The organism is Bradyrhizobium sp. SZCCHNRI2009, from assembly GCF_032485115.1.
In the GTDB taxonomy this organism is placed as follows: Bacteria; Pseudomonadota; Alphaproteobacteria; order Rhizobiales; family Xanthobacteraceae; genus Bradyrhizobium.
On record NZ_JAUEUH010000001.1, the window covers coordinates 860,662 to 976,004 of the forward strand.

At 63.8% G+C, this 115,343-nt stretch carries 89 protein-coding genes, 1 tRNA gene, 1 pseudogene and 2 CRISPR repeat arrays (1 of these 93 running past the window's edge); of the genes and pseudogenes, 46 read left to right on the forward strand and 45 right to left on the reverse strand.

Annotated elements, in window-relative coordinates:
- Positions 1-141: 141 nt before the first annotated feature.
- Positions 142-579: a DeoR/GlpR family DNA-binding transcription regulator gene (locus QX041_RS03895; RefSeq protein WP_315714970.1), complete on the reverse strand. Its 438-nt coding sequence runs from the start codon at positions 577-579 to the stop codon at positions 142-144.
- Between the two features lie 130 nt (positions 580-709).
- Positions 710-1,606, reverse strand: a complete 897-nt coding sequence (locus tag QX041_RS03900) for a GNAT family N-acetyltransferase (protein WP_315714623.1) — start codon at positions 1,604-1,606, stop codon at positions 710-712.
- A gap of 215 nt (positions 1,607-1,821) precedes the next feature.
- On the opposite strand from QX041_RS03900, the gene QX041_RS03905 reads away from it, so the two are divergent.
- Complete coding sequence (locus QX041_RS03905) at positions 1,822-2,745, forward strand: glyoxylate/hydroxypyruvate reductase A (protein ID WP_315714622.1); 924 nt, start codon at positions 1,822-1,824, stop codon at positions 2,743-2,745.
- A 21-nt stretch (positions 2,746-2,766) separates the two neighbouring features.
- On the opposite strand, the gene QX041_RS03910 is transcribed toward QX041_RS03905, so the two are convergent.
- Together QX041_RS03910 and QX041_RS03915 are read right to left on the reverse strand one after the other, a co-directional pair.
- Positions 2,767-4,041 carry an FAD-binding oxidoreductase gene (locus QX041_RS03910; RefSeq protein WP_316164511.1) on the reverse strand — a complete coding sequence of 425 codons (1,275 nt, stop codon included), beginning with the start codon at positions 4,039-4,041 and terminating at the stop codon, positions 2,767-2,769.
- A 14-nt stretch (positions 4,042-4,055) separates the two neighbouring features.
- Entirely contained in the window at positions 4,056-4,724 is a 669-nt protein-coding gene (locus QX041_RS03915) for a haloacid dehalogenase type II (protein ID WP_315749518.1), read from the reverse strand.
- Positions 4,725-4,893: 169 nt separating this feature from the next.
- Between QX041_RS03915 and QX041_RS03920 the strand changes: the two genes are divergently transcribed.
- From QX041_RS03920 to QX041_RS03950, 7 genes are all read left to right on the forward strand, one after another.
- Positions 4,894-5,736 (forward strand): GNAT family N-acetyltransferase, encoded by an 843-nt coding sequence (locus QX041_RS03920; RefSeq protein ID WP_316164512.1) that lies wholly within the window; start codon positions 4,894-4,896, stop codon positions 5,734-5,736.
- A 13-nt stretch (positions 5,737-5,749) separates the two neighbouring features.
- A complete protein-coding gene (locus QX041_RS03925) occupies positions 5,750-7,126 on the forward strand; it encodes an aspartate aminotransferase family protein (RefSeq protein WP_316164513.1) in 1,377 nt (458 codons plus the stop codon).
- A gap of 156 nt (positions 7,127-7,282) precedes the next feature.
- On the forward strand, positions 7,283-8,002 hold the full coding sequence (locus QX041_RS03930) for an HAD-IA family hydrolase (RefSeq protein WP_316164514.1): 720 nt from the start codon (positions 7,283-7,285) through the stop codon (positions 8,000-8,002).
- Positions 8,003-8,052: 50 nt separating this feature from the next.
- On the forward strand, positions 8,053-9,660 hold the full coding sequence (locus tag QX041_RS03935) for an ABC transporter substrate-binding protein (RefSeq protein ID WP_316164515.1): 1,608 nt from the start codon (positions 8,053-8,055) through the stop codon (positions 9,658-9,660).
- Positions 9,661-9,742: 82 nt separating this feature from the next.
- On the forward strand, positions 9,743-10,693 hold the full coding sequence (locus QX041_RS03940) for an ABC transporter permease (protein WP_315714615.1): 951 nt from the start codon (positions 9,743-9,745) through the stop codon (positions 10,691-10,693).
- On the forward strand, positions 10,690-11,544 hold the full coding sequence (locus tag QX041_RS03945) for an ABC transporter permease (protein WP_316164516.1): 855 nt from the start codon (positions 10,690-10,692) through the stop codon (positions 11,542-11,544). The genes QX041_RS03940 and QX041_RS03945 overlap by 4 nt, the downstream gene beginning before the upstream one ends.
- On the forward strand, positions 11,545-13,197 hold the full coding sequence (locus QX041_RS03950; RefSeq protein WP_316164517.1) for an ABC transporter ATP-binding protein: 1,653 nt from the start codon (positions 11,545-11,547) through the stop codon (positions 13,195-13,197).
- An 8-nt stretch (positions 13,198-13,205) separates the two neighbouring features.
- On the opposite strand, the gene QX041_RS03955 is transcribed toward QX041_RS03950, so the two are convergent.
- The gene (locus QX041_RS03955; RefSeq protein WP_008962239.1) at positions 13,206-13,682 is read right to left on the reverse strand and encodes an Lrp/AsnC family transcriptional regulator; all 477 of its coding nucleotides are present in this window, start codon (positions 13,680-13,682) and stop codon (positions 13,206-13,208) included.
- A 241-nt stretch (positions 13,683-13,923) separates the two neighbouring features.
- Here QX041_RS03955 and QX041_RS03960 point away from each other — a divergent pair, with 241 nt between their 5' ends.
- The gene (locus QX041_RS03960) at positions 13,924-15,249 is read left to right on the forward strand and encodes an FAD-binding oxidoreductase (protein ID WP_316164518.1); all 1,326 of its coding nucleotides are present in this window, start codon (positions 13,924-13,926) and stop codon (positions 15,247-15,249) included.
- A 265-nt stretch (positions 15,250-15,514) separates the two neighbouring features.
- A pseudogene (locus tag QX041_RS03965) lies at positions 15,515-16,187 on the forward strand (transposase).
- 231 nt (positions 16,188-16,418) lie between these two features.
- Here the strand turns inward: QX041_RS03965 and QX041_RS03970 are convergent.
- The 3 genes from QX041_RS03970 to QX041_RS03980 form a co-directional block, all read right to left on the reverse strand.
- Positions 16,419-17,072 (reverse strand): hypothetical protein, encoded by a 654-nt coding sequence (locus QX041_RS03970; protein WP_316164519.1) that lies wholly within the window; start codon positions 17,070-17,072, stop codon positions 16,419-16,421.
- 126 nt (positions 17,073-17,198) lie between these two features.
- Positions 17,199-17,522 (reverse strand): hypothetical protein, encoded by a 324-nt coding sequence (locus QX041_RS03975; RefSeq protein ID WP_316164520.1) that lies wholly within the window; start codon positions 17,520-17,522, stop codon positions 17,199-17,201.
- Positions 17,523-17,605: 83 nt separating this feature from the next.
- The gene (locus tag QX041_RS03980; protein WP_315714608.1) at positions 17,606-18,562 is read right to left on the reverse strand and encodes a LysR family transcriptional regulator; all 957 of its coding nucleotides are present in this window, start codon (positions 18,560-18,562) and stop codon (positions 17,606-17,608) included.
- Positions 18,563-18,669: 107 nt separating this feature from the next.
- Here QX041_RS03980 and QX041_RS03985 point away from each other — a divergent pair, with 107 nt between their 5' ends.
- The 8 genes from QX041_RS03985 (at position 18,670) to QX041_RS04020 (ending at position 27,819) form a co-directional block, all read left to right on the forward strand.
- Positions 18,670-19,551 carry an NAD(P)-dependent oxidoreductase gene (locus tag QX041_RS03985; RefSeq protein WP_315827465.1) on the forward strand — a complete coding sequence of 294 codons (882 nt, stop codon included), beginning with the start codon at positions 18,670-18,672 and terminating at the stop codon, positions 19,549-19,551.
- Between the two features lie 10 nt (positions 19,552-19,561).
- On the forward strand, positions 19,562-21,091 hold the full coding sequence (locus QX041_RS03990) for an aldehyde dehydrogenase family protein (RefSeq protein ID WP_316164521.1): 1,530 nt from the start codon (positions 19,562-19,564) through the stop codon (positions 21,089-21,091).
- A gap of 75 nt (positions 21,092-21,166) precedes the next feature.
- A complete protein-coding gene (locus tag QX041_RS03995) occupies positions 21,167-22,126 on the forward strand; it encodes an N-carbamoyl-D-amino-acid hydrolase (protein ID WP_316164522.1) in 960 nt (319 codons plus the stop codon).
- Between the two features lie 228 nt (positions 22,127-22,354).
- Positions 22,355-23,956: an ABC transporter substrate-binding protein gene (locus tag QX041_RS04000; protein ID WP_315827317.1), complete on the forward strand. Its 1,602-nt coding sequence runs from the start codon at positions 22,355-22,357 to the stop codon at positions 23,954-23,956.
- A 15-nt stretch (positions 23,957-23,971) separates the two neighbouring features.
- Positions 23,972-24,913, forward strand: coding sequence for an ABC transporter permease (locus QX041_RS04005; RefSeq protein ID WP_315714604.1), 942 nt, complete (start codon positions 23,972-23,974; stop codon positions 24,911-24,913).
- Between the two features lie 59 nt (positions 24,914-24,972).
- Positions 24,973-25,824 (forward strand): ABC transporter permease, encoded by an 852-nt coding sequence (locus tag QX041_RS04010; protein ID WP_410051823.1) that lies wholly within the window; start codon positions 24,973-24,975, stop codon positions 25,822-25,824.
- Between the two features lie 34 nt (positions 25,825-25,858).
- Positions 25,859-26,848 carry an ABC transporter ATP-binding protein gene (locus QX041_RS04015; RefSeq protein ID WP_316164840.1) on the forward strand — a complete coding sequence of 330 codons (990 nt, stop codon included), beginning with the start codon at positions 25,859-25,861 and terminating at the stop codon, positions 26,846-26,848.
- Positions 26,845-27,819 (forward strand): oligopeptide/dipeptide ABC transporter ATP-binding protein, encoded by a 975-nt coding sequence (locus tag QX041_RS04020; protein ID WP_316164524.1) that lies wholly within the window; start codon positions 26,845-26,847, stop codon positions 27,817-27,819. The genes QX041_RS04015 and QX041_RS04020 overlap by 4 nt, the downstream gene beginning before the upstream one ends.
- Positions 27,820-28,450: 631 nt before the next feature.
- Here QX041_RS04020 and QX041_RS04025 read toward each other — a convergent pair.
- Positions 28,451-28,825 (reverse strand): hypothetical protein, encoded by a 375-nt coding sequence (locus QX041_RS04025; protein WP_316164525.1) that lies wholly within the window; start codon positions 28,823-28,825, stop codon positions 28,451-28,453.
- 680 nt (positions 28,826-29,505) lie between these two features.
- Between QX041_RS04025 and QX041_RS04030 the strand changes: the two genes are divergently transcribed.
- The 4 genes from QX041_RS04030 (at position 29,506) to QX041_RS04045 (ending at position 34,773) form a co-directional block, all read left to right on the forward strand.
- Entirely contained in the window at positions 29,506-30,480 is a 975-nt protein-coding gene (locus QX041_RS04030) for an AraC family transcriptional regulator (protein ID WP_316164526.1), read from the forward strand.
- 441 nt (positions 30,481-30,921) lie between these two features.
- Positions 30,922-31,914, forward strand: a complete 993-nt coding sequence (locus tag QX041_RS04035; protein WP_316164527.1) for an AraC family transcriptional regulator — start codon at positions 30,922-30,924, stop codon at positions 31,912-31,914.
- Positions 31,915-32,419: 505 nt separating this feature from the next.
- Positions 32,420-32,791 (forward strand): tRNA-binding protein, encoded by a 372-nt coding sequence (locus QX041_RS04040; RefSeq protein ID WP_316164528.1) that lies wholly within the window; start codon positions 32,420-32,422, stop codon positions 32,789-32,791.
- Between the two features lie 20 nt (positions 32,792-32,811).
- Positions 32,812-34,773 carry an alpha amylase C-terminal domain-containing protein gene (locus tag QX041_RS04045; RefSeq protein WP_316164529.1) on the forward strand — a complete coding sequence of 654 codons (1,962 nt, stop codon included), beginning with the start codon at positions 32,812-32,814 and terminating at the stop codon, positions 34,771-34,773.
- Between the two features lie 323 nt (positions 34,774-35,096).
- Here QX041_RS04045 and QX041_RS04050 read toward each other — a convergent pair whose 3' ends face one another.
- Positions 35,097-36,029: a sugar kinase gene (locus tag QX041_RS04050; protein ID WP_316164530.1), complete on the reverse strand. Its 933-nt coding sequence runs from the start codon at positions 36,027-36,029 to the stop codon at positions 35,097-35,099.
- On the reverse strand, positions 36,016-37,053 hold the full coding sequence (locus QX041_RS04055) for an SPFH domain-containing protein (protein ID WP_316164531.1): 1,038 nt from the start codon (positions 37,051-37,053) through the stop codon (positions 36,016-36,018). Before QX041_RS04055 ends, QX041_RS04050 begins: the two co-directional genes overlap by 14 nt.
- A gap of 107 nt (positions 37,054-37,160) precedes the next feature.
- Between QX041_RS04055 and QX041_RS04060 the strand changes: the two genes are divergently transcribed.
- The gene (locus QX041_RS04060; RefSeq protein ID WP_316164532.1) at positions 37,161-37,901 is read left to right on the forward strand and encodes an NUDIX hydrolase; all 741 of its coding nucleotides are present in this window, start codon (positions 37,161-37,163) and stop codon (positions 37,899-37,901) included.
- 108 nt (positions 37,902-38,009) lie between these two features.
- Here QX041_RS04060 and QX041_RS04065 read toward each other — a convergent pair whose 3' ends face one another.
- Positions 38,010-38,576: a hypothetical protein gene (locus QX041_RS04065; RefSeq protein WP_316164533.1), complete on the reverse strand. Its 567-nt coding sequence runs from the start codon at positions 38,574-38,576 to the stop codon at positions 38,010-38,012.
- A gap of 346 nt (positions 38,577-38,922) precedes the next feature.
- Between QX041_RS04065 and QX041_RS04070 the strand changes: the two genes are divergently transcribed.
- On the forward strand, positions 38,923-40,149 hold the full coding sequence (locus QX041_RS04070; protein ID WP_316164534.1) for a CaiB/BaiF CoA-transferase family protein: 1,227 nt from the start codon (positions 38,923-38,925) through the stop codon (positions 40,147-40,149).
- Between the two features lie 268 nt (positions 40,150-40,417).
- Here QX041_RS04070 and QX041_RS04075 read toward each other — a convergent pair whose 3' ends face one another.
- Positions 40,418-40,651: a hypothetical protein gene (locus QX041_RS04075; RefSeq protein ID WP_316164535.1), complete on the reverse strand. Its 234-nt coding sequence runs from the start codon at positions 40,649-40,651 to the stop codon at positions 40,418-40,420.
- A 51-nt stretch (positions 40,652-40,702) separates the two neighbouring features.
- Positions 40,703-41,365, reverse strand: a complete 663-nt coding sequence (locus tag QX041_RS04080; RefSeq protein WP_316164536.1) for a TetR/AcrR family transcriptional regulator — start codon at positions 41,363-41,365, stop codon at positions 40,703-40,705.
- A 231-nt stretch (positions 41,366-41,596) separates the two neighbouring features.
- On the opposite strand from QX041_RS04080, the gene QX041_RS04085 reads away from it, so the two are divergent.
- The gene (locus tag QX041_RS04085; protein WP_315749560.1) at positions 41,597-42,832 is read left to right on the forward strand and encodes an acyl-CoA dehydrogenase family protein; all 1,236 of its coding nucleotides are present in this window, start codon (positions 41,597-41,599) and stop codon (positions 42,830-42,832) included.
- 280 nt (positions 42,833-43,112) lie between these two features.
- Positions 43,113-44,171, forward strand: a complete 1,059-nt coding sequence (locus QX041_RS04090) for a phosphotransferase family protein (RefSeq protein ID WP_315714587.1) — start codon at positions 43,113-43,115, stop codon at positions 44,169-44,171.
- Between the two features lie 116 nt (positions 44,172-44,287).
- Here the strand turns inward: QX041_RS04090 and QX041_RS04095 are convergent, their stop codons facing one another.
- Positions 44,288-44,569, reverse strand: coding sequence for a hypothetical protein (locus QX041_RS04095; protein ID WP_315714586.1), 282 nt, complete (start codon positions 44,567-44,569; stop codon positions 44,288-44,290).
- A gap of 302 nt (positions 44,570-44,871) precedes the next feature.
- Here QX041_RS04095 and QX041_RS04100 point away from each other — a divergent pair, with 302 nt between their 5' ends.
- Complete coding sequence (locus tag QX041_RS04100) at positions 44,872-45,828, forward strand: aminoglycoside phosphotransferase family protein (protein ID WP_315714585.1); 957 nt, start codon at positions 44,872-44,874, stop codon at positions 45,826-45,828.
- Positions 45,829-46,786: 958 nt separating this feature from the next.
- Here QX041_RS04100 and QX041_RS04105 read toward each other — a convergent pair.
- Entirely contained in the window at positions 46,787-47,572 is a 786-nt protein-coding gene (locus QX041_RS04105) for an SDR family oxidoreductase (RefSeq protein ID WP_315714584.1), read from the reverse strand.
- A 147-nt stretch (positions 47,573-47,719) separates the two neighbouring features.
- On the opposite strand from QX041_RS04105, the gene QX041_RS04110 reads away from it, so the two are divergent.
- Together QX041_RS04110 and QX041_RS04115 are read left to right on the forward strand one after the other, a co-directional pair.
- The gene (locus QX041_RS04110) at positions 47,720-48,427 is read left to right on the forward strand and encodes a histidine phosphatase family protein (RefSeq protein WP_315714583.1); all 708 of its coding nucleotides are present in this window, start codon (positions 47,720-47,722) and stop codon (positions 48,425-48,427) included.
- Positions 48,428-48,601: 174 nt separating this feature from the next.
- Positions 48,602-49,369 carry an SDR family oxidoreductase gene (locus tag QX041_RS04115; RefSeq protein ID WP_315714582.1) on the forward strand — a complete coding sequence of 256 codons (768 nt, stop codon included), beginning with the start codon at positions 48,602-48,604 and terminating at the stop codon, positions 49,367-49,369.
- A gap of 87 nt (positions 49,370-49,456) precedes the next feature.
- Here the strand turns inward: QX041_RS04115 and QX041_RS04120 are convergent, their stop codons facing one another.
- A complete protein-coding gene (locus tag QX041_RS04120; RefSeq protein WP_315714581.1) occupies positions 49,457-50,692 on the reverse strand; it encodes a serine hydrolase domain-containing protein in 1,236 nt (411 codons plus the stop codon).
- 150 nt (positions 50,693-50,842) lie between these two features.
- On the opposite strand from QX041_RS04120, the gene QX041_RS04125 reads away from it, so the two are divergent.
- Positions 50,843-50,918: transfer RNA gene (locus tag QX041_RS04125), tRNA-Trp, on the forward strand.
- 75 nt (positions 50,919-50,993) lie between these two features.
- The gene (locus QX041_RS04130; protein WP_316164537.1) at positions 50,994-52,715 is read left to right on the forward strand and encodes a phage integrase N-terminal SAM-like domain-containing protein; all 1,722 of its coding nucleotides are present in this window, start codon (positions 50,994-50,996) and stop codon (positions 52,713-52,715) included.
- On the opposite strand, the gene QX041_RS04135 is transcribed toward QX041_RS04130, so the two are convergent.
- Positions 52,657-54,111: a site-specific integrase gene (locus tag QX041_RS04135; protein ID WP_316164538.1), complete on the reverse strand. Its 1,455-nt coding sequence runs from the start codon at positions 54,109-54,111 to the stop codon at positions 52,657-52,659. The two genes, QX041_RS04130 and QX041_RS04135, sit on opposite strands and share 59 nt — an antisense overlap.
- 165 nt (positions 54,112-54,276) lie before the next feature.
- Complete coding sequence (locus QX041_RS04140; RefSeq protein WP_316164539.1) at positions 54,277-57,684, reverse strand: phage tail tape measure protein; 3,408 nt, start codon at positions 57,682-57,684, stop codon at positions 54,277-54,279.
- A gap of 747 nt (positions 57,685-58,431) precedes the next feature.
- Here QX041_RS04140 and QX041_RS04145 point away from each other — a divergent pair.
- Positions 58,432-59,145 carry a recombinase family protein gene (locus QX041_RS04145; protein ID WP_316164540.1) on the forward strand — a complete coding sequence of 238 codons (714 nt, stop codon included), beginning with the start codon at positions 58,432-58,434 and terminating at the stop codon, positions 59,143-59,145.
- A gap of 392 nt (positions 59,146-59,537) precedes the next feature.
- On the opposite strand, the gene QX041_RS04150 is transcribed toward QX041_RS04145, so the two are convergent.
- The 14 genes from QX041_RS04150 to cas1 all read right to left on the reverse strand — a co-directional run bounded on the left by QX041_RS04150 (position 59,538) and on the right by cas1 (position 79,119).
- Positions 59,538-59,798: a hypothetical protein gene (locus tag QX041_RS04150; protein WP_316164541.1), complete on the reverse strand. Its 261-nt coding sequence runs from the start codon at positions 59,796-59,798 to the stop codon at positions 59,538-59,540.
- Between the two features lies 1 nt (position 59,799).
- Complete coding sequence (locus QX041_RS04155; RefSeq protein WP_316164542.1) at positions 59,800-60,198, reverse strand: hypothetical protein; 399 nt, start codon at positions 60,196-60,198, stop codon at positions 59,800-59,802.
- Between the two features lie 5 nt (positions 60,199-60,203).
- On the reverse strand, positions 60,204-60,392 hold the full coding sequence (locus QX041_RS04160; RefSeq protein ID WP_316164543.1) for a hypothetical protein: 189 nt from the start codon (positions 60,390-60,392) through the stop codon (positions 60,204-60,206).
- A 651-nt stretch (positions 60,393-61,043) separates the two neighbouring features.
- On the reverse strand, positions 61,044-62,051 hold the full coding sequence (locus QX041_RS04165; protein WP_316164544.1) for a helix-turn-helix domain-containing protein: 1,008 nt from the start codon (positions 62,049-62,051) through the stop codon (positions 61,044-61,046).
- An 86-nt stretch (positions 62,052-62,137) separates the two neighbouring features.
- Positions 62,138-62,320, reverse strand: a complete 183-nt coding sequence (locus tag QX041_RS34355; RefSeq protein WP_410051848.1) for a ribbon-helix-helix protein, CopG family — start codon at positions 62,318-62,320, stop codon at positions 62,138-62,140.
- A gap of 355 nt (positions 62,321-62,675) precedes the next feature.
- Complete coding sequence (locus tag QX041_RS04170) at positions 62,676-64,892, reverse strand: UvrD-helicase domain-containing protein (RefSeq protein ID WP_316164545.1); 2,217 nt, start codon at positions 64,890-64,892, stop codon at positions 62,676-62,678.
- Positions 64,889-66,673: a DUF262 domain-containing protein gene (locus QX041_RS04175; protein WP_316164546.1), complete on the reverse strand. Its 1,785-nt coding sequence runs from the start codon at positions 66,671-66,673 to the stop codon at positions 64,889-64,891. The genes QX041_RS04170 and QX041_RS04175 overlap by 4 nt, the downstream gene beginning before the upstream one ends.
- Before the next feature lie 47 nt (positions 66,674-66,720).
- The gene (locus QX041_RS04180) at positions 66,721-67,269 is read right to left on the reverse strand and encodes a hypothetical protein (RefSeq protein WP_316164547.1); all 549 of its coding nucleotides are present in this window, start codon (positions 67,267-67,269) and stop codon (positions 66,721-66,723) included.
- Positions 67,270-67,284: 15 nt separating this feature from the next.
- Complete coding sequence (locus tag QX041_RS04185) at positions 67,285-70,044, reverse strand: site-specific DNA-methyltransferase (RefSeq protein ID WP_316164548.1); 2,760 nt, start codon at positions 70,042-70,044, stop codon at positions 67,285-67,287.
- A 32-nt stretch (positions 70,045-70,076) separates the two neighbouring features.
- The gene (locus QX041_RS04190; protein ID WP_316164549.1) at positions 70,077-73,142 is read right to left on the reverse strand and encodes a BPTD_3080 family restriction endonuclease; all 3,066 of its coding nucleotides are present in this window, start codon (positions 73,140-73,142) and stop codon (positions 70,077-70,079) included.
- A 220-nt stretch (positions 73,143-73,362) separates the two neighbouring features.
- A complete protein-coding gene (gene csx2, locus QX041_RS04195) occupies positions 73,363-74,943 on the reverse strand; it encodes a TIGR02221 family CRISPR-associated protein (protein ID WP_316164550.1) in 1,581 nt (526 codons plus the stop codon).
- A 261-nt stretch (positions 74,944-75,204) separates the two neighbouring features.
- Positions 75,205-75,590: direct repeats of the CRISPR family, unit length 35 nt; unit sequence CCTCAGCCTGCTGCGCAGTGAGAGCGCTTAGAAAC.
- 102 nt (positions 75,591-75,692) lie between these two features.
- Positions 75,693-76,598, reverse strand: coding sequence for a CRISPR system precrRNA processing endoribonuclease RAMP protein Cas6 (gene cas6 / locus QX041_RS04200; RefSeq protein ID WP_316164551.1), 906 nt, complete (start codon positions 76,596-76,598; stop codon positions 75,693-75,695).
- Positions 76,579-76,863, reverse strand: a complete 285-nt coding sequence (gene cas2 / locus QX041_RS04205; protein WP_316164552.1) for a CRISPR-associated endonuclease Cas2 — start codon at positions 76,861-76,863, stop codon at positions 76,579-76,581. Before cas2 ends, cas6 begins: the two co-directional genes overlap by 20 nt.
- Positions 76,864-76,875: 12 nt before the next feature.
- Positions 76,876-79,119 (reverse strand): CRISPR-associated endonuclease Cas1, encoded by a 2,244-nt coding sequence (gene cas1 / locus QX041_RS04210; protein ID WP_410051849.1) that lies wholly within the window; start codon positions 79,117-79,119, stop codon positions 76,876-76,878.
- A gap of 473 nt (positions 79,120-79,592) precedes the next feature.
- Between cas1 and QX041_RS04215 the strand changes: the two genes are divergently transcribed.
- Complete coding sequence (locus QX041_RS04215; protein WP_410051850.1) at positions 79,593-80,789, forward strand: hypothetical protein; 1,197 nt, start codon at positions 79,593-79,595, stop codon at positions 80,787-80,789.
- Between the two features lie 14 nt (positions 80,790-80,803).
- Here the strand turns inward: QX041_RS04215 and cmr6 are convergent, their stop codons facing one another.
- The 9 genes from cmr6 to QX041_RS04260 all read right to left on the reverse strand — a co-directional run bounded on the left by cmr6 (position 80,804) and on the right by QX041_RS04260 (position 93,354).
- The gene (gene cmr6, locus QX041_RS04220; protein WP_316164554.1) at positions 80,804-81,661 is read right to left on the reverse strand and encodes a type III-B CRISPR module RAMP protein Cmr6; all 858 of its coding nucleotides are present in this window, start codon (positions 81,659-81,661) and stop codon (positions 80,804-80,806) included.
- Positions 81,658-82,083: a hypothetical protein gene (locus QX041_RS04225; protein WP_316164555.1), complete on the reverse strand. Its 426-nt coding sequence runs from the start codon at positions 82,081-82,083 to the stop codon at positions 81,658-81,660. The genes cmr6 and QX041_RS04225 overlap by 4 nt, the downstream gene beginning before the upstream one ends.
- Positions 82,080-83,000 carry a type III-B CRISPR module RAMP protein Cmr4 gene (cmr4, locus tag QX041_RS04230; protein ID WP_316164556.1) on the reverse strand — a complete coding sequence of 307 codons (921 nt, stop codon included), beginning with the start codon at positions 82,998-83,000 and terminating at the stop codon, positions 82,080-82,082. The genes QX041_RS04225 and cmr4 overlap by 4 nt, the downstream gene beginning before the upstream one ends.
- 16 nt (positions 83,001-83,016) lie before the next feature.
- Entirely contained in the window at positions 83,017-84,342 is a 1,326-nt protein-coding gene (locus tag QX041_RS04235) for a type III-B CRISPR module-associated Cmr3 family protein (protein WP_316164557.1), read from the reverse strand.
- Positions 84,339-86,648, reverse strand: coding sequence for a Cas10/Cmr2 second palm domain-containing protein (locus tag QX041_RS04240; RefSeq protein ID WP_316164558.1), 2,310 nt, complete (start codon positions 86,646-86,648; stop codon positions 84,339-84,341). The genes QX041_RS04235 and QX041_RS04240 overlap by 4 nt, the downstream gene beginning before the upstream one ends.
- On the reverse strand, positions 86,641-87,705 hold the full coding sequence (locus QX041_RS04245; protein ID WP_316164559.1) for an RAMP superfamily CRISPR-associated protein: 1,065 nt from the start codon (positions 87,703-87,705) through the stop codon (positions 86,641-86,643). Before QX041_RS04245 ends, QX041_RS04240 begins: the two co-directional genes overlap by 8 nt.
- A gap of 147 nt (positions 87,706-87,852) precedes the next feature.
- On the reverse strand, positions 87,853-88,674 hold the full coding sequence (locus tag QX041_RS04250; protein ID WP_316164560.1) for a hypothetical protein: 822 nt from the start codon (positions 88,672-88,674) through the stop codon (positions 87,853-87,855).
- Between the two features lie 196 nt (positions 88,675-88,870).
- The gene (locus QX041_RS04255; RefSeq protein WP_316164561.1) at positions 88,871-90,676 is read right to left on the reverse strand and encodes a caspase domain-containing protein; all 1,806 of its coding nucleotides are present in this window, start codon (positions 90,674-90,676) and stop codon (positions 88,871-88,873) included.
- Between the two features lie 195 nt (positions 90,677-90,871).
- A CRISPR array of direct repeats spans positions 90,872-91,438; the repeat unit is 36 nt; unit sequence GTTTCTAAGCGCTGTTAGTGCGCAGCGGCCGCAGGC.
- A gap of 680 nt (positions 91,439-92,118) precedes the next feature.
- Positions 92,119-93,354 carry an ABC transporter substrate-binding protein gene (locus tag QX041_RS04260; protein ID WP_316164562.1) on the reverse strand — a complete coding sequence of 412 codons (1,236 nt, stop codon included), beginning with the start codon at positions 93,352-93,354 and terminating at the stop codon, positions 92,119-92,121.
- A 425-nt stretch (positions 93,355-93,779) separates the two neighbouring features.
- Here QX041_RS04260 and secE point away from each other — a divergent pair, with 425 nt between their 5' ends.
- The 4 genes from secE to rplA all read left to right on the forward strand — a co-directional run bounded on the left by secE (position 93,780) and on the right by rplA (position 95,891).
- Positions 93,780-93,971, forward strand: a complete 192-nt coding sequence (secE, locus tag QX041_RS04265) for a preprotein translocase subunit SecE (protein ID WP_006611822.1) — start codon at positions 93,780-93,782, stop codon at positions 93,969-93,971.
- Positions 93,971-94,528, forward strand: a complete 558-nt coding sequence (nusG, locus tag QX041_RS04270) for a transcription termination/antitermination protein NusG (RefSeq protein WP_316164563.1) — start codon at positions 93,971-93,973, stop codon at positions 94,526-94,528. Before secE ends, nusG begins: the two co-directional genes overlap by 1 nt.
- A 235-nt stretch (positions 94,529-94,763) precedes the next feature.
- Complete coding sequence (gene rplK, locus QX041_RS04275; protein ID WP_012045056.1) at positions 94,764-95,192, forward strand: 50S ribosomal protein L11; 429 nt, start codon at positions 94,764-94,766, stop codon at positions 95,190-95,192.
- A 6-nt stretch (positions 95,193-95,198) separates the two neighbouring features.
- Complete coding sequence (rplA, locus tag QX041_RS04280; protein ID WP_315714579.1) at positions 95,199-95,891, forward strand: 50S ribosomal protein L1; 693 nt, start codon at positions 95,199-95,201, stop codon at positions 95,889-95,891.
- 131 nt (positions 95,892-96,022) lie between these two features.
- Here rplA and QX041_RS04285 read toward each other — a convergent pair whose 3' ends face one another.
- From QX041_RS04285 to nirB, 3 genes are read right to left on the reverse strand one after another with little or no spacing between them, the layout of a single operon-like run.
- Positions 96,023-98,707 carry a molybdopterin-dependent oxidoreductase gene (locus QX041_RS04285; protein WP_315714578.1) on the reverse strand — a complete coding sequence of 895 codons (2,685 nt, stop codon included), beginning with the start codon at positions 98,705-98,707 and terminating at the stop codon, positions 96,023-96,025.
- Between the two features lie 10 nt (positions 98,708-98,717).
- Positions 98,718-99,044, reverse strand: a complete 327-nt coding sequence (gene nirD / locus QX041_RS04290) for a nitrite reductase small subunit NirD (protein WP_316164564.1) — start codon at positions 99,042-99,044, stop codon at positions 98,718-98,720.
- A complete protein-coding gene (gene nirB / locus QX041_RS04295) occupies positions 99,041-101,485 on the reverse strand; it encodes a nitrite reductase large subunit NirB (RefSeq protein ID WP_316164842.1) in 2,445 nt (814 codons plus the stop codon). Before nirB ends, nirD begins: the two co-directional genes overlap by 4 nt.
- Before the next feature lie 485 nt (positions 101,486-101,970).
- Here nirB and QX041_RS04300 point away from each other — a divergent pair, with 485 nt between their 5' ends.
- The 9 genes from QX041_RS04300 to rpoB all read left to right on the forward strand — a co-directional run.
- Positions 101,971-103,362, forward strand: coding sequence for a nitrate/nitrite transporter (locus tag QX041_RS04300; protein ID WP_316164565.1), 1,392 nt, complete (start codon positions 101,971-101,973; stop codon positions 103,360-103,362).
- A gap of 38 nt (positions 103,363-103,400) precedes the next feature.
- Positions 103,401-105,113, forward strand: a complete 1,713-nt coding sequence (locus tag QX041_RS04305) for a bifunctional protein-serine/threonine kinase/phosphatase (RefSeq protein WP_316164566.1) — start codon at positions 103,401-103,403, stop codon at positions 105,111-105,113.
- Positions 105,114-105,148: 35 nt separating this feature from the next.
- Positions 105,149-106,099, forward strand: a complete 951-nt coding sequence (locus tag QX041_RS04310; protein ID WP_316164567.1) for a 2-hydroxyacid dehydrogenase — start codon at positions 105,149-105,151, stop codon at positions 106,097-106,099.
- Positions 106,100-106,263: 164 nt separating this feature from the next.
- Entirely contained in the window at positions 106,264-106,728 is a 465-nt protein-coding gene (locus tag QX041_RS04315; protein ID WP_315714572.1) for a (2Fe-2S)-binding protein, read from the forward strand.
- 2 nt (positions 106,729-106,730) lie between these two features.
- The gene (locus QX041_RS04320) at positions 106,731-108,911 is read left to right on the forward strand and encodes a xanthine dehydrogenase family protein molybdopterin-binding subunit (RefSeq protein WP_315749611.1); all 2,181 of its coding nucleotides are present in this window, start codon (positions 106,731-106,733) and stop codon (positions 108,909-108,911) included.
- Complete coding sequence (locus tag QX041_RS04325) at positions 108,908-109,555, forward strand: Isoquinoline 1-oxidoreductase subunit (protein ID WP_315714570.1); 648 nt, start codon at positions 108,908-108,910, stop codon at positions 109,553-109,555. The genes QX041_RS04320 and QX041_RS04325 overlap by 4 nt, the downstream gene beginning before the upstream one ends.
- A 714-nt stretch (positions 109,556-110,269) precedes the next feature.
- Positions 110,270-110,788 (forward strand): 50S ribosomal protein L10, encoded by a 519-nt coding sequence (gene rplJ / locus QX041_RS04330; RefSeq protein ID WP_008963452.1) that lies wholly within the window; start codon positions 110,270-110,272, stop codon positions 110,786-110,788.
- Between the two features lie 60 nt (positions 110,789-110,848).
- Positions 110,849-111,226 carry a 50S ribosomal protein L7/L12 gene (rplL, locus tag QX041_RS04335; protein ID WP_172108050.1) on the forward strand — a complete coding sequence of 126 codons (378 nt, stop codon included), beginning with the start codon at positions 110,849-110,851 and terminating at the stop codon, positions 111,224-111,226.
- Positions 111,227-111,774: 548 nt separating this feature from the next.
- Positions 111,775-115,343, forward strand: the 5' portion of a protein-coding gene (gene rpoB, locus QX041_RS04340; protein WP_315714569.1) for a DNA-directed RNA polymerase subunit beta. The gene runs 550 nt beyond the window's last position; only the first 3,569 of its 4,119 coding nucleotides appear in the window; the start codon lies at positions 111,775-111,777; its stop codon lies off the right edge, out of view.

Here is a 115,343-nt window from a genome sequence, read left to right on the forward strand (position 1 = left end):
CGACGGGGCCGTCATTGACCATGTATCTCAGTTGCGCATGGCGATGGCGTGCCGCTACACCGCGAACCCCGCCCCGCCCCACGCGTCTCGGTCGCGGCGACCTCAGAAGCGCGCCAATTTGCAGGGCGCGAAGCGGCTTCCTCAGTCGGTCCTGGTTACATACTCGACCGGGAGATGCTTGAACGGCTTGCGGTGCTCACGCGATACGGCCCCGCCAATGATGATCCTGGAAAACGCATGGAGGTCGGCGAAGAAGGCCGGCTTCAGGCTGTCGAGCTTGCTCGCATCGGCGACCAGAATGCTTTCGATCGCCGTTGCGATGGCCGCCTGCTTGACCGCCGTCTCATGAAAGTTCGAGCAGCTCGCGCCCCTATTCGCATGTACGCCGCCCGCCGAGATGAAGGCCTTGTTGATGCCGAGCTTGCGCAAATAGGACAGGCCTTCCTCCGATGAGAAGGATTGCGACGAGGGATGATAGAGCCCGCCCATCAGCATCAGCTGCGTGGCAGGACGTCGCGTCGCCAGCGCCGCCACGTTCATCGAATAGCAGATCACTGAGAGGGACATCGTCGAACGCAGTGTAGCGAATCATAGCGAGGAAACGGATCAGTGTAGCAAGGGTGCCGCCGGCGACAGATCGGGAGGGCTCCGCAGTTTTGATAGTTGGAGACTGAGGGCTTGGTCCGCGCTCTGTTCCGGGACGCAGGGGCTAGCCGAAGGCCTGACTGACGACGCCGTAGATCTTCGGTTGGTCGTTGCCGCGCAGGAAGGCACCCTTCACGTCGTTCCGCAGCGACATCGTGGTGACGGCATCGAAGAGAGCGAGCCCCGACCGCGCGAGAAAGTCGCGGAACTCTCCTGTCGCTCGATGAGTGTCGAGCCTGAGGAACTGGCCTTCGTGAGCTGCCACGTGCGGCGCCAACACGGCGATCGCGTCGCTGTCGCAGGATGCGACCACCGGCCCCGCGACATGTCCGCGTCCGAACCGCCGGCACATCGCGAACGTCTCCAGCCGCCCCGCGCGAAACAGCCCAAAGCTGCGCGACTGGTGAAACAGTCCGGTCATCAGCCCGGCTCGCCGGACGCCATAAGCAGCCGCGTCGAGTTCGATCAGCGCCGGCAGGTCTGCCTCCATCAGCACGCGAATATTTCCCGCTTCGGCCGGCGCCGCGTCCGAGGCAATCGCCTCACCTTGACACTGAAACAGAGTCTGCTCACGCTTGAAATCGAGAGATCGGTAGAGGCGATAGGCGGCGCGCGTGGCGTTGAGGCGCAGCGTCCGACCGCCGCATTCGGCCATCACCCGATGCATCAGCCATTGCCCGGTGCCAAGGGCCTGCAGCCGCGGCGAGGTGATGACCATCCCAACCGCAGCAAAGCCGTCGCTGTAGGGAAACCACATGGCGGATCCGAGGGCCCGACCGATCTCATCGAGCGCGACGACGCCGCGGCCGATGCTGCGCATGAATTGCCAATCCTCCGCCCGATGGGGCCATTGGACGGCGATCGACAAGGCGAGCAACTGCGCGAGGTCGACCCTGTCGATGTCGGCGAGGCGCATCTCGAACACGTCGGCGATTCGCGATTCCACGTCCGGATTGTCCATGCACGCTGTCCCTGTCTTCGTTCCGCCCGCCACGCGTCACCCAGCCTCGATGAGGTCGAGAGCGAGCATGCTGTCGTCACCTCCGCATATTGAGGCGTCTGCGGGCGAACTTCGCAACATTCTTCTCAATCCTGCCCTGTATTCGGCACGTAACGCAGGCCGCGACCGCCATGATCGGAGGCGCGACGAGCCAGATCGGCCGCTGGGATGACCGCATGACCTTGTTGTTCAACTCCGATGCCACGCGCGGCGCGATCTTTCGCGAGGTGCTTGCGCGTGAGATTCCGGATCTTCCGTTCGAAATCAATCCGGCGCAGGTCGATGCCGATGAAGTCCGCTACATGATTACCTGGCTGGTGCCGCCGGACCTCGGCGCCTATCGCAATATCGAGATCCTGTTCTCGATCGGCGCCGGCATCGATCAGTTCAACGCCGCGTCGGTGCCGGCGAGCGTCAAGATCGTCCGCATGGTCGAGGACGGCATCGTCAGGATGATGCAGGAATACGTGACGCTGGCCGTGCTGGCGCTGCACCGGAATTGGACCGTCTATCTCGATCATCAGCGGCAGCAGCTCTGGCGCGCTATCCCGCAGCCGCAGGCACATGTGCGGCGCATCGGCGTGCTCGGCCTCGGGCTGCTCGGCCGGGCGGTGCTGGAGCGGCTCAAGCCGTTCGGCTTTCCGCTCTCGGGCTGGAGCCGCAGCCGGCACGCGATCGACGGCGTGACTACGTACCATGGCGCCGACGGCCTCGATGCGATGCTCGCGGTGACAGACATCTTGGTCTGCCTGCTGCCGCTGACGGAGGAGACGCGCGGCCTGCTCAATGCCGAACTGCTCGCCAAGCTCCCGCGAGGTGCTTCGCTGGTGCAGACCGGCCGCGGCGCGCAGCTCGACCAGGCGGCGTTGCTCGGAGCACTTGACTCCGGGCATCTCGCGGGCGCCGTGCTTGATGTGACCGATCCCGAGCCGCTGCCGACGGATCACCCGTTGTGGCGGCATCCGCGCGTCCTGATCACGCCGCATGTCGCCAGCGTCACGCAGCCGGAAACAGCGGCGCTCGCGGTCGCCGCGAACATCAAGCGACACCGCGCCGGGCTCGATCTGGTTGGCCTCGTCGACCGCAGCCGCGGCTACTGATCGCGGTCGCGCCGTCACGGCTCAGCGGATCCAGTCCAGGGTCTTGTAATACGCGCCGACGAACGGCAGGAACCAGGGCTTGCCGTAATGGCCTGGCACGACCGGCCAGCCGGCGTCCTTCATCGGATTGCGGTCGGGCCGGCCGAGCATCGCATCGGCCATGATCATGCCGAGATGGGTCGAGAGCTGCGCGCCGTGACCCGAATAGCCCATCGCGTACCACAGCCCGCCCTGGCGACCGGCGCGCGGATAACGGTCGGCGGTCATGTCGACGAGGCCGCCCCAGCAATAGTCGATGTCGATGCCGGCAAGCTGCGGGAACATCCGCTCCATCGCCGCGCGCAGGATCGCGCCGCTCCTCGCATCGGACTGCTGATCCGATGTCGCCGAGAAGCGCGCGCGGCCGCCGAAGATCAGGCGATTGTCCGGCGACAGGCGGAAGTAGTTGCCGATGTTCATGGAGGTGACGTAGGTGCGGTGGCCCGGCAGCACCGAGGCCGCCTCGGCCTCCGTCAGCGGCCGCGTCGCGATGATGAAGCTGCCGACGGCAATGATGCGGCGGCGGAAATAGCTGAAGCTCGCCGGCGTGGTGGCGCCGGTGGCGAGCAGCACCTGCTCGGCGCTCACCGTCCCCTTGGCCGTGGTGAGGCGAAAGTGCTTGGTGTCCTGCACCCGTTCAGTGACGGCGGCTTGCTCGACAATGACGGCGCCGCGGCGGCTCGCGGCAGAGGCGAGGCCCGCGGCGAAGCAGCCCATGTGCATCATCGCGCTCTTCTTGAACAGCATGCCGCCGTGAAAGGGCGAGCCGATCTCGGATTTCAGCTCGGCCGGCGAGAGCAGCGCCGTGTCGGGATCGACCTCGCGGTGGATCGCTTCGAAGTTCGTTGCGATCCCCGCGAAATGGCCAGGCTTGGACGCCAGCTTGAGCTTGCCGGAGCGGCGGAAACCGCAAGCGATGTCTTCTTCCGCGATCAGGCGCTCGAGCGTGTCGATCGACTCGTCGAACGCTTTGTAGAGCGCGATCGCGCGCTGGGTGCCGAGCTCGGCCTTCGCGGCCGGATAGCTGTGCGCCAGCCCGTTGTTGAGATGCCCGCCATTGCGTCCCGACGCGCCCGAGCCGACCTGATCGGCTTCGAGCACGATCACCTTGGCGCCGGCCTTGGCGAGCTGCAGTGCCGCGCCGAGCCCGGTGAAGCCGCCGCCGATCACCGCGACGTCGTAATGCCCCTCCACGGGCCCGCTATGGCCGCCGGAAAATGCGGTCGCCGTGTCGCGCCAGTAGGAGACATATTTCATCGCGGGCACTCTGCTTACAGGCCGAACACGCCGGGCAGCTCGGAAATGGTCTTGATCTCGGTGTAGCCGTAATAGGGATTGGCCGGCTCGTGGCCGCGGTTGACCCAGACCTTGTTGGTGATGCCGAGATCGTGCGCGGTCATCAGGTCGTAGCGGAATGAGGAGGAGCAGTGCGTGATGTCCTCGGGGCCGCAGCCGAGCATGTCGAACATGTATTCGAAGGCGCGCATCCGCGGTTTGTAGGCCTGCGCCTGTTCCGCCGTGAACACGGCATGGAACGGCGCGCCGAGCCTGACGACGTTCGAGGGGATCTGCACGTTCATGGCGTTGGAGAGGATGACCAGCGGGATCTCCTTGGCCACCTTGGCGAGACCCGCCGGTACGTCCGGATGTGGACCCCAGGTCGGCACGCGCTGATACACCATCTCGGCATCCTCGGGCTTGAAGGGGATGCCGATCTTGCGGCAGCTGCGCGCCAGGGCGTTGCTGACGACCTCGGCATAGGGCTTCCACGCGCCGAGGACTTCATCGAGGCGGTAGGCCGAGAAGACCTTCACGAACTCCGTCATCGCCGACTCGGAGAGCTGTGCGCTGTAGAGATCGCGTGCGGCCTCGGCCATCTCGAAATTGATCAGCGTGCCGTGGCAGTCGAAGGTCACGTATTTCGGGCGAAAGCGGCTCATGGATCCTCATGCCGGTCGTGGTCTCGACGTCCGATGATAGGCCGCCCCGCCAGCATAAGATGCGGCTTTGCCCCGGTTCGGCGGCGGAAGATGTTGTCGGCATCATCGCCTTCAGACGATCTGCCGGGGGCCGCTCGCCCAGACTCCGGTGCAGATGGGAGTGCATGACATGACGTCCGACGCCGCGAGCTTCAGAGCTTTCAGCGGGGAGCACCTGGATGCAGCGACGCGGCTGTCGCAGCAGGTCCGCTGGCCGCATCGTCGCGAGGACTGGCAGATGGCGCTTGCGCTGAGCAAGGGCTGCGTGGCGGTCGCGGCGGACGGTCGCGTGATCGGCACCGTGCTGATGACGCCGTATGGCCAGGATGCCGGGACCATCAACATGGTCATTGTCGACGAGGCGGAGCGGGGGAAGGGACTCGGACGGTGCCTGATGCAGCAGGCGATGGCGCTGGCCGGTGAGCGGCGGTTGCAGCTCGTCGCGACAGAAGATGGACTGCTGCTCTATGAGAAGCTCGGCTTCCACCGCAGCGGTGAGATCGTGCAGCATCAGGGACATCTCGCGGAAGCTGTCGCACAGCCCGACGCCGTGCGTGCGGCCACGCCCGACGACATCGCCGTCATCACGGCACTCGACATCGCGGCCTTTGGCGCGGATCGCCGCGACCTGATAGCCCATATCGCATCCATCGGAGAGTTCGCGGTGTTGGAGCGTCAGGGCCGCGCGGCAGGGTTCGCCGCGCTGCGTCACTTCGGCCGCGGTCTCGTGATTGGCCCCGTGGTCGCTTTCAGTAGCGAGGACGCCAAGTCGCTCGTCGCGCATTTCCTCGCTGGGCGACAGGGCAAGTTCATCCGCGTCGACACCGGCAGCGAGACGGGACTCGCACCATGGCTGGGCGGCTTGGGCCTCGATCATGTCGGCGGCGGCATCGTCATGCTTAGGCCGGCCGCTGGTCACACGAGGCGGCGCGCCCCGACATCGTTTGCCTTGGCCAGCCAGGCGTTCGGCTGAACCGGAGATCATCATGCTCAGCAACTCGCTCATCGAGCTCGATCGCGCCCATCTGGTGCATCCGGTCGCGTCCTATCGCGGACACGAGGCCGCCGGCGCGCGGGTCCTGAAATCCGCCAAGGGTGCGATCGTGACCGATGCCTCGGGCCATCAACTGGTCGACGGCTTCGCCGGGCTGTGGTGCGTCAATGCCGGCTATGGCTATGAGAGCATCGTCGAGGCGGCGGCGAGGCAGATGCGCGAGCTGCCTTATGCCACCGGCTATTTCAGCCTCGCCTCGGAGCCGGCCATCCGGCTCGCGGCCGCGCTCGCCGAGCGCGCGCCGGGTGATCTCAACCACGTCTATTTCACGCTTGGCGGCTCGGACGCCGTCGACAGCACGGTCCGCTTCATCCATTACTATTGGCACGCGAGGGGGCAGCCGCAGCGCGATCAGTTCATCACGCTGCAGCAGGGCTATCACGGCTCGTCGACGGTCGGTGCAGGACTCACGGCGCTGCCGGCCTTCCACGCCAATTTCGGCGTGCCACTGAACTGGCAGCACAAGATCCCGTCGCACTATTCGTACCGCAACCCCGTTGGCAGCGATCCCGATGCCGTCATCGCGGCCTCGCTCGCGGCCCTCGAAGCCAAGATTGCCGAGGTCGGCGGTCCCGAACGGGTGGCCGCGTTCTATGCCGAGCCGATCCAGGGCTCGGGCGGCGTGCTGGTGCCGCCGGACGGCTGGATGAAGGCGATGCGCGAGCGCTGCCGGCAGCACGGCATCCTGTTCGTCGCCGACGAGGTGATCACCGGCTTCGGTCGTACCGGACCGCTTTTCGCCTGCACAGATGACGACATCGTCCCGGACTTCATGACCGTCGCGAAGGGTCTGACCTCCGGCTACGTCCCAATGGGCGCGGTGCTGATGTCCGATCATGTCTATGGCGTTATTGCCGATGGCGCAGGTTCTTCGGCCGTGGGGCACGGCTATACCTATTCGGCGCATCCGGTGAGCGCGGCGGTCGGCCTTGCCGTGCTTGATCTCTATGAGAATGGCTTGCTGGAGAATGGCCGGCGGGCGGGTGCGCGGCTGATCGCGGGCCTGCGCGCGCTGCAGGACCATCCGTTGGTGGGCGAGGTACGCGGCCGTGGCCTGCTGGCGGCCATCGAGCTCGTGACCGACAAGGAGAAGAAGACGCCGCTGCCGGCGAGCGCCGAGCCGTCGCGCCGCATCTTCGATCGCGCCTGGGCCAACGGCCTCGTCATCCGTGCCTTCCCGACAGGGGTGCTCGGCTACGCGCCGCCGCTGTGCTGCAGCGACGCGGACATCGATGCCATCCTCGAACGCACCGCACGGACGCTGGATCAGACCCTGGCCGATCCGGACGTCCGCGAGGCCATGGCGTGAAGGTGGGCACGGGCATATCGGTGCGTGTGCAGCAGGGCCGATATGTCGGCGGCTCCTCCTATTCGCAATTTTCTGCCGTCGGGTCCTCGCAATTCGGAAGTTTTCGCCGGAACCCGGCTTCACACTAGGACCGATGACGCGGAAGGGCCTCACAGAATGACCAAGCTCGATCTTGCTCAATTCAGGTACCTGACCTTCGACGTGGTCGGCACGCTGATCGACTTCGAAAGCGGGATCGTCTCGAGCCTCGGCGAGATCGCGGCGGAAGCAAACAAGGCAATCGACGGTGAGCAGGCGCTGAGCCTGTACCGCGCGGCACGCTACGCGGCGGACGCCGACCGCTTTCCGGATGATCTCGTCCGGGTCTATGACATCATCGCACCACAACTCGATCTGCCCAGGCAGACCACGCTCGGCGAGCGCTTCCGCGACTCCGCCGCACGCTGGAAGGCCTTCCCGGACAGCGCCGCCGCCATGGCGCGTCTCGCCCGGCGCTACAAGCTGATCGCGATGACCAATGCGCGGCGCTGGGCACTGGATCATTTCGAGCGCGAGCTGGGCTCGCCGTTCTACGCGAGCTTCACGGTCGACGACACCGGGACGGAGAAGCCGGATCCCGCCTTCTTCACTCAGGTGTTCGATTTCATCGAACGTGACGGCGGCTCGGCGTCACAGATCCTGCATGTGGCGCAGAGCCAGTATCACGACATCGGCATCTCCCGGCAGCTCGGCGTCATCAATTGCTGGATCGAGCGGCGCCACGACAAGCAGGGCTATGGCGGCACCATCGCGCCGGCGTCCTTCACCAAGCCGGATTTCCACTTCCATTCGATGGCCGAGCTGGTCGACGCGGTGGACCAGGTGCCTGCCAAATGATGTGCGACTGACGATTTTCATTCTGCCGGATCGAACAGGGGACGGATGACATGAGCAAAGGGATCGCCAACTGGACTCCGAGTGACGATGTGCTGGTCGAGGCGGCAATCCGGCGCGGCGCCTCGCGCCGGGATCTCCTGAAGATGATGCTCGCCAATGGCGTCGCGCTCGCTTCCGGCAGCACCATCCTCGGTCGCGTCGAGCGCGCATTCGCGGCCACGCCGAAGAAGGGCGGCGCGATCAAGGCCGCGGGCTGGTCCACCTCGACGGCCGACACGCTCGATCCGGCCAAGGCGTCCTTCTCGACCGACTATGTGCGCTGCTGCTCGTTCTACAATCGGCTCACCACGCTCGATAAGAGCGGCGCGGCGCAGATGGAGCTCGCCGAATCCGTCGAGTCCCAGGATGCGCAGACCTGGACCGTGAAGCTCAAGAAGGGCGTCACCTTCCACGACGGCAAGCCGCTGACGGCCGACGACGTCGTGTTCTCGCTGAAGCGGCATCTCGACAAGGCGACAGGCTCCAAGGTCGCCAAGATCGCGGCGCAGATGACCGGCTTCAAGGCGGTCGACAAGACCACCGTCGAGATCACGCTGGCGAGCCCCAACGCCGACCTGCCGATGATCCTGGCGCTGCATCACTTCATGATCGTCGCCGACGGCACCACCGATTTCTCCAAGGGCAACGGCACCGGCGCGTTTGTCCGCGAGGCCTTCGAGCCGGGCGTCCGCTCCATCGGCGTGCGCAACAAGAACTATTTCAAGGACGGCCCCTATCTCGATCAGATCGAGTTCATCGCGATCACCGAGGAGAATGCGCGTGTCAACGCGCTGCTGTCGGGCGACATCCAGCTCGCCGCCAGCATCAACCCGCGCTCGCTCCGGCTGATCGAGGGCAAGGAGGGGATTGCTCTGTCGAAATCGACGACCGGCAACTACACTGACCTCAACATTCGCCTCGACATGGCGCCGGGCAACAAGAAGGACTTCATCGATGGCATGAAGCACCTCGTCAACCGCGAGCAGATCGTCAAGTCGGTGCTGCGTGGCTTCGGCGTCGTCGGCAACGACCAGCCGGTTTCTCCGGCGAATTTCTTCCACAACCCCGACCTCAAGCCCAAGCCGTTCGATCCGGACAAGGCGAAATCGCTGTTCCAGAAGGCCGGCGTGCTCGGCACGTCGATCCCGGTCGTGACCTCGGAAGCGGCGAACTCGGCGATCGAGATGGCCATGGTGATCCAGGCCTCGGCGGCGGCGATCGGCCTGACGCTGGACGTGCAGCGCGTTCCCTCGGACGGCTATTGGGACAATTACTGGCTGAAGGCGCCGGTCCATTTTGGCAACATCAATCCGCGCCCGACGCCGGACATCCTGTTCTCGCTGCTCTATGCCTCCGAGGCGCCGTGGAACGAGAGCCGCTTCAAGTCCGAGAAGTTCGACAAGATGATGCTCGAGGCGCGCGGCCTGCTCGACCAGGCCAAGCGCAAGCAGATGTATGCCGAGATGCAGGCGATGATCGCGGAGGAGGCGGGCACCATCATTCCGGCCTACATCTCCAATATCGATGCCACCTCGTCGAGACTGAAGGGCTTGGAGCCGAGCCCGCTCGGCGGCATGATGGGATATGCCTTCGCCGAATATGTCTGGCTCGATTCGTGAATGTTGTCTGAGTCGCGTGGCGCCGGTCACTCGGGTCGGCGCCGCGATGACCATGATCTGATCAGGCCCGCGGACCCAAAGTTTGAAACATCGGATCGCATCCCTCATCCTGGCCCGGCTGGCGATCGCGCTGGTCACCGCGATCATTGTCTCATTCGCCGTCTTCTTCGCCACCGCGATGCTGCCGGGCGACACCGCGACCATCCTGCTCGGCCAGGCCGCGACCCCCGAGGCGGTCGAGGGGCTGCGCAAGGCGATGCATCTCGATGATCCCGCCATTTTCCGTTTCCTGCGCTGGCTGGCCGGCGTCGTGCAGGGCGATCTCGGCGTGTCATATGCCAACAACATGCCAGTCGCGAAGCTGATCGGCGGGCGCCTCGTCAACACCCTCAAGCTCGCCGGCCTCACCGCGACCGTCGCGGTACCGCTGGCGCTGACGCTCGGCATCACCGCGGCGATGCTGCGCAACACGCTGTATGATCGCTGTCTGACCATCGCCGTCATCGGCATCGTGTCGGTGCCGGAGTTCATGATCGCGACCCTCGCTGTGCTTTTGTTCGCTGTCTATCTTAATTGGCTGCCGGCGGTGTCCTTCATCAGCGAGATCCGCACCGCCTCTGATTTCGCCCGCGCCTATGCGATGCCGGTCGTGACGCTAACCATAGTGATCTCGGCGCAGATGATCCGGATGAGCCGGGCGGCCGTGATCGAGACCTTGAACACGCCCTATGTCGAGATGGCGCTCTTGAAGGGCGCCTCGCGCGGCCGTCTGGTGCTCCGCCATGCGCTGCCCAATGCGCTGGGCCCGATCGTGAATGCGGTGGCCTTGTCATTGTCCTATCTCCTGGGTGGCGTCATCATCATCGAGACCGTCTTCAACTATCCCGGCATCGCCAAGCTGATGGTCGACGCGGTGTCGACCCGCGACCTGCCGCTGATCCAGAGCTGCGCCATCATCTTCTGCTTCGGCTTCCTGCTGCTGACCACCACGGCCGACATCATCGCCATCCTGTCCAATCCGAGGCTGCGATGACGAGCGCCGCGAAATCCGCCTCGCGAACCCCGCGCTTCGGTTACCGCATCAACGCTGTCGGGGTTGCCGGGGCGCTGATCGTGGCGTTCTGGATCGTCGTGGCGTTCGTCGCGCCCTCCATCATTCCGCATCCGATCGGCGACATCGTCGACACCGATTATTTCGGCCCCATGAGCCGCGAGCTGTGGCTGGGCTCCGACTATCTCGGACGCGACATGACCTCGCGCATCCTGATGGGCGCGCGCTATACGCTCGGCATTTCGGTGGCCTCCGTGATCATCGCCGGCGTGTCGGGCGTCACGCTCGGCATGATTGCGGCGATCACCGGCGGGGTCGTCGACATGGTGCTGAGCCGGCTGCTCGACGCGTTGAGCTCGATTCCGAGCAAGCTGTTCAGCCTCGTCGTCGTCGCCGCGGTCGGCTCGTCGATCCCGGTGCTGATCGTGACCATGGCGGTGATCTACATTCCCGGCGCCTACCGCTTCGCCCGCGCGCTCGCGGTCAACATCAACACCATGGATTTCGTCACGGTGGCTCGGATCCGCGGCGAGAGCCTGTTCTATTTGATCCGCGCCGAGATCCTGCCCAACATCATCGGCCCGGTGCTGGTCGATCTTGGCCTGCGCTTCGTGTTCATCGTGCTGCTGCTGTCCGGAATGTCCTTTCTCGGCCTGGGCGTGCGGCCGCCTTATGCGGATTGGGGCGCGCTGGTGCGCGAGAACATCGGCGGGCTGCCCTATGCCGCGCCGGCCGTGATCTCCCCGTCGCTGGCGATCGCAAGCCTCACCATCGCCGTCAATCTCCTGATCGACAATCTGCCGACCAAGATCCGCGACCGGGAGGCGTCGTAGATGACGAGCCTGGTGCAGATCCGCGATCTTCGCGTCGAGGCGACCACCGATTCCGGCCGCACCATCGAGATCATCAGGGGCGTCGATCTCGACATCGCCGAAGGCGAGATCGTCGCGCTGATCGGCGAGAGCGGCTCCGGCAAGACCACCATCGCGATGAGCCTGATGGGCTATGCCCGGGCCGGCTGCCAGATCGTCGGCGGCTCGGTCACGGTCGATGGCGTCGACATGGTGACACTCTCGGAGAAGGACAAGGCGGCCGTGCGCGGCGCCAAGATCGCCTATGTGCCGCAGAGCGCCGCCGCGGCGTTCAATCCGGCAATCCGCATCATGGATCAGGTGATCGAGGTCGTGCGCATCCACGGCGTGATGCCGGTGGAGGAGGCACGCAGCAAGGCCGCGGCGCTGTTCCGTGCGCTGTCGCTGCCCAACCCCGACACGATCGGCGAGCGCTATCCGCACCAGGTGTCCGGCGGCCAGCTGCAGCGGCTCGCCGCGGCGATGGCGCTGATCGCGAGCCCGAAGGTGCTGATCTTCGACGAGCCGACCACGGCGCTCGACGTCACCACCCAGGTCGAGGTGCTGCGCGCGTTCAAGTCGGTGATCTCGGCGCATCGCATCGCCGGCATCTACGTGTCGCATGATCTCGCCGTCGTCGCCCAGATCGCCGACCGCATCGTCGTGCTGCGCAATGGCGAGGTGCAGGAGAGCGGGACGACCGCCGACATTCTCGAGCGCGCGCAGCACCCCTATACGCGCCAGCTGCTCGCCGCCATCGCGCCGCATCATGAACCGCGAGCGGAGGCGTCCGTGGCGGCCGAGGCATTGCTCGAAGTGCACGAGGTGTCGGTCGGCTACGGTCCGCTGCGCTCGGACGGCCTGCCCGCGATCGTGGCCGTCGAGAACGTCAGCCTGCGTGTCGCGCGCGGACGCAATCTCGGCATCATCGGCGAATCCGGCTGCGGCAAGTCGACGCTCGCCCGCGCCATCGCTGGCATCCTTCCGCCGTTTGCGGGCGGCGTCGTGTTCGACGGCCGCGAGCTCGGGCGCAGCGCGCGCAGCCGCGATGCGGACCAGCTCCGCCAGGTGCAGATCGTGTTCCAGCATGCCGACACGGCGCTGAACCCGGCGCATACGGTCGAGGACATTCTGGGGCGGCCGCTGAAATTCTATCACGGCATGCCGCGCCAGCACCGCAGCGCCCGCATCGATCAGCTGCTCGACATGGTGAAGCTGCCCCAGAGCTTGCGGCTGCGCCGTCCGGGCGAGCTCTCGGGTGGACAGAAGCAGCGCGTCAACTTCGCCCGCGCGCTGGCCGCCGATCCCAAGCTCATCATCTGCGACGAGATCACCTCCGCGCTCGACACCGTCGTCGCCGCGGCGGTCATCGATCTGCTCAAGGAGCTACAGCGCGAGCTCGATCTCGCTTATGTCTTCATCAGCCACGATCTGTCGGTGGTCGAGGCGATCTGCGACGACATCGTCGTGATGTATCGGGGACGCAAGATCGAGCAGATTACGCCCGAGGCCATGGCGCGGCCCGAGCATCCCTATACGCAGCTGCTGCTGTCGTCGGTGCCGAAGCTCGATCCCGCCTGGCTCGACAATCTCCGCCAGGATCCCGAGCAGGTCCGCGAATACTGCCAGCGCTGACCGCGCGGCTACATCTGGAACAGGCTGGTCAGCGGCAGATAGGGTTTGACGATCGGCGACTTCAGCACGACGAAGCTGAAATATTTCTCGATGCCGATGTCCATGTCGGTCAGCCGCTCCATGATGGTCTGGTACTCGCCGATCCCCGCGGTGACGAACTTCATCATGTAGTCGTAACCGCCGGAGACGAGGTGGCACTCGATCAACTGGTCGATCTTCTCCACCGCGGCAAGAAAGCGGGCGAAGTCGATCTGCCGGTGGTTCTTCAGGGTGACCTCGGTGAACACGGTCAGCGTCTGGCCGAGCTTGGAGACGCAGATCTGCGCCGAGTAGCCCTCGATATAGCCTTCCGCCTGCAGCTTCTTCACCCGCATCAGGCAGGGGCTCGGCGACAGGTTGACCAGCTCGGCCAGCTCCACATTGGTGACGCGGCCGTTCTTCTGCAGTTCGTGCAGGATCTTGATGTCGATGCGATCGAGCTTCATGAAGCCGTGGTCCCGTGTGACGCCGCGTCCGGTCCCCATTACAGCAGAAAATTCTGCCGCTGAGCCATCGAAACTTCCGTAAAGCAAGAATGGGGCCGTATCCGCCGGGATTATGCGATGCAAAACAATACGCCGGCGATGTGCAGACGGGCAGAATGATATGCCGTTCGGACCACGAATCCGGCGCCCGAACGGCCGGCTGCCACTCTAGGCTGAGCCAGCCCACAGCCGGAGAGACCGCATGCCCGCACCGCTGGTGCTCGTCGAGACATCGCCAACGCTGCCCGCGCGTGCAGATGCCGTGGTCATCGGCGGCGGCATCGTCGGCGTGTTCACGGCCTATTACCTCGCGCGGCGCGGGCTCGCGGTGGCGCTGATCGAGAAGGGCCGCATCGGCGCCGAGCAGTCCAGCCGCAATTGGGGCTGGTGCCGGCAGCAGAACCGTGATGCGCGCGAGCTGCCGATGGCGACGCTGAGCCTCGATCTGTGGGAGCGCTTTGCGGCCGAGAGCGGCGAGGCGACCGGCTTCTCGCGCTGCGGGCTGTTCTATCTCAGCAATGACGAGGCGGAGCTCGCCGGCTGGGCGCGCTGGGGCGAGTTCGCCAGGACCGCCGGCGTCACCACGCATATGCTCGACAGCCGCCAGGCCACCGCGCGCGGCGCGGCCACCGGGCGCAGCTGGAAGGGCGGCGTGTTCTCGCCGACCGACGGCACCGCCAGTCCCGCCGATGCCGCGCCCGCGGTGGCGCGCGCGATCCTCAAGCAGGGCGGCTCGGTGCACCAGATGTGCGCCGTGCGCGGCGTCGAGACCAGCGGCGGCCGGCTGTCGGCCGTGATCACCGAGCGCGGCACCATCCGCACGCCGGTCGCGGTGCTCGCCGCCGGCGCCTGGGCTTCGTCGTTCTGCCATCAGCTCGGTGTCGCACTGCCGATGGCCTCGATCCGCGCCTCGGCGCTCGCTCTGTCGCCGTCGGCGGAGCCGCTGCCCCCGGCGCTGCACACCGCCGCCGTCTCGATCACTCGGCGCGGCGACGGCGGCCATACGCTCGCGATCAGCGGCCGCGGCCGCGTCGATCCTACACTTCAGCAGCTGCGCTTCGCGTCGCACTTCCTGCCGATGTTCGCCAGGCGCTGGCGCAGCCTGCTGCCCGGCGGGCTCGAAGGCCTACGCGCCGGCCACGAGACGGTCGGCCGCTGGCGGCTCGACGCGCCGACGCCGATGGAGCTGACCCGCATCCTCGATCCCCGGCCGGACCAGGCCACCATCCGCCTGACCCAGGCGCGCGCGGTCGAGCTGCTGCCGGCCTTGAAGCAGAGCCGCGTCACGGCGGCGTGGGCGAGCTACATCGATTCCACGCCCGACGGCGTGCCTGCGATCGGCGAGCTCGCCGCGCTGCCCGGCCTGATCGTCGCCGCCGGCTTCAGTGGCCACGGCTTCGGCATCGGGCCAGGTGCGGGCCATCTCATCGCCGATCTCGTGACCTCCGCCAAACCGATCGTCGATCCCAGGCCCTACGCGCCCGCGCGTTTCGCCCGGCATGAGTCCAAGGCGGTCGCAGACTTCTGAAGGTTACGTCTCCGGGACGTCAAGCCCCCGACTGCGCCAGACCGTTCGGTTCGCCGAATTCACCGGTTCGCCGCTCGGCGGCCCTTCGGTCTGCGGCTGACTTCGTCCAGTCCGTTTGGGGCCTGCTCTTGGAAGGCGTTGCAGAACAATGATGCCTTTTCCCCCAAACGAGTTCTCAACTCTCTGATTTTGTTGGTATTCGCTGACCATGCCCCTGGGGCTTAATCCAGTTTGAAGTTCGTTCTGGCCCAACGAGGACCAGAGCATGAAGCGCGGCCGCTTTACGGAAGAACAGATCATTGGGATTTTGAAGGAGCACGAGGCTGGCGTTCCGGTCGCCGATCTCTGCCGCAAGCATGGCGTGAGCGACGCGAGCATCTACAAGTGGAAGGCCAAGTTCGGCGGAATGGACGTCTCGGAGGCCAAGCGGCTGAAGACGCTGGAGGACGAGAATGGCGCTGGTGGCCGACACTTCACTCTCGGGCGCCCCGGTCGCCCGGGAGCTGGACCGGCTGGGCGCCGAGCGCGGCAAGCCCAAGATGGTGGTGAGCGACAACGGCAGCGAGCTCACGAGCAATGCCATCCTGACATGGACCGATCAGAGCCGTGTCGCCTGGCACTACATCGCGCCGGGCAAACCCATGCAGAACGCCTTCATCGAGAGCTTCAACGGTCGCCTGCGGGATGAACTGCTGAACGAGACGCTGTTCACCTCGCTTGCTCAGGCCCGCGTCGCGCTCCGATGCTGGCGGACCGACTATAACGACGCTCGGCCGCACTCCCAGCTCGGATGGAAGACGCCATCCGAGTTCGCCGCCACCTGCAATCCGCGTCGGGATCTGGCGCTGCGCTATGCCGAGAGCTCCGCGCCAGCTCCCGCCGCTACGACCGCCCAGATGGGCACATCAAACCGCCCGAACGAACTCAGATCTGGATAAAACTTGGGGGCAAGGTCACTGCGGACGAGTCTGATGTTTTGGTAGCAAACGAAACCCGGCTCGCCTCAAAAGTTCATCGCGCCGGATTTTCGGTCAAGGTTTGGTCGTAAAGTGAATTCGTCGGGTGGTTGACTGTTTGGCGGCCCGAACTGTGACCTCCTGCTTGCCAGCCGTCATCACCGCAGCATCAACGCCAGCCAGCATGACGCCGCATTCGATTTGGCCTGGTCGCTACTGACTCCACGTCAGCCCTTTAGCTGGTAGCCACTCTTCCCAATCCGGAGGCAGCTGGGAATAGCTCGCTTGTTTTCTGTAGCTCCCAACGACGGGTTTCAGGTTGTCGCAGGAGCAGAACCTGTCGACGACAGCCTCCTTGATGGCATGAGCGGCTCTATTTCCCAGTCTGGCTTCTTCGCTGCGGAACTTTCTCCAAAGCAAGACTTCGATGAACTCATGGACGAGAACGCTGTTGAAATCCAATCCCTTCATTTCCGGATAGCTTACGACTAATCGCGGCGCCATCGATGCGCCATTGTGCGACCCGCCCGGACCAAACTTGGTGACATGGACGCGCACGACCTTTGGCAACTGACGCGTAAGCTGCGCAACGAAATCGGAAGCAAATCGATCCTCCACCCGCCGCCATGACTGCACGACGCGCTCCAGACTGGCGCCCGGCAAGTCGTGACGCACGATCGCGTCGCGCAGTCTCTCATCTGAAAACCGAGCTATACCCTGCGCGATCTCCGCTTTGAGCGCATCTGGCCAGGTCACATCATATTTTTCGGCGCGAAAGAATTCGAGATTTCCAAGTTGGAAGCGGACGTGGGAGACCTCGTCTTCGATCGTTGAAGAAAAGCGAAACTCCATGATGGCCACCTTCATGAAACGCCAGTTGAACGACCGTCGACCGGAGCCGCCATGCCCCGATGCAAGGGTTCAATTCCCTATATTTCGAAGATTTCCAGCTCCGAGAAGCCGTTGCAGCGGCGGTCACATTGGCCGAATCGCCTAGTCGCACGAGACGCGATTAACCATCCGCCGGCACGTCCTGCCATCACTGAAATAGGTCGTGCTTCCGACCGTGTGCGACGACGTGCCATCGCTGTAGTAGGTGTGGTTGCCGATCTGCTGCGAGCTGCTGCCGTCGTTGTTGTAGGTGAAGCGCCCGATCTGCTGGGACGAGGAGCCGTCGCTCCAATAGGTGTTGTTGCCGATCCGCTGTCCCGACGTCCCGTCGTCGCACAGGATCTGGTTGCCGATGAGCTGGCAGGTCTCGGCCTGAGCTGCTGTCGCCGCCCACAGGCCGAACGCGATCGCGAGAGCGTGGCGCATGAAGTCGATTCTCTAAATTACAATATCCAATCGCAACCCACGCGCGAGCGCAACGGAAAACGATCCGTGATGATCTGTGCGGATCAACGTCCGGCGCCGCGCGTCCTGGTCTTGCCGGCGGCTCCGCCGACCCGGAACGCCCGCATCTGGCCGCTGAGAAAGCGCAGCAGATGGCTGGCGGCATGCGGCAGCTCGCGGCCGCGCCGGGTGATGACGCAGGCTTCGCTCGAGGCCAGCAGGCGGTTGTCCACCGGCACGGCGGCGAGGGAGCCGTCGGCAAGATCGGCGGCGATCGCGAAGGCCGGCAGGAGCGTCAGGCCGAGGCCGCTCCTGACGAAGTGGCGGAGCACGTTGATGGAGCTGGTGGTGAGCTTCGGCGACAGGGCGATGCGCTCGGCGGCCTCCGCCATTGCCACGACCTGACGCGTGCCGTAGCTCGGATGCATCAGTCCGAGGGGGTGATCGGCGAGCTCGCGCAAGCGCAAGGGACGGCCGAGCCGCGCGAGCGCATGATCCGGCGGCATGATCGCGCAGAGCGGCTGCCGGCTCGCGGTCGCGATCCGGATGCGCGGATCGGCTGATGGGTTGAACACCAGGCCGATGTGATGGCGATCCTCGGCGACGGCATTGACGACCTCGTTGGTGCCGGCCAGATCGAACGCCATGGTGAGGTCGGGATGGCGTTGCCAGAACCGGCCGAGCGGGCCGGACATCAGGTCGCTGACGAAACCCTCGCCGAGCACGATGTCGACATGGCCGCGTTTGAGCCCCTGCAATTCGCGCAGCTTGGCGACGGTGTCGGCCTGGTCGGCCTGCCATTGCCGGAAGCGCTCGACCAGCAGCGCGCCGGCCGCGGTGGCGCGGATGCCGCGGCTGAGGCGCTCGAGCAAAGTGAGGCCGAGCTCCTTTTCCAGGAGCGCGATCTGCCGGCTGATCACCGACGCGTTGACGTCGAGCGCTTCGGCGGCGGCGCGCACCGAGCCGAGGCGGATCGCCTCGTGCAGATAGTGCAGGCGGTGGTGATCGAGCAGGGCGGACATGGCTTCGGAACGTGTTGACCTGAGGTCAACACTAGCGGCGGACGGCGCTGATGTCTGCTCCGGAATTGCGCGGCTACGCTGGCGAGGCAAATCTGGCAGGAGGCCTCGTGACCGCGGTCGGCATCATCGGACTTGGCAACATGGGGCGCGGTATGGCGCTGACGCTGAAGGGCGCGGGCTTCGCCGTCACCGGCTACGACACGCTAGCCGCGACGCGCGCGGCGCTCGCGGCCGAGGGCATCGCGATTGCCGACGGCATCGGCGGCGTGATCGCCGCCGCCGACATCGTGATCCTGTCGCTGCCGACCGCCGGCATCGTCGCCGATGTCGTGGAAGGCGCCGGCGGTATCCTCGCGCAGGCCAGGGCCGGCGTCGTCATCGTCGACACCTCGACCTCGCATCCCGAGACCTCGCGCCGGCTCGCAGCCCTTCTCAAGGCGCGCGGCATGGGCTTCGTCGATGCGCCGGTCAGCGGCGGGCCGAAGGGCGCGGCGACCGGCACCATGACGATGGTGATCGGCGCCGATGGCGATGATCTCGCGCGCGTGCTGCCGGTGCTGGAGCGCATGAGCGCCAAGCGCGTCCATGTCGGCGGCGTCGGCGCCGGCAACGTCGCCAAGATCGTCAACAATCTTCTCTGCGCCGCGCATCTGCTCACCGCCGCGGAGGCGCTGCGCATCGCCGATGCGGCGGGCGTCGACGCAGTGCGGCTGCTCGAAGGGCTCAATGCCGGCTCCGGCCGCTCCGGCGTCACGCTCGTCAACGTGCCCAACTGGATTCTCAACGGCGCCTTCGACTCCGGCTTCACCATGCAGCTGATGCGCAAGGACGTCAGGCTCGCGGCGCAGTTCATCGGCGAGCTCGGACTGTCGCTGCCGATGGCCGCCGACACCGCGCGCATCTGGGCGGACAGCGCCGCCAGCATCGCCGACACTGATGATTTCAACCGCATCGTCGAGCTGCAGCTCGGTCCGATGCCGAAGCCGTGAGCGTGCCGCCATGACCCATTTCATCGATCCCCGCCTGCGCGCCGCCACGCTGCCGTTCTGGCCTGACTTGGAGGCCGTTGGCTCCCATGTCGGCGGTGACCTGATCGTCGGCGATGGCGCGACGGTCTCGGTGAATGATCCCGCCACCGGCAGATTGCTGTTCACCTATGCCGATGCCGGTGCCGACGTGGCGGCCAAGGCGGCTGCTGCTGCGGGGGCGGGGCAGGCGGAATGGGTGAAGCTGACCGCCGCGGGCCGCGGCCGCGTGATGCAGGCGGTGGCGCGGGCGATCCTCGCCGCGGCCGAGCCGCTGGCGCATCTGGAAGCGCTGTCCGCCGGCAAGCCGATCCGCGACACCAGGGGCGAGGTCGCCAAGGTCGCGGAGATGTTCGAGTACTATGCCGGCTGGGCCGACAAATTCCACGGCGACGTCATCCCGGTGCCGTCGAGCCATCTCAACTACACGCGTCGCGAGCCGATGGGCGTGGTGCTGCAGATCACGCCGTGGAATGCGCCGATCTTCACCGCGGGCTGGCAGATCGCGCCGGCCATCAGCATGGGCAACGCCGTCCTGCTCAAGCCCTCGGAGCTGACGCCGCTGACCTCGCTGGCGCTGGCAGGCATCGCCGAACGCGCGGGCCTGCCGAAGGGCGTCGTCAACGTGCTCGCCGGTTTCGGCCACACCACGGGGCAGGCGGCGCTGGCGCAGCCCGCGGTCAGGAAGGTGGTGTTCGTCGGGTCGGTACCGACCGGGCGGCTGATCGGCGAGGCTGCGGCGCGCAGGCTGTTGCCGTCGGTGCTCGAGCTCGGCGGCAAGTCCGCCAACATCGTGTTCGCCGATGCCGATCTCGAACGCGCCGCCGTCGGCGCGCAGGCCGCGATCTTCGGCGGCGCCGGACAGAGCTGCGTCGCCGGCTCCAGGCTGTTGGTGCAGAGCGCGGTCTATGACCGCTTCGTCGATCTGGTTGCAAAAGGTGCAGTGAAGATCAGATGCGGCGATCCGCTGTCGGCGGACACCGAGATCGGTCCGATCAACAACGCCAGGCAATATGATCACGTGCTGTCGTTGATCCGGGAAGGCGCGGCGGAGGGGGCGGAGATCGTCGCTGGCGCAAATGGCGTGGCGCAGGACGGCGGATATTTCGTCAAGCCGACCGTGCTCAAGAACGTCACCAACGCCATGGGTATCGCGCGCAAGGAGGTGTTTGGTCCGGTCGTCGCCGCGATCCGCTTCGACACCGAGGCGGAGGCGATCGCGATCGCCAATGACAGCGAGTTCGGCCTCGCGGGCGCGGTGTGGACCAGGGATGTCGCGCGCGCGCATCGCGTCGCAGCACAGGTCAAGGCCGGGACGTTCTGGATCAACGCCTACAAGACCATCAACGTCGCCTCGCCGTTCGGCGGCTACAACAACAGCGGCCATGGCCGCTCCTCCGGCATCGAGGCGCTGTACGAATACACGCAGGTGAAGAGCGTGTGGGTCGAGACCGCGGCCGAGCCGGCCGTGGCGTTCGGCTACGCGCCGGGCTTGCGCGACTGAGCGGGCATGGCATGATCGGTGCAAGAGCTGCGCGCCACGGAACGACCACTTAGTTCCGAAATAAGGAACGGAAACATGCCGCGCTTCGTCAACGTCGCCATTGGTCAGCTCGGCCCGATTGCCAAGAGCGAAACACGGACCGCGGTGGTTGCGCGACTGATGGCGTTGATGCGGCAGGCGCACGCCAATGGCTGCGACCTGATCGTTTATCCCGAGCTCGCGCTGACGACGTTCTTCCCGCGCTGGTACATGGCCGATCAGGCCGAGATCGACCTCTATTTCGAGCGCGAGATGCCGGGGCCGGAAACGCAGGCCCTGTTCGCGCTCGCGAAGGAGCTGCGCATCGGCTTCTGCCTGGGCTATGCCGAGCTGGCGCTCGAGGGCGGCATCGTGCACCGCTACAATACCGCCATTCTCGTCGACAAGACCGGCGCGATCGTCTCGAAATACCGCAAGGTGCATCTGCCGGGACATGCCGAGCACGAGCCGTGGCGCAAGTTCCAGCACCTGGAAAAGCGCTATTTCGAGCCCGGCAAGCGCTTCGGCGTCGCGAGCGCCTTCGGTGGCGTCATCGGCATGGCGATCTGCAACGACCGCCGCTGGCCGGAGACCTATCGCGTGATGGGGCTGCAGGGCGTCGAGATGGTGCTGATCGGCTACAACACGCCGGTGCACAATCCGCCCGCGCCGGAGCATGACGATCTCTCGCTGTTCCACAACCGCCTCGTGATGCAGTCCGGTGCCTATCAGAACGGCACCTGGGTCATCGGCGTCGCCAAGGGAGGCATCGAGGAGGGCATCGACCACATCGCCGGCAGCTGCATCATCGCACCCTCCGGCGAGATCGTCGCGGCCTGTGCCACCAAGGGCGATGAGATCGCGCTGGCGCGCTGTGACCTCGATTTGTGCAGATCCTACAAGCAGACGGTCTTCAACTTCGACGTCCATCGCCAGCCGCAGGCTTACGGCATGATCGTCGAACGCAAGGGCGAGACGCTGATGGCCGACGGCTCGCCCGTCAGAAAGCAGGCGTGACGCACGATGTTGCTGCACGGCACTTTCCGTAGCCCGCATGAGCGAAAGCAACATGCGGGTTCGCATGAACTGTGCGGGAGAACCCGGGGGCGCTGCGCTCGCCCGGGCTACGCAAAAGCTTGCGCTCCGTGCCTCATTTGCGTTCAAATGAATGCACTCCACGCGCATGGCATGGGCCTTGCTTATAATTTCGGCAATTGAACTTGGCATGTTGCATCAGGAGAGAACATGGATCGCAGGACGGTATTGAAGGGATTGGCGGGCGCGGGTGGTCTGGCGCTGACGGGGATTGCGGCGCCGGCGATCGCACAAGGCGCTGCCGCACGCACCTTGCGTTTTGTGCCACAGGCCAATCTCGCCAATTTCGATCCGATCTGGGGCACGCAATATGTCGTGCGCAACGCGGCCGCGATGGTGTGGGACACGCTGTACGGCATCGACGACCAGTTCGTGCCGCAGCGCCAGATGGTGGAATCCGAGCAGGTGTCCGACGACGGCCTGACCTGGACCTTCAAGCTGCGCCCGGGACTGAAATTCCATGACGGCGAGCCGGTGCTCGCCAAGGACGTCGTCGCCAGCCTCACGCGCTGGTCGGCGCGCGATCCGATGGGCCTGATGCTGAAGGCGCTGCAGAACGAACTGACGGCCGTCGACGACAAGACCTTCAAATGGGTGTTGAAGCAGCCCTATCCGAAGATGCTGTTCGCGCTCGGCAAGGGCAATGCGCCCTGCGCCTTCATCATGCCCGAGCGCATTGCGCAGACCGACCCGTTCAAGCAGATGTCGGAATATGTCGGCTCTGGCCCGTTCAAATTCGTCAAGGGCGAGTGGGTGCCGGGCGCCAAGGCCGTGTTCGAGAAGTTCACCGACTACGTGCCGCGCCAGGAGAAGCCGGTGTGGCTCGCCGGCGGCAAGCAGGTGCTGGTCGATCGCGTCGAATGGGTGATCATGCCGGATCCTGCGACCGCGGCTGCCGCGCTGCAGAATGGTGAGGTCGACTGGTGGGAGAACCCGATCACCGATCTCGTGCCGGTGCTGAAGGGCAACAAGAACATCGGCGTCGACATCGGCGATCCCCTCGGCAATGTCGGCTCGTTCCGCATGAACCACCTGCATGCGCCGTTCAACAACGTGAAGGCGCGCCAGGCGATCCTCATGGCGATGAGCCAGGAAGATTATATGCGCGCGCTGGTCGGCGACGACAACGCGCTGTGGAAGCCGCTGCCCGGCTTCTTCACGCCGGACACGCCGCTCTATACCGAGGCGGGCGGCGACATCCTCAAAGGCAAACGCGATTTCGCGGCGGCCAAGAAGCTGCTTGAGGAGGCCGGCTATAAGGGTGAGCCGATCACCTGCGTCGTCGCGCAGGACCAGCCGATCACCAAGGCATTCGGCGACGTTACCGCCGATCTCCTCAAGAAGCTCGGCATGACCGTCGACTTCGTCGCCACCGATTGGGGCACCGTCGGCGCCCGCCGCGCGCAGAAGACGCCGCCTTCGCAAGGCGGCTGGCACATGTTCCACACCTGGCACGCAGGTGCCGACTGCATCAACCCGGCCGCCTACACCGCGCTGCGGGCCAATGGTGACAAGGCTTGGTTCGGCTGGCCGACCAGCGAGCCGGTGGAGAAGGAGATCACCAACTGGTTCAACGCCAAGTCGCTCGACGAGGAGAAGGCGGTCGCCGGCCGCATCAACAAGGCGGCCATCGACGACGTGGTGTTCGCACCCACCGGGTTCTTCCTCGGCTATACCGCTTGGCGCAAGAATGTCTCGGGCGTGACCAAGGGGCCGATCCCCTTGTTCTGGGGCGTGTCGAAGACCGCATAGGGCGAAAGACCTCCCATGCTCACCTATGCGCTCCGCCGAGTCCTGTCGACGCTGCCGGTGATGGCGATCGTCGCGCTGTTCGTCTTCAGCCTGCTCTACATCGCGCCGGGTGATCCGGCCGTTGTGATCGCAGGCGACCAGGCGAGCCCGGCCGACGTCGAGCGTATCAGAGCCAATCTCGGACTGGACCAGCCATTCCTGGTCCAGTTCGGTAGCTGGGTTTGGCGCCTGCTGCACTTCGATCTGGGCACCTCGATCTTCACCAACCTGCCGGTGTCGGCATTGATTGCCCAGCGTATCGAGCCGACGCTGTCGCTGATGATGGTCACCCTGGTCCTCACGATCATCATCGCCGTGCCGCTCGGTGTCATCGCGGCCTGGAAGGCGGGCACCTGGATCGATCGGATCATCATGGCGTTCGCCGTGTTCGGGTTCTCGGTCCCGGTGTTCGTGGTCGGCTACATCCTGGCCTACGTCTTCGCGCTGAAGTTCGATTGGCTTCCGGTGCAGGGCTATACGCCGCTGGCCCAAGGGTTCTGGCCGTGGCTGCAGAACCTGATCCTGCCGGCGGTCGCGCTCGGCTGCGTCTACATCGCGCTGATCGCGCGCATCACCCGCGCCGCGATGCTCGAGGTGCTGCAGCAGGACTACATCCGCACCGCGCGCGCCAAGGGCCTGGGGCAGGGCGGCATCCTGTTCATTCATGCGCTGAAGAATGCCGCGGTGCCGATCGTCACCGTCGTCGGTATCGGCATCGCGCTCCTGATCGGCGGCGCCGTCGTCACCGAGAGCGTGTTCGCCATTCCGGGCCTTGGCCGGCTCACCATCGATGCCATCCTGCGCCGTGACTATCCGGTCATCCAGGGCATCGTGCTCTTGTTCAGCTTCGTCTACGTGCTCGTCAATCTCCTGATCGACGTCACCTACACCCTGGTCGACCCGAGGATCCGCTATTGACCGCCACCTCCATATCGCCGCCGCCAGGCCTCGTCCTCGCGCCTGTTCTGCCCGACCTGATGGTCGCGCCGAAGATCCGGCGCGGCGCCATCGGCTTCCTGCGCAACCATCCGACGGTTGCGATCGGCGGCGCGCTCCTGCTGCTGCTCGTCATCATCGGCGTGTTCGCGCCATTCCTCTTCACCGTCGATCCCACCGCGATCGCGCCGGCCAAGCGCACGCGGCTGCCGTCGGCGGATTTCTGGTTCGGCACCGATGCGCTCGGCCGCGACATTTATTCCCGCGTGCTCTATGGCACCCGCGTCTCGCTGACGGTCGGCCTCGCGGTGGCGCTCGGCGCCTCCCTGATCGGCCTCACCATCGGTCTTGTCGCCGGCTTCCTGCGCTGGGCCGATGGCGTCCTGATGCGCTGCATGGACGGGCTGATGTCGATACCGCCGATCCTGCTCGCGGTGGCGCTGATGGCGCTGACGCGTGGCAGCGTCGGCAACGTCATCCTCGCCATCACCATTGCCGAGATCCCGCGCGTGGCGCGGCTGGTGCGCGGTGTCGTCCTGAGCTTGCGAGAGCAGCCCTATGTCGATGGCGCGGTCGCCTCGGGCACGCGCACGCCGATGGTGATCCTGCGCCACATCCTGCCCAACACCATGGCGCCGATGCTGGTGCAGGCGACCTACATCTGCGCCAGCGCGATGATCACCGAGGCGATCCTGTCCTTCATCGGCGCCGGCACGCCGCCGACCATCCCGTCCTGGGGCAACATCATGGCCGAAGGCCGCGCGCTGTGGCAGGTCAAGCCCTTCATCGTGTTCTTCCCCGCCGCGTTCCTCTCGGTGACCGTGCTCGCCGTCAACCTTGTCGGCGACGGCCTCCGCGACGCGCTCGACCCGCGCATGGCGAAGAGCCCATGAGCAGCGCAGTCAGAGATCGCCGGGAGCTCAAATGATGCCGCTGCTCGAGGTCGAGAATCTCCAGGTCCATTTCCGCACGCCGACCGGCATCAACCGTGCCGTCGATGGCGTCTCCTTCCACGTCAACCCCGGCGAGACGCTCGCCATCGTCGGCGAATCCGGCTGCGGCAAGTCGGTGACGTCAATGTCGATGATGCGGCTGATCCCGGAGCCGCCGGGCAAGATCGCGGGCTCGATCAAGCTCGAGGGCAGGGACATTCTTAAGCTCCCCGACCGCGAGATGCGTCAGCTCCGCGGCAACGACATCTCGATGATCTTCCAGGAGCCGATGACGAGCCTCAACCCGGTGCTGACGGTCGGCCGCCAGATCGGCGAGACCCTGCGGCTGCATCAGGGGCTCGACCAGGCGCAGGCGGAAGCGCGCGCGGTGGAGATGCTGACGCTGGTCGGCATCCCCGAGCCGGCGCGCCGCGTGCGCGAATATCCGCACCAGCTGTCCGGCGGCATGCGCCAGCGCGTGATGATCGCGATGGCGCTGGCCTGCAACCCGAAGCTCCTGATTGCGGACGAGCCGACCACAGCGCTCGACGTCACCATCCAGGCGCAGATCCTCAAGCTGATGCTGGAATTGAAGCAGCGCGTCGGTGCAGCCATCGTCCTGATCACCCATGATCTCGGCGTCGTCGCCGAGGTCGCCGAGCGCGTGATGGTGATGTATGCCGGCCGCAAGGTCGAGGAAGCGCCGGTCAGGGAGCTGTTCCGCTCGCCCCGCCATCCCTACACTCAGGGCCTGCTCGGCGCGCTGCCCAAGCTCGGCTCGTCGCTGTCGGGCGAAACCAGGCGTCTCGCGGAAATTCCCGGCCAGGTGCCGGACCTCAAGCAGCGCATCGAGGGCTGCGTGTTCGCCGGCCGCTGCGCGCTTGCCACCGACGTCTGCCGCCAATATGCGCCGGGGCTGGAGCAGAAGGCCAAGCATCACATCGCCGCCTGCCATTTCGCTGCCAAGGAGCAGGCCGCCGCATGACCATGCCGCTGCTCCAGGTCAACGACCTCAAGAAGCATTTCCCGATCCGCAGCGGCCTGTTTGGGCGAGCCAAGAGCCGGGTGCACGCCGTCGACGGCGTGTCGTTCGAGATCGCGCGCGGCGAGACGTTGTCGCTGGTCGGCGAATCCGGCTGCGGCAAGTCCACCGTCGGCCGCGCCATCCTGCGCCTGTTCGACATCACGGCCGGCCAGATCGTGCTCGACGGCACGCGGATCGACGATCTCGGCCCGGGCAGCCTGCGCGACATGCGCCGCCGCGTTCAGGTCGTGTTCCAGGACCCGTTCTCCAGCCTCAACCCGCGGATGCGGATCCGCGACATCCTGGCCGAGCCGATCAACAATTTCGGCCTCGCCAAGACTGCGGCCGAGCGCGATGCGCGCATTGCCGAGCTGATGGAGATCGTCCGGCTGCCGCGCGACGCCGTGAACCGCCGCCCGCACGAATTCTCCGGCGGCCAGCGCCAGCGCATCGGCATTGCGCGGGCGCTCGCCGCCAAGCCCGACGTGATCGTCTGCGACGAGGCGGTCTCCGCGCTCGACGTCTCCGTCAAGGCGCAGATCGTCAACCTCCTGCAGGACCTGCAGCGCGAATTCGGCCTCGCGCTGCTGTTCATCAGCCACGATCTCGCCATCGTCGAGCACATGACGCACCGCGTCGCCGTGATGTATCTCGGCCGCATCGTCGAGCTCGCCCCCAGACGGCAGATCTTTGCGTCTCCCGGCCATCCCTACACCAGGGCGCTTCTCTCAGCCGTCCCAATTCCCGAACCCGGCGCCGAGCGCACCCCAATCATTCTCAAGGGCGACGTTCCCAGCCCCGTCAACCCGCCCAAGGGCTGCCGCTTCAACACCCGCTGCCCTCTCGCATTCGACCGCTGCCGAATGGAGGCGCCCGAGCTGCGTCTGAAGGGCGAGGACCAGTGGGTGGCGTGCCATCTGGAGAATGCGTAGTTGTAGTAGCGTAGGGTGGGCAAAGGCGCTACGCGGCGAAAGCCGCGAAGCGACCTGCCCACTGCGCCCGGTGCGAATGACAGCTTGACGCACGAGACTGCCGCGCCAATCCTCATTGCGAGCGCAGCTCGCAATGAGGGAGGAGAGATGGTGCGTTTCTCGCGCGGATATGGGTGCAGCGCGTAGCCCGCATGAGCGACAGCCGGCGCGCGGGACGCGCGTCGGCGCCAGCGGTCTTGCGTGCCGTGTCGGCGAACCCGGATGTTGCTGCGCTCGTCCGGGCTAGGTGGCGACCGAACGAAACTTCGACGGCATACGGCATCGCTGCGCCGCGCGTCGTCGCTGCAGATCATGTCTTGAGGAATGGTACCGCAGCCGCGCCCGGTTGCGACCAGGCGTCGGCTCACCGGGGCACGGCCTCGCCCGCTTCAGGCTGCGGGCGACCGATTGAATTTCGTCCAATAGAACGTCGCAAAGCGCGATCTGCGACAGCAGGGCGGCCTCTGTCGATTGGTACGACGTCGGCCGATCGAGGTGTAGCTTTGCTGTGCGGATTCTGCTTAGCGATTTCAATACCGAATGATTGGACAGGTCGCCGCCTCGAATATCGGTCATTTTGCCTGCACCACCACTACACGAGATCTGTCGCATCAGGACCAATTTGGTTCAAAACAATCGGTGTGCCGCGAAGGGGGCCGCGAGCGGACAGCGCGACCTTGCGGGTCCCTCCGGCGTCTGCAAAGCAGCGCCCACGGACATCAATCGGCGGTTTACAGTTGGTTCCGAAATTGAAACTTGGCTCGTTGAGTTGACGCTTTGCCTGCCTGATTGGCAACTTATCGCTCTTGGTCGAGCGATTGGCGACCTGCTGATGACCTATTGCAGCCGTGCCAGACTGGAAGACGCTCGCTGTGCCCGGCGAGGGGATGACCTGGTGCACCGCCACTGAACTGGTAATGCCTACAAGATAACTAAGAGAATGCAACGTGACCGTCTTGATAAGCATGATTGGACTCACTTCATCTCGCCTCATATCGACAGGCGTGTGGACGTTGCCAGGTTCGCGTTGTGACAAGGGCATAAGTTCATCGCTTCGGTGACCTGCTTCGCAAGATCGAGAATCTCAAGCGCCGAGCGTCGCCGGTTAGGTGTGTTGGTGTTCCGAACATTATCGTCTCCCAAAAGTGCCGCGGGTCTCGGCTCGCTCGGTCACGTTCAACCCTGTCTGTCGCTGCGAGGATGCGCTTAGCGAGTCTTGATTTCGTGGTGGAGTTTTGCCCGGCCTTGGGCAGGGGATCACCGCCTCGTCCAGCACGGAACTCATGAGTTCCACTTCGCCGGGATGCCGGTTCCCGTGCCGCCACGTTCATCTCCTCTCTTCCGGTCGCACTCTACAGAACCTGCTGCCTGCTCATCTCAACGAGATTGAAGCGCGTCGCGCGGCGATTTTGAAGTTATTCTCAAGTCCAAACTCTGCAAACGTTGCTCAGAATTAGCCGCAACACTAGCCAGTTACCTGCTCAAGTTAACATGTGAGAAGTCGGGAACATGATCGAGCTGCGGCGCCTGGCCGCCTCCCGCGTGACGGGAGTTTCGCGGAGTTGACTTGGATCAGTCCGGAGGACGTACTCTTCAGTATTCAAGCGAGCCGTGAGCGAGGACAGACCGATGAACTTGGACCGATCCGTGAGCCTATTGAGCCGGGCTCCCGTCATTCGTACGGACGATCCGGAGGCGATGGAGCACGCGTTGCGTACGGTCTACGGGGCAACTGGCTTCGCAGTCACCAAGGCAGATGGCTTCCAGGGGGTGGGCAACTACCTTCAGCTTGCGAATATCGGCCTTGGCTTTTGTGCCTATGGCGGGGCGAGGGCGGTCGTCAAGTTCCCGGAAAGCGACTACGCGCGGCTGCAAATTGGCCTCAAAGGCAGCGCTTTGACCGTTCTGAATCGCACGGCGATCGCGATAACCGAGCGGCAGTCCTGCATAGTTGCGCCTGGCGAACCCAACAGGATTGTGTTCGAGCCAGGTTATGAGCAGCTCATTCTTCGAATAAGCGCGAGGGCGTTGGAGCAGACATTGACGACGCTGCTCGGTGCAAAGCCAGCCGGTGTCCTCAAGTTTGATCCCATAGCGGCTGCGGTGCAGCCGAACGCTCTGGTCTTGCGCGATCTGGCGATGTTCCTCGCTCATCAGCTGGATGCGACGGCGACAGAGCTGCCGCGCGCGGTGCTGGCCGAACTGGAGCAGGCTCTCATCGTTTCCTTCCTGTCGGCTCACCGCCACAATTTCAGCGAGCTGTTGGAGAGAGCCGAAAAGGATGTCGTGCCGCGGATCGTCCGGCTGGCCGAGGAGTATATCGAGGCCTCTTGGGACCGCGCCATCACGATCGAGGCGCTGGCGTCGCAGACAGGCGTCAGCATCCGCGCGCTCTATACTGCGTTCAAGAAGAGCCGCGGATACTCGCCGATGGCGTTTGCGAAAACGGTGCGATTGCGACGGGCAAAGCAGATGCTCTCGGGGGCAGATCAGCGCACCTCCGTCTCTGCAGTCGCCTACAATTGCGGCTTCGGAAATCTCGGACACTTCGCAAGAGACTATCGCGAGATGTTCGGTGAGCTTCCATCCGAAACTCTGTTGCGCTCGCGACGAGCCGCCTAGCTCGCCTTACAGAAGCGTCGGTCAGGCCAGTCCCAATAGCGCTTGGGCAGCGGCGAAGCAAAGCGCGGGTCGCCAACTCAAGCTGAGAGCCAATCATGATGACGCCGTCCGACTGCGGCGAGGCGCCAAGAAGCGGGTCAGGTCTTTCGAATATTCTCGTCTCGTAGAAAGCGCCGCGCTTTTCAACTTGTTCGGGTCACGTTCACCTGACGTCGCTGCTGGATATACGCGTAGCGAGCTTCAACTTCATGGCGGATATTCTCTCGGGGGTAGGCGGGAGGGTTGCCGCATCGTCCAGCGCAGACCTCATGAGATGAGGCCAAGTAGTAATCTGGAAGGAAATTGAAGCGCGTCGATGAAGAAGATGGAACTGCGACACCTCGCCGCTGACCGGTGTTTTCCCGGAGTATCAGTTCGGTCAAACCGAGGTACCATCTTCCGATGAACCTAGATCAATCCGTAAGCCTGCTGAGCCGCGCTCCCGTCATTCGTACAGACGATCCGGAGGCGATGGAGCACGCGTTGCGTACCGTCTACGGGGCAACTGGCTTCACAGTCACCAAGCCAGATGGCTTCCTGGGGGTGGGCAACTACCTTCGGCTTGCGAATATCGGCCTTGGCTTTTGTTCATATGACGGGGGAACGTCGGTCGTTAAGTTCCCGGAGGGCGACTTCGCGCGCCTGCAAATTGGCCTCAAAGGCAGAGCTTTGACCGTTCTAAATCGCACGGCGATCGCGATAACTGAGCGGCAGGCCTGTATAATTCCGCCGGGTGAACCGATCAGGATTGTGTTCGAGCCAGGTTATGCGCAGCTCATTCTTCGAATAAGTACGGGGGCGCTGGAAAGGTCGTTGACGACGCTCCTGGGCGCAAAGCCGGCTGGCGTCCTCAGGTTCGATCCCATGGCGGCTGCGGTGCAGCCGAACGCTCTGGTTTTGCGCGATCTGACGATGTTCCTCGCTCATCAGCTGGATGCGACGGCTACAGAGCTGCCACGCGCGGTGCTGGCCGAACTGGAGCAGGCTCTCATCGTTTCCTTCCTGTCGGCTCACCGCCACAATTTCAGCGAGCTGTTGGAGAGAGACGAAAAGGACGTCGCGCCGCGGATCGTTCGGCTGACCGAAGAGTATATCGAGGCCTCTTGTGGGCGCGCCATCACGATCGAGGAGCTGGCATCGCAGACAGGCGTCAGCATCCGCGCGCTGTATGCGGCGTTTAAAAAAAGCCGCGGATACTCTCCGACGACGTTTGCAAAAACGGTGCGATTGCGACAGGCAAAACAGATGCTCTCGGGGGTAGATCAGCGCACCTCCGTCTCTGCAGTCGCCTTCAATTGCGGCTTCGGAAATCTCGGACACTTCGCAAGAGACTATCGCGAGATGTTCGGTGAGCTTCCATCCGACACTCTGTCGCGCTCGCGGCGAGCCGCCTAGCTCGCCTGACAGAGGCGCCAGCCAGGACCATTCCAAAGAGCGCCGGGGCCAGCAACGCGCGGTGGGCAGGTTGTGCCCGGCGAAGCTTGCTGATGATGTCCAGTATTCGCAGCCAGGCTGGGCCACCGTGCTGCGTCTGGAGGCAAAGCGACCGAACTGCGACATTACGGGCGACGTGTCATAGTCATGCGCTCGGCGGCGGACATGCTGCAGGGCGGGTCAAGGCGTGCACGCGACCATTCGCCGCTAGCGACATGCCATGGCGATTCACGCACCTCCCGCTCGGCGATGCGGGGCAGCGGCAACCCCCCGCTTGCCCAGCCTGCGATTGAAGGCTTCGCAGCCTGCGACCGGCCTGCCACACCAATACAGCCAATCGTCCATATGCCGTGCCGTCGCCGGGCGGGTGCATTGTCAGGAGACCTTATGGCGATTAAAGATTCCGGCCCAGACCGCGTCGGCGCCGCAAGCCCTCCCGCGCGGTCGCGCGTTCGATGAGGCCGCCATGCATCTTGCCCATGATCCCACAGCGCCGGCGGCAGCAGGGATCAGCTTCGACCAGTTCCTGGCCGTCGACATCCGCGTCGGCACCATCGTCGCGGCCGAGCCCTATCCGGAGGCGCGCAAACCGTCGCTGAAGCTGACCATCGATTTCGGGCCCGGCATCGGCACCAGGCGCTCCAGCGCCCAGATCGCCACGCTCTACGATCCGGCCACCCTGGTCGGCCGCCAGGTGGCCGGCGTCGTCAACTTCCCGCCGCGCCAGATCGGCAAGTTCATGTCCGAGGTGCTGACGCTCGGCTTTCCCGATGAACAGGGCAACGTCGTGCTGTTCCAGCCCGACAAGCGCGTGCCGAACGGCGCGCGGCTGTTCTGACGCGCGGAGAGCCGACCGCCATGGATATGCTGCTCGAACCTGTTACGCTGCCGCCGTTCCCCGAAGGCCTCAGGATTTCGCTCAGGCAGATGCATCTTCTCCAGGCTCCCATGGGCGGCACCCTGGTGACCGGCGGCGCCACCTTCCGCGTGTTCGCGCCGCATGCCAAGGCGGTCTACGTCTCCGGCCCGTTCAACGACTGGGCGCAGGACGCGAGCTGCCGGCTGGCGCCGATCGGCAACGGCCATTGGGCGATCTTCGTGCCGTCTCTGAAGGACGGCGACGCCTATATGTACTTCGTCGAGGGTGAAGGCAGCTCCGGCTACAAGCGCGATCCGCATGCACGGCTGCTTACGGTCGATCCGCCGTTTCCGCAGGCGCATTCGGTGCTGCGCAATCCGCACGCCTTTCCCTGGCACGACACCGACTACACGCCGCCGCCCAACAACGAGCTCGTGATCTATCAGCTCCATGTCGGCACCTTCGACATGAAGGCGGGCAATCCCGACGGCTGCTTCTTCGACGTGATCGAGCGCGTGCCGCATCTGGCGAAGCTCGGCGTCAACGCGATCGAGCTGCTGCCGGTGCAGGAATTCCCGACCATGTTCAGCATGGGTTACAACGGCACCGACCTGTTCAGCCCGGAGACCGAGTACGGGGAGGCAGAAGACGCGCATCTCGCGGCCTACTTCAAACGCACCAACGAGATCCTCGTCGCAGCCGGCGCGACACCTTACGCCGATATCGGCGTGGTGCGTCACTGCGACGACCAGCTCCGCGCGCTGATCGACGTCTGTCATGTCCATGGCATCGCCGTGCTGTTCGACGTCGTCTACAACCACGCCGGCGGCGGTTTTGACGAGAGCAGCATCTGGTTCTTCGACCGTCAGGCCTATGGCGATCCCAATCGCAGCCTGTATTTCACCGATCAGGGCTGGGCGGGCGGCCAGGTGTTCGCCTACTGGAACGCCGACGTGCGGCGGTATCTCGTCGACAACGCCGTGATGTTCTATCGCGAGTATCACGCCGACGGCCTGCGTTTCGACGAGGTCAGCGTGATGGACCGCTTCGGCGGCTGGGCGACCTGCCAGCAGCTCACCGAAGCGCTGCGCGCGGAGAAGCCGGATGCAATCCAGATCGCGGAATACTGGCCGGTGAACCCGTGGGTGGTGAGGGACATCGCGCATGGCGGCGCCGGCTTCGATGCGACCTGGAGCGATGGATTGCGGCTCGCGGTGCGCGGCGCCGTCGCGAGCGCGGCCGGCGGCGCCGGCGCCATCGTCCCGATGCAGCCGATCGCCGCGGCGATCGCCGATCTCAGCCTGGACAAGCGCTGGCGCGCGGTCAACTCGATCGAGAACCACGACATCGTCTATGCCGGCCGCGAGCCGCGCATCCCGCGCCTCGCCGATCCCGTCGACAGCCGCTGCTGGTATGCGCGCAGCCGCAGCCGCGTCGCCACGGGCCTGTTGCTGACCGCGCCGGGCATCCCGATGCTGTTCATGGGCCAGGAACTGTTCGAGGGCAAACCATGGAGCGACACGCCGAACCCCGACACGACGATCAGTTGGGCGCTGCTCGACGGCGAGGACAAGATCACCGCTGATGCGGTGCGCTTCACGCGCGAGCTGATCGCGATCCGCCGCACCCATCCGGCGCTGACCGCGGAGGGATGCGCCATCGTCCACGTCCATGACGGCAACCGCGTGCTCGCCTTCCACCGCTGGGACGGCCAGGGCGACGACGTGATGGTGATCGTCAGCCTCAGCGAGACGCCATGGCGCGACTACGCTATCGGCTTTCCGGCAGCGGGGCAGTGGAAGGAGGTATTCAACAGCGACGTCTATGACAACTGGGTCAATCCGGATGTGGTTGGTAACAATGGCTCGGTCACCGCAGGCGGCCCGCCGCTGCACGGCCAGCCGTGCTCGGCGATGGTGACGATCCCCGCGAATGGCGTACTGGTGTTTGCGCGGGCGTGACGGCCGTAGGGTGGGCCAAGGCGCATCCGCACTCTGTCCACGATCGAGATCGTCATGGCGCCGTGCCCACCATCTTTGCTGATGCGTTCGCGGATGGAAGGTGGGCACGCCGCCGCCTTCGGCGGCCGCTTTGCCCACCCTACGGCAGCGCGCCCGCAGCGACGACCTGTGGAAGATGAACGCTTGGTCTTTCCTCCGTCATTGCGAGCGCGGCGAAGCAATCCAGACTTTCTCTGCGGAGGGACTCTGGATTGCATCGCTGCGCTCGCAATGACGTGGTGAGAGCGGGGCGTGCCATGAGCAGATCGACCTGCTGAATCGGACTACACGATCAGCCGGCCCTGTCGCTCCGCGATCCCGATCACCGCTTCTGTCCCCGCATTGAAATCGAGGTGATCCGCCTCGATGCCGTCGGAGAAAATGACGCCGTTCTCGGGCATCAGCGAGCGCAGGCGCAGTGTTTCGGCGCCGTTCAGCCCTCCGCAGACCAGGGATGTCTGTGACGTCTTGCTCGGGAACGGCTCGCGCACGGCAAAGCGCAAGCTCCGGGCGTCCCAGGGCAGGGCGGTGTAGTCGCCGCCCGTCGTGGGGCTGCCGAAGTTGCCGGCGATCGCCAGCGCGCCGGTGACGATGCTCTTGAACCACGCAGTCGAGCCGAGTCCGGTCGCGACGATCAGGCCGCTGGAGGACTGCCGCTCCTGATGCTCGCGGGTCGCGATCTCGTAGCGGGCCGAGACATGCGTGCGCGCGCCGATGAAGAGGTCGTTGACCGCATGGAGCACCTGGCCGTCGGCGAGGCTCGCGCGCGCCATGGTCACCGTCTTGGCCGCGCGCCGGTCGGCAGCAACCTCCGGCAGCAGGCTCGCGAGATCGGCCGGCGCGAACGGCAGCAGCACGCCGTCATGCCGGGCCGCGTCCGGGTTCAGGCCGAGCAGCGGCTGGCCGTCGAGATATTTCATGGTGTTGGCGACGAGCCCGTCGGGGCCGAGCGCCGCGACGATGTCGGCGGGGCCGAAGATGAAGTTCGGCAGGAAGCCGCGGTCGACGATCTGGTAGCGGCCCCAGCGCTCCAGCGTCTGGACGCTGGTCAAGCGCGCGGCCTGGTAGGCCGCGTGCTCGCGTTCGTAGTCGGAGAAGTCGGCGCCGAGATGCTCGACATAGAAGCGGGCCTGGTCCGCGGTGAGGAATCTGGTGATCAGCTCCTCGAGCCGCGTTCTCCTGACAACCAGCACCACCTTGCGGTCATTGCCGGACACGGGCGGCCTCCGCGGGCTTCTGCATCAGGCTGTTCAGGAGCTCCGGCGAGACGTTCAGCTGGCCGATCTTCTCGGCCTTTTCGGCGAGGCCCGAGAACGCCTGCGCGATCAACTGGCCCGGTTGCATGCCGGTGGCGGCCAGCGCCTGGATCACGCGGGTGTCGACGCCCTCGAAGATCTTCATCAGCGCGCCGACGCGATAGGCTTCGGCATCCGCCAAGGTGCGGGTGTTCGCCGCATTCAGCGACACGAAATCCTTCCGCTTCGCCTCCAGCCCGATATCGGCGACCATGCCGGCCTCGCGCAGCTCGTTCTTCTTCGCGGCGACGCTGGCCTCCGCATCCATCTGCGTCTCGCGGATCAAGCGCTTCTTCTGCTCGACCGCGATCTCCGTGTCGAGCTCGCTCTCGCGGATCGCCCGCTCGCGCTCGACGGCGAAATTGCGCCGCGCGAAGATGGCTTCGTCCGCGGTCCTCAGGATCGCCTCGCGCGCCTCGGCCTCCAGCGCCTTGGCGGTCTCCGGCGTCGGCTTCACCGCGCGCACGGCGACGCCGAGGATCTCCAGTCCCAGCGCCTCGATGTCGGCGCGCCGCTTCAATCCGGCCGCAATCGTCTCGGCGATGCGGTCGGAGGCGCGCAGCGCTTCCTTCAGGGTCATGTCCTTGACCGCCTGCTGCGCCAGCACCTCGACCGCGCCGAGCACGCGCTGCGACAGCTCCTCCGGGTCATCGGACTCGTAGGTCTTGCCGTCGCGCTTGAGCGTGAAGTTGAGCATCGCCGCCGCCTTCCTCGGCTCGCCGATGCGGTAGGTCACCTGGCCCTGGATCGTCAGCGTCTGAAAGTCGCGGGCGATCTGCTGGAAGATGAAGGCGGCGTCGCGGCTGCCGATGGGGATCGCGACCAGGGAAGTGGCGGGCCCGTAATAGAAGGTGGAGAGCCCGGCACCTTCCTCGACCACGCTGCCGGCGCGGTACTTGAGGAGATAGGTGGTGGGTTGGGCCTTGATGAAGCGTAAGCCGAACATGGCGGCCTCCTGACGTTCAATGGCATAAGTGTGTCACGCCAACTTAGTAAGTTGGACAGTACAACTAAGTATGCTAGTGTCAAGGGACAAATTCGGGGGCGGACGGTATGGCAGCACGGCAGGGGCGGGGCGGCGGAGCGGCTGCGAGAGCGGGCGGACTGGATTTTCCGCGGCCGCTGACCACGGTGGACATCGTCATCTTCACGATCCGGCTGGAGGCGCTGCATGTGCTGCTGGTGCGGCGCGGCCACGGCGAGGGAGAGCCGTTCCCGGACGCGTTTGCGCTCCCGGGCGGTTTCGTCGATGTCGACAAGGATCGCGATCTCGAAGCCTGCGCGCGGCGCAAGCTTGCCGAGAAGACCGGCGTCATCAGCACCTATCTGGAGCAGCTCGGCAGCTGGGGCAGTGCGCACCGTGATCCGCGCGGCTGGTCGGCGACGCACGCGTATTTTGCGCTGATCCCGGCGTCAGCGGCGGAGGCCGCGCTCGCGGCCGATGCGCAATGGTTTCCGCTCGTGGGCATGAGTGTGAAGCCGAATCTCGCGTTCGATCATGCCGAGATCCTGCAGGCCGCCGTGCGGCGGCTGCGCAACAAGGTCGAGTACACCTCGCTGCCGGCCTATCTGATGCCGGAGGAGTTCACCTTGCCCGAGCTGCAGCGGACTTACGAGATCGTGCTCGATCGTCCGCTGGAAAAGAGCGCCTTTCGCACCCGCATGCTCTCGGCCGACCTCATCGAGCCGATCGCTAAGATGCGCAAGGGGCCAAACCGGCCGGCGCAGCTCTATCGCCTGAAGGCGGCGGCCGTGCCGGTGTATTTCGCGCGGACGTTCAATGCGCCGGAGTGAATCTCCGTAGCCCGCATGCGCGCAGCGATATGCGGGTTCTCATCAGGTGCGGCGGCGAACCCGGATGTCGCTCCGCTCATCCGGGGCAACCAAGGCGAGACGGCCGCATCAGGCCGAGAAGTCCACCACCAGCGACTTGCTGGTCGAGCTCGACGAACTCGTGCCGCTGGCGCTGTAGGAGGAGGTCTTGCTGTTGTTCGAGCTCTGCAGCGCCTCGAGCAGCTTCTTCAACAGCTCCTCGACCTGGGACGAGGACGATGAAGACGACGAGGAGGAGGTGCTCGACGTGGTGTCGGTGCTGGACTCATCGCTCGGCGGGGCCGGCGGCGGACCGCCGGCGCCACCCGAGCCGCCCGGACCGCCGGAGAAGGCGTTGGCGAATACGTTCTTCAGCTCGGTCGCCTGGTCCGAGGTCAGCTTGCCGCTGTCGACCTCGCTCTGGATGAGGTCGTCGATCTTCGACTGCATCTCCTTGGGCGACGGCGGCGCGCTGGAGCTCGACGATGACGACGAGCTGCCGCTCTGCAATGCGGAATCGATGTCGTCGAGCGCCGAGGACAGCGCAGTCTGGTCGGCGGAGCTGACCTTGCCGGCCGAGACTTCCTTGGTGAGTTCCTGCTTGAGCAGGTCGAGCGGCGAATATCCGCTCATGGAGGATGCAGAGATCGACGTCATGGCGTGCTCCGGGGTGCGACATCAAACCTGCGTCCAGGTGCGACCGGAACGCTTAACAGCCCCTTGTTCCGTGTTTCTGGATGTGTCCCGCCGCAGGCTGCACACAAAACGAAGCAAGAAAGTCAGCACGGCTGCGTAGCCCGGATGAGCGGAGCGACATCCGGCTTCGGCACGAGCGCCGGTGGAGACCCCGGATGTCGCTGCGGTCATCCAGGCGACGGTCCACGGCAAGGCGGCATGCCGCCAGCGCAGTGCTCCGGCGCGGGAAATGGTGTATCCGCGGGTGACAGGCGGGGCTCTCGCTCGGGATGTCCGCCACAAGGAATAAAGCTCCCGGAGGAACTCCATGTCGGCCCTGCCGCTTTCTGGCATCAAGATTCTCGATCTGACCCGCGTGCTGGCCGGACCGCTGTCCGCGCAGATGCTGGCCGATCTCGGCGCCGAGGTGATCAAGATCGAGCGGCCCGGCACCGGCGACGATGCGCGCGCGTTCGGTCCGCCCTACCTCAGGGACCCCGATGGCAAGGCCAACAACAACAATTCCTTCTACATCTGCGCCAACCGCAACAAGAAGTCCGTCACGGTCAACATCGCCTCGCCGGAGGGGCAGGAGATCATCCGCGCGCTCGCGAGGGATTGCGACGTGTTCATGGAGAACTACAAGGTCGGCGATCTCAAGCGCTATGGCCTGGACTATGAGGCGATCCGCGCCGTCAATCCCGAGGTGATCTATTGCTCGGTCACCGGCTTCGGCCAGACCGGGCCGTATGCACCGCGGGCGGGCTACGATGCGATCTTCCAGGCCATGGGCGGGCTGATGAGCGTGACCGGCCACATGGACGGCGAACCGGGGGCGGGGCCGATGAAGGTCGGTCCCTCGATCGTCGACTACATGACCGGCATGAACACCTCGATCGGCATCCTCTCGGCGCTGTATCACCGCGACGTCAATGGCGGTGGTGGCCAGCACATCGACGTCTGCCTGTTCGACACCGTGATTGCCTCGCTGTCGCACTATGCCCAGATCTTCCTGATCAACGGCAAGTCGCCGCCGCGCCGCGGCACCTGGGGCAATGGCGGCATGCCGGCCGGCGTGTTCCGCTGCACCGACGGCGAACTGATGCTGGTGGTCGGCAACGACGCGCAGTTCGCGCGCACCTGCGCGGTGTTAGGGGCGCCAGAACTGGCGACCGACCCGAAATTCGTCAGGAACAACGACCGCGTCGTCAACGGCAAGGAGATCATGGCGATCTTTGCCGGCCTGTTCCTGAAGAACTCGGTCGCGCATTGGCTGGAGGAACTGGAGAAGGCGGGCGTGCCGTGCGGGCCGGTCAACGACTTCGCCCACGTGTTCGCCGATCCGCATGTCCGCTCGCGCGGCATGGAGGTGAAGGTCGAACACCCGTTCGAGCCGCATCTGTCCCTGATCCGCAACGCGCTGACCTTCTCCGGTACCCCGATCACCGAGTATCGCGCGCCGCCGCTGCTCGGCGAGCATACGCAGGACATGCTGTCGGGGCTCGGCTATGATGAAGCGAAGATCGCGGCGCTCAAGCAACAGGGCGTGGTGTAGCTGCTGCGGCGGCCGTTCTCTCCCGTCATTGCGGGGCTCGCGACGCGCCGATCGTCCCGCATGTCGTGCTGCGCATCGGAGTCCACGCCCTCTCTGCGTCATTGCGAGCGCAGCGAAGCAATCCAGGGTCCCGCCCACCACTCTGGATTGCTTCGCTGCGCTCGCATGACGGGGAGACAGCCGGGCTTCCGCGCATAGCCCGGATGAGCGGACGCTTGCGGGCAGGCACGCGGCCGCCTTGCGGCGGCCGCTCTGCCCACTCAACGGCTCAGTGGACGTGGTGGCGACGGTGCCGCTTCGCCTTGGGCCGGTAGTAGCGCGGCTCTGCGACGAAGGGCGGCGGCGCGCCGAGCTGCTGCCGGGATTCCTGCAAGCGGCGCTGATAGCCGGGCGAGTTCATGATGCTGGCGGCGGCGCCGCGCGCCAGCGCCGGCTCGCTCGCCATCATCATGGCGAGCGCACTGGCCGCAGCGGCCAGGATCAATCGCGAACGGACCGTCATCGGGCGAGTTCCATTGTCATTGGTGGCGACGTCATCTGTGGCGATCGGCGCTCAGCGCGCTGCAATCCTGGCCTTCGACTTTGCCGCCTGATCGCGCGTGGTCAAGCCGAGCACGGCGCCGCGCACCACCCGCGCGATCACATCCTCGACATCGTCGAGGTCGCATCGGCCGTCGGAGAGCTTGGTGAGGCGCTCGCTCTCGCGGATGGTGTGATGCGCCATGGCGAGCGCAAAATGCAGGCCCCAGAACAGATCGACCTCGGAGCTGTCGGGCAGGGCGCGCTGCATCGCGCCGGCGAATTTGCGCAAATGGTCGATTTCCTTGGTCTTGATGCGGCGAATTGGCGGCACCGATTCGATCGAGGCGCGGATCATGAACTGCGCCACCGCCGAGCGTTGGTTCTCAGGGCCAAGACAGCCGCGCAGGATCGGGCCCACGAGGGCGCGCAGGATGTCGGAGATGTCGGCGCGACCGCCGCCCGCATCCTCGGCTTCACGCAATTCGCGCAGGCGCTCGCGGTTGAGCGCGATCGAGCGGGTCACGAACAGTTCGGCGATCAGCTCGTCCTTGGAGCCGAAATGATAGTTCACCGCGGCGAGATTGACGTTCGCCTCCGCCACGATGTCGCGCAAGGTCACGTCGGAGAAGCCGCGTTCGGCATAGAGCCGCTCGGCGGCGATCAGGATCGCAGTCCGGGTCTGGTCGGTCGCCATGCTCGTCCTCCCGAACGATGAAGCGGGGTGGGGAGTTGCGTTTCAAACAATTGTATGAAACTATTGTTTGAGACGGCCGCAATGTCAATCACGGTTCTTCCGTGGGGCGACATTTCGGCGCTGCAGCGACGGTTCGCGCGGTCGTGTCGCGCAAGATCACACTTGCACGGACGCCGTGGGCGGGCCGACACTGCGGCCAAAGTTTCAGAGGAAACACCCAAGGAGAGTCCCATGGACTTCACGATGTCGGCGAAGCAGCAGGAATGGCTGGAGCGCGTGCGCAGCTTCATGACCAAGCATGTCCGCCCGGCGGTGCCGATCTACAAGCAGCAGGACGCCGAGGGCGACCGCTGGAAGGTGATCCCGATCCTGGAGGACCTCAAGGCCAAGGCGAAGGCGGAAGGCCTGTGGAACATGTTCATGCCGCCGTCGCCGCATGAGGACGACGAGTTCCGCGGCGCCGGCCTCACCAATCTCGAATATGCGCTGCTGTCCGAGGAGATGGGCCGCATCTCCTGGGCGTCCGAGGTGTTCAACTGCTCGGCGCCCGACACCGGCAACATGGAAGTGTTCATCCGCTACGGCACCAAGGAGCAGAAGCGCAAATGGTTGCGCCCGCTGATGGACGGCGAGATCCGCTCGGCCTTCCTGATGACGGAGCCGGCCGTGGCCTCGTCGGATGCCACCAACATCGAGACGCGGATCGTGCGTGACGGCGATCATTACGTCATCAACGGCCGCAAATGGTGGTCGTCGGGCGTCGGCGATCCCCGCTGCAAGATTGCGATCCTGATGGGCAAGACCGATCCGTCGGCCGCCAAGCATCAGCAGCAGTCGCAGATCCTGGTGCCGCTCGACACCCCCGGCATCAAGGTCGAGAAGATGCTGCCGGTGTTCGGCTTCGACGACGCGCCGCACGGCCACGCTCAGGTGCTGCTCGAGAACGTCCGCGTTCCGGCGGAAAACATTCTGCTCGGCGAGGGCCGCGGCTTCGAGATCGCGCAGGGCCGTCTCGGTCCGGGCCGCATCCATCACTGCATGCGCACCATCGGCAAGGCCGAGGAGTCGCTGGAGAAGATGGTGCGCCGGCTGATGACGCGCCAGGCCTTCGGCAAGAAGATCATCGAGCATTCGGTGTGGGAGCAGCGCATCGGCGAGGCCCGGACCAACATCGAGATGTGCCGGCTGTTGTGCCTCAAGGCGGCCGACATGATGGACAAGGTCGGCAACAAGACCGCCCAGGGCGAGATCGCGATGATCAAGGTCGCTGCCCCCAACATGGCGCTGAAGATCATCGACGACGCCATCCAGGCGTTCGGCGGCGCCGGCGTGTCGGATGATGCGGGTCTCGCCAAGGACTACGCCAACATCCGCACGCTCCGTCTTGCCGACGGCCCGGACGAGGTGCACAACCGCGCCATTGCCCGGCTCGAGATGAAGAAATACGCCAACGAGCCGCGGCATTGAGCGTCGACTTCTAGGGTGGGCAAAGCGTCCGTCGCCGCGCAGAGCGCGGGGGCGGATGCGTGCCCACCCACTTTCGAGTTCAAGCCAACAGGGTGGGCACGCTTCGCTTTGCCCACCCTACGAATTCTAATGCCGAGCGGTGACTCACCACTTGCGTCATTCCGGGGCGACGCGCAGCGTCGAACCCGGAATCCAGAGATGGGTCCGCCAAGATAGAGATTCCGGGTTCAGCCCTGCGGGCTGCCCCGGAATGACGAACACGTGAGAAGGGAGCCTCGTCGTGGCCGACGGCGTCAAGAAGGACGAAGAATTCTCCGGCACCAAGCCGGTCGAGGAGCGGCATCGTTTCGACGAGGCCAAGCTCGCGGCCTGGATGGCCGAGCATGTCGAAGGCTATCAGGGCCCGCTGACCGTGCTGCAGTTCAAGGGCGGCCAGTCGAACCCGACCTATCGTCTGAACACGCCGGCGCGTTCCTACGTGCTCAGGCGAAAGCCGTTCGGCAAGCTGCTGCCGTCGGCGCACGCAGTCGATCGCGAATTCCGCGTCATCGCCGCGCTCGGCAAGCAGGGCTTTCCGGTCGCCAAGGCCTATGCACTGTGCAACGACGACAGCGTCATCGGCGCTGCCTTCTACATCATGTCGATGGAGGAGGGCCGGGTGTTCTGGGATCCGACCCTGCCGCATGTCGCAGCGCCCGAGCGGCGCGCGATCTTCACCAGCAAGATCGAGACCTTGGCCAGGCTGCACAGTTATGATCCGGCGGCGATCGGCCTCGCCGACTTCGGCAAGCCCGGCAACTACTTTGCTCGCCAGGTCGACCGCTGGACCAAGCAATATCGCGCCTCCGAGACCGAGCATCTGCCGGAAATGGAGAAGCTGATCGAGTGGCTGCCGCGCACCTTGCCGGCGCAGCAGCGCGTCTCGATCGTGCATGGCGACTACCGGCTCGACAACATGATCTTCCACGCGACCGAGCCGCGCGTCATCGCGGTGCTCGACTGGGAGCTGTCGACGCTTGGTGATCCCATGGCGGACTTCACCTATCTGCTGATGCAGTGGATCATGCCGGGCCTCGACGGCGTCGACCTGAAAGCGCTGAACATCCCGACCATGGAAGAGGCGGCGGAGATCTATCGTGGGGTCACCGGCACCGAGCTGCCCGATCTCAACTGGTACTTCGCCTACAATCTGTTCCGGCTCGCCGGCATCCTGCAGGGCATCATCGGCCGCATCCGCGACGGCACCGCCGCCAACGACAAGGCGATCGAGTCGGTCAAGCGCATGGTGCCCATGACCAAGCAGGCCTGGTCCTATGCGCAGAAGGCGGGGGCGGTGTAGTCTCCTGTAGCCCCGGATGAGCGAAGCGACATCCGGGGTCACACGCGCTGCGGCGATGAACCAGGATGTCGTTTCCGCCCATCCGGGCTACGAATTCCGCGCGCCGGCTAGGCCAATCACCGCCCACCGCCGCCGCCGCCACCACCTCCACCGCCGCCACCGGCCGTGGTCATCGCGCCGCTGTAGCGCGGATCGGTCTGCTTCATGTAGATCGGCGAGGTGTCGCGGCTCTGACGGCGCATGGCTTGCTGCACCTGGACCTCGGTGCCGCAGGCTGTCCAGGAGACGAGCTCACAGCCCGGCCACTGGAATTCACGGGCGCTTGCGTTCGTCACCAGCGAGCCAGCCGCCGTGGCGGCCATCAGGGTGAGCAGCGCGAGTTTCGATAGTCTCGACATGTTAACCATCCTTCGTTTCGGCGAGGCCGGAATGGTCCGCTTGCGAGGTTCGACGGCGGCTCGGAGAAGGGGGTTCGAGGACGTGGGCGTAAAAGATCGCCGGTCATTAGGGGGGCATGCTTGAACCCGAGCGTGGCTCATGGCGACGCGATGGTCTTGCCGCCACGCTCCATCGACACGGGTTGGTCCGCGCGGCGCATTGACCTGACTGCCGGGAGCTTGACCACGACGGGCGCGCGCAGCTAGGCACTGTCGTCGCTTGCCATCTCGCAAGAATGTCCCGCGAGCGGAGCTTTGCTGCCATGTCGCCGGTGTCCATTCGCCCGGATCTCGAGGTCGATCCCGCAACCGCCGATGCGATGCTTGCGCGCGCGGAGATCGACGCGCGGGTCGCTTCGGTGTCGCTGTTGCATGGTGGGGAGATCAGTGCCGTGTATGCGCTGGCTCTGCAAGGCAGCCAGCCGTCGCTGGTGCTGAAGATCTATCCTGACAGCATGAGCTGGAAGATGCGCAAGGAGGCGCGCCTGCTCGATCTGGTCCGGAACCGCCTGCCGGTGCCGGCGCCGCGGCTGCGCGCGGCGGACGCCTCGCGCGAGCTGATCGGCCTGGACTACGTGATCATGAGCCGGCTCGACGGCGATCCGCTCGGTCCTCTCGAACAAGCGCTGTCCGCGCCGGAGCGGCGTGAGGCTTTCGAGCAGGTCGGTCGATTGTCGCGTGCCTTTCACGACATCGCGATGGATGCGTTTGGCTACATCGGCGCCGACGGCATCATGTCGGGCCATGCCGACAATCGTAGCTATCTCACCTCTCAGTTCGAACGCAAACTGGGCGAATTCCGCAGCCGCGGCGGGCCGGCTGATCTCGCCGCGCGCATCGCGCGCCAGGTGGCCGACGCGAGTGATCTGTTCGCCGCCTGCGGCGCGCCGGTGCTGTGTCACAATGATCTTCATCCCGGGAACGTGCTTGCGCGCGTCACCGGGGGCCGGGTCGAGCTCACCGGTGTGGTCGATTTCGAGGGCGCGCTGGCCGGCGACCCGCTCAAGGATGTCGCCAAGGCGATCTACTATCTCTCGCCGGAGCAGCGCGAGGCGTTTCTGGGCGGCTATGGTCCGATGAGCCGAACGGAGATCGAGCCGACGCTCGCGATCTATCGTCTGCTGTTCTCGCTGGAGCTGTGGTGCTGGTATCGGCAGTTTGGGGCGGCCGAAAAGCTCGCGCCGCTCATCGAGGACCTCGACCGCCTTGTGAGCGGCTAGAGCATGATCCGGAAAAGTGGAAACCGGTTTTCCGAAAGGATCATGCTCAAACAAAGAGATCCGATCATGATGCGTTTCCTTGGAAACGCATCATGATCCAGGTCCGTTCGGCCAACGCTTGCCCGTCGGGCAAATCGGCATGTGAGCGTGGCGTTGTCGGCCCCGCGCAGGCTGCGGTTATGACTGCAATCATCGTCGCCGATGAAGAAAGTTCGCGAGCGCGGTCAATGTGATGGTCTCGTCCAGTCCGGAAGGCTAAAAGATTTCGCTTTCGCTTTTTCGGAATTTGTGATCTGATGCGCTCATCCCGTCCCACCGAAGGGGCGTTGCGCGCGATCGTCACGACACGCGGGGCGGGGAGCGGTGGCCGCGATCATGTCGCAGCGTGTCCGGAGGGATGCGCGGACGAACGGCATGGCGCGGACGTGAAGTCGCAGCGTGCTGGCACCCCGATGCTGGTGCTACGTCGCGACGGCGCTCGCGCGCCGCGCGGACAATGGTGGCCAGAAAGCCCGGCGCACCAGGCAGACTGCGTATAAGCGTGAAGACCATCGCGCAGGGAAGGCCGGGCGTTGTCCGGCTGCACCTGTGGTACCTGCCGCCTGCATTTTTTCTCGCAGGCGGGCCGCAGGCGTCAGCCGACGCCTGGCCTTCCCTGCGCCCTTCGCTTGAGGGGCGGTGACTATCGGGATCACTCGGGCGCGAAGGCGTCGCGGGAGGGCGTACTCATGTCTGTCGTTCGAGAGCGAAGTGATTGTTTGACGCGAGGGCCGTCGTCCCAAGCTCGTCATGCCCGGGCTTGTCCCGCCTGCGCGGCCGAAGCCGCTTCGGCGCGGCGAAGGCCCGGGCATCCACGTCGCTGCGTGCATGCCGATCGACGTGGATGGCCGGGACAGGCCCGGCCATGACGGATGAGAGAGGAGCGGCCATGTCGGCGCGCCGCCAAAAGGCGACAGCGCTAGATCGGCTTGCCTGCATACGGCATCGACGCGGTCAGGCCGCCATCCACCGGGAAGGCCTGGCCGTTGACGTAGGAGGCCTCGTCGCTGGCGAGGAACAGGCCCATTGCGGCGATCTCGTGCGGCTGGCCGGCACGCTTCAGCGGATTGAGCTGGCCGATCTTGCCTTCGGTGCCGCGCTCCTTGGCGCCGTCGAAGATCGGCTTGGTCATGCCGGTCTCGATCAGGCCGGGACAGACCGCGTTGATGCGAACGCCGGTGCCGGACAGCGAGTAGGCGGTGGTCTGCACCAGGCTGATGACGCCGGCCTTGCTCGCGGCATAGGGATGGCCCGAGGCGCCCGACTTCAGGCCCGCAACGGAGGCCGTGCAGACGATGGCGCCGCGCTGCTGCCGTACCATGTGCGGCATCGCGTATTTCACCGCGAGGAACGGGCCGATCAGGTTGATGCGCAGGATCTCCTGCCAGTGCTCGACGGTCTGCTCGGCGATCGGGATCAAGCCGCCGGAGATGCCGGCATTGGCCCAGATGACGTCGAGCTTGCCATAGGTCGCAACGGCGCGATCGATGAAGCCGCTGACGTCGGCCTCGGAGCCGGCGTCGGCCATCACGGCCTCCGCGATGCCGCCCTGCTGCTTGACGAGTTCGACCGTCTCCTTGACGCCTTCGCTGCGATCGACGGCGATCAGCCGCGCGCCTTCCCTGGTGAACATCAGCGATGCAGCGCGGCCGATGCCGCTGCCGGCGCCGGTGATGATGACGGATTTGCCTTCGAGGCGGCCCATGTTTCCTCCCTGCTTCAATTGTGATCAGTTGCGTGCCGCGCAACGGAATTCAAACGCCGTTTCAAACGTGCTGAGATCGCCAAGCGGCTTGAGACGATCTGGGCCTTCACGTACAGCGGGAGACGAGCGGAGGGAAGGGTCTGAGCGATGTCGGCTGATGGAACGAAACCTTCTGTCGTCACCACGCGCTGGTGGTGGGTGCGTCACGCGCCGGTGCGCAGCGACGGCGGCAACATCTACGGCCAGTCGGACATCGCCTGCGATACCTCCGATCGCGAGGTGTTCGAGGCGGTCGCGAAAATCCTGCCGCGCAGCGCGGTGTGGTATGCGAGCAATCTGATGCGCACGCATCAGACGGCGGAGGCGATCTGGGCCGCCGGATTCCCGCGTCCCGCAGCAATGATCAGGGAGGCCGCTTTTGCCGAGCAGCATCTCGGGCAATGGCAGGGCATGAACCGCGCCGCGTTCCTGGCCAGCCGTCCCGCGGGCAGCCACTGGTTCGCCGACATCGATGAGCCGGCGCCGGGCGGCGAGAGCTACATGGATCTGTACACCCGCGTGACAGCGGCGATTGCGCGCATCACGGTTTCGGAAGCCGGCCGCGACGTCGTCGCCGTCGGCCATGGCGGCACCATCAAGGCGGCTGTTGGCCTGGCGCTCGGCGGCCTGGTCGAGAAGGGGCTCGCCTTCGACATCGACAATTGCTCGGTGACCCGGCTCGACCACATCGTGGCCGGCGAGACGAGTACTTGGCGGCTGCCGATGGTCAATCAGCAGCCCTGGATCGCGGACGTCGCGCACCGCGCGATGCACCAGCCGGCCGGGCCGGAGGTGACGACGAGCAAGCTGGCGTGAAACGAGTAGTGAGTTGCTATGCGCGTCATTCAAAAATCTCGCCCGCCACACGGGCAGTGCACCCTCTTCCCTTGTGGGAGAGGGCGCAGTCACTGGCACCGCGGAAAAGTCTCGTGGACGTCGCCGTGCCAATTTCGAAACCGACAACAGCTAAATAAGTAGGAGGAACTCCCCATGACCCTGTTCGACATGACCGGCAAGGTCGCCGTCATCACCGGATCCACGCGTGGCATCGGGCTCGCCATTGCCGAACGCATGGCCGAGCACGGCGCCAAGGTGGTGATCTCCTCGCGCAAGGCCGATGTCTGCGACCAGGTGGCGCGCGAGATCAATGACCGCTTCGGTGCAGGCACGGCGGCGGCAGTCGCCGCCAACATCTCCAGCAAGGAGAACCTGCAGAACCTCGTCGACGAGGCCAACCGCATCTACGGCAAGATCGACGTGCTGGTCTGCAACGCGGCGTCGAATCCTTACTACGGGCCGCTCGCCGGCATCTCCGACGATCAGTTCCGCAAGATCCTCGACAATAACATCGTCGCCAACAACTGGCTGATCAGCATGGTCGTGCCGCAGATGATCGCGCGCAAGGACGGCTCGATCATCATCGTGTCGTCGATCGGCGGTCTGAAGGGCTCGACCATCCTCGGTGCCTACGCGATCTCCAAGGCTGCCGACATGCAGCTCGCGCGCAACCTCGCCTGCGAATACGGCCCGCACAATGTGCGCGTGAACTGCATCGCGCCCGGCCTGATCAAGACCGATTTCGCCAAAGCGCTGTGGGACAATCCGGAGAACCTCAAGGCCTCGACCGCGCGCTCGCCGCTGCTCCGCATCGGCATCCCCGACGAGATCGCGGGTGCTGCGGTCTTCCTGGGCTCCGCCGCGGGCAACTTCATGACCGGCCAGACCATGGTGATCGACGGCGGCGCGACGATCAGTTGAGGGGGACACACGGGTGTGGTGCGCGATGATGCCGCCACACTCTCAACTGTCGTCCGCCGGGACGACAGCATTTGCTGCGCGCCGCCCTCATTCCACCGCCGCGTACACCACGTCGCGCACCAGCGTGCGCAGATAGTCGCGTTGTCCGGGGGCCTGCGCCATGAACACGCAGAACAGCTCCTCCTTCGGATCGATCCAGAAGAACGTGCCGGCGATGCCGCTCCAGAAGAAGGTGCCGGGCGAGCCGGGGAAGGGGGCGATGCCAGCCTCGCGGCGCACCGCAAAGCCGAGGCCGAAGCCGTGACCGGGCGACAGCAGCGTGCCCTGCGTCTTCACATGGGGACCGAGGTGGTCCGACGCCATCAGCTCCAGCGTCTTGCGGCCGACCAGCCGGGTGCCGTCGAGGCTGCCCTTGCCGAGCAGCATCGCGCAGAACCGGGCGTAGTCCATCGTGGTCGCCACCAGCCCGCCGCCGCCGGATTCCATCAGCGGCTGCTCGGTCATCTTGAACAGATTGACCGCCTCGCCGGTCCACGGGTCCTTGGCGAACGGCTCGGCCAGCCGGCCAGCATTCGCCTCGGCGGTGGAGAAGCCGGTCTCCTTCATGCCGAGCGGCTCGAGGATGCGCTCGGAAAGGAAGGGGCCGAGCGTCTGGCCCGAGACGACCTCGATGATGCGCCCGAGGATGTCGGTCGAGCGGCTGTAGTTGAACTCGGCGCCCGGCTGGCAGATCAGTGGCAGGCCGGCGACGATCGTCGCGTGCTCGGCGTTGGTGATCTTGCGGCTGCGCACTCGCGATTGCTGGTAGAGTTGGTGCACCGGCCCGGTGCCGGTGTGCTCATACGCCAAGCCCGAGGTGTGGCGCAGCAGGTCCTGGACCGTCATCGGCTGGGCGACCGGGACAAGCTCCAGCTTGCCGCCGGTCTCGACGCCCACTTTCTGCTCGCCGAATTCCGGGATGAACTTGGCGACCGGGTCGGACAGCAACAGCTCGCCGTCCTCGACCAGCATCATGATCCCGAGCGAGACGATCGGCTTGGTCATCGAGAAGATGCGGAAGATCGAATCCGGCCGCATCGGCGTGTCGGCGTCGGGCGCTTGCCGGCCGATGGCGTCGAACCAGCCGATCCGGCCGCGGCGGCCGACCAGCAGGGTGGCTCCGGGGATGGTTCCCTTGTCGGCCTCGCGCTTGAACGCATCCGAAGCTCGCTGCAGCCGAGCCTGGGACAGGCCCAGCGCCTCGGGGCGGTCATCCGGCAGCGGCGGCGTCAGCGAGCGGAGCGCGGAAAGGTGCGCGCTGGATGCGGCAGTCGGCGGGGTCATGGGCTCTCCCTGAAGTCCTGTTGTCGGTTTGCATCAAGTCTGGCGCGGAAGTTGTGGTCTGACCAGTCGATTTGCCCCATTGCACCCTTGCATTCGGGGGGAGGTCTATGCTTCAAAGCGCGCGAGCCGGCGACACTGTCCCGGCTCGCTAGGAGTGTAGCTCAATTGGTAGAGCACCGGTCTCCAAAACCGGGGGTTGGGAGTTCGAGCCTCTCCACTCCTGCCAGCTAAGTGCTTGAAATCCTTAAATTCTGGGCTATTTGATCGATAAACCGGTGTACAAAACCGGTGCACATCAATCATGAGCCTGAGAAAAACCTACGTGGCCAAGCGCAAGGATTCTGCCCAAGCCCAGTTTCGGATGCGGGTGCCAACACGTGTTCTAGATCGCGTCCGAGGTCGTCGCGCCATTCTCCCTCTTGGCGACCTCACGGTCACCACCACCATTGGCAATGTTGTCAGCTTCTCGCTCCGGACGAGTGACCCCAAGCTGACGCAGCGTCGCGAGAGGGCCGCCCGAGAGGCGCTCCAAAACATCTTCGATGCCGCGGAGCAGGGGCCGCAACGGCTGGACCACCGTCAGCTCGTTGCTCTGTCTGGCGATGTCTATAGGCTATACATCGAGATTTTCGAGCGGGACCCGGGAACCTCATTTCAGTGGGCGGCTCACAAGGCCTTCCATCGGGCCGCTATGGAGGGCCGACTCCAGGTGTCGGGCGTCACACCCGGTCGCATCGATGACGGTGAGGTCGACCTGGCTGCGGCCACCTTCGGCCATGATCTCACCGCCGGCGTGAATGCTCTGCCTCCTGGCGAACCGGACGGGGCGCTCGAGGCACGCTTCGGCATGCTCGCCGATTGGGTGCTCGCGCAACGCGGCCTCGAACTGGATCAGGAAACCCGGCGGAAGTTCATGATCCAGGTTGCCTCTGCTTCCCTCGACGCCGGCTGGCGCCTGAAACGGGCTGCGCAGGGCGATTATGCGCGCGACCCGAAGGCCGAACGGTTTCCTGTATTCGAGGAGAAGGGAGGCTCTGTGACCCTGCAATCGTTGCTGCAAGGGTGGTGGACAGAAGCCGCAGCGGTGGGGCGCAAGCAATCCACCTATGAAGCCTATTCTGGGACCGTCGAGACGCTCGCGACGTTTTTGAAACACGACGACGCCCGCAGGATCAGCGAGCACGACATTCTGCGGTTCAAGACACACCGTCTCGCAGAAGTGAGTCCGAAGACGGTGAGGGATAAAGACCTCGCCGGACTCAAGAGCCTTTTTCGGTGGGGTGTCTCGAATCGCAAGTTGACCTCCAATCCGGCAGAGAGCGTCACTGTGCTACGGGGGAAACGGCGCCGCTCGCGATCACCGGGCTTCACCGATCATGAGGCGGTCGACATCCTTAGCCGCTCGTTCAACTATCTGCCTGAAGGAAATGAAGGCGCAAATTCTGTTGCCGCCAAGCGCTGGCTACCATGGCTCTGCGCTTACACAGGTGCTCGCATCGGCGAGTTGGCACAGCTTCGAAAGCAAGACGTCTTTCAAGAGGCTGAAACGTGGTGCCTACGGATTACTCCAGAGGCAGGGACGGTAAAGACGGATCAAGTTCGCGTCGTGCCGGTCCACCAGCACCTGATCGACCAGGGATTCCTCGATTTTGTTAAAGGGCGCCGCGAGGGTCCTCTGTTCGCGGACAAGACGCGCGGAGATGGAAAGCCGGTCGGCGCAGAAAGTCTTGTCAACCGCTTGCGGGACTGGGTTCGCGCTATTGTCCCGGATCGGGACGTGCAGCCGAATCATGCTTGGCGCCATCGGCTAAAAACGCAATTCCGCGATCTCCGCATTGAGCAACGTGTTGCGGATGTGATCCAAGGCTGGTCGGAAGAGGACTCGAACAACGCCGGAAGTGGATATGGTGAGGTCAGCCTGAAGGCCAAGGCAGACGCGATCGCGACCATTCCGCGTTACCAGGTCAAGGCGGTTTCGGACGAGGCACATCGGCACGCGGTTCTTGCCGGACCGATGTCGTAGGTCTGCGTGCAATTCGTTCTGCCGCGCTCGCTTGATAATCGGGATGGTGATGGCCGTAGACGCGCTCCAGCACCTCTGCAGTCATTCCCAGATAGCCAGCTGCGTCCCAGATGCTGGTCCCGTTTTGCATCAACCAGGTCGCTGCGGTGTGACGCAATGTATGTGGCACGACGGAACCGATTGATGTATCGATCCTCGCCAGCTCAACGACCTTTCGGAAAGCCTTCTTGATCGAAGCGACGGGACGTCCGTTGAATTCGACGAAGCGCTCGCTTGCAATACCCGCGCGCACCCATCGTCGAAGATGCGCCAGCAGGCGTGGCGGTATGGGAGCCGTGGTTTGACGCTTCTTGGTCGCCTTTTTCCCGATCGCCTTTCGATAGAGAATGCCGCGCTCCAAATCCACGAACGAGTGTCCCGGGACTTGTCGATGAGAAGCTGAGGCGATTGTGCCCGCACGGCTGCCGGTATAGCAGCCGAGGAGGAGAAAACGAGCGACGTGACGGAGGGGCCGCCGCTCGGTCACGACCTTCTGTCCGTTCCTACGGCCGACATGAATGGTTTGAACCTCGCGATACCGATACGCCGCCCAGATCATGCGAGCCACCTCGGAGCGGGTCAGCCATCGGTCTCGTGGTTCACCGCGATCGGGAAGCCATAAACTGACGTTACCGTAGTGGAGATTTTCTCTCGAATGATGATTGATGGCGGCCCGCATGACCTCAAGGTCGCGGCGAGCGCCACCTTCTCCGCCGCCTTTATAGATCCGGTGTTTGACATAAGCCTTTGCGGCCGGTGTGTTGATTCCAGCCAGGGTTAAATCGCCCCAATAGTCATTGAGACGGCTGACGTGTTGTATCAGAGCGCGCATCTTTATGGTCAGCACGGTCTGAGAACATTTCGGATCGAACTGATCCTCCAGGTAGACGGCCAGCACGTCAGCAATTGGAATCTGATCGATATCCCTGGAGCGCCGCTCTCCGTTCAGGTGAACAGTCGGCAAAGTGGCTGAGCTGCCCACTTCGTTACACAGATATTGTCTAATCTTTGCCCGCAACGATGCCCTTGATCTTGCTCCGTGCGCCCTCTCAAAAGGAGAGACCGATCCGCCAGGAGAGCCGATGGGCTTTATACCTTGATTTCCAGGTGAATTCGGCCCTGCCGTCTGTCTACGGCAGAGTCGCCGCATATTCTCGATGTCTCCCAGTGTTGTGTAGTATTTTCCCGCGATCAGTTCATAGCCAAGGCGCCCGCGGGTTATCTCGCAGCGCAGGCCAGAGAGCGTCATGGAGCCGTCTGGAAAAGCTAGGCCTGCAGCGACATCCAGCCTCAGCGGAGTCGTCGAATCGACGTTACGCAGCTCGTTCGCTTCAATCTGGGCCGGCTTCTTTGTCATTTCGAGCGCCTATGAATTGCTGCCGCTCATGGTCTGCCCAACGGGACGTTCGGCAGACCAGCCGGCCGACCACCCGATTGTCGTGAATCCCCATTTGCATATCAATTTGCATTATCGTGGATCACGTAACGCAGTCGCCTATTGCGAGTGCGAAAGCCACTGCCTTCAGGTGTATTCAGTCTCACTGTCGTGAGCACGCCAGTTCATCGACTCATCGATGCGTCGCTGTACCAGGGTCGCCAGAGCTTCCGGATCATGCGAACCACCGTTAATATGAATCGCGACATTTCCGGGCACCGAGCGCGCATCCCCTGCACCGACTCCAGACGTCGTTGCTGGAGGTACGTTCTTCACCGTGTCGGCCGGTATCGGAATCTTGTCCAACCAAGGCTTTTTTCCTGTCCATTCGAAGTGCATGGGATCACGGTAGCGTCGCGACCAGTCGCCTCCCCACGACAAGCCGTGCTTGGCAGCCATGTCGCGGACGTTGGCCGGCATGTCGGTGCCGCCGTACTGCGGGTTAGCCGCCGGGTTGATATCGATCGCGTTGCCGTAGGCATGCTGAGACCAACCGGATGCGCCCTTCTTCTTGCGCGGGCTGTATCCTCCTAGCGACTTGATCTTGTAGCCCGAGGCTTCGAGTTCATCGACAAATCCTTTGAAGGACTCCGCCGCAGCGGCGTTGACTGTGAACCTCTTGCCGGTGGCAGTGGCGATTGAGACTTGGTTTTCGCCAATACCGCCATACTGACCGTGCATGAAGTTGGCTGCACCCTTAATCCCGAGCTTCTCAGCCAGGCCGGCCGAAGCGCCGGGCGTGATGTTGGAGCTACCAGACTGGCCTTCAGCCATCTGGCTCATGAATTTGCCGACACCGCCGACCCAATGCTTATTCAGTCCATTCGGATCGTTCGCGGCTCCAATCGGCGCGTAGATGTGGCCCATACGACCGAGATCGCCACGAGCCCTGGACCAGTTTTTGGCGACAACCGAAGCCGTCTTCTCAATACCGGTATCGAGGCTACCAAACCGCATCTTGCCGGACGACGTCATGAGACCACCGGGGTTGTTCCAGTTCAGGTTCTTACCCTGACCAGTCTCATGGGCCATTATGCCCGCCAAAAGCGCAGGACTGATGCCGTTCGCCTTCGCTGCGGATACGACCTGATCGTACTTGTCTGCCATCGCAGTGCCAGCGAACACCCGGGCGAATGCCGACCTGTTTAGGCCGTTTGCCATGCTGCCACCCGTTCCGGAGAACGAAGGCACTCGATCACGGCGGATTATGCCGTCAGACCCAATACCAAAATTCGGCAGGATGTTGCCGGGCGTGCTCTTAAACAGAGCAGTCGGACTGGCGCCACCAAGTGCCGGCTGGATTGGAACGGTCGATACACCCGAACTACCAGAGAGGAACGAAGAACGCTCGACGATGGCACCATACTTTGCAAGCTGATCCTTCAACTCATCGACGGCAGAGGACGTTCTGCGTCGACCGGAAAACTCAGTCGGTGTACCGTTCTTGTCCTTGCCCTGTTCTTTCCTGAGGCGCTTCTCTCGCTCCCGTTTGAACTCCTCCTGCAGCGCTTTGAAATCTTCAGGGCTGTTGTCCGGCCTGCCATCCCCATAGAGCAGCATGCCAAGCCAGCCGGCCAATGGAGCAGCTGCACGGCCGGCCACCTTTGGGGCTGCCTTCTTGACGACTTCCTTACCGGGGATCAAACCAGCGACCCATTCGACCCACTTGCCGATGCGCCATAGGAACGCGGTGACGGCTCCAAGCACCGTGGCCAGCGGTGCGAGGAAGCGAAGCACCAGCGTGAAGCCGAGCAGTTCAGTCGCGAACTTCGCTACTGCCTTGGTGTCACCGACCTTGACGCCCGCAATCTTCGCGACACTGGTAAACACGTCATCGATGGTGGACCAGACGGCCTTGATCCCTTCGGCAATACCCTGGCCTATCTCGCCGTACTTCTTGGCATCCCCTGCGGACGCGCCACCGAAAGCATCATCAAGAAGTCGTCTCCAAGAGCCGTATCCGAATCCGGTACGGATGCCAGCAACGAAGTTGCGGACGTTCTCGGTCATTCGGCTGTAGTCGAATGCGTTGCTGACGTCGCGGAACCAATCGCTGATTTCTTCGAACGCATCAGTGAATCCGCCGCCGACATGCTCGAATGCCAGCGCGAAACCCTGAACGATGCTGCTCCACCGACCTTGGAGCGAGTTGGTTTTGAGCTTCGACGCTTCAGCGATCTTGTCTGTCTTTTGTTCAACGGCTTTCCGGGTTGAGATGATCTGATCGACGGCGTTCCCGATCTGCAAGATTTCGTCGTCCCAAGACTCGCCTCCAAGCAGCCGAGCAACATGGGTTCTCTTCTGGTCGGAAAGCGACTTCATGCGGTTGAACATGTCGATCAGAAGATTCATGGGGTCATCGGCCGCGCGTCTCGACATTGCAGACTTGCTGCCAAGCCCTAGCAGTCTCGCTGCCTGATCCAGATCCTTCGCCTTCTGACCTCTCGCGCTGCTGCCACCGACCAACGTTGAAATCAGGTTACTGATCGCGTTGCCGGCTTTGCCAGGTTGCACGCCGCTGGAAATGGCGACCGACAAGAGGGTTGCAAGATCACGTTCGTTGAGCTTGCTCATCGAAAGGGCCGCGTTGCCTTTTTTGAAGCCCTGGACAATTTCATCAGGATCGGCGGCTGTTTCTGCGGCTGCTACGCCGATCGCGTTCATCATGGCAAGCACGCGCTTCGGGTCCACGTTCCTGACATCTCCGCCGAAAATGGTGGCCACCTTACCGCTGAGCTTGATCAGTTGGTTGACGTCCAACTCAAGCGCAGACGTCGCCTCTAGAGCACCCTGCGTGATCTGGCGAGCAGCGCCCCTGCCGAATCCCGCCTTCAGCGACTCGGTGAAGCTGTCGATGATCTTGCTGGCGGACTCGCCGAACTTGATAGAGGACTTATCGATCCAGTCCCTCCGCTCGTTCTTGATTTCATCGCGGCTAAGGTCACCGAAAATGGAGGCCTTCACCTCACTCAGATCGGATTGCATGCGGCGCTTTAGGGCCGCTCCGATGCCGCCGGCCGTGGCTACGCCACCGATCGCGAGTTGGCGGGCAGTCGGTCCGGGAATGCGGCCAACACCACCATATCCAAATCGACCACCGCCGCCATGTCCGGCCGATCGTTCGGCTCTGCGCTCTGCAGCAACGCGACGCTCGACTTGACGCAGATAGCCGGCTTCCATCCGCTCAAGTGACTGAAACATGCGGCGAGTATCGCTGACACGCTGATCGGCCGCCTTGCGCCAGTCGTCAGACATGGAGCGGGCGGCAGACTTTCCGGTGTTCGCAAGACCTCGCATCTGTTGCGCGGCTGCCTGCGCTGCCCGGTTAAAGCCGTCCATTGAAGACAGGCCGGCGCGTCCCACGCCAGATAGCTGATTGTTGATCCGCTTAGTGATGTTTTCGAACTGCTTAAAGTCCGCGATCACTCGTTTGAGGACCGGCGACATCTCATTGACGGCGGTCAGTCGGGCGTGGATATCGAGGTTTTCTGCCATCGTGTTTTTCTTGCTTGGTGTTGACACGTCCAAGTGATAGGACGCGAAAAATGACCTTTTAGGATGCGCTATCAAAGACGCGATCTATCAAAGGGGGGTACTTTGAGTTCGGCCGTGGGTCGGAAACAAGGTCCTTTTGTCGGCGGCTAGTCGGCGCTGGCTTCTCAATGCCGGCGGCATGTCGTCATAAAAGTTTCGACTCCGCCCCGCCGTTTCCAGTGCTGGGAAACCGTTTGGACACCTGAGCAGGCATGGCCTTGGTGACCAAGGCGGCGGATCGCATCATGCGACCAACGTATCATGCGAAGCCTGGTGGGTACGAACGCAGATGGTGGCGGAGGTGCGTCAGCGACAAACACCGCACCTAGGCGGAGAGGCAAGCCACCATGCTGAGATCGCGCATACCGATCGCGGACAGCATGCACCGACGCGAGCAACCGGAATCACGACGCGATGCAGCCGGTGGCGTGGCCCCCACCAGATAATGCAAGCAAGACCACTGGCGATGCAGCGGGCGGTGTGGTGCAGCCGGTGGGCACCGAATGCAGCTAGGAGCCTCGCCCATACGCCAGGGGCGGCAGCCTGAGTGACGGAGAGCACGACAGCCGGAACCATCGCGAGCGCCCCGCAAGCCAAGGCAGGAAGAATCTCATCCGGGAGGCAAGATTCCTGTTGCGCTCGCCTCCCCGCTTAAAATACAAAACGGACTAACGGTCGTTAGTCGGTTTTGTATTTGGAGCAGTGGTAATGAGAATCGTTACTTACGTCCGCGTTTCAACAGCGAAGCAGGGCCGCAGCGGACTCGGCCTTGAGGCGCAGAAGGCAGCTATCCAGGAATTTGCCCGAACGAGCGGCGCTAGGATCATTGGGGAATACAGAGAGGTTGAGAGCGGAAAGGCCAACGATAGACCGCAACTCAAAGCCGCCTTGCATCATGCCAAGATCACAGGTGCAACGCTGGTGATCGCTAAGCTTGATCGGCTATCCCGGTCCGCTTCGTTCACCATGACCCTGCGGGATAGCGGCGCGAAGTTCGTTTGCTGCGACATGCCGGACGCCAACGATCTGACTATTGGCGTTCTGGCGATAGTTGCACAACAGGAGCGCGACGCAACTTCAAAGCGGACCAAAGACGCGCTCCAAATGGCTCGCAAGCGCATTGCGGAGACTGGCCAACGTGGTCATGCGCAGATTAAGCGGCTTGGTAACCCGAATGGCGCAGCGGCCTTGAGGCGCGCCGGAAAGGGCAATGAGGCTGCCATTACCAAGGTGAAAGCTGAAGCGGACAAGCACGCCAGCGATCTGGCGGAAGTTGTTCAGGATATCCGCGCTGGCGGTTCGGTTACGCTGGCAGCAATCGCCAGTGAATTGAACAACCGCGAGATGGTGACGCCGCGTGGTGGCCGCTGGCATGCATCGTCTGTCCGCAACCTATTGCAGCGCATTGAGCAGGCTGCTTAGCGGAAAGCCTTGCAGTGATCGCCGCTGGTAAAAGTACCAGACGGGCAGGCCGCGCTCTTGATCTTCGGATAGGCGCGAGGCGTGTCACGGTGCAGCGCCTCGCAGAAGACACCTGGACCTACATATCCCGTAGGGCAGCTGCCAGTTCGCGGGATGCGGTTCCGACCATCGTGAGTCGGGTCCGGATACGGCCCCGCCATTGCCGGTCTATCAGCATGGCGAGGGAGAGCATTGCCGCAATCGGTTTCATCTTTCCTCCGGTGTCATCGGGCAGAGGGGGCGGAGGCGCAGGCGACGAGAGCCACCGCGCTGGAGAGTCGCGTGTCTCATCAATCACCTACGCCTCCAGCGAACGACGGTCTCCGGAGGCCCCCGTCAGCTCAGCTTGCGCGTCAGGCATCCGCCTCCGCTTCGATCTCTGCCAGCTTCGTCAGTGCTGCGTCCAGCGCGGCTTCCTCTGCGGCGGCGTCCCGGACCCGGTTCAGCGCCACGCGAGCGGCCTCAACCTCCTGTCGGGCCGCCTCAAGAGCACGACGCCGTTCAAAGTCCTGGATAGCTCTGGCACGCTCTGCCCGAACATCGGACGGGACGCTTTCGATCAGGTCGGCGGCGGCACGAACCGACCGTGGGCGGCGGAATGTGTAATTCGTCATTTCATTTTCCTTGGCGACGGGTTGTCGCAACTGCATCCATGTGAGCCCGGGTGACGGTGCCGGCTGCATAGCGCTCGCGGACCGCGTTCCAGTCGGCCGGCAACGCCTGCTTGCGCGACGCGGCCACGGCGGCCCGCATCTGCATGGTCAGATTGCCGGCTGGTGGAACATCGGGCCTGTCTGTATCGAGGGGGCGGAATGCTGCCGGCATCGCTGCCCGTAGTGCAGCGGCGTAGTGAGCCGGGGAGAGGGCGCCTTTACCTGGAAGTATTATCAAGCCCTCGTCGCTTAAGACGGCCCCTGCCAAATCAACAACTGCCTGTCGGACCGCGTCTGCGGTGGGCTTAAATCCCTGTTTTCTTGCTGCATCGACTACCAGCGATTCCAGACCATGTGACATGCCAGTCATGCCGGGACCTTGGATGTAGCCGCTTGTTCCTGAGCCGACAGCGCATGCAAGATGGTGCGGCGGACCCAAGTTGAGCGGCTGATGAGTTCTTTACGAGCATGCTGGTCGATCGCGTCGACGAGCGGCTTGGGGACGATAACGCCAATGTGGCGGTTGTCCTCGAAGCGGACTTCGGAGTTAGACATTTTCTTTCCTATGGTAGAGCGGGATGGACGTGAAGAGACCTCACGCGGAATGGAGGTCCCGCGAATACGTATCGGCGTGAGATGCTGAGGAGGAGGGACGGCCGGCGAAACGGCCGCGCCATGGCCAGATATGCGAAAGGCTGCCAGCGCTTTCACATCTGGCAGCCTTTTGGCGACTTAGTTTCATTATGCACGAATATACGCCTCGCGTCAAATCCAGGATTCTAAAATGCAAACCGTTGCATCCGCTTTCACAGAAATCTAGCGAATTGCACGGATTTGCAGAATTCGCGCAAAGACCTTGAATCCTAGAGTGACTCGAGGAATTCGCTCCGATCCAAAATTCACCTATACTTTTAGGCTCGGCAATGAGCGGCCTCCGGAAGAGGCGAACGGCAGGATCCAACCGAGGTTTAGTTCGCCCTGTTGAAGGCTCAACCCTGGTTGATTTAGTTCGATCGATACTAGCTATCGCACGCCTCGACCTTCATCTCCTCGCGCCCCAGAGCCTGTATGCTGGCCCTAGAGCGCTTTGAACGAGCCGGCCGGTGGTCGGACCGTGAAGCCCCGAGAGAACGCACCGGTGAGGCCCGCAGGGGCCGGGCTGACCGGCTTCCGAATACGAAAATCCCGTGGAGACCGGCTGCCCGTTCAGATAGCGACGGTCCGACGCGCCAAGACGCGGCGATGACGCTCCTCCATCGTCTCTCCCGGTAAGTCGTACTCATCCGTCCAGCGCCGTTTTGCGAGCCAGTTGGCCGGATAGCTGACGAACCGGCGGCGGTCCGGATCCCTCACGTCCCTGCGGACATCTGGACTTTGCGCATATCGCCTCATTCCATTGATGATGTCCTTGAACTCGACTGTGTCAGATCGCTCGATGCGCTCAAGCTCAGAGATCGCGGCGTCCTTTCCAACCTTGCGGGGAACCACGTTCCAGAACTGCTCTCTGTAATCGTCCGGCCATTGCGCTGTCTTCCGGCGATTCGACTGTGCTGCCTGCTCATCGAGCGTCTGGTTGTCGTTGCTTGCCTGTCGTTGCCGCCCTCTGAGCTGACATTCCAAGCCAAAGCCAGCCGGTACACGCCGACGCGAAGCGTTCGGGACCGTGTTAGGTTCACTGTGTTCTTTCTCTGAGTTCAGTTCACCGTGTTCGTCGGTCATCAGTGACCGATCTGCTAAGTCTCCAGTGACCGACCGGCTACCGTCTGCATGACCGATCGTTACGTCATCGTTGACCGAGCGCTCGGTCACTGGTGACTGATCGTCATCGAGCTTGGTGATCCACTGCTCACCTCTCTGGAACTCGAGTTCGACCTGACTGCTCGTTTTCAGACCCTTGAAGGATTTGGCGTAAGCTTTCAGGAAGCCGGCTGCATCGAGCCGTTTGAATGAACGTTGGACGGTTGAAACCGAGACGCCGATCTCAGCGGCGATCGTCGCATGAGACGGATTGCACTGACCGGTCTGGTTGTTGCGATGGCCGATCAGAGCCACCATGACGAGCAGGTCTACTTGCTCCAAGAGCTTCTTGTGTTTTTTTCCTTTGGCCTCCTCTTTCGCTTGTGCCTTTGTCAGAGCAAAGAGCAGGTCTAACCGCTCGGTGGGCGAGACGTAGAATTTGCTTTTGCCGTTGTGTTTCTTGCGGTTTTCGGGCATGGTTGTGATTGTTCGATCTAAGCAGGTTGGACCAAGGATAGGTGAGATTCGAAGCCCATGGCGCGCCAACGCCATGGGCTTTTTAGTTAGTGGTCACTCGCGGTAGTCTGGAGCCGTTGCAGACGCTCCTCTATGGCCTGCCTCACGAACTCTGACCTGCCCTGACGTAGGTTCAGGCGTGCTTCATCCAACGCCGCCAGTTGGTGCGCCGACAGCCTGAACCCGATGTAGGGGCGTGCCGTGTCGGGATCGTAAAAGAGACGGCTCATGGTTCCTCCAAAACGAAAAACGCCCAGGCGGGATTGCCCAGGCGGGGACGGGGTGACGAAAAAAGCCCCACTTGTGGCGGGGGCCTTCCTCAGCGAATGTGTATAGCGATGTGGTGGTCCAGTAGCACAAACCGGGAACGTTGTCAAATATTTGCCTGCCCGGCCGTATTCGCGATGGACGTGCGGATCATCAGAGCCGCCGTACGAGATCGCTCCGCGACGTCCCGCCTTGATTGGCTTTTCGAGGCCATGAGAGCGAACCTAGTGGCGATGCTGGAGTAATACCGACGAATGTCGCGGGCGACTACGAGTCACGCGCAGAGGCGTGCTGATCGGGCCGTCGATTGCTGCTACCTTAGACCACGTCGAAGTCGTCCAAGAACTCGGAGACCGGCGTTACGCCGCAGACGAGCAGGTGATCGCGGGCGCGGGTGCAGGCGACATAGAGAAGGTGCCGCTCAGTCTCATAGACCTCCTGCAGGTCAGCCTCGTCCCCCACGTTCTCGATGCGCTCCTGGAGCGGAATGACCTCGTCGTCGCAGGCCATCACCACGACGACCCGAAACTCCAGACCCTTCGCCAGGTGCATTGTCGCAATCGAGACCTGTCCGGTGGCCGTTTCGACGCGATCATCGAGCACCCGGAAGGGAAGGCCTACTTTCTCGACCGCGGCTCGTGCACGGTCGAGTTGGGCCTCCGAACGAACGAAGACGCCGAATTCATGGGGCAGCACCCCGCCGGCAGCCTGGTCTGTGATCCATTGCGCCACGGCCGCGCATTCTCCGGCGTCGTCCGGGAGAGCCATGATGGTCGGCTCCGGGCCGTTGAAGACGGAGATGGCATCGTCCCGCCGTTCACTGTTGCCGTCGACGTCCGCCACGGTGGGGCCGAGCAGGCGGTCGGCTTGGCTCCGGATCTGGTGCGACGTCCGATAGTTGACCCGCAGCGTTCGGGAGCGCCCTCTGATGTCGACCCCGACGGACTTCCACGAGAAAGGCTGCTGGAAGATGCGCTGGCCCAGATCGCCTGCGAAGAACAGCGCGTTGGGCCGGCCGGCACCAAGCGCCGCCAGGAATTTCAGGTGGGCCGGGCTGATATCCTGCGCCTCGTCCACGACGGCAAAGTCGAACGTGATCCGTTGTCCGAGTGAAATGGTGCCGGCCAGCGTGGTGAAGAGTTCAGGCCACGTGATGAGGCTTTTCGATCGAAGCTCATGCTGGACACGCTCGAAGATCGACCAAAGCTGCCGGCGCTGCGCATCCGACAGCCGGGTCTTGCGTCCCAGCCGCGCCACATCGCGGTAGGCTTCCCAAGAGTTGAGCTGCCAGGCATCGACGATCTCGTCCCATTCGGTGACCAGGAAGCGCAGGCTGAATTTGTGGGGGCCAGCCTTGTCAGCCTCTGTCTTGATCAGGTTGCGGACGACGTACGTCTCTGCAATCGCCGCCGGCCCGACATGCGACCTGTAGAGCCGCAGCCCGATGCCGTTGAGGGAGTGGATGTCGATCCGCTCCCCCAGACGCGGCTCGCTGCCCAGCAGCCGCCGGAGCTTGGCCTGGAGAGCGTTGGCGAGGGTGTCCGAAAACGTGGTCAGGAGTACGCGCGACTGCGGATGAGATCGCGCCAGATGCACGGCCCGGTGCAAGGCTACGATGGTCTTTCCCGTGCCCGCTGAGCCGGACACGCGGGCAGGCCCGGCATAGTCGCGCTCGACCAGCTCGCGCTGGTCCGGATGCAGGAAGACGGTCCACTTGTCCCAGGGGGCGTCGAGTGCGATGCGGAGTTCATCGGCATCGCGAATCGTCCTGAACCTACGCTTTGCGTCGGGGTGATCGAAGGCGCTCGAACCCGATGCTCCGAGCAGGGTTTCGAGCTGCTTTTCGAGGGCTTCGAAATCTGTAGCGGAGGCCTCTCCATCTGACCATTCCGCATCAGCCGCAAGGCTAGGAAGGGACAAGCTTTCCATCCTGGCGGCAAGCGTATCGTCTGGAAGTTTCGGAAGTCCGCGCGGTTGACCGCCCGTGGCCAATTCCAGCAGTGCCTCGGATGCCTCCGCTGGCAAGTGGTCTGTCAGGGCGAACAGTGTATCCTCTGTTGCACCCCTGACATCCTCGAGCCATTCCGATGGCACGCCGAAGCCAAGCAGTTCGTCGTCCGAGACCCCGGCGAACAGCAGTGGTTTGGCCCGGTCCAGAGGCAGCGCGGCTTGCACATAGACCGGGACAACGATCTCTTTCACGGTCTCGCGGATCTCAACGAGTTGGGCCGCTCCCGTTTTGGGGTGAGTTTCCAGTTTGCGGCGCTCGGCCCAATCATAAGCCTTGTCGTGATGGTCGACATAGCAGAGCAGAAGGCTCTCCTTCGTCCGGTGCACGATAAGCCGGATGTCGCTGTTCACCCGCACCGACCAGAAGTTCTTGTCCCTAGCCTTGTCGAGCTTGTGAAAGCTCATACCCGGATTGGCTGGATTAAGCTGCAGATCGAACGCTGTTGTCTTCACAGCTTTCTGCTCCTCGCCTGTCAGTCGAGCGAGGCTGTCGGTGAAGGTATCAGAGATCCGAAACTCCGTCATGGGCGAGGCCAGAGTGATACAGCGATTTCAGCCAAGGATTTCGATCGCGCATCGATATTGCTGAATTTGAAATTCGACAGCTTCGCCAAGTCTTGCGTGAGCTTGATCGCGGAATCCTTATAAGCAGTCTTCTTTCGCCCAAAGGGATTGTTGGAGGCTCCTATGTTGAGGGGGCCAGCAAAAAGCGTAAGATTTCCGATCCGGTCTACGTACCTCGAATGCGCGGATTCAGCGTTACTTCCCAGATAGGAAACCCAATCCCCGTATTCGTCCTTTGCTTTCTTGGTCTTTATTTTTTGCGGCATGATGTGTTCGACGTGAACGTCATCTGATCCCAGCACCTGCAATTCGTCGTGTTCGCCGTGCTTCGCAATCTCTATCTTTTCCAGGCAGTACCGCGCTCGATCTATTAGGTTCGCCGAAAAATGGGCGTCAGCAAACTCGGCCCGGAATTTGTCGTCGGTCGGACAAAGTTCACGATAGGCAACCCTGGTTGATTCAATGGGATTTTTTGGAGAATTCGCGCAAAGCCGCGCGAACAGGGCTTCGGTATCATTCGATCGCTCTCGACAGACGTGTCGGCGGAGCACGAAATTCTCCGTAAGCTTCAATATTTCACGGAAGTCTTTATCACTGCAACCGTTGGAACGCAGGTGCATTAAAAATCCGTACGTTTGAACCGCCTTGATCATCTGCAAATTGCGAAGGTGTCGGTCGATGCGCTTGTCCCTGGTTCGAGCGAATATTAAGTCGCTGTAAACCTCGGAACACAATGTCAGTCGCGATACGAATTCATTGAATCCAACCTTCTTGAGAGCTGGCGATTGAACGATAGGGAGCTCGGCTACAACAGCATCAGTTGTCGCAGCATCTTCGTCCTGGTCATCCTCAGGATCGTTGTAAAAGCCGTGCTCGGGAAGCGTCTCTGCTTCCTTCACTTGATTCATAAAGAGGCTCTTGAACTCGGAGATGACTTCCGACGTCATTACTCTGCGCTGGAGAGTGGCCATCAAGAAGTAGCGGAAGAACGCATCGGAGCTTGTTCCGTCCAGGTTAACTAGTAGCTTGCTCCAATGCTTGCGAGCAAATTCGAGCGAATCCGACCCGAGCCTAGCCGCATTGCCAAGTAGAAAATTCTTGACGATATCTGTTGGACTTAATTTCAGGCCGCGATTGTTGATCGTCTCGAACAGCTTGAAAGCGTCTTTGGCGTTACCAACATCGAGCCTGATTATGACCGCTTGATTGCGGAGCATGTAAAGGAACTCACGAACATCTTTTAACGAAGCCTCAGCTACCCGCTCACGAACAAAGCTGAATGCAGCAGCCAAATTCTGATTCTTGGCGCCCGCTATTTCACCTTGAAGCAGATGCTGTGCAAATTCATCTGCATCAATCGATTCAAGTGCAATTTTCTTTACTGCTTTACCACTGAGCGGCTTTGCGTTCAGGAGTTGATCTATCTCAAATGTTTCGTCCGACGTTCCTTCCGCTTCGAGCCGCTCTCGAATGCACTCGAGAATAATGCTTACGGTAGTAAGCCGTTGCTGCCCATCGACCAGCTCCAGATGATTTAGGCCGGCTTTGTGATGGCCGGCCAAGCACACGATGCTGCCAAGCAAATGAGTGTCGCCATTCTCGATTGCGGCGATGTCGTCCATAAGTTCCCCTACTTGACGCTCATGCCATGAATATCTCCTCTGGTATGTCGGAATGACATACTGCTCGTTTGTGGAGCCGAACAATTGATTCAGTGTAAGCGACGTCGGAGTAATCTTCATTGTCAATCCCAAGTAGCAGGAATCAGGAAGTGTTCTGTTAAATGAGTTCACCGCGCACGACATTTCACGGAGAAGTGGTCGAAACTGATCTCGTCGATGCTGTCTCTCAAGAGCTTGCCAAGTCCCGAGAGGTTAGGGTCTGCAATTGCACCCGGCTTCAAGACGGAGATGTGAGGCTGAAAATGATGTGCTCCAAAGGCACTCCGTCGGTGATCACTCGGCCTCCTCGTTCCGAGCACATCGATAGTTTCGTGGCAGTAAAAGCGTTCCCTTAAACCTTCGATTGCCGCGGAAGCTCCGTTGGCGCGTCTGATGCGGAGGCCTATCATGCATCGCGACGGATCTACATCATCCCGCGGATTCTCACCACCGGGTGCCATCGCCATCATGCGCAATTCCGAGCCGGGAATAGCAAAGCTCACCGCTTCGGTCGTATTGCTTAGATTCCGCATGTTGCGTCTCGCATGGTAGACCGTCACGTGCAGCTCGCGCTTCATCAAGCTGCTGGGAATGCCAACGATCTTGGTGAAGAAGTCTCGTAATTTTTGTTCGCTCTTACTGTCCAGATGTGCGGTTGCCCAAACAGAATACTGCATCGGATCAAGCCAGATTTAGACCCTGAAGACCTTCATCACCTCGTCCCCGAGATGGTTGATGACCTTCACGGCGATCCGGCCGCTCTTGGGCTTGTGGAAGGGGCGGGAGATGTCGCTGTTCAGGCTTGCCCAGGCTTCCGGGTCGATCTCGGCTTTCAGTGTGGTTTTGAGCGCTCCATAGGGATCGTTGGCGCCCAGGAAATAGGCGTGGCGGACGAAGAAGCTCTCTTCGTTGTAGTCGGTGTCGATGAACCAGCAGGCAATGCCGTCGGCGTTATCGCTGATGACCTCACCGGTCTGGGGCTTGAATACGTCGACGCCGTTGACTTTCACGCGGAACCGCCCGTCGCTCTCTTGGATAAGGTCAATATCGGGCTCGCCGAAGATCACGAACAGGTTGCCCTTGCCGGTGTTCTTGAGGTCGTCGGCCATGTGCAGGTCGGCGTTCATGCGCGCCTTGAGCACGGGAATGCGGCCGAGCTTGTTGAACTCGGTGGTGTGGGCCTCATAGTTGAAAGCGCAGGCGATCAGGACATCAAACGAGGCGTCCCCGGCCTCGCGCGCCGCGGCCACAAGGTCGGCTCGCAGGACGGTCCCGAACTCAGGGCCAATGAAAATGGCGGCGCGCCGCTCGGTCTCGCCTTCCATGTAGCGGCCTTCCGCGCAGACGAGGTCGCCAGGCCAGGGCGTGAGCGCGGCGAAGGTGATCCGGTCCTCTCTGTGCGCCTGCTGAACGCCGGCGGCTCTCAGATTCTCGAGGATCATTTCCGGAAACGACTTCTTCGGACCAAACTTGGCGCTGTGGTCGGCGAGGCCATCGATGAGATCATCATTTTCGTTCACGCCGAGAACTCGGTGCGGACTTAGGCTTTCGACCGTAAAAGGACCGGCAACGCGGACCGTTTTGTTGTCGGTGTAGGGCTTGTCGTAGAGGTACTCGAACTCCGCCTTGGCGGCAATTGAGGCATCGATCTCGTTCTGTCGTGCTATGCGCGCGCGCCACCATTCGGTGTGCAATTCCGTGGCAAGGTCAGACCATGACTCGTCCGCGTCGCGCGGAAGCTCCCATTCGCGCCATTTCTGTTTCAGTGCGGCATTCAGCTTTTCGCGCAACAGCTCCATGCGCGCCTGCCACTTGTCCCAGAGAACATCGATCTCCGCATTGTTGGCGATCGATTTCAGTGTCACGTGCGGCACACGTTCGTAGACAAACCCTAGACGTATGTTGCCCTGGACTGCTCTTGTGCTGGGTGCGACGCGAGTGAGTTCAGACTCCTTCATCTGCCCATCACGTGAATCCGCCAAAATGTAAAATGGATAGCGCGCCCCCATAATGCGAGCGCGCGCCAATGCTAGAGCGACGCGAGACGTATCGATCGTTATCCAACGACGACCCCACTGCTCGGCGACAGTAGCTGTTGTGCCTGAGCCGCAAGTCGGATCGATTACGAGATCGCCGGGATCGGTTGTCATGAGTACGCACCGCTGAACGATTTTCGTCACCGTCTGCACGACATAAACCTGCTCCTCCAGAAAACTGCCAGCGCCGGTATCAGTCCAGACAGAGGTGATAGGAACAACGGGGAAGTCGTCTAAATAGCGGACGTAGCGAAGGCTGTTCGTTGTAGTATGAAAGCGTGAAGCCTTGGCAAGTCGCGCCAGTCCATGGGAGTGCGTCTTCCAACGATGGTTGTACATCTTGCCTTGGAAAGTAAACTCATATCTTGGATTAGCTGACTCAACCGACGTCGGTTGATAGATTTTCCCGTTCGTTACGTCGAGCCCAGCAGCTCCGGCTCCCTTCATCGACCAACGTGAGCCATCCGGCATTTCTACCGAATTGTAGCCAGCAACCGTCTCGCGAGTTTTCTCAAGATATAGCGGCCGAAATTTAACTGCTGACATGTTCCGGCAATACCAAAGCAAATAATCAGAAGTTGCAGGTACGAGGGATTGAGAAAGTCCTCCGGTCTTTTGGACGGTGAAGGCGCAGCAAATGTTGTCGCTGCCAAACACCTCATCCAGCACCGTCCTGACGCGATGCACGTTTTCGTCGCCTATCTGTACAAAAATAGACCCGGACTCGCTGAGCAAGTCCCGAGCGACAGTTAGGCGATCACGCAAATACGTCAGATAGCTGTGTATGCCATCACGCCAGGTATCTCGAAACGCTTTGACTTGCTCTGGCTCGCGGGTGATCTGATCAAGCTTGCCGTCTGTTACATTGCGGCTGGTTGTGCTCCACTGGAAGTTGCTGTTGAATTTGATACCGTAAGGTGGATCAAAGTAGATGCATTGCACCTTGCCGCGTAGACCCTCGCGCTCAGCGAGACTGGCCATCACCTGCAGCGAGTCGCCAAGGATCATGCGGTTCGACCAGTTCTGGTCGTGCTGATAGAATTCGGTCTTGTCGGCGCCCTTTGGAATGCCGTTGAAGTCGGCGAACAGGTCGGGCGTAGTCTCACCGTCCTCGTGCTCGCGCTCCCGGGTAGCGCGGAGGAGGTCGTCGATCAGGACCTTTGGGTGTACCTTCTCCTGAATGTAGAGCGGCGGCGCCTGGACGACGAGGTCGCTCCAGTCCTGCTCGTCCTTGCCGCGCCAGACCAGCTGCGGGTCGAGATCGCGATTCCGGGGATAGGACACCTTGCGAGGGTTCTGCTGTTCCTTCTCCAGCACGGACTGATATTCCGCGGTCGGGATGTTCGTCCGCTTGGCGTCGTCGTGCTTCAGCGTCTCGACCGACTTGGCGGCCTGTTTCTTCGTGTTCTTTGCCATGTCGTCCTCTCGGCCTGGCGTCCTGACCAATCTCAGGCCGGTTCCTTGATGCAACTTTGTTCGATCAACTTGTCGAACTCGGCCTTCACTCTGGCCTCGAAGTCCGTGCCGATCTGGTAGATCTCGCCGAATTCCGCGAATGCCCAGCGTCCGAAGCTGCCGAGATGGTTCACGCCGGGCACCCAATAGGTGTCCATGGTGGCCTTCTTCTCCTTGGCGTCCTCGCGGCGGTAGCCCTTGATCTCGACGATCATGTTAAGCAGATCATCGGGGCCTTTGCCGTCGTCGACCTTCACGATGAAGTCGGGCAGATACTTCCGGTTCTCCGACCCGTAGCGGTAGGGGACCTCGAAGCCGAGATTGTGGTTCTTGGTGTAGGCGATGACACGGGGATGCGCCTCGGCGACGCGACAGAACTCTGCCTCCCAGTCGGAATCCAGAATGACCCAGTTGACGTGGTTCTTCGGTGGCGGCCCACAGGTGTCCCACCGCTCAGCGCGCGAGGTGTTGAAGCGCACGCGGCGGGTCGAGCCGACCTGGTTGTAGGGATTGAGCAGGGCCTTGATCGGTCGCTCACCGATGAAATGGCGGGTGATCGCGGCGGTGATGCGGTTGCAGGCCATGTCGGCCAGCTCCTGGTACATGAGCTGGGCCGGGTAGGTACCACCCTTGCACACCAAGCACGTATCGAGCCACTGCTTCACGATGCGTTTGAGCTGGCCGAACAGCGTCAGGTTCGGCTCCTCGCCCGGCTCGCGCCATTTCGTGGTGATCAGCCGATGGGTGAGATTGTAGACCAGCGAGGAGGGACGCATGTCGCCGAGATGGTCGAGGCTCATGTCGACACCCTGGCCGATGATGCCGGAATTGCGCGTGATCGACGGGCCGACCAGATCGGGGCTGAGCTCCAGCACGGAATCGTCGTTGAAGTCGGCCGACAGCCGCTCCTCAGGCAGTTCGACCCGATAGCCTTCGACGCGGGGAAAGCGGATCTCCAGGACATCGCGATCCGGCGTGATGGCCTTGACCTGGATGGTTTCCCGCGGCGGCTGCGGCGGAGCAATGACCGGCTTGGCCGTGAAGTCGAAGGGAATGCCGAACACGTCGGCATATTCGACGTTGAACAGACATTCCTCATTGAGCTGATACGACTGCCGGCGCAACGCGCGGCCGATGACCTGTTCGCAAAGCAGTTGGGTGCCGAAGGCGCGGATACCGAGAACATGGGTCACCGTGTTGGCGTCCCATCCCTCGGTCAGCATCGAGACGGAGACGACACACCGGATCGAGCCGCCGAGCTGGCCGAGCTTGCCAACCGTATTCATGACCTCGCGCAGCAAATCGGATTCGCTGATGTTGTCGGCGGCACGGGCGTCTCCGGTCCGCTCGATGATATCGCGCTTGAACCGATCGATCTCGTCGGCAGCCATGGCCCTGAAACTATCGTCCAGCGCATTGCCGGCTTCGAGCTGCTCGCTGTCGATCAGGAGTGTATTCGGCCGGGCCAGCGGGTTGCCGGTGACGTCGTCGAAATTCCGGAACAGCGCGAAACGGCTGTTTTGGAGAGTCGTTGAGCCATCCGAATTCTTACGGTGGAATCCCGATATGAAGTCATAGACCAGCTTCGAGATGGCCGTGTTCTGGCAGACGATGATGAAGCAGGGCGGGACCTTGATGCCCTTCTCTTGCCAGAGCTTGAACGTCTTCTCATAGTGGCCGTACAGCGCCTCGATGGCCGTTTGCAGCCGTGTCGGCAGTTGGAGCGGGTCCAACTCCTCGCCCTGGCCGCGGCCCTTCTTCGGCATGTCCTTGCGGATGTTTTCCCAGAGATCGCGGAACATCGGCATTTCGTTGCCAGGAATGTTCTCAGCCACGGGCACGCGCGGCAGCTTGACGATCCCGCATTCGATCGCGTCCATCAGCGAAAAGTCGCTCATGGTCCATGGAAAAAGTGTGCCCTCAGCGTAACCTGAGCCGCGCAGGAAGAATGGCGTGGCCGAGAGATCGATGACTCGCGCCACGCCGAGCTTGCGGTTGACGGCCTCGATGCCGGAGATCCAGAGCCGGGCCGCCTCGTTGTTCTTCTCAGCTTCCTTGCGCTCGTCGCCCTTCAAATCCTCATCGTCGGGCTCCTTGGGTTTTTCCCGGTAGCAGTGGTGCGCCTCGTCGTTGATGACCATGATGTTCTTCAGGCCCATCAGCTCGCCCATGACGCGCTGGATCATCTGACCTTCGGTCTCGAGCGTGTTCAGTTCGTCACCGGTGCGGCCCTGCAGCAGCTGACGACCGCCCTTCGACAGCTCGACGCGCTCGCGGAGCTTGAAGGCGTGATAGTTGGTAATGACGATCTTGGCCCGGTTGAGATCGTCCAGCATATCGGTAGGGACGATCGCGCGCTCGGAATAGTAGTTCTCGGGGTCATTGGGCTGCAGGACGCGCAGCCGGTCCTTGATGGTCAGGCCGGGAGCGCAGATCAGGAAGCCGCGGGTGAAGTTCTTGCTGCCTTCGTGGCGGCAGGCGTTGATGGTCTGCCAGGCGACTAGCATGGACATCACGGTCGTCTTGCCGGCGCCGGTCGCGAGCTTCAGCGCCAGGCGCATCAGCTCGGGATTGGCATCCTTGTTCGCAGCTGCGAGGTGATCGAGCAGCCGTTTCCCTTGCCGAGTGCCAGGCGCGACTTCCGTGAGCCAGATCGCGGTCTCCACGGCCTCGATCTGGCAGAAGAACGGTCGCACGCCTCCGGAGTCGTTGTGCCTCCAATGCTGGAGCAGGCGGGCGGTCTCGGGCGTGACCTGCCATTGATTCGGGTTCGGCAGGGTGCGCCAGGAATCGACGTGGCTGCGCACCTCGTTGATGATCGAGGTGATGTCGTATTGCTGCTCGGTCGTCGAAAGCCCCTGGCCCTCGTCGAACACGAAACCCTTCTGCGATGCAGCCTTCCGCTTCTTTGGCTTCGGAATCGGCGTGACGAACTTGGCGCCGCGCCGGCTCTCGATGATACGCTGCGTCGGCTGGCCGGTCTCGTCGAGTTCCCAATGGCGCGTCGGATAAGCGTAAGGCGAATTGAGAATCGGGTGGTCGAAAAATGGATTGGACATATCCCCTGGACTTCCTGGTCCGTGCCTTCATGCTGTCGCTGAAACTATCCGATCCCTGGACGAACGACACTTTGTCATTCTTTACTTTTGCGCGCGGCACCTGCCAATGCAACCTTTTCGGGATGAACGTCCTGCACGGAAACGCGCCCGAGACGCTATGGCCTAGGGCGTACGTGAGTCGCCGGTCGCTGTCAGGCGCAGATGGTGCCTTCCACTGCGATCACTTCTCGGAGCGGGCCTGCAGGCACTCCGAGATCGCGGCGTGGAGGGCGGCCGGCGATTTGAGGTCCCTCGCAACCATTCGGGCATCGCGCTCGAGGCTCGCATGTGCCAGCACGTTGCGAATGGCCTTTATGCGCATGTAGGCCCGCCCGCGCTCGTCCCGAGGTCTTCCTGGCTCGATCCTTCCCTCGTGGTCGCTGTAGCGCTCCTGGGCGCCCTGTCGAGTGCGCGAGGACTGGAGATCTTTGCCGGCGAGCAGCGGGTCGTTCTCCATCAGCGCCGACAGCAGCGCCTCGAAGCCCATCAGGGCGGCGCCGACATAGTCGCCGGCGGTGAGCGCGCGCTGCGCCAGGGCGGCCTGCTGTTCCGACAGCGACAGCTCGCCCGCGCACCACGAGATCTCGGCTTCCAGCGCCTTGCGGAACAGTCGCGCGATCGGGTCCTTGCGGCGCCGGATGATGGCGAGGCAGGCGCGTGCATTGTCGACCGCGGCGTGAAGATCGAGCGTCCGCGCGCCGAAGGCCTGCGAGGCCGCGCCGCGGGTGAGATTGCCGCCGCCATCGTCGAGCAGCCCGGCGATGGGGCGCAGGTCACCGGCGGCGCGGAGGCTGGTCAGGGCGCGGATCCAGCGGATGATCTCGGTCAGGCCTTCGAGCCTGAGTACCGGCGCGGCGCCGTCGCGCTCCAGCTCGCGGGCACCGTAGGTGAGGCCGGCGATGTGGCCACGCCCGGCGTCCTCCAGCACGAAGCCGCCGAGCATCAGGCCGAAGGCGAGATGGCGCAGACCGTGGGTCACGTCGATGATCGCGCTCTCCCCCGGCAGCACGCTGCGGGCGACGGTCTCGACCAGCGCAAAGGCCTCGTTGAGATTGAGCACGTAGGGGATGAGCTTGAGGTCGATCGGAAGTCCGCTCGTCTGCCTGACGTGTCGCGTCAGCCGGTTGAGCAACTCATCCGTGGTCCTGTTGTGTCTCGCTGCATCCCACAGCTCCAGCTCGAGGTCGGTATCCTCGCCGCCGAACTGGCGCACCAGAACGTCCCACATGCTACCGGGCGTTCCGAGCACGACGACGCGCCGGATCGGCTGCCTGGTCTGGGTCGCAGCGGCGTGCTGCAGCAGGGCGGCCGGAAACCACGAGGCCTCCGCGCGACCGTCGCCGAAATCATAGACGATGCGACCATAGCCGGCCGCCTTGGGGCCTACACCGCCGAGCACGGTGATGAGAACGCTCCCGGGCGCGGTGCCGAGGGAGGCAGGCCGGGCAGGAGCGGACTCCTCGGTGACCCGGTACTCCACCAGCCGCGCGCGGTAGCGCATCATCTCGGCTTTGGAGAGCGCATCGCCGCGCCGCTCGCGCGGGACATCCATGGCGATGTGCAGGAAGCGTCCGCCGCGCTGGTTCACCTCGGCGGCGAGATGCACCGGCAGCGTGCCGATGATGGTGTCGCCGGCCTGCACGATGTCCGGATCCAGCTCCTCGACCTGCAGATCTGCCGAGATCCCCTGGCTCGCCAGCCAGTCCACGGCGCCCGCATGCCGCGTCACGACGATGCTGCGGGGCTTGCTCGATTGCGTCATGGCTCCCCCAAACCGGACGGCGAACCGTAGCATGGTCGGTCCAGGATGAGCACGCTGCGCAAACGACGGCCCAAGCGCCTTGCGCAAAGCGAGATGGGAAGAGACCCTGTGGAAATGGCCTTAGCTATTGAATTATATGAAAGAATATCTATATTGATTGATAGCAACAGGCGAGTTTGATCGCCGATCGGAGAACGACGGGGGACCCCGTGGAATTGATCCCATTTCTTGCCGATTTGACAATCCCTTGGAAACGGGGGACCTCAGCCTGCTGCGCAGTGAGAGCGCTTAGAAACGCGACATGCAATTAACCCTTGTTTTGAGTAGGTGCCTCAGCCTGCTGCGCAGTGAGAGCGCTTAGAAACACGCCCTCCATGACTTCCTCCTTTCGCCCCTTGGGCGAGCCTCAGCCTGCTGCGCAGTGAGAGCGCTTAGAAACCTGAGAATGGTCTTACGGTTCGTCATGGATTTTGCCTCAGCCTGCTGCGCGGTGAGAGCGCTTATAAACAGTAGCGATCGTTGGGCATCGTTCTCTCATGTGTGAAAGCCTCAGCCTGCTGCGCAGCGAGAGCGCTTAGAAACGTCCTCCTTGCGTTAATCTTGCCCTAGCGGCCTCAGCCTGCTGCGTAGTAAGGGCGCTTCGAAACTTGTGCTTGCCCCTGGTTGATGAGGAGAGATGCATCAGGCTGCTGCGCAGCGATGGTGCCTAGAATTCAGTGGCGAATGACTTCTCGACCATCGGTCAGGTTTCACGCAAACAGCGCCAGCCGGCCGAGGCCCAGCGCACATTCGCTGCCGGCATGAAAATACTCGCCGAACCGCAACAGGGGCCAGACCTGTGCCACTGGGCCGCTGACGATGGTGCGGCCGACGATGCCGCGCATGTGGAGCGGGGCAAGCTGTGTCGATGATGAAAACCGGCTCCAGGCCTCGGCTCCCAACTCCTCATTGGTGTAGGAGAGGCGGCGGCAGGCCGCCAGCAGGTCGTCGGAGGGGGGCGCCAGCGACCAGTCCTGCCAACGCGCCAGCGCCGCCATCCGGTTGTGCAGGTTGAGCGGCAGCATCGTCAGATCGCCCACGACCGCGCGCCCGCGCCGGATCGCCAGCGGGGTGACGAATTGAAGCGTCGCGCTGATGGGCGCACGGTCGCAGCCAATGCCGCGTCGGGCGCGGATCCTGATCAGTTCGATATCGATCGGCACCCGCAGCCGCGCCCGGCTCTTCAGCGCGATGCCGCCCTTCAGCGCTTCGGCCAGCGCCTCGGCGCATTCAGCGGACCAGTGACTCGCGAAGCCGATCAGCCTGAGTACGATGGCGACGCGGCCGCCGCGTCGGTCGCAGCGGATCACGAACGGCCGGATTGCCGCAGGCCCGCGCCGCGGCGCGAAGCAGACCTGCCAGGCGGAGACGGTGCGCGGCGAGGCGGCCTGCCGGGCTTCGAGCTGCCGGCCGAGCGCGCCGCGAATCCGGTCGGGCAGGTCCGGCGGCTCTTCGAATTGCGGCGGCAGCCGGCCGATGAGGATCACGTCGGTCCAGGACCAGCGCGCCAGCGCCTCGCTGATATCGACGACGCGATGCGGATGGGCGAGCCGATGCGTGATCGGGTCGTCGCCAGGTGCGAGCGCCGGGAACGGCTCAGAGCAGATAGAACTCATGCGCTTCCACCGGGGCGCCGCCCTGCACGATGGTCTGTGAAGCGGCCGTGTTGCTGAGCAGATAGACGCGCAGGCTGTCCTCGGGCGCGAGGTGGCGGCTGAGCCGGCCAGCGAGGCGCTTGGCCTTGGTGCGCGTCATCCGCCCCTCGAACACGCTTCGTTGCACGCGCACGGCATGCAGCTCCAGCGCCTTGGCGACGCGATTGCGCACGGAGTCGCGCCCGATGTCGTAGACGAAGACGGCGAAGACCTCTCCGCGGCTCACGAGCGCTGCCCCTCAATAGTCCATGGTATAGGGAACGAAGGCGGGGCCGCCGAGCACCGCCTCGCGAAACGCCAGCACGTCGTCATCGACCAGCCGGCGCCAGATGCTGTCGGTCTTGCGCCGTGGGTTGCGCACCGGACGGTTCAGCCATTGCTCATAGGCGCGGATGAAGCGATCGCGTCCCTCGGCGAGCAGGCGGAAGCCGGTGCTCTCGCTCCAGGTGAAGTGATCGGCGACCAGGATGCGGTTGTTTAGGACGTAGCCGACGAAGCCCTCGATCAGCGGCGCCCGGAACGCCTCCACCAAGTCCCAGGCGAGCGGCCCGGACTTCCTACGCACGACATGCAGGATTCCAAAGCCAGGATGGAGGCCATGACGGCGGACCAACGTCTCGACCTCGCGGGTGATGAGATGCGCGGCAAAGTCGAGCAGCACATCGGTGCGTGTTGCGCCCTCGTTGCGGCGCCGTGTTGCGATGGTGAAGTCCACCGGTAGCATCCGTCCATAGGCCGGCCAAAACTCGGCGCCGGCTTGGCCCTCGATGCCCCGCACGACGTCGATCGTGGTCGCGACGTCGAGCTTCAGCGCGATGCGGCCAAGATAGGACGCAACCCGCCGGGTTTCGGCGTCGCCGCGTTTACGGTTCAGCCGGAAAAGCAGCGCTCGCTGATTGCGGATGCGGCCGCGGACCACGGCTGCCGCATGGGCGAGGCTTGCCGCCGGATCCAGCACCATCTGCGCCTGGGCGAGGTGGATGTCGCCATGTCGCGCCGGCGTTGCGGCGAGATCACCGTGTGGCGCGCCCGTGGTCGAGACGAACACCAGTGGGATCTCGTGCAGCAGCGCATGGCGCATCGCAGCCGCGCTGACCTCGGTTTCCGGCCCGACCTCGATGCGGTCGATCCGCGCCGGCACTGCCGCGAACACCACACGCTCCTGCTCGTGGACCGCGAAGGCCTCGCCTTGCAGATCGAGCCGGCGCCCTGGCGTCGTCAGATAGAGCGGCCGGATGATCGGCGCGAGATCGGTGAGCGGGGCTGGGGCAGGGGCGTCCGCCGTTTCCGGGTCGACCATCCCGTCCGCGTCCTCCGGGACGAGATGAAAGGGATCGTCGATATCCTCCGCGATCGATGGCCAGGCCGGATCCTGCAGCGTGAGGTCGTCGTGCTCCAGGCGGGTGCTTTCCGTCGTCAGCTGCGCTTCGGCCTCATGGGCGATGAAGGCTGCGGCATGGACGAAGACACGGCCGAGGAAATGGAAGCCGTTGTCGAAGTCGACGACACGGGTTTTTTCGGCGTTGAGGCGCAGGCCGAGATCGGTGAGCACGCCGGCGATCCGGGGGAGCATCGCGTGGGCGGCGGCCTCGGTGCGACAGAGCACCAGGAAGTCGTCGGCAAACCGGACGACGCGCGCGGCGTCCGATTGAATGCTGCGGTCGAGTTCGTCGAGATAGAGGTTGGCCAGCAGCGGGGAGATCGGGGCGCCCTGGGCCAGACCGCGGCCGTGCGTCCGCGAGCCGGTTTCGAGCCAGACCGTGATCAGCTGCAGGACGGCATTCTCGGCAAGCAGCACACCGAGCCGGCCTAGCAGCTTGTCGTGCGGGACATTCTCGAAGAAGCGCTCGATGTCGGCGTCGACAACATGCGTGAAGCCGTCGGCGCGGGCGGTCTCGATCGCCCGGACCGCCTGATCGATCGAACGGTGCGGACGGTAGGCGAAGCTGGTCGGCGAGAGCTGGGGATCGAGCAGCGGCTGCAGCAGGAGATGCAGCGCGCTCTGCGCCACCCGGTCGCGCACGCACGGGATCGACAGCGGCCGGGCCCCGCCGTCGTGTTTGGGAATGGCGAGATGCCGGCAAGGGCCGGGCGCGTAGAAGCCGAGCGCGAGATCGCGGCACAGCCTCGTGATCTCGTCGTCAAGCGCCGCTTCGAACTGCTGTAGCGTGACACCGTCGCCGCCCGGTCCGCCGGCATTGCGCCACGTCCGCTCCCACCCCGCCAGCAGCGAGACGTGGCGGCAGAGCCGATCGAAAATGGAGCCTGTGGAAGAGAGCTTATTCATTGATCCAATTTGCAAAAATTGGCATAAACTAATTGTCGTGCAGGCGACTCTGCCGAAAATCAGTTTAAAGGATGGAACCCCGTGGAAACAACCCGAAATCTTGTCGATTTGACAGGGGCTTGGAAATGGGGGAGCCTGCAGCCGCTGCGCACTAACAGCGCTTAGAAACACCCGCTTTGAGTTTCCCTTCGACAACCAGCCTGCAGCCGCTGCGCACTAACAGCGCTTAGAAACTCAGTCCTTGTTTTTGTGGTAGGTACGATGCCTGCAGCCGCTGCGCACTAACAGCGCTTAGAAACTGCCAGAGCGGCGGCGGCGAGGATATACTGCCTGCAGCCGCTGCGCACTAACAGCGCTTAGAAACTTCATCCCTCCAGCTTTAACTGCTGATTAGTCGCCTGCAGCCGCCGCGCACAGCTGATAGTGGGCATCGCACGGCGGCGTTCCGCCGCGCAGCCTCCAAATGTCGCTAGCTAGCCCAACCTTCTCGGTGCGCAACGGATAGACCTGCGCGGGAGCAGCTTCGTGGTCGCCGCTGCTCGTTGGCTTTTCAGCGCCGCGATTGGGCGGATTGCCGGCGCTATCCATGGCGATCGTAGGTCGGACGTCATTCCCGCTTTCAGCCGCGCGTGCTATGATCGCGACTGGCGGGGATCAGAGATTGCGTGTTGGGGCAGATGACGTTGGGATACAGAAAATCGGGGCACGGCAGCAGCAACGTTCTCAAGGTTCTCATCACTCTCGGCGCCGCCATCCTACTGGCTACGATCGGAGAATCCATCGGTGGCCGTCTGCTGCACAGCCTTGCCTGCAGCACGGCGGCAGCGGCGAAGTTCCATTTGTCCTACGGCTGCCTTTCCCCGCCCGAGCATGCTGAATCGCCTTTGAAGGAGGCGTCCCACGGAGACTCGGTCGGTCAGGGGACCGATGGCCAACATCGATCTCCGCCCGCAGCGGCAGAGGACTGGTGGGGCGGCCGATTCCTCGCGGCTTGGCACGCGGAAGCCCTGATCCAGATCGGGCTTGCTCTGGTTCTGGCGCTGGGGGCAGGGCGTTTTCTGCTGTTTGCCGAGCACCGCCTCTCGGAGCATTTCGAGATCACCGCTCATCCGGAGGCCGCCTCGCCGGAGGCCGAGGTTCTGGTGATCCCGGTTTCCTGGCCGCACCGCTTCCCCGGCAAGGAGTTTTCTGATTCCGATTTCGATTGGTTGGTCGGCTTTGCGCGCGGTGAACCGGATTACTCGGCCTACCTGGATGGACGCACGATCGCTTCGGCCGACGCCACGCTCGGCGACCTGCGCGAGCCTGGGCTCGCGATCAGGCGCAACGGCGTTCAGCGCGAGACATTCCCGCTGGAGAACTGCGCCTGGCAGCAGGCCTTGCGCGCGCTCTATCCGCATCTGATGAGCGAGACCGGCGATCCGGTGCTGGCGCGCATCATCCTGCTGCCGTCGCTGGGCGGGCCGCATGCGACGAGCGGTGCGCTGGCGGCGCGGCTTCAAACGCTGATCGAATCATGGATTGCGCTGGCGGCCCGCGAGCGGGCGCGTCAGCAGAAGACGCCGTGCAAGGCAGTGGTCGAACCTGAGACGCCCGTCAATTTTGCCGACGCCAAGCAGATATCCGCCGTTTACGATTCCATCATCGCGAAGCAGCGCCGGGGTGGCAAGGAGCCGCGGATCTGCTTCGACATCACCGGCGGAACGTCGGCCGTGTCGGCTGCGGCCTCGATCGCATCGCTGCGCCAGAGGGTGACATTTTCCTACGTTGCGGAAGAGCTGGCTGCGCAGGGGTCATCAGACCGATGGAAGGTCGTGTTCAGCGATTTCGTTCCGATGCGCTACACGCCCGTGAAAGGAGGCTGACGCGGGCCGGTCTATCATATTCGCTCGAACCGGCCGTATCCGGCCTTGGTCTTGGCGCCTGCGCCGATGATCGCAAGCGCGTCCGTCATCCAGTCCATGACCATGCGGCAGTCCGACATCGCTTCTTCAAGGGCGTCGGTGTTGGCTCTCACCTTGCCGACGAAAGGCAGTGATGGCATCACCGCAAACTGAAATCGGGCGCCGGTCTCGACCGCGAGAAATTCGATCGGGTTCGGGCCGCTGCGCCGCGACGGCTCGCCGCCAGGTGTTCGCTCCCCGATCGGATGCGGCGTCATCACGTCGCCGGTGAGCGTGACCGGATCCACCGGGATGGCGTCCAGAAACACGACGCTGCCGAGCAGGATGTCGTCATCGGGCGTGGACGATTGATCGAGGGTGCGCAGCCGGCCGAAGATGCGGCGGGCTCGCGCTTCGGGCTCGGCGCGGACGTCCGCCGGATCGTCGGGGCTGCCGAACGCGCCGGCCCATTCATGGGCGTAGGCCTGGACGAGACCCTTGACCGACGACCCCGGAATGTAAGGCGTTCCCAGCACCCTATGCCATGCGAGCGCGTTCTCGATCGGGTTTGCAATGCCCATACCGATCAGAAGACGGCTGGTAGTCTTGAAAGCGTCGGAAATCCCCCCTTGTGACATGACTAGACGCTTCAGCCGCTCTGCCGCGGACGCAAGCTGCTCCTGATCTCCCCGCAGTCCGCAGACGGATCTGATCCAGGTCTTCTTGTCGGGCTTGTGGCCGTTCTTGTCGGGCCGCCAGCCGGCTCCCATCCGTTCGAAGAACAGCCCGGCGTTGCCGGCCTGCGCGCCGGATCCGAGCGTCGCTGTCTGCGCTGCCTGATGGACGGCTCTCATGTCGATGCGCGCGCCTTCTTCTGCGGATATTGAACCTTGGCGGCCTTGGCCAGCATCTTCATCGAGCCCATATACGCCGTCGCCTCTTCCTCGAGATGTCGGACATCGGCCCGTCTCTCGGTTGCGGCAATGCGCCCGACGATAAACCAGGGCCTTGGCTGAACATCCGGCAGCAGATCGCCGCATTCCTGCACCAGCCATTGGCATAGCCAGTTGGCGACGTCGACCGTCAGCTGCTTGCGTTTTCCCGAGCCGGCCTGAGCGATCGCAAGCATCGCCGGGAGGCCGTTCACGATCAGCGCGCTCCCGAGCGCGTCGATCTCCTTGCTGAGATCGTCGGGACTGTTGCCTTTTTCGATCGATGTCGTCAGCCGTTCGAAGGCATGTGCGTAGCGGGCAAGCGGCAGGTCCGTGATGTTCATGACTGGGCCCCATGCAACGAGAGCCAGCCTTCGCCCACCGTCTCATTGCCTCCGACCTGAAGATAGCCGCATCCGCTGTCGTGGATCAGCTCGGTCAGCTCGGTCAGCTTGCCGACATAGGCCGGCCCGCGGGCGCTGAGGATGTTGTACATGATGGTCTCGGGCGGAAGACTTTCCTCGCTCCACAATGCGCCCGTCGCCACGGTCTTGCTGATGGGCAGCAACCTGTTGCGGGACCGGACATGCAGGCGGCGACGAGTGAAGAAGCCGAAATCGGGATCGCTGACGATCGCGACCCGCCGGATTGCGTCCGGGATTCCGTCCAATCCCGTCAGCAGCGCCTCCAGTCCCGGACGGAGCGCGTCCCAGAGGCCGGGATCACCGCGCGGAAACCTGAACTCCTCGATGAACAGCTGATCACCATGGGCAGGATCGGACTGCACCGCCTCCTCGTCCCAATTCTCCAGATTGGCGAGGAACATCGCCGGGTCGAATGCGATGCCGCCGGCAAAGCGCCTGTCCCGCACCAAACGCTGCAGGACGTTGGGGCAGGTTGCGAGAACGAAGGCCGACGACAGCGAGCGCAGCGGCAGAAAAGCAAGACGCGCATCCGACACCAGTACCGGACCGGCGTTGTCCTGCTCTCCAAACAGCGAGAGCAGCCGCGGATCATCCGTCGCGTGCTCCTCGTCGCCAGTGACGATGGCAGGGTATTTCACCCGGCACATCGCCCGGTAGGCGCCCTTCATGCCGGAGCCAGGAATGTAGGGGTAGGACGTTCCGCTTTCGCGGGCGAATGGCAGGTCGATGAGCGACGATGTCTCGCCCGCGCCGACATGGATGAAGGTTTCGGCGCGCAGCCAGATGAAGCGGTTCGAGGACGCGGCGCGATCGGTCGTTGAAGCTGTAGGGGTCATCTCGCTTGTCCGTTGTTCAAGGCCAGTTTCCGATCGCGAAGGCGCCATATCCGAGCGCTGCGAGTTCGGGCGAAGCGAGTCGGAGATGCGTGGCCGCGTCTGCGAGCTGCCGGGCCGCATTTTCCGGGTTCTTCTTGGTGGGCACCGTGACGAACCAGGTCGATCCCGCCGGTACAACGCGAATGCCGGAGACGCGGCCGGATCGCCAGATGCCGGCGACGCGGGGACGATCGACCACCGCGCTCACGATCTTCATGCCGCTGAACTGGCCAAGCGCCTCTTTCGGACCGGTCATCGCCGGCAGCCCCTGCGGGACTGTGACCGGGACGGGTGTCAAGGCCGTGAGACGCAGGCGAAGGCCGTCCCGATCAGTCTTGAACAGTTTGAACTGACCACCGCTGAGTCCGGGCATGGCGAGATCGCTGATGCTGATCGCGACCTGACGGCCTTCACCGCCGAGTGGAGCGCTGTCGGGAAGCCAATCGGGCTGAAGTTCGGTGGCGCTGTCCAGAACTACGGCAAGTGAAAAGCCTGGGTTGAGACGAATGTGGCCGGCGGCGTAGAGATTGCCGGCGCGCGCCGTGCCGGTGATGGGGTCTATGGCGATGCCGATCCGTTCATCGACGCTGAGGATGTCACTGCGGCCGACGCTGAAATCGTTTAGCCCTTCGGTCGGCTTGAAGGCGCCCGCGAGGTCGGCGAGATGGCGGCAGAACGCAGTCCATTCGATCCAGCGATCGTTGAGACGTTCGAGCACGATCGGCTCCTTGACGGATCCGATCGGCAGCACGCTCGGGACGGGGCCGGACGTCTGGTCGCTCGCCAATGGCAGCAGCGCGGCGTTCGGAGCGACGCTGCGCAGCGATCGCGATTTCTTCTCGACCATCAGCGAGGACGGCCAGGGAACGTAGAGCCTGCGTTGCCGGCCTGTGGTGCGCAGCAGATAGGGCCCGGTGGTACGCAACGTTGCCGGCGACGCCCCCTCGGCGCTGCCCTCGGTCGTTGGCGGCATCGGCGATGGCGCCGGCGGCGCGCTCCGTCCGGTGAGGCCGCGGACAAGGGCCAGCCGCTCGCGCAAGGCCTCGTTGCTGGCGGCCTCCAGGCTCGGCAGGGCAGGACGATAGTCGAGGTCGCCATACCAGTTGTGATCCGCCGGATCGAGTTGATCGCCGGCAGCCTGCCTGACCATCGCCAACGCCATCATCGCGGCGAGCGTCGAGGGCAGCGGCGGAAACTGTGACGATGCCTCGGCGAGTCCGGCGTCGAGCTGATCGAACGGGCGGCCTTCCCTGAGAAACAGGGTGTCGGTCGGGCTGAGCTCGACGAGTGCCGACTTCGTCATGCCGTCAGCTCCATGGACGCTGGCTGCGCAGATTGAGCCCGCCAGTTCTGACTGAGGAAGCGCAGCAGCTTCATGCCGGCAAGGCTCATGGGCGCGATCCAGGACGCATGCTTGCCGTCGACGGCGCCGTGGATGCGGCAGAGCTGCATCACGCGCTCGATCAGCTCGTCGTCGACCGGGGCATCGTTTCCCTCCTGCGCCCGCTGTTGCAGGATCCGGCGGGTCAGCATGTTCGCCATGCGCTCATGCGCAGTCCGCGCAACGCCGTGGCCGCCCGGCCGCGCATAGCGCCTGTCATATTCCTTGGCCGCGGCGATCCGGGTGCCGGTGCTGGCGTCGTCCGCTCCGTCAGTGAAGGTTTCGAGCTGTTGGTCGAGGTCGTGCAGCAACTGATTGCTGCCGAGGAACGGCCGCGGGCCGATCGCGTCGGTGACGAGCGCCAGCAGGGTCTCCGGTCCGCCGGCGCGTTCATCGCCCACCCGGTTCCAGGGGGCGGCCCATTCAGCGAGCTGACCGGACCGGTCCAGGATCTCGATGGCGAGCGCATCGCGGCCTGCGTCTTCCTTCGCGACTTTGTTCAGCAGAACGCGGTTCGACTGCATCACCCATCGCAGCGGCACCTGACGATGTGCGAAGGTGATCGCGCCGGAAATCGTCGCCGGACGGGACAGGCGAAGGCCGCGCGTGCTGCGTGCGAATTCGTTGCGAATGGCGAGCGCCGCGGCCAGCGCGTCCTCGATCGGCAGCAGCGCCAGCATCTCGTCGGCGCTGGCGTAGAGCAGGATGCCGTTGTGGCGCGCGGCGAGGCCGAGATCAGCGTCAGGCACGTCCTGGCCCGCTCGGCCCCTCAGATCCTGGGCAAAGCGGGCCAGCCTCTGCGACAGCTCCGGCGTCATCAGTTCGCCCATCCGGTCGCCGTCCATCTTCAGGACGGCGTAATAGGGGGCGGGCTCGGATTTCACCTGACGGTAAAGCGCGGACAGCAGCGAGCCGGCCCTGGTGATCGCGTCGGTCGAGCCGTCGAACTTCATGAGGCTGGAAGCAAACAGCGATGCGCCGTCGACGCTGAGGATAGCGGGGTCTTCGAGTTTGTCCCTGCACGCGGCTGCCGCATCCTTCAGCCGCTTCACCCAGAGGTTCTGTTCGGCAAGGGCGTATTTCGGGCTGACCCTGGCGATCGCCTCGGCGAATCGCTCGGTCTCCACTGGCGCCCGTTCGAGCGCGTCGGCCAGCCAATGCGTTGCGGCGATGCAGCTCGTCGACGGCCAGAAGATCGGATTCTGATCGAATGAAGCGTCGCTCGGCTGCGCGAAGCCGGTACGCGCCGGCGACGGCGGCAGCCCGAACGTCCGGCGAAGCCTGTCCTTCCACCAGTTCTCGGGATGCAGCTGAAACACCGCGTAGCTCACGCGGATGCTTGGCGTCCAGCCGATGATGCGCCTGAGAGAATCCGCCTCATCCGGCGGATGATCGAACGCCAGCAGAGGAAACAGCCGCTTGACCAGCGCCGGCGCCGACAGCATCTCATCCTCGCGCAGGTCGAGGCAATCCGAAGGCTGTCGCGCATAGCCGGCATAGCGGACGTCGACCAGGCGCTGGCGGACGTGGCGCCAGAAGTCCTGGCGCTGGGTACGTTCGAGCTTGGAGCGGCCAGATATCTCGTCCCAATCCCCCATCATGGAGCAGATCGCGCCCTCCACCGGCGGCAGACCTTCCGCATCCCTGGACCAGCGCCAGCGTTTGCGGGCGTCGAGCAGAGCGTCGCCATCCTGGCCGGCCTTGGCGCACACCCAATAGATCTCCCACATTGGGGTGCAACTCGTCGAGCCGATCTGGCGATTCCATAGCCGCAACGCGCGCTCGCGATCATCGGGCCGAGCCTGCCAGTGCTCGGGCGCGAACAGCATGTCGCGCACGGCGCTGGCGAGCGTTACCCAGCGCTCCCTGATGCACTGCTCGGCCGCCTTGCCGGCCTCTCTCGCCAGCTTCTCGCTGCTGAGCGCCGCGACGAAATGATTGGGCAGGGTGGACAGCATCGGGCCGTCCTTCGGAACGTAGCCAGGCTTCATCGCGTCGATCGCACAGGCCAGCACCGGATCGTTCGGCTGCCTGACGCGGCTGCCGCGCCCGAGCCCGACATCCGGGCTTTCGATCGTGCCGCGAAATTTCTCGGTGACCACCGCCATCGCGTTGGCGACCAGCCACGACAGCAGAAACGACCCGGCCCACCAGTCTCGCGTCCGACGCGCCTCGGAGATCAGGCCCTGAACCGGGCCGAGGTGAAAGTGCAGGTTGACCTCAGCCACGGGGAGTTAGCTCCGGGTGCAGGGGGATGGCGTCGATCTCGCGGACGAATGTCTCGATGCGCGCGATCGCGGCCGGCTGATGCTCGACGTCCTGCCGGGTCGGCAGCAGGCTCATGACCAGCAGAGACGTGTCGCCGAGCGGATGCACGTGAACGTGCAGCGGACTTGGAAGGCGGGTGCGCAAGAGCGATTGTTCGGAAAACACGTCGGATGCCGCCAGCCTTGACCCACTCGCGAAGCGCGCGGTCAACTCGGCATAGGCGCGCAGCGCCGCAGCAGCGTCACCCTGGATCTCCTTGGTCCAGATCCTCGCCTGCGGTCCGAGCGTAACAAAATCGGCAGGTGCTGCGGCCTTGGCCTCGTCCGGCGGAAGCAGAAAGCGGATCCGATCCGCGACGGCGCTGGCCGTCGCGGGCGCCGTCCACGCGCTATCCCCGGCCAAAGCGTCGACGACCACGCTGCCAAAGCCACGCCGCTGGCCGGTGCCGACGCCACCGACAAGTCCCCACAGCTCCGTGGCGCGGGCGATCTGAGGCGCATATTCGGCATGAGCGGCGCGGAAGTAGAACGTCACGACGAAGGAGCTGCCGGAGGCCAGCACGCCCGACTGCTTTCGCGGCCCGAGCAGCTTGCGCTCAGGACTGCTCGACCTGAAGACCTGATCGAGCGTCTGTGGGCTTATGCTGGTGGCCGGCGTCAGTACGGCTGAGAAGACCGACTGCCCGCCGGCCTCGGCCGGCTTGGACGGATCGGCATTGTCGCCTTCGCCACCGGCGGCAGCGCCGAAGATCTTTGCTTCCAAATGCTGCCAGCCGCCGACATGGTAGTTTCGGGCTCGCCACCATTGCCGGATCATTCCGAGCAGGCTCGGAACGCGCAGCTCTGCGGTGGCTTGATCAAAGCCTACAAGAATCGCCGGCGTCGCAAATTTCAACGTAACCCGAAGCTGATGCATTCGCAGGTAATTTGACGGTGTGAAATCTGACAACTTCAAATCGAGCAGGCTTAATTGTTCGCGAAACCCTCTACGAGCGCAAGACAAAAATTGACTGTCCAAACGCAAATCCCGCCGAATCTGTCGCGTGTCCGGCATTCGCGCCGCGGCCTGAGACGCGGTTCGCATCCGCTTCCCCGGCGGAGTATCTTTTCGCGCGAGAGGACGCTCGTGTGGGACAGTGCGCAGCGGCGACGCGCGTTCCGTTGATCACGACTCGAGAGCGTCCAACACGTGCGCCGCCACGTGAGCATCATCTAGATACCCCACGATCCCGTGCCGGTTGTCGGTCGCGTTCAGGACCTGTCCGTAGTTCTCCACGGCCGGCCTCACCGGGAAGTTCGTGCCGTCGAGAGGATAGAGCGCGACGACATCGTGAGGATCGAAGGCGTTGTACCAGCTGCGCGCCTTGGTCGGGAATCCGATCGGCCTGAATCGGTCACGTATCGCCCTGATCGCAAGGGGGGATCCGACGGTCACGAAGGCCCTCACGTTGAGCGCACGACGATCGGTCCGGAGCAGGTGGTACGCTATCACCGAACCGAGCGAGTGAGCGATGATGACGCAGGGTCTCTCGTCGATGTCGGCTCCGACCAGATTGTCGATCGCGTCCTGCACGCCGGGCTGCGACGTGTAGAGGTAGACATCGCGCATGAACTTCTCGATGAACGTTTGGCTGACACTGCCTGCGTTACGATCGATGGCACGGATGATGGCCTGAACCCATGCCCAGTTTTGGGGTCCCTTTTCGGTCGGGTTGGGTCCAAATTCCTTCTGCACTAGGACATCGGTGATGCCGGCCTGGCTCCGCATCTGCTCAGCGACCTCAGCCTGGAAGCTCAGGAAGTCGCTGTCGATCCCGCTGCCCTTGGTCTGGATGTCGGTCGTGAGCGGCAGCTCATACCGTCGTGCGAAATCGTCGAGCTTGTCGCCGTAGTATGGAAAGGCGACTTCGAGGGGCTCGGGCAGCTTCCTGTCGAGCTTCGCGGCGCCGCGTCTCAGCGTCTCTAGCCAGATCGCTTTCAGGACCATCGGATTGAGGCCCTGTTGAGAGCGGCCGTGGACGAGAACGAGGCGAGCCGGCCCATCGGCTGCAGCAGCTGTCGTCAGTCCCGCCGCGGCTGCCAGTCCTGTCGCGGTGACCGAGAGGAATTGTCGACGGTTCATGGTGGCGCTCCCGGAGGACGTGTCTGCTCAGCCTGGCTCGCGGGTCGTCGCTCGATCCGGGCTATGTCATGTAGTTAAGGACCAGCTTCATTCCTTGCGGATCGAACGTCGTCCACAAGGCCTCACGCAGATGATATCTCGCCTGACTGATCGCTTCCGGCAAGGCGACCTCCTTGACGCGAAGCAGCTGCCAGCCCTGGGTCAACATCGGGCAGAAGGGGACAGGGTCGTTGGGATCCCCGGCGCGCGTACCGGTCAGCCTGTTGGCAAGGAGTGCGACGTCGAAAAGGTTGCTGCCGAGATCCTCCTTCATGAAGGACTGCACGGACCGTACCTGGTCCACCAGATTGGCGTCGGCATAGGCGTAGGCTGCGTAGATGCCGAGCGTGGGGTCGATCCCCTTCATCACCCGCACCTGGCTGGCAAGCCGCTCGGCTGACCTCGCTCGCTCCTGCTCTGATCCCTCGATGCGAAAGGCACCGTACTTCGCTGCGGCTCCGACGAGCGCGTGCAACTCGTCCAGTTGCGTCTTTTGATCGCCGGATGCCGCGGGGCGACCGCCGCGGACCGATGGTTCGTAGGTGAGACTTGTGACCCGCCCGCCTTCGACGGTAATTGTCCCGATGAAGCCGGGCAACGCCGCAAGGACAGTCCCCGAGCCGTCCTCGAACATGAGCGCGACGGCCGCAGGCCGTCGATCCGCGGGGGTGACGCGGACCAGGGCAGGAGCCACCCGGTCAGCCATGATGTCGATGACGGTTCGCCCCGTCGACCTCGCGTGGCGTACGGTCGCGCCATTGATGGCGAAACCCGTTTCAGCATCGAAGGCGAGCGTGCTCTTGGCCTGGGAGATGGAGATCTTTGCGTCCGTGAAGCCGGTTTCGTCTGCGACCTGCTTCAGTGCGGAAGCGTAGATGTCGCGCAGCGGCCCCAAGGTGCCGAGCGAGGAGCGAGCAAACTCGCGATTGGCGACATCGAAGATCCGGATGTTTTCCGGTGCGATCGGAGTGCCGGCGTCGGCCGTGGCAGTCTGCAGGGCCCGGCCGATGTAGAAGTTGTCGCGGGACTCGATCCGCGCTTCGGGAACTTGCCTGTGCTTGAGATCGATCCTGGCGAGCCGGAGCGGGACCTCCTTGCGAAGATAGTCTTCGAGCAGATAATTCGGCACAACCGATTGTCCGTCTATCTGCCGCACCATGTCTTGTCGAGGGTGCTTGTACGCATCCAGGAATGCGGATGTGAAGATGCTGTCATAGGCCGCCGCTGCGGCGCTCGCCTCGATGGAGGATTGCCCGGGCTCGGTGGCCAAGAAACGATCCACTTTTCCGCCGGTGCCGGGCGCCGTCGCGATGGGAAAAATCAGCGTGCCGGTCAACAGACTGGTCTGGTATTCCGGAATCGAGCGGCACGCATCCGAAATGAACACGACATTCGGAATGCCGCTTCGATGAGCAAGCTCCCAGCTCTCCATCAGGGTCACTGCCTCGCTGGCGTCCCGGGGCGCACCCGTCAGCAGCCAGTACTCGTTGAAGCCGACACAGACGCCGTGGCCCGAGAAGTAGACGACGAGGTGCGTCAGCGTCCCCCGATCGACCAGCTCGAACACGGCCCGCTTGACCGAATCCGCCGTCACCGGCCCTGTTTCGTCGACGATGAGCTTGACTTCAAAGCCTTCGCTGCACAGCCAAGCTGCCACCGCCTTCGCGCCCGAGACCGCCGCGCGCAAGACGGGCAGAGCCCCAGTCTTGTTCACGCCGACGACCACAGCCGCTCGCGCGCTTGGCGCGCTGCACTGCGCGAGTCCCTTCGACGCTGCGAATTGCGCCAGAGCCAAGCCGCCGCCAACAAGCAGATCCCGCCGTTTCATGCGGCACAACCTCAATGGGATCGATCAGACGTTGAGATCTCATGGTAGTGCTTTTCGCAAGATTGCCAATCGGCTTTCTTTGGGGATTTTCGGCTGCCCGCTTTCGGACTGATCAAGGCTAGCGGACCAGCCGTCGTGGCGCCGTTAGTGTGCAGCGTCCGCAGGCCTTCCTCCCCGGCTTCGGCCGTTCAGGGGGTTTCTAAGCGCTGTTAGTGCGCAGCGGCCGCAGGCTTGCCAAGGAGACGACTATGAACGCCATGGTTGTTTCTAAGCGCTGTTAGTGCGCAGCGGCCGCAGGCATTCCAGGAGCTACGTCATGCATCGCATCGCGTTTCTAAGCGCTGTTAGTGCGCAGCGGCCGCAGGCCCCTCGTTGCTCTCATCTCTGCCGATTCGTTTCTAAGCGTTGTTAGTGCGCAGCGGCCGCAGGCTTACGACGACGGGAGCATCTCATGTCGATCAAGTTTCTAAGCGCTGTTAGTGCGCAGCGGCCGCAGGCATTAAGGAGGTTCCTTTGAAAGGGAAACGCAGCGTTTCTAAGCGCTGTTAGTGCGCAGCGGCCGCAGGCTTGATAGGAGACTTGTGATGGCTATCCAGGTTTCTAAGCGCTGTTAGTGCGCAGCGGCCGCAGGCAAGGAATGAAAATGTCGTCTTTCGATTAGTTTCTAAGCGCTGTTAGTGCGCAGCGGCCGCAGGCTTGATTAAGAAACTGGACGAAAAAAGTGCTGTTTCTAAGCGCTGTTAGTGCGCAGCGGCCGCAGGCTCCCCTGTTTCCAACCCTTTGTCAAATTGTTGAGAATTGGGTTCAGTTCCACGGGGTCCCAGGAAAATTGCCTGTTGAGCGATGACATGGCGAAATATAGACGATCTTCGGCGTAAAATCTATATAATAATCAGATGGTTGAGTTAATTCCACAGGGTCCGTCCCGTGGATTTTCCGGTAGCCATGGGTTCTTGCTGTATCGGTGTCAAATTACCGAAGCCTTCGTTACGAGCAGAGACGCGGATCTAGCTGCAGCGCGTCGCTGCCAATGTCGGGGACGAGGGAGGGGAGCAGCGAGTCGGGTTGAACGCGGTTGTCACGCGCGACGGAGCGACGATACGAAGATTAGAGCGGGCCGATGCGGCCACCTCGGCTTCAGGCGCAGAGCCATCCCTCTCGCCACATGCACCATTTTTTTCATGCGACAAGACGGTTCGTCGGTGGGCAATCCAGCCGCGCGACATGATTCCGCTCACGTTTGCCCGGTGCACAAAAACGGTGTACAAGCGGTGGCCGGTCCGATCAAAAAGCCCTGTAAATCCAGTGGTTCCAGGCAAAAGCAGCAGAGTTCGAGCCTCTCCACTCCTGCCAGCGAGATCAAGCACTTAAGCCAAAAATCGACGAGACAGGTGAGGTCGGGGCCCGCAGCGCGCGAGCCCCGAATGCATTTCGGCGACCCCTTATTGTTTCACATAAAGGCAGTTTCCGTCCTTCAGCGGCCGGAACACCTGGTCGCCGGGCACCTCCGCCAGCACCTTGTAATAGTCCCACGGGCCCTTCGACTCTTCGGGCTTCTTCACCTCGAACAGGAACATCGAGTGCACCATGCGGCCATCCTCGCGCAGGATGCCGTTGTCGGTGAAGGCGTCGCGCACCGGGGTCTCGCGCATCTTCGCGAGCACCGGCTTGGTGTCGCGGGTGCCGGCGGCCTTGACGGCATTGAGATAGTGCAGGGTGGCGCTGTAGGTCGCGGCCTGGTTCATGGTCGGCATCCGCTTCATGCGCTCGAAGAACTTCTTGCCGAAGGCGCGGGTGCGGTCGTTGAGGTCCCAGTAATAGGCCTCGGTGATGATCAGGCCCTGCGCCAGCTTCAGGCCGAGGCTGTGGATGTCGGAGATGAACATCACGATGCCGGCGAGGTTCTGGCCGCCGGCGACGATGCCGAATTCGGCGGCCTGCTTGATGGTGTTGATGGTGTCGCCACCGCCGTTGGCCATGCCGATGATCTTGGCCTTACTGGCCTGCGCCTGCAGCAGGAAGGACGAGAAGTCCTGGTTGTTGAGAGGATGCCGGGCGCTGCCGACCACCGTGCCGCCGGCGGCGCGCACGACGTCGCCGGTGTCGCGTTCGATCGAATGGCCGAACAGATAGTCGGCGGTGATGAAGAACCAGGTATTGCCACCGTTCTTGACGATCGCGCTGCCGACCGTGTGCGCGTTTCCATAAGTGTCGTAGGTCCAGTGCACGGTGTAGGGCGAGCAGGACTTGCCGGTGATGTCGGAGCTCGCGGCATCCGTCACGATCATCAGCTTCTCGAACTGCTTCGACATCTCCATGCCGGCCAGCGCGGTGGCCGAGGTCGGCATGTCGATCACCATGTCGACGGCCTCGTTCTCGTACCATTTGCGCACGATCGCGGCGGCGATGTCGGCCTTGTTCTGCGGATCGGCGCTGATCACCTCGATCGGCTTGCCGAACATGCTGCCGCCGAACGCCTCGACCGCGAGCTTGGTCGCCTCGAGATTGCCCTGGCCGCCGATGTCCGAATAGACCGACGAGAAGTCGCTGAGCACGCCGATCTTGAGCGGGGCTTGTGCCCGGGCCGGGATGGCGGTGAGGGCGAGAGCGGCAAGACCGAGAGCAGCAAGGCTGACGGCGGCAAGGCGCGTCCGTCCCTTGCGCGGGGCAAAGGTCATGGGTTTCCTCCGGATTGTTCTTGTGCGGACGAGAATGAGCGGGCGCCGCAGGCCCGGCAAGAGCAGGAGCCGCTCCACCGCGGGCATTTCGTCGCGGCAACTGCTCAACCTGCCGTGGTGCGGAAATGGCTTGCCGCGGCACGAAAAACCGCGTTGTTGCGAGCCTGGCGGGGGCCTGCCACGGGAATGACCGCCGACGCCCGGCATGCCCATATCTTGACCTTTGGCCCGCCGGACAGTAGATATCTTGGCAACCTGCAGCCGGCCCGCGACAAAAGCGGATATCCGGCGCGGCTTTTCACTCCCCGAACAAGCGAGCCCGTGGATTCGGCTCATCTCTCCGACAAGAGGGTGGGCCAAGGACGGCTGTTCGGTTTTCCCAGTCAACTCTTCAATCGTCCGATGACGGACGCGGACCCCTGACGATGGCTACCAGCCCGTTCAAATTCCTGCAGGAAGTGCGCTCGGAGACCGCCAAGGTCTCGTGGCCGAGCCGTCGCGAGGTCACCATCACCACGATCATGGTGTTCGTGATGGTGGCGCTGGCCTCGGTGTTCTTCTTCGCCGCCGATCAGATCATCCGTTATCTCATCACCCTCGTGCTGGGCATCCACTGATGGCAACCGCAACGCAAAGCTCCGACAAGCGCTGGTACATCGTCCACGCCTATTCGAACTTCGAGAAGAAGGTCGCGGAGTCGATCCGCGAGCAGGCCAAGCAGCGCAATCTCGAGGACCTGTTCGAGCAGGTGCTGGTGCCGATCGAGAAGGTCACCGAGGTGCGCCGCGGCCGCAAGATCGACGCCGAGCGCAAGTTCTTCCCCGGCTACGTGCTGGTGAAGATGAAGCTGACCGACGAGGCGTTCCACCTGATCAAGAACACGCCCAAGGTGACCGGCTTCCTCGGCGCCGAGAACAAGCCGATGCCGATCTCCGAAGGCGAGGCGATGCGCATCCTGAACCAGATGCAGGAAGGCGTGGAGCGGCCGAAATCCTCGGTGTCGTTCGAGATCGGCGAGAACGTCCGCGTTGCCGACGGCCCGTTCGCCTCGTTCTCCGGCGTGGTCGAGGAAATCGACGAGGCCCGCTCGCGCGTCAAGGTCGCGGTGTCGATCTTCGGCCGTGCGACGCCGGTCGAACTGGAATTCAACCAGATCGAGAAGATCGTCGGTTAAGGGCCGGGCTGCCGGCTCTCTCGGCGTCCCGGGCTTTCCTTTTCGTCCGATCTCGTGTATCGGGCGCGCTTCGCTCCCCGAACGGGGGGCGATTTCGTTCGTGGGAGGCGTGACCGGCTTTGCCAGCCGGGCCAAGCGCGCCGGACCACGGTCCCAAACCTCGCCTGACGGGTTTTGTCGCCCCAAGGCGTTGCGTTCGCATCAGGCAGAATCGCGAACGCATTGGAGAGTCATAATGGCAAAGAAAGTAACCGGTTACCTGAAGCTTCAGGTTCCGGCCGGCGCGGCCAATCCGTCGCCGCCGATCGGTCCGGCGCTCGGTCAGCGCGGTCTCAACATCATGGAGTTCTGCAAGGCGTTCAACGCCCAGACCCAGAAGGAAGAGAAGAACACCCCGATCCCGGTGGTCATCACCATCTATGCGGACCGGTCCTTCACCTTCGAGATGAAGACCCCGCCGATGTCCTACTTCCTCAAGCAGGCCGCCAAAATCCAGTCGGGCTCCAAGGCCCCGGGTCGCGACAAGGCCGGCAAGGTGACCAAGGCGCAGGTGCGCGAGATCGCCGAGAAGAAGATGAAGGACCTGAATTGCGACTCGATCGAGTCGGCCATGAAGATGGTCGAGGGCTCCGCCCGCTCGATGGGTCTGGAAGTTGCGGGGTAAGGCGCCATGGCACTCGGAAAGCGTTTGAAGAAGGCCCGCGAGGGCATCGATCGCACCAAGCTCTACCCGCTTGCTGACGCGATCAAGATGATCAAGGAGCGGGCCGTGTCGAAGTTCGACGAGACCATCGAGGTCTCGATCAACCTCGGCGTCGATCCGCGCCACGCCGACCAGATGGTCCGTGGCGTCGTGACGCTGCCGAACGGCACCGGCCGTACGCTCCGCGTCGGCGTGTTCGCCCGCGGCGCGAAGGCCGAGGAAGCCAAGGCCGCCGGCGCCGACGTGGTCGGCGCGGAGGACCTGGTCGAGAAGGTGCAGAACGGCAATATCGACTTCGACCGCTGTATCGCCACCCCCGACATGATGCCGCTGGTCGGCCGTCTCGGTAAGGTGCTCGGTCCGCGCGGCATGATGCCGAATCCGAAGATCGGCACCGTGACCATGGACGTCACTGGCGCCGTCAAAGGCGCCAAGGGCGGCTCGGTCGAGTTCCGCGTCGAGAAGGCCGGCATCATCCAGGCCGGCGTCGGCAAGGCCTCGTTCGCCGAGGACAAGCTGGTCGAGAACATCAAGGCGCTGGCGGATGCGGTGGTGAAGGCCAAGCCGGCCGGCGCCAAGGGCACCTACGTCCAGCGCGTCGCGGTGTCGTCGACCATGGGCCCGGGCGTCAAGGTCGAGCCGGGCACCTTGCTCGCGTAACACCTTCGGACATCGTCAGCATTCAGTGGGGCGGGATCGGCAATCGATCCCGCCCTTCGCATTTCCGCACCCCAAGTGAGCGGCACGCCCGCTGCAAAATTGCAGCCGGGCTGGCGCAAACACAACGAGGCTCAGCCCCGGGCGCCTTCGGATGTCCGGGCCTCGGATCGCATGCTGGGCCTCGCAGCCGCCAGCAGCTTGCCGATCTCGGGCTTGCAGGCGCCGCAATTGGTCCCGGCCTTCAGACGTTGGCCGACGGCCTCGACGCTCCCTGCGCCGTTCTGGATCGCCGACGAGATCTGGTTACGACCAATGCCGAAACAGGAGCAGATGACCGCACCGATGTCGTCGGCGGCCGCCAATGGCTGGCCCGCGAGCAGGGCGTTGCGGGCGTTCGGTGACAGCCGCTGCTCGGCAAACAGGCCGATCAGCCACGACCGCGATCCCAGCCGCTGGTCGGGCGCGACGAAGACGCAGCCCTGCAGCCGGCCATCCGATACGCCTGCGTAGCGGAACCGGCCGGCGGCCGGGTCGCGATACGCAATCCAATCGATCTCCGTTCCAGCGATCCCAAGCTGTTCGGCGGCCCACTCGCGCCAACTCGCAGGCCGCTGGTCGAAGGCAAGCTCGAGCCGGAAACACGCTCCGACCTTGCCCTGCACCCAGTACTCGCATGGCGGACGGCGGATCTCCTGCCGGCTCAGGATGAAGACGTGCCAGTTCGGCGCATATGGCTCCGCCTTCACCGGCGTATGCTTGGACTCGGGCTGACCCGACAGCGGATCAGTCGCGGGATTGACCAGCGCGTTGACACGGCCAGCGCCGGCGAACTCCTCGTTCCAATGCATCGGAACGAACACGCAGCCCCGCCGCTGCTCGGTCGAGATCGCGACGCGCGCCACCATCTTGCCCCAGGGGCTCGTAAGCCGCACCAGCGCCTCGTTCTCCAGACCGGCAAGGCGCGCATCCTCGGGGTGGAATTCGGCGCAAGGCTCGAAGACGTGCGCGAGCAGCCGCGCGGATTTTCCCGTCCGCGTCATGGTGTGCCACTGGTCGCGAATGCGCCCGGTGTTCAGGACCAGCGGATAGTCGCGGCTGGTGGCGTTCCGCGCCGCTCGGGGCGTGACAGCCACGAAACGGGCTCTGCGATCCCCGGTGAAGAATTGCCTGTTCTCGAACATCCGCGCCGTGCCGGTCGGAAAATCCCGCGTCACGGGCCATTGGATCGGCGCCAGCGCCTCATAGGCGCGGCTGTCGAGCGTGCTCAGCGCCGAGATGTCGAAGTCGCGCGCGCCATTGTTCTCGAAGCCGGACAGCGCCGCGTGCTCGCGAAAGATCTCGGCCGCGCTGCCATACTCGAAACCGGCGAACCCCATCCGCTGGGCGACGTCGCAAATGATGCGCCAATCCGCGCGCGCTGCGCCTGGCGCGGGCAGGAACGCCCGCTGCCGCGAGATCCGTCGCTCCGAATTGGTGACTGTGCCGTCCTTCTCACCCCAGGCGAGCGCGGGCAGCAGGACATCGGCGTGCCGGTTGGTATCGGTGTCGCGCATGCAATCGGACGCGACCACGAACGCGCAGCGATCCAGCGCGGCACGAACCCGATCGGCGTCGGGAAGGCTGACCACGGGGTTGGTCGACATGATCCAGACTGCCTTGATGCGGCCATCGGCAATCGCATCGAACATCTCGACCGCCTTCAGCCCCGCTTTTGGCGCGACCACCGGTGACCGCCAGAATCGCTTCACCAGCTCGCGGTGCTCGGCATTCTCGATATCGAGATGCGCGGCGAGCTGGTTGGCCAGGCCGCCCACCTCGCGGCCCCCCATCGCGTTGGGCTGGCCGGTCAGCGAGAACGGTCCCATGCCGGGACGGCCGATACGGCCAGTCAGGAGATGGCAGTTGATGATCGCATTGACCTTGTCGACCCCGCTGCTCGACTGATTGACGCCCTGGGAATAGAGCGTGACAACGCGCTCCGTCTTCGCGAACCATGAAAAGAACAGCTCGACCGCGCCCTCGCTCAGCCCGCAGGCCGCCGCGGTCTCGGCGACTGTCTGCCGGCCGGCGACCTGCAGCGCCGATTCAACGCCGCTGGTGACCTCACTGACAAAGCCGTCGTCCGCATAGCCGCCGCGTGCGAGATAGGCGAGCAGGCCGTTGAACAACACCGCGTCACTTCCGGAACGCAGCGGCAAATGCAGGTCGGCGCCTTCGCAGGTCGCGGTCCTCCGCGGATCGACAACGACGATACGGCAGCCGGGATTGTGCTCCTTGGCCGCCAGCATGCGCTGGTGCAGCACCGGATGGCACCACGCGGCGTTGGAGCCGACCAGGACCAGCAGGCCGGCCTGCTCAAGGTCCTCGTAGCAGCCCGGAACGGTGTCGCTGCCGAACGCGCGCTTGTGGCCCGCGACGCTCGACGCCATGCACAGGCGCGAATTGGTGTCGATGTTCGCGGTCCCGACGAAGCCCTTGGCGAGCTTGTTGACGACGTAATAGTCCTCGGTCAGCAACTGCCCCGAAACATAGAATGCGACGGCATCCGGTCCATGGTCGCGGATGATTTCGGTGAAACGGCTCGCGACGAGGTCGAGCGCCTCATCCCAGCCGGCTGCCCGTCCGTTCACGACCGGCTCGAGCAGACGTCCCCCGAGATCGATCGTCTCCGCCAGCGCCGATCCCTTGCCGCACAGCCGGCCGAGATTGGCGGGATGCTGCGGATCGCCGCGGACGCTGATGGTCCCTGAGTCGTCCCGATCGGCGACGACGCCGCAACCGACGCCGCAATAGGGGCATGTCGTCCTGACGCTCATGCGATACCGTTCAGGCCGCGGCCGTCTGCTGCAGGGACAACCACACCTCGCCATCCTCGACCTTTGCGGGATAGGATGGCGTACAGCCCTGGTCGGGTGCCACGGCCTGTCCGGTCGCGAGCTCGATGACGAAATTGTGCAGCGGGCATGTCACGCGGCGGTTGTGGACGATGCCCTGCGACAAGGGGCCTGCCTTGTGCGGGCAGCGATCGTCCAGCGCGAACACCTCGTCACCATCGGTGCGGAAGACCGCGATGTTGCCGCGCGGCGTGCGCACGACGCGCGAGCCGAGCGGGGGAATGTCGTCGAGCGGGCCGACTTGAAACCAGGTGGTCATGCGAGCTCCAATTCAGCCATCGGCGTAAACTCGTTGCGATCGACGCCGCGACGGGCGCGCGCCGCCCATGGATCGCTCTGCGAGAATTGCTGCGAATAGGCGAAGCGTTCAAACAGCGCCTTGCGGTTCTTGACGTCCTCGACCACCTGCTTGTGGATGTTGTCGAAGCCGACGCGGTCGCACCATTTGTACATCCGTTCCAGGTACCAGCCCTGCTCGCGATAGAGCTGGGTCAGCGCGACGATGATCTCGAGCGCCTCGTCCTCGGTCGCGGTCTTGGTCAGGAATTCCGTGCCCTTGATGTGCAGGCCGGCGGCGCCCGCAAAATGGATCTCGTAGCCTGAATCGACGCAGATCACTCCGACATCTTTGCAGGTCGATTCCGCGCAGTTGCGCGGGCAACCGGAGACGGCGAGCTTCACCTTCGCGGGCGTCCATGATCCCCACATGAACTTCTCGATCTTGATGCCGAGGCCAGTGGAGTCCTGGGTGCCGAAGCGGCACCATTCCGACCCGACGCAGGTCTTCACGGTGCGCAGACCCTTGGCATAGGCGTGGCCGGAGACCATACCCGCATCGTTGAGATCGGCCCATACCGCCGGCAAATCTTCCTTCTTCACCCCGAGCAGATCGATACGCTGTCCGCCGGTCACCTTGACGGTCGGGATGTTGAACTTGTCGGCGACGTCGGCGATCGCGCGCAATTCGCCGGGCGTGGTCACGCCGCCCCACATCCGCGGCACCACGGAGTAGGTGCCGTCCTTCTGGATGTTGGCGTGAACGCGCTCGTTGATGAAGCGGGATTGCTGGTCGTCGCGATACTCGCCGGGCCAGGTCGCGAGCAGATAGTAGTTCAAGGCGGGCCGGCAGGAATGGCAGCCGTTCGGCGTCTTCCAGTCCATGAACCGCATGACAGCGGGGATCGACTTCAGTTGCTGTTCGATGATGACGCGCCGGACGTCGTCATGGCTGTGGTCGGTGCAGGCGCAGACCGGCTTCACCTTGGGCGCCGCCGAGTAGTCGCCGCCGAGCGTGAACGCCAGCACCTGCTCGACCAGGCCGGTGCACGAGCCGCATGAGGACGACGCCTTGGTATGGGCGCGCACGTCGTCGAGCGTGAACAGCTTCTTTTCGCTGATCGCCTTGACGATCGCGCCCTTGCAGACTCCGTTGCAGCCGCAGATTTCGGCCTCGTCGCTCATGGCGGCAACCGAGTTCTGTCCGCCGTGGCCACCGTCGCCGAGATGCGCCGAGCCGAACACCAGACGTTCGCGCATGTGGGAGACATCGGTGCCGTCGCGCATGTGCTGGAAATACCAGGGCCCGTCGATGGTGTCGCCGTACAGCACGGTGCCCACGATCTTCTTGTCGCGCAGGATGATCCGCTTGTAGACGCCGCGATTGGCATCCTGCAGGACGATCTCCTCCTTGTCGGGTCCCGGCGCGAAGTCGCCGGCAGAGAACAGGTCGATGCCCGTGACTTTCAGCTTGGTCGAGACCACTGACCCGTCATAGGTGGCGAATCCCTTCATCGCCAGATGATTGGCGCAGACCTTCGCCTGGTCGAACAGCGGCGCCACCAGACCATAGGTCTGACGGCGGTGCTGCACGCATTCGCCGACGGCGTAGATGCGACCGTCATAAGTCTGCATCGTATCGGAGACCACGATGCCTCGCTCGCAGTACAGCCCGGCCTTCTTTGCCAGTTCGATATTGGGACGGATGCCCACGGCCATCACCACGAGATCGGCCGCGACGTCGGTGCCGTCGGTGAAGCGGACGCCGGTGACGTGCGTTTCGCCGAGGATGGCCTGCGTCTGCGCCGGCATCTTGAACTCCAGCCCGCGCTCCTCCAGCGATTTGCGCAGCATGCCGCCGGCGACCGGGTCGAGCTGGCGCTCCATCAGCGTGTCGAGAAGATGCACGACCGTGACCTTCATGCCGCGCTTCATCAGACCATTGGCGGCTTCGAGGCCGAGCAGGCCGCCGCCGATCACGACCGCGTGGCGATGTCGCGTCGAGGCTTCGACCATGTGCTCGACGTCCTTGATGTCGCGGAAGCCGATGACGCCGGGCAGGGCGGCGCCGGGGACCGGAAGAACGATCGGGCTCGAGCCGGTCGCGATCAGCAACCGATCATAAGGATAGCGTTCGCCAGTTTCGGTGACCACCTCGCAGCTCCGGCGGTCGATCATCGTGACCGTCTCGCCCTTGCGCAGGGTGATCTGGTTGTCCTCGTACCACTGCTCCGTGTTCAGCATGATGTCGTCGACGGTCTTCTCGCCCGCGAGCACCGGCGACAGCAGGATGCGGTTGTAGTTGCCGTAGGGCTCGGCGCCGAAGACGCTGATGTCGTAGAGATCAGGCGCCCGTTCCAGCAGCGCCTCCACTGTGCGAATGCCGGCCATGCCGTTGCCGATCACCACCAGTTTCTGCTTGATCGTCTTGTCGAGCATGGTCTGCCTTTCGAATGCCAGCGACATCCAGCGGCGACGCGAACGGGCGTCAGCCCAATCGGTCGCTGTGGTCATGTTTGAATTTTGGGGGAGGCCCAACTGCGGGCAGAGCTGATCGTCGCCAATGACGGTCGCGAGCCAGCTGATTCAAATCTCGTGCCATTCGTGTCGTCGCCGGAAATCGCGGTAATTCAAGGGTTGAGCCGCCGCTTGCGCGCGCTGCTGGCGACACCTGCGCTCAAATAGTAGCCGCGGCCGATCAGATTATGTGCATCATCGATGGAAGCGCTTCGGTTCGAGCACCGATCGCGTCGGCTTCGGCGGGCGCTCAAAAAGCCATCAGTGTGCGCGCGGTGCAGGCGGGCTCTGCGTTCATGTTGAGCATCAGCGATCCGTAGAACTGCGGCTTCGAAGTCCCAAGCGCCGGTACGGGTTGAGAAAAACGTGAATCACCAAAGTTGGTGCGAAACTTGCTGAAAGGCGAGCAGGGCCGGGCGTATCTCAACGACGAGACCGCCGCTCAACTCACCCGACAATTTGTCCCCTTTACGCAGCTCCTGCCGAGCCTGCTCGCGCGCGCCTGCGTCACGAGGTTTGAGACCATGAAGCTCGACGACTTCAAGAAGGCCGGTCATTGGCCGACACTGCTGGCTGCTTTCCTCTATTTCGACATCAGCTTCATGGCCTGGGTCGCACTCGGACCGCTGATCGTCTATGTCGCCCGCGACATGAATCTTGCGGTCAACGAAAAGTTCACGCTGGTCGCGATCCCCGTGCTGGCAGGCGCGCTGCTGCGTGTTCCCATGGGCATTCTGGCCGACATCATCGGCGCCAAGCGCACGGGCGTGATCGCGCAACTGGTGGTCATGACGGCGACCGCCTGCGTTGCCTATTTCGGACTCCCCAGCAAGCTGGCCGTCGAGCTGTTCGGCGTCGTGCTCGGCATCGGCGGCGCCTCGTTCGCCGTCGCTCTGCCTCAGGCCAGCCGCTGGTATCCGCCGCAGTATCAGGGCATCGTGATGGGGATCGCAGGGGCCGGAAACATGGGCGTCGTGCTCGACACGCTGCTCGCGCCGACCATCGCCGAACATTGGGGCTGGCAGGCCGTTTTCGGGGTGCTGCTCATCCCGATGGTCATGGTCCTGATCTACTACATCGTCGCCGCGAAGGATGCGCCCGGTGAACGCAAGCCGGTCTCGCTCAAGGCCTATGGCGGCCTGCTGCGCGATCCCGACAGCCGCTGGTTCATGTTCTTCTACTTCATCACCTTCGGCGGCTTCGTCGGCCTCGCCAACGCCCTGCCGCTGTACTTCTCGGTGCAGTATCATGTCTCCGGAGTGGCGGCCGGATTGCTGGTGGCGCTGATCGTCGCTTTCGGCTCCGGCTTCCGTCCGGTGGGCGGTCTCATTGCGGACCGGATCGGTGGCATCCGGTCGCTCTCGATCCTGTTTGGCATTGTGGTCGCCGCCTATGTCGTGATCGCCTTCATGCCGGAAGGGCCGGCTGCGCCGACCCAGGCGGGCTGGGCGCTCATGAACATGCCACGCATTGCGTGGATTTCGGTGCTGTTGTTCTCGATCGGCGTGCTCGCGCTCGGGATGGGCAACGGCGCGGTGTTCCAGCTCATTCCGCTGCGCTTCCGCCACGAGATCGGCCTGATGACCGGTCTCGTCGGCTGCGCAGGCGGCATCGGCGGATTCTTCCTCGCCCAGGCGCTCGGCACGGCCAAGGGAATGACCGGCGGATTCGGGGCCGGCTTCCTGTTCTTTGGTTTGCTGGCATTGCTCGGCTTCGTCGGACTTGCCATGGTCAAGGTCCGTTGGCGCACCACGTGGGGCGCCGTTTCCGGCGCGCGCGTCTGAACCGACGCGCCGTCGCTCCATAGGCAAGGTGTTCAGGCGTGGCCGGCGCGCATCGCAATCTTCAGGTTCGCGTCGGCTTCGCTAGCGAGACCGGCAAGCGACCGAACAATGAGGATTACGTCGGCGCCCGCCTTGGCCTGCAGGGGGCGACGGATCGCGATATCGTCGCCGCCGTCGCCGACGGCGTCGGCGGCCACAAGGGTGGGCGCGAGGCGGCGGAGCTCGCCGTCCGCGGCTTCATCGATGCCTATCATTCTCTGCCCGAGACGGCGGGCGTGCGAAGCCGAGCCGCGCGTGCGCTGGAAGCCATCAATAGCTGGATCCATGCGCAGGGCCGCGTCGACCCCGAGTTGCATGGAATGAGCTGCGCCTTCTCCGCGGTGGTGCTGTCGCGGCGAACCTGCCACGTCGTCCACGTCGGGGACACTCGCGTCTATCGCCTCAGCGAAGGGCGCCTCGAGCGTCTGACGACCGACCATGTCGCGGGCCGCGCTGACCTTGCCCACGTCCTCAACCGGGGCATCGGTTTCGAGCAGTTCGCCCGCTTCGACTACACGACGCTCGGCATGCGTCAGCACGACCGGTTTTTGATCTGCAGCGACGGGATCCACGGCATCCTGCCGGATTCGCGCCTTCAGGAGATCCTGGCCGAACGGACTCCCCCGGAGGATTCCGCGCGGGGAATCGTCGCCGCCGCCCTTGCGGCCGGCAGCAACGACAATTCGACGGCGCTGGTGCTCGACGTCGTCGATCTTCCGCCGGCCGACCGCGACGAGCTCACCGGTTCGATCTCGTCCCTGCCGATCGGCGAGCTGCCTTCGCCCGGTGATGTGATCGACGGATTCCGGCTTGGCGATATCCTTTCCGATGGCCGCTACTCCCGGCTGTTCAAGGCGATCGACGCGGGGCAGGGTGACCGGGAGGTCGTCCTGAAATTTCCGCATCCGCGCGTCGCGAGCGAAGGTTCGTTCCGCCTGGCGTTCATTCGCGAAGCCTGGGTCGCCGCGCGTGTGCGGAGCATCTGGATCGGCGAGATCATCGAGCTTCCTGTCGAGCGCCAGACCCGGCTCTATTCGGCAATGCCATTCTACGCGGGGGAGACGCTCGAGCAGCGTCTGAACCGGCCGCCCCGATTGTCGCTTGCGGAGGGCACCGCGATCGCGACCAAGCTCGTGCGCGCGGTGGTGGCGTTGCACCGGGCCGGCATCATCCATCGCGACATCAAGCCGGACAACGTGATCCTGCTCGAGAACGGCGGCTTGCGCCTGATCGATCTCGGGGTCGCGCGCGTGCCGCGGTTCGAGGACTTTCCGGCCGAGGATATTCCGGGGACCCCGAGCTACATGGCGCCGGAGCTGTTCGCCGGTAAGCCGGGTGACGAAGCGTCCGACCTGTTCGCCCTCGGCGTCACCGTCTACCGCATGTTCACGCGCTCTTATCCGTTCGGCGAGATCGAGCCGTTCTCGCGCCCGCGCTTCGGCAAACCGGTGCCGATTTCACGCTACCGGCCGGAACTGCCGGCCTGGCTCGACGCCGTGATCGGAAAGGCGTTGAACGTCGATCCTGCACAGCGTTACGGTGATGCCATCGAATTCGCCCACGAGTTGGAGAACGGTGCGTCATGGGCGGGTCCGGCGATCGCCAAGCGTCGCTCGCTTCACGACCGCAATCCGCTGTTGTTCTGGAGGATGCTCTGCGCGCTTCAATTCATCATCATCATCATTCTGCTGAGCCTGCTGACGCGACACTGAGTGGCGACGTGCGACCGCCCGAATAGGTAATCCCGATGCCCGAGAAGGTCCTGATCTATTCCCGCCTGCCGAAGTCGCTGACCCAGCGCTTCGCCGATCGCTTCGAGCTGCTCGACAGCGGCGGCACGCCGGCGCACGAGGTGTTTCCGGCGGCGGAGGTTGCGCAGATCCGCGCCCTGATCACAGCCGGCGGCACGCCTCTGGGGGCCGACGACATGGACCGGCTGCCGGCGCTCGGGGCCATCGTCTGTTACGGCACGGGCTATGATGGCGTCGACCTGAAGGCGGCCGCGGCGCGCAATATCGTGGTCGGCCATAGTCCCGGCGCGAACGCTGCAGCGGTCGCCGATATCGCGCTCATGCTGATGCTGGCGAGCGTGCGGCGGTTGACGGCGGCGGATTCCTATGTGCGCACCGGTGGCTGGGTGGAGGCCCGGCCGTCGCCGCTGTTGAAGCCGCCGCCCGGTCTGTCCGGCTGCAAGGTCGGCGTCTACGGGATGGGCGAAATCGGCCGCAAGATCGCCGCGCGCGTCGCCGCTTTCGAGACCGAGGTCGGCTATTTCAGCCGCACGCGCCACGACGATCTGCCGTATCAGTATTTTCCAAGCCTTGATGCCTTGGCCGAATGGTGCACCGTGCTGATGATCGCGGTCCGCGCCGGCGCGGAGACCACGCACGTCGTCGATGCCGATCTCCTGAAGAAGATCGGGCCCGATGGCCATGTCGTCAACATCTCGCGTGGCTCCGTGATCGACGAAGGGGCGCTGCTGGTAGCGCTGAAGGACGGCATCATCGCTGGCGCCGGGCTCGACGTATTCGAAACCGAGCCGTACGCCCCGGATGGGCTGACGTCGTTGCAGAACGTGGTGGTCACGCCGCATATCGGCGGCAACACCCGCGAGTCTCACGTGGCGATGCAGGAATGCGTGGTGGCCAATCTCACGGCGTTCTTTGCAGGGGAGCCACTGCCGTTTCGGGTCGGATAGGCAAGCGCAGATGGCGCTCCCCCAGCACCGCAACGCCAAACGCGCAGACCGCAGATAAGTTCCACGCGTGGTGCAGGAATATTCTGACGCACTGCACGCCTCTGTGAATTGCGAGTGATTTTCAAACGCTTCTAAGTTCCTCTCCTGCAATTCAGGAGAGCGGCATGGCGGCGTTCACCCTCAAGATCAACGGGCGCGAGCATCAGATCGACGTCGACCCGAATACGCCCTTGTTATGGGCGATCCGGGACAATGCCGGGCTGACCGGCACCAAATACGGATGCGGCGTGGCGCAGTGCGGTGCCTGCACCGTGCATCTCGACGGCCAGAGCGTTCGCTCCTGCTCGCTGCCGGTGTCGGCGGTGGGCAAGAGCGAGATCACCACCATCGAAGGGCTGAGCGGCAAGGAAGGTGCGGCCGTGCAGAAGGCCTGGGCGGCACTCGACGTGCCCCAATGCGGCTACTGCCAGTCCGGCCAGATCATGAGCGCGGTCGCGCTGCTCGGCCTTAATCCCAAGCCGACCGATGAGGACATCGATCTCGCGATGAACGGCAACATCTGCCGCTGCGCCACCTATGTGCGCATCCGCGCTGCCATCCATACCGCAGCCAAGACGTTGGAGGGCTGATCATGAATGTGCATATGAAGCCCGCCACGTCCGCTCCGACATTGTCCCGCCGCTCGCTGCTGAAGGCGGGAGCGGGGCTGGCGCTCGCCACCTATGTCGCCCGCAATGGTGTCGCTTACGCGCAAGACGCGGCGAAGTCCGTGAACATTGCGCCCAACACGTTCCTTGTGATCGGCCAGGACGACACTGTCACCGTTCTCTGCAAGCACATCGAGTTCGGGCAGGGCCCGTTCACCGGCATGGCCACGCTGGTGGCCGAGGAGCTCGATGCCGATTGGTCGCAGATGCGCGCCGATCATGCGCCCTCGAATCCGGTGCTCTACAAAAACCTGCTGTTCGGGGTGCAGGGTACCGGCGGCTCCAGCGCAATCGCCAATTCCTACGAGCAGATGCGCAAGGTCGGCGCCGCCGCGCGCGCGATGCTGGTGGCCGCGGCCGCCGACGAATGGAAGGTCCCGGCCGAGGAGATCACGGTCGAGAAGGGCCTCATCAAGCATCCGTCCGGCAAGCAGAGCGGCTTCGGCGCGCTGGCCGCCAAGGCGATGCAGCAGCCGGTGCCGGCGAACCCGCAGCTCAAGGATCCCTCCGCCTTCAAGCTGATCGGCAAGGAAGGCGCGGTGACCCGGCTCGACAGCGTGGCGAAGTCGAACGGCTCGGCCGAGTACACGCTCGACATCAAGGATCCGGGGACGTTGACCGTTCTGGTGGCGCGCTCGCCGCGGTTCGGCGGCACGGTGGCGTCGTTCGACGCGTCGGCGGCCAAGGCCGTGTCGGGAGTGGTCGACGTCAAGGAGGTGCCGAACGGTGTAGCCGTCTATGCCGAGGGGTTCTGGCCGGCGAAGACGGCACGTGACCTTCTCAAGATCACCTGGGACGACAGCAAGGCGGAGACGCGCGGCACGGCGCAACTGCTGGAGGAGTTTCGCGCCCGTGCGAAGAAGCAGGGCGCCCTGGTGAAGCAGGAGGGCGACGTTGACGCCGAGATCGCCAAGGGCGGCAAGCTGATCGAGACCGAGTTCGTCTTTCCCTATCTGGCCCATGCGCCGATGGAGCCAATCAACGCCTTCATTCACTGGAAGGGCGATACCGCCTCGGCGCGCTATGGCAGCCAGTTTCCGACGCCTGATCACGCCGTGATCGCGCAGGTGCTTGGGCTCGACATCGCCAAAGTCGATCTCAAGACGATTCTCGCCGGCGGCAGCTTCGGCCGGCGGGCGCAGCAGTCGACCCACGTCGCCATGGAGCTGGCGCAGGTCGCCAAGGCGATCGGGCCGGGACGTCCGGTCAAGCTGGTGTGGACCCGTGAGGATGACATGCGCGGCGGCTACTACCGACCATTCAGCCTGCACCGAATGCGCGGTGTGGTCCGCGACGGCAAGATCGTGGCGTGGTCGGATACGATCGTCGGGCAGTCGATCATGAAGGGCTCGCCGTTTGAGGCGATGACCATGAAGAACGGCCTCGATTCGACGGCCTATGAGGGCTCCAACGAGATCCCTTACCAGGTGCCGAATTTCCGCTGCGACCTGCATCAGGTCGATGTCGGCGTGCCCGTGCTGTGGTGGCGCTCGGTCGGCCACACCCATACTGGCTACGCCGTCGAGGCGTTCGTCGATCAGTTGCTCGAAGCCGCCGGCCAGGATCCTGTGGAGGGACGACTGGCGATGATGGCCGACAAGCCGCGTCACGCCGGTGTGCTCAAGGCGGTCGCCGAGCTCGCGGACTGGAAGGGCGCCAAGCTCGAGGCGGGCCGCGCCCGCGGCGTTGCCGTGGTCGAGAGCTTCAACACCTACGTCGCCCAGGTGGTCGAGCTGTCGATGGGGGCCGACGGACCGGTCGTGCACAAGGTGTGGTGCGCTGTCGACTGCGGCGTCGCAGTCAATCCCGACATCATCCGCGCCCAGATGGAGGGCGGCATCGGCTTTGCGCTCGGCCACATCCTCTATGCGCAGCAGCCGCTCGACGAGGGACGACCGGTGTCGGGCAATTTCGACACCTACCGCTCGCTGCGCATCCACGAGATGCCGCAGATCGAGGTTGCGATCGTGCCGTCGACCGAGAAACCCTCGGGAGTCGGCGAGCCCGGCGTGCCGCCGCTGGGACCTGCCGTCGCCAACGCCATGGCCAGGCTGGGTCTGCCGCGCCCGACCCAACTGCCGATCCGGCCGGGAGACACCGCATGAGCCCGTTCAGAACGGCGACGATGGCGCTGCTCGCTGGCAGCCTGGCTGCGGTTGCGATCGTAGCCCTGCCGGCACTGCGGCGCGCCGATGCGGCGCCCGAGGCCACGCACGTCGCCGGCGGGCTCAAGCCGGTGGCGGACTTCGCCAGGATCAAGAGCAAGGACGAGCGCGCCGTGGCGCTGTTCGAAGAGGCCGGCAAGGTGCTGCAGTCGCCGCGATGCATGAACTGCCACCCGGCCGGCGACCGGCCGACCCAGACCGACAGGATGATTCCGCATCAGCCGCTGGTGGTCCGCGGCGAGGCCGGCATGGGTGCCCCCGGCGGGCTCGCCTGCACGACCTGCCACCACGAGGCCAATTTCGACGCGGCGCGCGTGCCCGGTAATCCCAAGTGGCAGCTGGCCCCGATCGAGATGGCTTGGCAGGGCAAGTCGCTCGGCCAGATCTGCGCACAGATCAAGGATCCAAATCGCAACGGCGGCAAGACCATGGCGCAGCTGATTCACCATATGGCTGAGGATGAGCTGGTCGGCTGGGGCTGGAATCCGGGAGCTGGGCGGACCCCGGCCCCGGGAACCCAGAAGCAGTTCGGCGAGCTGATCAAGGCCTGGGCCGACGCCGGAGCGGCCTGTCCGAAGGGCTGAGGCGGGATTGCGCCCCTGCGCGTGCAATGCCCCTCGGCCCTGATGAGCGCAGCGACATCCGGGTTTTCCGGCAGAGCACGTGAGACCCCGCATGTCGCTATCGCCGACGCGCGTCCCGCGCGCCGGCTGTCGCTCATCCGGGCGACGGGGGGCTCCCACCCGGCTCGACGGCATGGCCCAACTGGTGCGATTTTTGCTCTTGGGGTCTTGGCAAGTCGCAATGGACCCGTTAAAGAACCGGCTTCCAGGCGGGCCGGCTGTTGCTGGCGCGCCTGTGCGCGCATTCCGAAAGTTGAGAGGAGCCAGCATTCCTTTTGAGGATATCCGTTGGGATTTCTCGGAAGGAAGAAGGATCTTTCTGCTCTCGAATGCCGCAGGGGAGGTCGGTTCGCCGATCACTCCGAATCCTGTCCGAGACTGCAGGCGCCGGCGCGGAAATCCAGTTTCCTCAATGGCTTAATCATCCAGCCTGCATAGACGGGTGAAGACCGGATTTCGGCGTGTCCACTGCCTTTGTCGTGGTGGCATGCAGGTTTGGTTCGAACCTCGACACTCCGCGGGCTCTCAGGGCTTTCGGAAGGGCAGGCTATTCATCGCCGTTTTGCCTTTCGTGTCCTCGGGTTCTTCCGTCCGGAGGTCAGGTTTGGTGGGATGGCGGGTGCAACCCGGCGGTCCCGCTTTCGGGCGAAGGCCGCCAACCGGAGAGAGCTTGCTGTGGAACGAGCGGCAAAAAAAGAGGCGGTCGAGCAGCTGCACGAGGTCTTCAAGACCACGGGCGTTGCCGTCGTCGCTCACTATTCCGGCCTCACCGTGGCTCAGATGCAGAACCTGCGCAAGCAGATGAAGCAGGCTGGTGCGTCGGTGAAGGTCTCGAAGAACCGTCTCGCCAAAATTGCTCTTGAAGGCACGGACGTCGTCGGCATCGGTCCCCTGTTGAAGGGGCCGACCGTGATCGCAACTTCGAACGATCCTGTCGCGGCGCCCAAGGTTGCCATCGAATTCGCCAAGGCGAACGAAAAGTTCGTCATTCTCGGCGGCTCGATGGGCTCAACCGTCCTGAATGTCGACAGCGTGAAGGCTCTGGCCTCGCTGCCGTCGCTGGACGAACTGCGCGGCAAGCTCGTCGGCCTGATCCAGGCTCCGGCGACCAAGCTGGCCCAGCTCGCCAACGCTCCCGCGGCCAAGGTCGCGCGCGTCATTCAGGCTCATGCCTCAAAGGGCGAAGCGGCCTGACGCCCTTCGCAAACACTCACAACCTGGTTTCGAACCGAACCACACTAAAGGACTACATCAATGGCTGACCTGCAGAAGATCGTCGACGACCTCTCGGCCCTCACCGTTCTCGAGGCTGCTGAGCTCGCGAAGCTCCTGGAAGAGAAGTGGGGCGTGTCCGCCGCGGCCGCCGTGGCCGTCGCCGCTCCGGGCGCTGGTGGCGCCGCTGCCGCTCCGGCGGAAGAGAAGACCGAGTTCACCGTTGTCCTGGCTTCGGCCGGCGACAAGAAGATCGAGGTCATCAAGGAAGTCCGCGCCATCACCGGCCTGGGCCTGAAGGAAGCCAAGGACCTGGTCGAGGGCGCTCCGAAGCCGGTCAAGGAAGGCGTCAACAAGGACGAGGCCGAGAAGATCAAGGCTCAGCTCGAGAAGGCCGGCGCCAAGATCGAGCTCAAGTAATCGCTTCGATTGCGCGAACGAAGTCCCCGGGCTGCCATGGGCAGGTCGGGGGCTTTCGACAGATTATGATGATCGGGTGGTAACATCGCCCGGTCATCATGTGGACAAGGAGTTTTGCAGGGGTATTGGGCGCGGCTCGGAATCACTGCAAAAGGCGTGCAACGGAACCGTCCGTTGTGGGCCGAACACGGAAAAGTGTGGAGATTTAGGGGCTTCGCTCTCGAATCTCGATTATTGTCAACCCATATTGGGTCGGCAGCACGAAAAGCCGGTTGATCGGTGGAGTGGCGTCTCCGTCCGTAAGCCGTTGGGAGATAGGCAATTTCGGGCTTTTGCAGTCCGTGACGAGATGGTTGTGACGAGCGGGTGCGTCCTCGCGCCTCGCGCGTCGTTTTGCGTTTTGCTGGTCTGAAGAACAGATCTGGGACATTTCCGTTCCGGCTCTGGGCCTCAGATCCTCGAAATGGATCGAAATTCAACCCGAAGGGGCGGTGGCAGCCGCTGTTTCGGAAGGTTCGCCCCTCCGGGCGACGAAATGAGAGGCCACGATGGCGCAGCAGACATTCACCGGTCGCAAACGCGTTCGCAAGTTCTTTGGACACATCAAGGAAGTCGCGGAGATGCCGAACCTCATCGAGGTTCAGAAGGCGTCCTACGACCAGTTCCTGATGGTGGACGAGCCCACGGGTGGCCGGCCGGATGAGGGCCTGCAGGCGGTGTTCCGCTCGGTATTCCCGATCTCCGACTTCTCCGGCACCTCGATGCTGGAGTTCGTCCGCTACGAGTTCGAGCCGCCGAAATATGACGTCGACGAGTGCCGTCAGCGTGGCATGACCTTCGCTGCGCCGCTCAAGGTGACCTTGCGCCTCATCGTGTTCGATATCGACGAGGAGACCGGCGCGAAGTCGGTCAAGGACATCAAGGAGCAGGACGTGTACATGGGCGACATTCCGCTCATGACCATGAACGGCACCTTCATCGTCAACGGCACCGAGCGCGTCATCGTCTCGCAGATGCACCGTTCGCCGGGCGTGTTCTTCGACCACGACAAGGGCAAGACCCACTCGTCGGGCAAGCTGCTGTTCGCCGCCCGCGTCATCCCGTATCGCGGCTCCTGGCTCGACATCGAGTTCGACGCCAAGGACATCGTGTTCGCGCGCATCGACCGTCGCCGCAAGCTGCCGGTGACCTCGCTGATGTTCGCGCTCGGCCTCGATGGCGAGCAGATTCTGTCGACCTTCTACAAGAAGCTGATCTACAAGCGCATCAAGGAAGGCTGGCGCGTTCCGTTCGACGCCAACCGCTTCCGCGGCTATTCGACCGTCAACGACTTGATCGACGCCGACACCGGCAAGGTCGTGCTCGAGGCCGGCAAGAAGCTCACCGTCCGCGCCGCCCGCCAGCTCCAGGAGAAGGGGCTGAAGGCGCTGCGCATGTCGGACGAGGAGCTGCTCGGCAACTACATTGCCGAGGATCTCGTCAACCCGAAGACCGGCGAGATCTATGCCGAGGCCGGCGAGGAGATCACCGACAAGCTGTTCAAGGTGCTGAACGAGCAGGGCTACAAGGACCTGCCGCTGCTCGACATCGACCACGTCAATGTCGGCCCCTACATCCGCAATACGCTGTCGGCCGACAAGAACATGACGCGTGAGGACGCGTTGTTCGACATCTACCGCGTGATGCGTCCGGGCGAGCCGCCGACGCTCGATTCGGCGCAGGCGATGTTCCAGTCGCTGTTCTTCGATGCCGAGCGCTACGACCTCTCCGCGGTCGGCCGCGTCAAGATGAACATGCGCCTCGAGCTCGATGCGCCGGACACCCAGCGCACTCTGCGCAAGGAAGACATCCTGGCGGTCATCAAGACCCTGGTCGACCTGCGCGACGGCAAGGGCGAGATCGACGACATCGACCATCTCGGCAATCGCCGCGTCCGCTCGGTCGGCGAGCTGATGGAGAACCAGTACCGCATCGGTCTCTTGCGCATGGAGCGCGCCATCAAGGAGCGCATGTCGAGCGTCGACATCGACACCGTGATGCCGCAGGACCTGATCAACGCCAAGCCTGCCGCGGCCGCGGTGCGCGAGTTCTTCGGTTCGTCGCAGCTGTCGCAGTTCATGGACCAGACCAACCCGCTGTCGGAGATCACCCACAAGCGCCGCCTGTCAGCGCTTGGACCGGGCGGTCTGACGCGCGAGCGCGCCGGCTTCGAGGTGCGCGACGTGCATCCGACGCATTACGGCCGCATCTGCCCGATCGAGACGCCGGAAGGTCCGAACATCGGCCTGATCAACTCGCTGGCGACGTTCGCCCGCGTCAACAAGTATGGCTTCGTCGAGACGCCGTACCGCAAGGTCAAGGACGGCCGCGTCACCGACGAGGTGGTGTATCTGTCCGCCATGGAGGAGGGGCGCTACCGCGTCGCGCAGGCCAACGTGCCGCTCGATGCCAAGGGCCGCTTCACCGAGGACCTCGTGGTCTGCCGTCATGCCGGCGAAGTCGTGCCGATGACGCCCGACAAGGTCGACTACATGGACGTGTCGCCGAAGCAGCTGGTTTCGGTTGCCGCGGCCTTGATCCCGTTCCTCGAGAACGACGACGCCAACCGCGCGCTGATGGGCTCGAACATGCAGCGCCAGGCGGTGCCGCTGGTTCGCGCCGAGGCGCCGTTCGTCGGCACCGGCATGGAAGGCGTGGTTGCCCGTGACTCGGGCGCCGCGATCGCGGCGCGCCGCTCGGGCGTGATCGACCAGATCGACGCCACCCGCGTCGTCATCCGCGCCACGGAAGATCTCGATCCGACCAAGTCGGGCGTCGATATCTACCGGCTGATGAAGTACCAGCGCTCGAACCAGTCGACCTGCATCAACCAGCGTCCGCTGGTGAAGGTCGGCGACATCGTCAAGAAGGGCGACATCATCGCTGACGGTCCGTCGACCGATCTCGGCGAGCTCGCGCTCGGCCGCAACGTGCTGGTCGCGTTCATGCCGTGGAACGGCTACAACTTCGAGGACTCCATCCTGCTCTCCGAGCGGATCGTGAAGGAGGACGTCTTCACCTCGATCCACATCGAGGAATTCGAGGTGATGGCCCGCGACACCAAGCTGGGTCCGGAGGAAATCACGCGCGACATTCCGAACGTGTCGGAAGAGGCGCTGAAGAACCTCGACGAAGCCGGCATCGTCTATATCGGCGCGGAAGTGCGCGCCGGCGACATCCTGGTCGGCAAGATCACGCCGAAGGGCGAGAGCCCGATGACGCCGGAAGAAAAGCTCTTGCGCGCCATCTTCGGCGAGAAGGCTTCCGACGTTCGCGACACCTCGCTGCGGGTGCCGCCGGGTGTGCAGGGCACGATCGTCGAGGTCCGCGTCTTCAACCGTCACGGCGTCGACAAGGACGAGCGTGCGCTGGCGATCGAGCGGGAAGAGATCGAGCGTCTGGCCAAGGACCGTGACGACGAGCAGGCGATCCTGGACCGCAACGTCTACAGCCGTCTCGCCGACATGCTGGACGGCCGCCAGGGCATCTCGGGGCCGAAGGGCTTCAAGAAGGACACCAAGATCACGCGTGCGGTGCTCGACGAGTATCCGAAGTCGCAGTGGTGGCTGTTCGCCTCGCCGAACGACAAGCTGATGGCCGAGATCGAGGCCATGCGGAAGCAGTACGACGAGTCGAAGAAGGGGCTGGAACAGCGCTTCCTCGACAAGGTCGAGAAGCTGCAGCGTGGCGACGAGCTGCCGCCCGGCGTGATGAAGATGGTCAAGGTCTTCGTCGCCGTGAAGCGCAAGATCCAGCCGGGCGACAAGATGGCGGGCCGTCACGGCAACAAGGGCGTCGTGTCCAAGATCGTGCCGATCGAGGACATGCCGTTCCTCGAGGACGGCACCCATGCGGACATCGTGCTGAACCCGCTCGGCGTGCCCTCGCGCATGAACGTCGGGCAGATCCTCGAGACCCATCTCGGCTGGGCCTGCGCCGGCCTCGGCAAGCGCATCGCCCAGACGGTCGATGCCTACCTGTCGAAGCAGGACGTCAAGCCGCTGAAGGAGACCTTGAAGCGGATCTACGGCGATGACGAGACCATCAAGTCGCTCAACGACAACGAGTTGATCGAGCT

Excerpts from the sequence above, each read along its gene's own strand:
- QX041_RS04045 (WP_316164529.1), top strand. The coding sequence starts at position 32,812 with ATGGATATGCTGCTCGAACCTGTTACGCTGCCGCCGTTCCCCGAAGGC.
- QX041_RS03995 (WP_316164522.1), top strand. The coding sequence starts at position 21,167 with ATGCCGCGCTTCGTCAACGTCGCCATTGGTCAGCTCGGCCCGATTGCC.
- QX041_RS04115 (WP_315714582.1), top strand. The coding sequence starts at position 48,602 with ATGACCCTGTTCGACATGACCGGCAAGGTCGCCGTCATCACCGGATCC.
- QX041_RS04320 (WP_315749611.1), top strand. The coding sequence starts at position 106,731 with ATGAATGTGCATATGAAGCCCGCCACGTCCGCTCCGACATTGTCCCGC.
- QX041_RS03950 (WP_316164517.1), top strand. The coding sequence starts at position 11,545 with ATGACGAGCCTGGTGCAGATCCGCGATCTTCGCGTCGAGGCGACCACC.
- QX041_RS03980 (WP_315714608.1), bottom strand. The coding sequence starts at position 18,562 with ATGTCCGCCCTGCTCGATCACCACCGCCTGCACTATCTGCACGAGGCG.
- QX041_RS04105 (WP_315714584.1), bottom strand. The coding sequence starts at position 47,572 with ATGGGCCGCCTCGAAGGCAAATCCGTCATCATCACCGGCGCCGGCAGC.
- QX041_RS04250 (WP_316164560.1), bottom strand. The coding sequence starts at position 88,674 with ATGGTCCTGAAAGCGATCTGGCTAGAGACGCTGAGACGCGGCGCCGCG.
- QX041_RS04075 (WP_316164535.1), bottom strand. The coding sequence starts at position 40,651 with ATGACGGTCCGTTCGCGATTGATCCTGGCCGCTGCGGCCAGTGCGCTC.
- cmr6 (WP_316164554.1), bottom strand. The coding sequence starts at position 81,661 with ATGAGAGCCGTCCATCAGGCAGCGCAGACAGCGACGCTCGGATCCGGC.
- QX041_RS04235 (WP_316164557.1), bottom strand. The coding sequence starts at position 84,342 with ATGACGAAGTCGGCACTCGTCGAGCTCAGCCCGACCGACACCCTGTTT.
- QX041_RS04130 (WP_316164537.1), top strand. The coding sequence starts at position 50,994 with ATGAGCCTGAGAAAAACCTACGTGGCCAAGCGCAAGGATTCTGCCCAA.
- QX041_RS03970 (WP_316164519.1), bottom strand. The coding sequence starts at position 17,072 with ATGAAGGTGGCCATCATGGAGTTTCGCTTTTCTTCAACGATCGAAGAC.
- QX041_RS04000 (WP_315827317.1), top strand. The coding sequence starts at position 22,355 with ATGGATCGCAGGACGGTATTGAAGGGATTGGCGGGCGCGGGTGGTCTG.
- secE (WP_006611822.1), top strand. The coding sequence starts at position 93,780 with ATGGCTACCAGCCCGTTCAAATTCCTGCAGGAAGTGCGCTCGGAGACC.
- QX041_RS03975 (WP_316164520.1), bottom strand. The coding sequence starts at position 17,522 with ATGCGCCACGCTCTCGCGATCGCGTTCGGCCTGTGGGCGGCGACAGCA.
- QX041_RS04140 (WP_316164539.1), bottom strand. The coding sequence starts at position 57,684 with ATGGCAGAAAACCTCGATATCCACGCCCGACTGACCGCCGTCAATGAG.
- QX041_RS04070 (WP_316164534.1), top strand. The coding sequence starts at position 38,923 with ATGTCGGCCCTGCCGCTTTCTGGCATCAAGATTCTCGATCTGACCCGC.
- QX041_RS04060 (WP_316164532.1), top strand. The coding sequence starts at position 37,161 with ATGGCAGCACGGCAGGGGCGGGGCGGCGGAGCGGCTGCGAGAGCGGGC.
- QX041_RS04110 (WP_315714583.1), top strand. The coding sequence starts at position 47,720 with ATGTCGGCTGATGGAACGAAACCTTCTGTCGTCACCACGCGCTGGTGG.
- QX041_RS04040 (WP_316164528.1), top strand. The coding sequence starts at position 32,420 with ATGCATCTTGCCCATGATCCCACAGCGCCGGCGGCAGCAGGGATCAGC.
- QX041_RS03915 (WP_315749518.1), bottom strand. The coding sequence starts at position 4,724 with ATGAGCCGCTTTCGCCCGAAATACGTGACCTTCGACTGCCACGGCACG.
- QX041_RS04180 (WP_316164547.1), bottom strand. The coding sequence starts at position 67,269 with ATGCAGTATTCTGTTTGGGCAACCGCACATCTGGACAGTAAGAGCGAA.
- QX041_RS04185 (WP_316164548.1), bottom strand. The coding sequence starts at position 70,044 with ATGGCAAAGAACACGAAGAAACAGGCCGCCAAGTCGGTCGAGACGCTG.
- QX041_RS04160 (WP_316164543.1), bottom strand. The coding sequence starts at position 60,392 with ATGTCTAACTCCGAAGTCCGCTTCGAGGACAACCGCCACATTGGCGTT.
- QX041_RS04315 (WP_315714572.1), top strand. The coding sequence starts at position 106,264 with ATGGCGGCGTTCACCCTCAAGATCAACGGGCGCGAGCATCAGATCGAC.
- QX041_RS03920 (WP_316164512.1), top strand. The coding sequence starts at position 4,894 with ATGACGTCCGACGCCGCGAGCTTCAGAGCTTTCAGCGGGGAGCACCTG.
- QX041_RS04190 (WP_316164549.1), bottom strand. The coding sequence starts at position 73,142 with ATGTCCAATCCATTTTTCGACCACCCGATTCTCAATTCGCCTTACGCT.
- QX041_RS03990 (WP_316164521.1), top strand. The coding sequence starts at position 19,562 with ATGACCCATTTCATCGATCCCCGCCTGCGCGCCGCCACGCTGCCGTTC.
- QX041_RS03910 (WP_316164511.1), bottom strand. The coding sequence starts at position 4,041 with ATGAAATATGTCTCCTACTGGCGCGACACGGCGACCGCATTTTCCGGC.
- QX041_RS03930 (WP_316164514.1), top strand. The coding sequence starts at position 7,283 with ATGACCAAGCTCGATCTTGCTCAATTCAGGTACCTGACCTTCGACGTG.
- QX041_RS04135 (WP_316164538.1), bottom strand. The coding sequence starts at position 54,111 with ATGACAAAGAAGCCGGCCCAGATTGAAGCGAACGAGCTGCGTAACGTC.
- QX041_RS04175 (WP_316164546.1), bottom strand. The coding sequence starts at position 66,673 with ATGAAGATTACTCCGACGTCGCTTACACTGAATCAATTGTTCGGCTCC.
- QX041_RS34355 (WP_410051848.1), bottom strand. The coding sequence starts at position 62,320 with ATGAGCCGTCTCTTTTACGATCCCGACACGGCACGCCCCTACATCGGG.
- QX041_RS04285 (WP_315714578.1), bottom strand. The coding sequence starts at position 98,707 with ATGAGCGTCAGGACGACATGCCCCTATTGCGGCGTCGGTTGCGGCGTC.
- QX041_RS04035 (WP_316164527.1), top strand. The coding sequence starts at position 30,922 with ATGAACCTAGATCAATCCGTAAGCCTGCTGAGCCGCGCTCCCGTCATT.
- nirD (WP_316164564.1), bottom strand. The coding sequence starts at position 99,044 with ATGACCACCTGGTTTCAAGTCGGCCCGCTCGACGACATTCCCCCGCTC.
- QX041_RS03900 (WP_315714623.1), bottom strand. The coding sequence starts at position 1,606 with ATGGACAATCCGGACGTGGAATCGCGAATCGCCGACGTGTTCGAGATG.
- cmr4 (WP_316164556.1), bottom strand. The coding sequence starts at position 83,000 with ATGACCCCTACAGCTTCAACGACCGATCGCGCCGCGTCCTCGAACCGC.
- QX041_RS03955 (WP_008962239.1), bottom strand. The coding sequence starts at position 13,682 with ATGAAGCTCGATCGCATCGACATCAAGATCCTGCACGAACTGCAGAAG.
- QX041_RS04010 (WP_410051823.1), top strand. The coding sequence starts at position 24,973 with ATGGTCGCGCCGAAGATCCGGCGCGGCGCCATCGGCTTCCTGCGCAAC.
- QX041_RS04095 (WP_315714586.1), bottom strand. The coding sequence starts at position 44,569 with ATGTCGAGACTATCGAAACTCGCGCTGCTCACCCTGATGGCCGCCACG.
- QX041_RS03935 (WP_316164515.1), top strand. The coding sequence starts at position 8,053 with ATGAGCAAAGGGATCGCCAACTGGACTCCGAGTGACGATGTGCTGGTC.
- QX041_RS04020 (WP_316164524.1), top strand. The coding sequence starts at position 26,845 with ATGACCATGCCGCTGCTCCAGGTCAACGACCTCAAGAAGCATTTCCCG.
- nusG (WP_316164563.1), top strand. The coding sequence starts at position 93,971 with ATGGCAACCGCAACGCAAAGCTCCGACAAGCGCTGGTACATCGTCCAC.
- QX041_RS03925 (WP_316164513.1), top strand. The coding sequence starts at position 5,750 with ATGCTCAGCAACTCGCTCATCGAGCTCGATCGCGCCCATCTGGTGCAT.
- rplA (WP_315714579.1), top strand. The coding sequence starts at position 95,199 with ATGGCACTCGGAAAGCGTTTGAAGAAGGCCCGCGAGGGCATCGATCGC.
- csx2 (WP_316164550.1), bottom strand. The coding sequence starts at position 74,943 with ATGACGCAATCGAGCAAGCCCCGCAGCATCGTCGTGACGCGGCATGCG.
- QX041_RS04085 (WP_315749560.1), top strand. The coding sequence starts at position 41,597 with ATGGACTTCACGATGTCGGCGAAGCAGCAGGAATGGCTGGAGCGCGTG.
- QX041_RS04100 (WP_315714585.1), top strand. The coding sequence starts at position 44,872 with ATGTCGCCGGTGTCCATTCGCCCGGATCTCGAGGTCGATCCCGCAACC.
- QX041_RS03945 (WP_316164516.1), top strand. The coding sequence starts at position 10,690 with ATGACGAGCGCCGCGAAATCCGCCTCGCGAACCCCGCGCTTCGGTTAC.
- QX041_RS04310 (WP_316164567.1), top strand. The coding sequence starts at position 105,149 with ATGCCCGAGAAGGTCCTGATCTATTCCCGCCTGCCGAAGTCGCTGACC.
- QX041_RS04145 (WP_316164540.1), top strand. The coding sequence starts at position 58,432 with ATGAGAATCGTTACTTACGTCCGCGTTTCAACAGCGAAGCAGGGCCGC.
- QX041_RS04005 (WP_315714604.1), top strand. The coding sequence starts at position 23,972 with ATGCTCACCTATGCGCTCCGCCGAGTCCTGTCGACGCTGCCGGTGATG.
- QX041_RS04025 (WP_316164525.1), bottom strand. The coding sequence starts at position 28,825 with ATGCTTATCAAGACGGTCACGTTGCATTCTCTTAGTTATCTTGTAGGC.
- QX041_RS04255 (WP_316164561.1), bottom strand. The coding sequence starts at position 90,676 with ATGAAACGGCGGGATCTGCTTGTTGGCGGCGGCTTGGCTCTGGCGCAA.
- QX041_RS04120 (WP_315714581.1), bottom strand. The coding sequence starts at position 50,692 with ATGACCCCGCCGACTGCCGCATCCAGCGCGCACCTTTCCGCGCTCCGC.
- QX041_RS04055 (WP_316164531.1), bottom strand. The coding sequence starts at position 37,053 with ATGTTCGGCTTACGCTTCATCAAGGCCCAACCCACCACCTATCTCCTC.
- QX041_RS04015 (WP_316164840.1), top strand. The coding sequence starts at position 25,859 with ATGCCGCTGCTCGAGGTCGAGAATCTCCAGGTCCATTTCCGCACGCCG.
- rplK (WP_012045056.1), top strand. The coding sequence starts at position 94,764 with ATGGCAAAGAAAGTAACCGGTTACCTGAAGCTTCAGGTTCCGGCCGGC.
- QX041_RS04065 (WP_316164533.1), bottom strand. The coding sequence starts at position 38,576 with ATGACGTCGATCTCTGCATCCTCCATGAGCGGATATTCGCCGCTCGAC.
- QX041_RS04165 (WP_316164544.1), bottom strand. The coding sequence starts at position 62,051 with ATGCCCGAAAACCGCAAGAAACACAACGGCAAAAGCAAATTCTACGTC.
- cas6 (WP_316164551.1), bottom strand. The coding sequence starts at position 76,598 with ATGAGTTCTATCTGCTCTGAGCCGTTCCCGGCGCTCGCACCTGGCGAC.
- QX041_RS03960 (WP_316164518.1), top strand. The coding sequence starts at position 13,924 with ATGCCCGCACCGCTGGTGCTCGTCGAGACATCGCCAACGCTGCCCGCG.
- rplL (WP_172108050.1), top strand. The coding sequence starts at position 110,849 with ATGGCTGACCTGCAGAAGATCGTCGACGACCTCTCGGCCCTCACCGTT.
- QX041_RS04150 (WP_316164541.1), bottom strand. The coding sequence starts at position 59,798 with ATGACGAATTACACATTCCGCCGCCCACGGTCGGTTCGTGCCGCCGCC.
- QX041_RS04155 (WP_316164542.1), bottom strand. The coding sequence starts at position 60,198 with ATGTCACATGGTCTGGAATCGCTGGTAGTCGATGCAGCAAGAAAACAG.
- QX041_RS04170 (WP_316164545.1), bottom strand. The coding sequence starts at position 64,892 with ATGACGGAGTTTCGGATCTCTGATACCTTCACCGACAGCCTCGCTCGA.
- QX041_RS04080 (WP_316164536.1), bottom strand. The coding sequence starts at position 41,365 with ATGGCGACCGACCAGACCCGGACTGCGATCCTGATCGCCGCCGAGCGG.
- QX041_RS04260 (WP_316164562.1), bottom strand. The coding sequence starts at position 93,354 with ATGACCTTTGCCCCGCGCAAGGGACGGACGCGCCTTGCCGCCGTCAGC.
- QX041_RS04325 (WP_315714570.1), top strand. The coding sequence starts at position 108,908 with ATGAGCCCGTTCAGAACGGCGACGATGGCGCTGCTCGCTGGCAGCCTG.
- QX041_RS04225 (WP_316164555.1), bottom strand. The coding sequence starts at position 82,083 with ATGAACATCACGGACCTGCCGCTTGCCCGCTACGCACATGCCTTCGAA.
- QX041_RS03905 (WP_315714622.1), top strand. The coding sequence starts at position 1,822 with ATGACCTTGTTGTTCAACTCCGATGCCACGCGCGGCGCGATCTTTCGC.